This is a genomic window from Amycolatopsis sp. cg9, from assembly GCF_041346945.1.
GTDB lineage: Bacteria > Actinomycetota > Actinomycetes > Mycobacteriales > Pseudonocardiaceae > Amycolatopsis.
Map to the genome: position 1 here is coordinate 8732703 of NZ_CP166850.1, position 111414 is coordinate 8844116.

At 73.8% G+C, this 111414-nt stretch carries 107 protein-coding genes and 1 pseudogene (2 of these 108 running past the window's edge); 54 read left to right on the forward strand and 54 right to left on the reverse strand.

Annotation, left to right across the window (positions count from 1 at the left end; genetic code table 11):
- The 3 genes in view from AB5J73_RS40125 to AB5J73_RS40135 are tightly spaced (at most 13 nt apart) and all read right to left on the reverse strand, a layout consistent with a single transcriptional unit that may run on beyond the window.
- Window positions 1-3177: the 5' portion of a hypothetical protein gene (locus tag AB5J73_RS40125; protein WP_370964216.1), read on the reverse strand. Its footprint begins 648 nt before the window's first position; only the first 3177 of its 3825 coding nucleotides appear in the window; it begins with the start codon at window positions 3175-3177; its stop codon lies off the left edge, out of view.
- Between the two features lie 13 nt (window positions 3178-3190).
- Complete coding sequence (locus AB5J73_RS40130) at window positions 3191-3517, reverse strand: hypothetical protein (RefSeq protein WP_370964218.1); 327 nt, start codon at window positions 3515-3517, stop codon at window positions 3191-3193.
- Window positions 3514-3882 (reverse strand): YbaB/EbfC family nucleoid-associated protein, encoded by a 369-nt coding sequence (locus tag AB5J73_RS40135; protein ID WP_370964220.1) that lies wholly within the window; start codon window positions 3880-3882, stop codon window positions 3514-3516. The genes AB5J73_RS40130 and AB5J73_RS40135 overlap by 4 nt, the downstream gene beginning before the upstream one ends.
- A 119-nt stretch (window positions 3883-4001) precedes the next feature.
- Between AB5J73_RS40135 and AB5J73_RS40140 the strand changes: the two genes are divergently transcribed.
- The 3 genes from AB5J73_RS40140 to mycP are packed head-to-tail and all read left to right on the forward strand — an operon-like array spanning window position 4002 to window position 6587.
- The gene (locus AB5J73_RS40140; protein WP_370964222.1) at window positions 4002-4346 is read left to right on the forward strand and encodes a hypothetical protein; all 345 of its coding nucleotides are present in this window, start codon (window positions 4002-4004) and stop codon (window positions 4344-4346) included.
- Window positions 4331-5257, forward strand: a complete 927-nt coding sequence (locus tag AB5J73_RS40145; protein WP_370964224.1) for a DUF6177 family protein — start codon at window positions 4331-4333, stop codon at window positions 5255-5257. Before AB5J73_RS40140 ends, AB5J73_RS40145 begins: the two co-directional genes overlap by 16 nt.
- 52 nt (window positions 5258-5309) lie before the next feature.
- A complete protein-coding gene (mycP, locus tag AB5J73_RS40150) occupies window positions 5310-6587 on the forward strand; it encodes a type VII secretion-associated serine protease mycosin (protein WP_370964226.1) in 1278 nt (425 codons plus the stop codon).
- 64 nt (window positions 6588-6651) lie between these two features.
- Here mycP and AB5J73_RS40155 read toward each other — a convergent pair whose 3' ends face one another.
- Window positions 6652-6951, reverse strand: coding sequence for a hypothetical protein (locus AB5J73_RS40155; RefSeq protein WP_370964227.1), 300 nt, complete (start codon window positions 6949-6951; stop codon window positions 6652-6654).
- 16 nt (window positions 6952-6967) lie between these two features.
- Window positions 6968-7315: a hypothetical protein gene (locus tag AB5J73_RS40160; RefSeq protein WP_370964228.1), complete on the reverse strand. Its 348-nt coding sequence runs from the start codon at window positions 7313-7315 to the stop codon at window positions 6968-6970.
- 128 nt (window positions 7316-7443) lie between these two features.
- Between AB5J73_RS40160 and eccCa the strand changes: the two genes are divergently transcribed.
- The 6 genes from eccCa to AB5J73_RS40190 are packed head-to-tail and all read left to right on the forward strand — an operon-like array spanning window position 7444 to window position 15417.
- Complete coding sequence (gene eccCa / locus AB5J73_RS40165) at window positions 7444-11403, forward strand: type VII secretion protein EccCa (RefSeq protein ID WP_370964229.1); 3960 nt, start codon at window positions 7444-7446, stop codon at window positions 11401-11403.
- A gap of 15 nt (window positions 11404-11418) precedes the next feature.
- Entirely contained in the window at window positions 11419-11778 is a 360-nt protein-coding gene (locus AB5J73_RS40170; RefSeq protein WP_370964230.1) for a hypothetical protein, read from the forward strand.
- Between the two features lie 11 nt (window positions 11779-11789).
- Window positions 11790-13166 carry a hypothetical protein gene (locus AB5J73_RS40175; protein WP_370964231.1) on the forward strand — a complete coding sequence of 459 codons (1377 nt, stop codon included), beginning with the start codon at window positions 11790-11792 and terminating at the stop codon, window positions 13164-13166.
- 9 nt (window positions 13167-13175) lie between these two features.
- Entirely contained in the window at window positions 13176-13553 is a 378-nt protein-coding gene (locus AB5J73_RS40180) for a hypothetical protein (RefSeq protein ID WP_370964232.1), read from the forward strand.
- An 11-nt stretch (window positions 13554-13564) separates the two neighbouring features.
- Complete coding sequence (locus AB5J73_RS40185) at window positions 13565-14770, forward strand: hypothetical protein (protein WP_370964233.1); 1206 nt, start codon at window positions 13565-13567, stop codon at window positions 14768-14770.
- A 59-nt stretch (window positions 14771-14829) separates the two neighbouring features.
- Complete coding sequence (locus tag AB5J73_RS40190) at window positions 14830-15417, forward strand: suppressor of fused domain protein (RefSeq protein WP_370964234.1); 588 nt, start codon at window positions 14830-14832, stop codon at window positions 15415-15417.
- Between the two features lie 6 nt (window positions 15418-15423).
- Here the strand turns inward: AB5J73_RS40190 and eccB are convergent, their stop codons facing one another.
- On the reverse strand, window positions 15424-16857 hold the full coding sequence (gene eccB / locus AB5J73_RS40195; RefSeq protein WP_370964235.1) for a type VII secretion protein EccB: 1434 nt from the start codon (window positions 16855-16857) through the stop codon (window positions 15424-15426).
- A 4-nt stretch (window positions 16858-16861) separates the two neighbouring features.
- Window positions 16862-18238: a type VII secretion integral membrane protein EccD gene (gene eccD / locus AB5J73_RS40200; RefSeq protein ID WP_370964236.1), complete on the reverse strand. Its 1377-nt coding sequence runs from the start codon at window positions 18236-18238 to the stop codon at window positions 16862-16864.
- Window positions 18239-18339: 101 nt separating this feature from the next.
- Between eccD and AB5J73_RS40205 the strand changes: the two genes are divergently transcribed.
- Entirely contained in the window at window positions 18340-19725 is a 1386-nt protein-coding gene (locus tag AB5J73_RS40205; protein WP_370964237.1) for a serine/threonine protein kinase, read from the forward strand.
- Window positions 19726-19773: 48 nt separating this feature from the next.
- Here the strand turns inward: AB5J73_RS40205 and AB5J73_RS40210 are convergent, their stop codons facing one another.
- From AB5J73_RS40210 to AB5J73_RS40225, 4 genes are all read right to left on the reverse strand, one after another.
- Window positions 19774-21954, reverse strand: coding sequence for a DUF3488 and DUF4129 domain-containing transglutaminase family protein (locus tag AB5J73_RS40210; protein ID WP_370964238.1), 2181 nt, complete (start codon window positions 21952-21954; stop codon window positions 19774-19776).
- Between the two features lie 134 nt (window positions 21955-22088).
- On the reverse strand, window positions 22089-23222 hold the full coding sequence (locus tag AB5J73_RS40215; RefSeq protein WP_370964239.1) for a DUF58 domain-containing protein: 1134 nt from the start codon (window positions 23220-23222) through the stop codon (window positions 22089-22091).
- A 2-nt stretch (window positions 23223-23224) separates the two neighbouring features.
- Window positions 23225-24178 carry an AAA family ATPase gene (locus AB5J73_RS40220; RefSeq protein WP_370964240.1) on the reverse strand — a complete coding sequence of 318 codons (954 nt, stop codon included), beginning with the start codon at window positions 24176-24178 and terminating at the stop codon, window positions 23225-23227.
- On the reverse strand, window positions 24175-26307 hold the full coding sequence (locus AB5J73_RS40225; protein ID WP_370964241.1) for a fibronectin type III domain-containing protein: 2133 nt from the start codon (window positions 26305-26307) through the stop codon (window positions 24175-24177). Before AB5J73_RS40225 ends, AB5J73_RS40220 begins: the two co-directional genes overlap by 4 nt.
- Window positions 26308-26430: 123 nt before the next feature.
- Between AB5J73_RS40225 and AB5J73_RS40230 the strand changes: the two genes are divergently transcribed.
- From AB5J73_RS40230 to AB5J73_RS40250, 5 genes are all read left to right on the forward strand, one after another.
- Window positions 26431-27720, forward strand: coding sequence for a type VII secretion protein EccE (locus tag AB5J73_RS40230; RefSeq protein WP_370964242.1), 1290 nt, complete (start codon window positions 26431-26433; stop codon window positions 27718-27720).
- Window positions 27721-27838: 118 nt separating this feature from the next.
- Window positions 27839-29593, forward strand: a complete 1755-nt coding sequence (locus tag AB5J73_RS40235; protein WP_370964243.1) for a hypothetical protein — start codon at window positions 27839-27841, stop codon at window positions 29591-29593.
- A 101-nt stretch (window positions 29594-29694) separates the two neighbouring features.
- Window positions 29695-34293, forward strand: coding sequence for an Hsp70 family protein (locus AB5J73_RS40240; RefSeq protein ID WP_370964244.1), 4599 nt, complete (start codon window positions 29695-29697; stop codon window positions 34291-34293).
- An 87-nt stretch (window positions 34294-34380) separates the two neighbouring features.
- A complete protein-coding gene (locus tag AB5J73_RS40245; protein ID WP_370964245.1) occupies window positions 34381-35478 on the forward strand; it encodes a ferredoxin reductase in 1098 nt (365 codons plus the stop codon).
- Between the two features lie 16 nt (window positions 35479-35494).
- Entirely contained in the window at window positions 35495-36757 is a 1263-nt protein-coding gene (locus AB5J73_RS40250; RefSeq protein ID WP_370964246.1) for a fatty acid desaturase, read from the forward strand.
- Window positions 36758-36767: 10 nt separating this feature from the next.
- Here AB5J73_RS40250 and AB5J73_RS40255 read toward each other — a convergent pair whose 3' ends face one another.
- Together AB5J73_RS40255 and AB5J73_RS40260 are read right to left on the reverse strand one after the other, a co-directional pair.
- Window positions 36768-39680, reverse strand: a complete 2913-nt coding sequence (locus tag AB5J73_RS40255; protein WP_370964247.1) for a helix-turn-helix transcriptional regulator — start codon at window positions 39678-39680, stop codon at window positions 36768-36770.
- Window positions 39681-39699: 19 nt separating this feature from the next.
- The gene (locus AB5J73_RS40260) at window positions 39700-39882 is read right to left on the reverse strand and encodes a hypothetical protein (RefSeq protein ID WP_370964248.1); all 183 of its coding nucleotides are present in this window, start codon (window positions 39880-39882) and stop codon (window positions 39700-39702) included.
- A 325-nt stretch (window positions 39883-40207) separates the two neighbouring features.
- Here AB5J73_RS40260 and AB5J73_RS40265 point away from each other — a divergent pair, with 325 nt between their 5' ends.
- Window positions 40208-41248 carry a hypothetical protein gene (locus tag AB5J73_RS40265; RefSeq protein ID WP_370964249.1) on the forward strand — a complete coding sequence of 347 codons (1041 nt, stop codon included), beginning with the start codon at window positions 40208-40210 and terminating at the stop codon, window positions 41246-41248.
- A 7-nt stretch (window positions 41249-41255) separates the two neighbouring features.
- Window positions 41256-41570: a hypothetical protein gene (locus AB5J73_RS40270; protein ID WP_370964250.1), complete on the forward strand. Its 315-nt coding sequence runs from the start codon at window positions 41256-41258 to the stop codon at window positions 41568-41570.
- Here the strand turns inward: AB5J73_RS40270 and AB5J73_RS40275 are convergent.
- Genes AB5J73_RS40275 through AB5J73_RS40285 form a run of 3 tightly spaced genes read right to left on the reverse strand, consistent with a single transcriptional unit; the run spans window position 41486 to window position 43724 of the window.
- On the reverse strand, window positions 41486-42307 hold the full coding sequence (locus tag AB5J73_RS40275) for a fumarylacetoacetate hydrolase family protein (RefSeq protein WP_370964251.1): 822 nt from the start codon (window positions 42305-42307) through the stop codon (window positions 41486-41488). The two genes, AB5J73_RS40270 and AB5J73_RS40275, sit on opposite strands and share 85 nt — an antisense overlap.
- Window positions 42307-43161, reverse strand: coding sequence for a fumarylacetoacetate hydrolase family protein (locus tag AB5J73_RS40280; protein WP_370964252.1), 855 nt, complete (start codon window positions 43159-43161; stop codon window positions 42307-42309). Before AB5J73_RS40280 ends, AB5J73_RS40275 begins: the two co-directional genes overlap by 1 nt.
- The gene (locus AB5J73_RS40285) at window positions 43158-43724 is read right to left on the reverse strand and encodes a carboxymuconolactone decarboxylase family protein (RefSeq protein ID WP_370964253.1); all 567 of its coding nucleotides are present in this window, start codon (window positions 43722-43724) and stop codon (window positions 43158-43160) included. The genes AB5J73_RS40280 and AB5J73_RS40285 overlap by 4 nt, the downstream gene beginning before the upstream one ends.
- Before the next feature lie 121 nt (window positions 43725-43845).
- On the opposite strand from AB5J73_RS40285, the gene AB5J73_RS40290 reads away from it, so the two are divergent.
- The 4 genes from AB5J73_RS40290 to AB5J73_RS40305 are packed head-to-tail and all read left to right on the forward strand — an operon-like array spanning window position 43846 to window position 47328.
- A complete protein-coding gene (locus AB5J73_RS40290; protein ID WP_370964254.1) occupies window positions 43846-44583 on the forward strand; it encodes an SDR family NAD(P)-dependent oxidoreductase in 738 nt (245 codons plus the stop codon).
- Window positions 44584-44594: 11 nt separating this feature from the next.
- Complete coding sequence (locus tag AB5J73_RS40295) at window positions 44595-45359, forward strand: SDR family NAD(P)-dependent oxidoreductase (RefSeq protein ID WP_370964255.1); 765 nt, start codon at window positions 44595-44597, stop codon at window positions 45357-45359.
- Between the two features lie 20 nt (window positions 45360-45379).
- Window positions 45380-46615, forward strand: coding sequence for an amidohydrolase family protein (locus AB5J73_RS40300; RefSeq protein ID WP_370964256.1), 1236 nt, complete (start codon window positions 45380-45382; stop codon window positions 46613-46615).
- A complete protein-coding gene (locus AB5J73_RS40305) occupies window positions 46612-47328 on the forward strand; it encodes an alpha/beta hydrolase fold domain-containing protein (protein ID WP_370964257.1) in 717 nt (238 codons plus the stop codon). The genes AB5J73_RS40300 and AB5J73_RS40305 overlap by 4 nt, the downstream gene beginning before the upstream one ends.
- A gap of 59 nt (window positions 47329-47387) precedes the next feature.
- Here AB5J73_RS40305 and AB5J73_RS40310 read toward each other — a convergent pair whose 3' ends face one another.
- The 3 genes from AB5J73_RS40310 to AB5J73_RS40320 form a co-directional block, all read right to left on the reverse strand.
- Window positions 47388-48278, reverse strand: coding sequence for a LysR family transcriptional regulator (locus AB5J73_RS40310; RefSeq protein ID WP_370964258.1), 891 nt, complete (start codon window positions 48276-48278; stop codon window positions 47388-47390).
- 459 nt (window positions 48279-48737) lie between these two features.
- Window positions 48738-49667, reverse strand: a complete 930-nt coding sequence (locus tag AB5J73_RS40315; protein ID WP_370964259.1) for an SDR family oxidoreductase — start codon at window positions 49665-49667, stop codon at window positions 48738-48740.
- Window positions 49668-49829: 162 nt separating this feature from the next.
- The gene (locus AB5J73_RS40320) at window positions 49830-50462 is read right to left on the reverse strand and encodes a GntR family transcriptional regulator (RefSeq protein WP_370973471.1); all 633 of its coding nucleotides are present in this window, start codon (window positions 50460-50462) and stop codon (window positions 49830-49832) included.
- Between the two features lie 89 nt (window positions 50463-50551).
- On the opposite strand from AB5J73_RS40320, the gene AB5J73_RS40325 reads away from it, so the two are divergent.
- The gene (locus AB5J73_RS40325) at window positions 50552-51085 is read left to right on the forward strand and encodes a YbhB/YbcL family Raf kinase inhibitor-like protein (RefSeq protein ID WP_370964260.1); all 534 of its coding nucleotides are present in this window, start codon (window positions 50552-50554) and stop codon (window positions 51083-51085) included.
- Between the two features lie 79 nt (window positions 51086-51164).
- On the forward strand, window positions 51165-51578 hold the full coding sequence (locus tag AB5J73_RS40330) for a nitroreductase/quinone reductase family protein (protein ID WP_370964261.1): 414 nt from the start codon (window positions 51165-51167) through the stop codon (window positions 51576-51578).
- A gap of 54 nt (window positions 51579-51632) precedes the next feature.
- Here the strand turns inward: AB5J73_RS40330 and AB5J73_RS40335 are convergent, their stop codons facing one another.
- Window positions 51633-52379: a D-Ala-D-Ala carboxypeptidase family metallohydrolase gene (locus AB5J73_RS40335; RefSeq protein ID WP_370964262.1), complete on the reverse strand. Its 747-nt coding sequence runs from the start codon at window positions 52377-52379 to the stop codon at window positions 51633-51635.
- A gap of 127 nt (window positions 52380-52506) precedes the next feature.
- A complete protein-coding gene (locus AB5J73_RS40340; protein ID WP_370964263.1) occupies window positions 52507-53397 on the reverse strand; it encodes a LysR family transcriptional regulator in 891 nt (296 codons plus the stop codon).
- Between the two features lie 83 nt (window positions 53398-53480).
- Between AB5J73_RS40340 and AB5J73_RS40345 the strand changes: the two genes are divergently transcribed.
- Window positions 53481-54338: a DMT family transporter gene (locus AB5J73_RS40345; RefSeq protein WP_370964264.1), complete on the forward strand. Its 858-nt coding sequence runs from the start codon at window positions 53481-53483 to the stop codon at window positions 54336-54338.
- Here the strand turns inward: AB5J73_RS40345 and AB5J73_RS40350 are convergent.
- From AB5J73_RS40350 to AB5J73_RS40365, 4 genes are all read right to left on the reverse strand, one after another.
- Window positions 54322-54681: an SgcJ/EcaC family oxidoreductase gene (locus tag AB5J73_RS40350; RefSeq protein WP_370964265.1), complete on the reverse strand. Its 360-nt coding sequence runs from the start codon at window positions 54679-54681 to the stop codon at window positions 54322-54324. The genes AB5J73_RS40345 and AB5J73_RS40350 overlap by 17 nt on opposite strands.
- Window positions 54678-55124 (reverse strand): cupin domain-containing protein, encoded by a 447-nt coding sequence (locus tag AB5J73_RS40355; protein ID WP_370964266.1) that lies wholly within the window; start codon window positions 55122-55124, stop codon window positions 54678-54680. The genes AB5J73_RS40350 and AB5J73_RS40355 overlap by 4 nt, the downstream gene beginning before the upstream one ends.
- Window positions 55125-55137: 13 nt before the next feature.
- Window positions 55138-56625 carry a flavin-containing monooxygenase gene (locus AB5J73_RS40360; RefSeq protein ID WP_370964267.1) on the reverse strand — a complete coding sequence of 496 codons (1488 nt, stop codon included), beginning with the start codon at window positions 56623-56625 and terminating at the stop codon, window positions 55138-55140.
- A gap of 98 nt (window positions 56626-56723) precedes the next feature.
- Window positions 56724-57509 (reverse strand): IclR family transcriptional regulator, encoded by a 786-nt coding sequence (locus tag AB5J73_RS40365; protein ID WP_370964268.1) that lies wholly within the window; start codon window positions 57507-57509, stop codon window positions 56724-56726.
- 41 nt (window positions 57510-57550) lie between these two features.
- Between AB5J73_RS40365 and AB5J73_RS40370 the strand changes: the two genes are divergently transcribed.
- Genes AB5J73_RS40370 through AB5J73_RS40385 form a run of 4 tightly spaced genes read left to right on the forward strand, consistent with a single transcriptional unit; the run spans window position 57551 to window position 60695 of the window.
- Complete coding sequence (locus tag AB5J73_RS40370; protein ID WP_370964269.1) at window positions 57551-58342, forward strand: SDR family oxidoreductase; 792 nt, start codon at window positions 57551-57553, stop codon at window positions 58340-58342.
- 15 nt (window positions 58343-58357) lie between these two features.
- Window positions 58358-58858: a cupin domain-containing protein gene (locus tag AB5J73_RS40375; protein ID WP_370964270.1), complete on the forward strand. Its 501-nt coding sequence runs from the start codon at window positions 58358-58360 to the stop codon at window positions 58856-58858.
- Window positions 58855-59766 (forward strand): alpha/beta fold hydrolase, encoded by a 912-nt coding sequence (locus AB5J73_RS40380; RefSeq protein ID WP_370964271.1) that lies wholly within the window; start codon window positions 58855-58857, stop codon window positions 59764-59766. Before AB5J73_RS40375 ends, AB5J73_RS40380 begins: the two co-directional genes overlap by 4 nt.
- Window positions 59766-60695, forward strand: a complete 930-nt coding sequence (locus AB5J73_RS40385) for a 2,3-dihydroxyphenylpropionate 1,2-dioxygenase (RefSeq protein WP_370964272.1) — start codon at window positions 59766-59768, stop codon at window positions 60693-60695. The genes AB5J73_RS40380 and AB5J73_RS40385 overlap by 1 nt, the downstream gene beginning before the upstream one ends.
- Before the next feature lie 12 nt (window positions 60696-60707).
- On the opposite strand, the gene AB5J73_RS40390 is transcribed toward AB5J73_RS40385, so the two are convergent.
- Window positions 60708-62864: a DUF6351 family protein gene (locus AB5J73_RS40390; RefSeq protein WP_370964273.1), complete on the reverse strand. Its 2157-nt coding sequence runs from the start codon at window positions 62862-62864 to the stop codon at window positions 60708-60710.
- Between the two features lie 450 nt (window positions 62865-63314).
- Here AB5J73_RS40390 and AB5J73_RS40395 point away from each other — a divergent pair, with 450 nt between their 5' ends.
- The 6 genes from AB5J73_RS40395 (at window position 63315) to AB5J73_RS40420 (ending at window position 69809) form a co-directional block, all read left to right on the forward strand.
- Window positions 63315-63566 carry a DUF3040 domain-containing protein gene (locus AB5J73_RS40395; RefSeq protein WP_370964274.1) on the forward strand — a complete coding sequence of 84 codons (252 nt, stop codon included), beginning with the start codon at window positions 63315-63317 and terminating at the stop codon, window positions 63564-63566.
- Window positions 63567-63615: 49 nt separating this feature from the next.
- Window positions 63616-63984 (forward strand): DUF5313 family protein, encoded by a 369-nt coding sequence (locus AB5J73_RS40400; RefSeq protein ID WP_370964275.1) that lies wholly within the window; start codon window positions 63616-63618, stop codon window positions 63982-63984.
- Between the two features lie 231 nt (window positions 63985-64215).
- On the forward strand, window positions 64216-66039 hold the full coding sequence (locus tag AB5J73_RS40405) for a flavin-containing monooxygenase (protein ID WP_370964276.1): 1824 nt from the start codon (window positions 64216-64218) through the stop codon (window positions 66037-66039).
- The gene (locus AB5J73_RS40410; RefSeq protein ID WP_370964277.1) at window positions 66036-67571 is read left to right on the forward strand and encodes a PQQ-binding-like beta-propeller repeat protein; all 1536 of its coding nucleotides are present in this window, start codon (window positions 66036-66038) and stop codon (window positions 67569-67571) included. Before AB5J73_RS40405 ends, AB5J73_RS40410 begins: the two co-directional genes overlap by 4 nt.
- Window positions 67568-69067, forward strand: a complete 1500-nt coding sequence (locus AB5J73_RS40415; RefSeq protein WP_370964278.1) for an MDR family MFS transporter — start codon at window positions 67568-67570, stop codon at window positions 69065-69067. Before AB5J73_RS40410 ends, AB5J73_RS40415 begins: the two co-directional genes overlap by 4 nt.
- Window positions 69048-69809, forward strand: a complete 762-nt coding sequence (locus tag AB5J73_RS40420; RefSeq protein ID WP_370964279.1) for an SDR family NAD(P)-dependent oxidoreductase — start codon at window positions 69048-69050, stop codon at window positions 69807-69809. The genes AB5J73_RS40415 and AB5J73_RS40420 overlap by 20 nt, the downstream gene beginning before the upstream one ends.
- A gap of 12 nt (window positions 69810-69821) precedes the next feature.
- Here AB5J73_RS40420 and AB5J73_RS40425 read toward each other — a convergent pair.
- Both AB5J73_RS40425 and AB5J73_RS40430 read right to left on the reverse strand, forming a co-directional pair.
- Window positions 69822-70004, reverse strand: a pseudogene (locus AB5J73_RS40425) (DUF2255 family protein); the annotation flags it as partial.
- A gap of 34 nt (window positions 70005-70038) precedes the next feature.
- Window positions 70039-70635 carry a TetR/AcrR family transcriptional regulator gene (locus AB5J73_RS40430; protein WP_370964280.1) on the reverse strand — a complete coding sequence of 199 codons (597 nt, stop codon included), beginning with the start codon at window positions 70633-70635 and terminating at the stop codon, window positions 70039-70041.
- Window positions 70636-70730: 95 nt separating this feature from the next.
- Here AB5J73_RS40430 and AB5J73_RS40435 point away from each other — a divergent pair, with 95 nt between their 5' ends.
- Window positions 70731-71138, forward strand: a complete 408-nt coding sequence (locus AB5J73_RS40435) for a VOC family protein (protein ID WP_370964281.1) — start codon at window positions 70731-70733, stop codon at window positions 71136-71138.
- Between the two features lie 33 nt (window positions 71139-71171).
- On the opposite strand, the gene AB5J73_RS40440 is transcribed toward AB5J73_RS40435, so the two are convergent.
- The 3 genes from AB5J73_RS40440 to AB5J73_RS40450 are packed head-to-tail and all read right to left on the reverse strand — an operon-like array spanning window position 71172 to window position 73938.
- Entirely contained in the window at window positions 71172-71768 is a 597-nt protein-coding gene (locus tag AB5J73_RS40440) for a lactate utilization protein C (RefSeq protein ID WP_370964282.1), read from the reverse strand.
- Window positions 71765-73201, reverse strand: a complete 1437-nt coding sequence (locus tag AB5J73_RS40445; RefSeq protein ID WP_370973473.1) for a lactate utilization protein B — start codon at window positions 73199-73201, stop codon at window positions 71765-71767. The genes AB5J73_RS40440 and AB5J73_RS40445 overlap by 4 nt, the downstream gene beginning before the upstream one ends.
- 17 nt (window positions 73202-73218) lie before the next feature.
- Window positions 73219-73938, reverse strand: coding sequence for a (Fe-S)-binding protein (locus AB5J73_RS40450; RefSeq protein ID WP_370964283.1), 720 nt, complete (start codon window positions 73936-73938; stop codon window positions 73219-73221).
- A 268-nt stretch (window positions 73939-74206) separates the two neighbouring features.
- Here AB5J73_RS40450 and AB5J73_RS40455 point away from each other — a divergent pair, with 268 nt between their 5' ends.
- Window positions 74207-75394: a cytochrome P450 gene (locus AB5J73_RS40455; protein WP_370964284.1), complete on the forward strand. Its 1188-nt coding sequence runs from the start codon at window positions 74207-74209 to the stop codon at window positions 75392-75394.
- Between the two features lie 61 nt (window positions 75395-75455).
- Here the strand turns inward: AB5J73_RS40455 and AB5J73_RS40460 are convergent, their stop codons facing one another.
- Window positions 75456-76061 carry a TetR/AcrR family transcriptional regulator gene (locus AB5J73_RS40460; protein WP_370964285.1) on the reverse strand — a complete coding sequence of 202 codons (606 nt, stop codon included), beginning with the start codon at window positions 76059-76061 and terminating at the stop codon, window positions 75456-75458.
- A gap of 76 nt (window positions 76062-76137) precedes the next feature.
- Between AB5J73_RS40460 and AB5J73_RS40465 the strand changes: the two genes are divergently transcribed.
- Entirely contained in the window at window positions 76138-77283 is a 1146-nt protein-coding gene (locus tag AB5J73_RS40465) for a YbfB/YjiJ family MFS transporter (protein ID WP_370964286.1), read from the forward strand.
- Window positions 77280-77972: an alpha/beta fold hydrolase gene (locus tag AB5J73_RS40470; protein ID WP_370964287.1), complete on the forward strand. Its 693-nt coding sequence runs from the start codon at window positions 77280-77282 to the stop codon at window positions 77970-77972. Before AB5J73_RS40465 ends, AB5J73_RS40470 begins: the two co-directional genes overlap by 4 nt.
- Window positions 77973-77987: 15 nt before the next feature.
- Here the strand turns inward: AB5J73_RS40470 and AB5J73_RS40475 are convergent, their stop codons facing one another.
- Window positions 77988-79577, reverse strand: a complete 1590-nt coding sequence (locus tag AB5J73_RS40475; RefSeq protein ID WP_370964288.1) for a GAF domain-containing sensor histidine kinase — start codon at window positions 79575-79577, stop codon at window positions 77988-77990.
- Window positions 79578-79724: 147 nt separating this feature from the next.
- Here AB5J73_RS40475 and AB5J73_RS40480 point away from each other — a divergent pair, with 147 nt between their 5' ends.
- Window positions 79725-80627 carry a hypothetical protein gene (locus tag AB5J73_RS40480; protein WP_370964289.1) on the forward strand — a complete coding sequence of 301 codons (903 nt, stop codon included), beginning with the start codon at window positions 79725-79727 and terminating at the stop codon, window positions 80625-80627.
- Here the strand turns inward: AB5J73_RS40480 and AB5J73_RS40485 are convergent.
- On the reverse strand, window positions 80587-81267 hold the full coding sequence (locus AB5J73_RS40485; RefSeq protein WP_370964290.1) for a response regulator: 681 nt from the start codon (window positions 81265-81267) through the stop codon (window positions 80587-80589). The genes AB5J73_RS40480 and AB5J73_RS40485 overlap by 41 nt on opposite strands.
- A gap of 91 nt (window positions 81268-81358) precedes the next feature.
- On the opposite strand from AB5J73_RS40485, the gene AB5J73_RS40490 reads away from it, so the two are divergent.
- The 3 genes from AB5J73_RS40490 to AB5J73_RS40500 all read left to right on the forward strand — a co-directional run bounded on the left by AB5J73_RS40490 (window position 81359) and on the right by AB5J73_RS40500 (window position 83540).
- Complete coding sequence (locus AB5J73_RS40490) at window positions 81359-82033, forward strand: BON domain-containing protein (RefSeq protein WP_370964291.1); 675 nt, start codon at window positions 81359-81361, stop codon at window positions 82031-82033.
- A gap of 37 nt (window positions 82034-82070) precedes the next feature.
- A complete protein-coding gene (locus AB5J73_RS40495; protein WP_370964292.1) occupies window positions 82071-82919 on the forward strand; it encodes a slipin family protein in 849 nt (282 codons plus the stop codon).
- A 90-nt stretch (window positions 82920-83009) separates the two neighbouring features.
- Window positions 83010-83540 (forward strand): N-acetyltransferase family protein, encoded by a 531-nt coding sequence (locus AB5J73_RS40500; RefSeq protein WP_370964293.1) that lies wholly within the window; start codon window positions 83010-83012, stop codon window positions 83538-83540.
- 39 nt (window positions 83541-83579) lie between these two features.
- Here AB5J73_RS40500 and AB5J73_RS40505 read toward each other — a convergent pair whose 3' ends face one another.
- Window positions 83580-84566: an acyl-CoA desaturase gene (locus AB5J73_RS40505; RefSeq protein ID WP_370964294.1), complete on the reverse strand. Its 987-nt coding sequence runs from the start codon at window positions 84564-84566 to the stop codon at window positions 83580-83582.
- Between the two features lie 286 nt (window positions 84567-84852).
- Here AB5J73_RS40505 and AB5J73_RS40510 point away from each other — a divergent pair, with 286 nt between their 5' ends.
- The gene (locus AB5J73_RS40510; protein WP_370964295.1) at window positions 84853-85947 is read left to right on the forward strand and encodes an AI-2E family transporter; all 1095 of its coding nucleotides are present in this window, start codon (window positions 84853-84855) and stop codon (window positions 85945-85947) included.
- Between the two features lie 25 nt (window positions 85948-85972).
- On the opposite strand, the gene AB5J73_RS40515 is transcribed toward AB5J73_RS40510, so the two are convergent.
- On the reverse strand, window positions 85973-86329 hold the full coding sequence (locus AB5J73_RS40515; protein ID WP_370964296.1) for an HPF/RaiA family ribosome-associated protein: 357 nt from the start codon (window positions 86327-86329) through the stop codon (window positions 85973-85975).
- A gap of 258 nt (window positions 86330-86587) precedes the next feature.
- On the opposite strand from AB5J73_RS40515, the gene AB5J73_RS40520 reads away from it, so the two are divergent.
- The 4 genes from AB5J73_RS40520 to AB5J73_RS40535 all read left to right on the forward strand — a co-directional run bounded on the left by AB5J73_RS40520 (window position 86588) and on the right by AB5J73_RS40535 (window position 89427).
- Window positions 86588-87742: a glutamate--cysteine ligase gene (locus AB5J73_RS40520; RefSeq protein ID WP_370964297.1), complete on the forward strand. Its 1155-nt coding sequence runs from the start codon at window positions 86588-86590 to the stop codon at window positions 87740-87742.
- Between the two features lie 216 nt (window positions 87743-87958).
- Entirely contained in the window at window positions 87959-88240 is a 282-nt protein-coding gene (locus AB5J73_RS40525) for a hypothetical protein (protein WP_370964298.1), read from the forward strand.
- A 234-nt stretch (window positions 88241-88474) separates the two neighbouring features.
- Window positions 88475-88936: a DUF5994 family protein gene (locus tag AB5J73_RS40530; RefSeq protein WP_370964299.1), complete on the forward strand. Its 462-nt coding sequence runs from the start codon at window positions 88475-88477 to the stop codon at window positions 88934-88936.
- 95 nt (window positions 88937-89031) lie between these two features.
- On the forward strand, window positions 89032-89427 hold the full coding sequence (locus tag AB5J73_RS40535) for a DUF1003 domain-containing protein (RefSeq protein ID WP_370973474.1): 396 nt from the start codon (window positions 89032-89034) through the stop codon (window positions 89425-89427).
- A gap of 66 nt (window positions 89428-89493) precedes the next feature.
- On the opposite strand, the gene AB5J73_RS40540 is transcribed toward AB5J73_RS40535, so the two are convergent.
- A complete protein-coding gene (locus tag AB5J73_RS40540; RefSeq protein WP_370964300.1) occupies window positions 89494-89967 on the reverse strand; it encodes an STAS domain-containing protein in 474 nt (157 codons plus the stop codon).
- A gap of 274 nt (window positions 89968-90241) precedes the next feature.
- On the opposite strand from AB5J73_RS40540, the gene AB5J73_RS40545 reads away from it, so the two are divergent.
- Complete coding sequence (locus AB5J73_RS40545; protein WP_370964301.1) at window positions 90242-90745, forward strand: DUF5994 family protein; 504 nt, start codon at window positions 90242-90244, stop codon at window positions 90743-90745.
- A gap of 129 nt (window positions 90746-90874) precedes the next feature.
- Window positions 90875-91042, forward strand: a complete 168-nt coding sequence (locus AB5J73_RS40550; RefSeq protein ID WP_370964302.1) for a hypothetical protein — start codon at window positions 90875-90877, stop codon at window positions 91040-91042.
- A gap of 546 nt (window positions 91043-91588) precedes the next feature.
- On the opposite strand, the gene AB5J73_RS40555 is transcribed toward AB5J73_RS40550, so the two are convergent.
- From AB5J73_RS40555 to AB5J73_RS40575, 5 genes are all read right to left on the reverse strand, one after another.
- Window positions 91589-91747, reverse strand: coding sequence for a hypothetical protein (locus tag AB5J73_RS40555; protein WP_370964303.1), 159 nt, complete (start codon window positions 91745-91747; stop codon window positions 91589-91591).
- A gap of 159 nt (window positions 91748-91906) precedes the next feature.
- Window positions 91907-92044, reverse strand: a complete 138-nt coding sequence (locus AB5J73_RS40560) for a DUF6307 family protein (protein ID WP_370964304.1) — start codon at window positions 92042-92044, stop codon at window positions 91907-91909.
- Between the two features lie 38 nt (window positions 92045-92082).
- On the reverse strand, window positions 92083-92991 hold the full coding sequence (locus tag AB5J73_RS40565) for a universal stress protein (RefSeq protein ID WP_370964305.1): 909 nt from the start codon (window positions 92989-92991) through the stop codon (window positions 92083-92085).
- Window positions 92992-93310: 319 nt separating this feature from the next.
- Complete coding sequence (locus AB5J73_RS40570) at window positions 93311-93784, reverse strand: DUF5994 family protein (RefSeq protein WP_370964306.1); 474 nt, start codon at window positions 93782-93784, stop codon at window positions 93311-93313.
- Between the two features lie 34 nt (window positions 93785-93818).
- Window positions 93819-94031 (reverse strand): RGCVC family protein, encoded by a 213-nt coding sequence (locus tag AB5J73_RS40575; protein WP_370964307.1) that lies wholly within the window; start codon window positions 94029-94031, stop codon window positions 93819-93821.
- Window positions 94032-94406: 375 nt separating this feature from the next.
- On the opposite strand from AB5J73_RS40575, the gene AB5J73_RS40580 reads away from it, so the two are divergent.
- From AB5J73_RS40580 to AB5J73_RS40590, 3 genes are read left to right on the forward strand one after another with little or no spacing between them, the layout of a single operon-like run.
- Window positions 94407-95531: a glycosyltransferase gene (locus tag AB5J73_RS40580; RefSeq protein ID WP_370964308.1), complete on the forward strand. Its 1125-nt coding sequence runs from the start codon at window positions 94407-94409 to the stop codon at window positions 95529-95531.
- Window positions 95528-96547: a hypothetical protein gene (locus tag AB5J73_RS40585; RefSeq protein WP_370964309.1), complete on the forward strand. Its 1020-nt coding sequence runs from the start codon at window positions 95528-95530 to the stop codon at window positions 96545-96547. The genes AB5J73_RS40580 and AB5J73_RS40585 overlap by 4 nt, the downstream gene beginning before the upstream one ends.
- Window positions 96544-98028, forward strand: coding sequence for a glycoside hydrolase family 130 protein (locus tag AB5J73_RS40590; protein ID WP_370964310.1), 1485 nt, complete (start codon window positions 96544-96546; stop codon window positions 98026-98028). The genes AB5J73_RS40585 and AB5J73_RS40590 overlap by 4 nt, the downstream gene beginning before the upstream one ends.
- Window positions 98029-98038: 10 nt before the next feature.
- Here the strand turns inward: AB5J73_RS40590 and AB5J73_RS40595 are convergent, their stop codons facing one another.
- From AB5J73_RS40595 to AB5J73_RS40615, 5 genes are all read right to left on the reverse strand, one after another.
- Window positions 98039-98485, reverse strand: a complete 447-nt coding sequence (locus tag AB5J73_RS40595; RefSeq protein WP_370964311.1) for a hypothetical protein — start codon at window positions 98483-98485, stop codon at window positions 98039-98041.
- A gap of 98 nt (window positions 98486-98583) precedes the next feature.
- A complete protein-coding gene (locus AB5J73_RS40600; protein ID WP_370964312.1) occupies window positions 98584-99540 on the reverse strand; it encodes an LLM class flavin-dependent oxidoreductase in 957 nt (318 codons plus the stop codon).
- Window positions 99537-99848 (reverse strand): TIGR04076 family protein, encoded by a 312-nt coding sequence (locus AB5J73_RS40605; protein WP_370964313.1) that lies wholly within the window; start codon window positions 99846-99848, stop codon window positions 99537-99539. The genes AB5J73_RS40600 and AB5J73_RS40605 overlap by 4 nt, the downstream gene beginning before the upstream one ends.
- Window positions 99838-101298 carry a sodium:solute symporter gene (locus AB5J73_RS40610; protein ID WP_370964314.1) on the reverse strand — a complete coding sequence of 487 codons (1461 nt, stop codon included), beginning with the start codon at window positions 101296-101298 and terminating at the stop codon, window positions 99838-99840. The genes AB5J73_RS40605 and AB5J73_RS40610 overlap by 11 nt, the downstream gene beginning before the upstream one ends.
- A complete protein-coding gene (locus tag AB5J73_RS40615; RefSeq protein ID WP_370964315.1) occupies window positions 101295-101510 on the reverse strand; it encodes a DUF3311 domain-containing protein in 216 nt (71 codons plus the stop codon). The genes AB5J73_RS40610 and AB5J73_RS40615 overlap by 4 nt, the downstream gene beginning before the upstream one ends.
- Window positions 101511-101602: 92 nt before the next feature.
- On the opposite strand from AB5J73_RS40615, the gene AB5J73_RS40620 reads away from it, so the two are divergent.
- Window positions 101603-102148 (forward strand): helix-turn-helix domain-containing protein, encoded by a 546-nt coding sequence (locus tag AB5J73_RS40620; protein ID WP_370964316.1) that lies wholly within the window; start codon window positions 101603-101605, stop codon window positions 102146-102148.
- Between the two features lie 4 nt (window positions 102149-102152).
- Here the strand turns inward: AB5J73_RS40620 and AB5J73_RS40625 are convergent, their stop codons facing one another.
- Entirely contained in the window at window positions 102153-103031 is an 879-nt protein-coding gene (locus AB5J73_RS40625) for an alpha/beta fold hydrolase (RefSeq protein ID WP_370964317.1), read from the reverse strand.
- A gap of 111 nt (window positions 103032-103142) precedes the next feature.
- Between AB5J73_RS40625 and AB5J73_RS40630 the strand changes: the two genes are divergently transcribed.
- Window positions 103143-105062 carry a BTAD domain-containing putative transcriptional regulator gene (locus AB5J73_RS40630; protein WP_370964318.1) on the forward strand — a complete coding sequence of 640 codons (1920 nt, stop codon included), beginning with the start codon at window positions 103143-103145 and terminating at the stop codon, window positions 105060-105062.
- A 213-nt stretch (window positions 105063-105275) separates the two neighbouring features.
- Here the strand turns inward: AB5J73_RS40630 and AB5J73_RS40635 are convergent, their stop codons facing one another.
- The 6 genes in view from AB5J73_RS40635 to AB5J73_RS40660 are tightly spaced (at most 19 nt apart) and all read right to left on the reverse strand, a layout consistent with a single transcriptional unit that may run on beyond the window.
- The gene (locus AB5J73_RS40635) at window positions 105276-106670 is read right to left on the reverse strand and encodes a hypothetical protein (RefSeq protein ID WP_370964319.1); all 1395 of its coding nucleotides are present in this window, start codon (window positions 106668-106670) and stop codon (window positions 105276-105278) included.
- 11 nt (window positions 106671-106681) lie between these two features.
- Window positions 106682-107596 carry a transporter substrate-binding domain-containing protein gene (locus tag AB5J73_RS40640; protein ID WP_370964320.1) on the reverse strand — a complete coding sequence of 305 codons (915 nt, stop codon included), beginning with the start codon at window positions 107594-107596 and terminating at the stop codon, window positions 106682-106684.
- A 19-nt stretch (window positions 107597-107615) separates the two neighbouring features.
- Window positions 107616-108839 carry a 2-hydroxyacyl-CoA dehydratase gene (locus AB5J73_RS40645; RefSeq protein WP_370964321.1) on the reverse strand — a complete coding sequence of 408 codons (1224 nt, stop codon included), beginning with the start codon at window positions 108837-108839 and terminating at the stop codon, window positions 107616-107618.
- Window positions 108836-109852 carry a 2-hydroxyacyl-CoA dehydratase gene (locus AB5J73_RS40650; protein WP_370964322.1) on the reverse strand — a complete coding sequence of 339 codons (1017 nt, stop codon included), beginning with the start codon at window positions 109850-109852 and terminating at the stop codon, window positions 108836-108838. The genes AB5J73_RS40645 and AB5J73_RS40650 overlap by 4 nt, the downstream gene beginning before the upstream one ends.
- Window positions 109849-111087 (reverse strand): CaiB/BaiF CoA transferase family protein, encoded by a 1239-nt coding sequence (locus tag AB5J73_RS40655; RefSeq protein ID WP_370964323.1) that lies wholly within the window; start codon window positions 111085-111087, stop codon window positions 109849-109851. Before AB5J73_RS40655 ends, AB5J73_RS40650 begins: the two co-directional genes overlap by 4 nt.
- Window positions 111084-111414 carry the 3' end of a CapA family protein gene (locus tag AB5J73_RS40660; RefSeq protein WP_370964324.1) on the reverse strand. Its footprint extends 809 nt past the window's final position, so only the last 331 of its 1140 coding nucleotides appear in the window; its start codon lies off the right edge, out of view; it ends in the stop codon at window positions 111084-111086. Before AB5J73_RS40660 ends, AB5J73_RS40655 begins: the two co-directional genes overlap by 4 nt.

Genomic DNA, 111414 nt, shown 5'->3' on the forward strand with positions numbered 1-111414 from the left:
ATCCCTGGCGTGCGCGTTCGCCGCCGCCCGCTCGTCGATCAGCTGCTGCGCCCGGTCCTTTTGGGACTGCGTCGCCTTGTGCTCGAGCTCCGGCAGGTCGTTCCGGTATTCCGCGGGGACGTAGTCGTCGGACTTCGTCTCGAACCGGTCGCCCGCCGGCTTGTCCGGGTCCTCGCGGATCTTCTCGACGCGGTCGCCGTCGCGGTCGAACTCCACGGCGTTCTTCCGCTTGAATTCGCCGTTGCTGTCCGGCCCGTCGTAGTACTTGGCGCGGTAGCCGGGATCGTTGATCTTCTCCTGCATCGACGCCTTCGGCTGCCGGTTCTCGACCTCGACCCGCTCGGCGGAGATCCGGCGCCGGCCGCGCTCCACCGCGTCGTCCGGGTCGATGTCGTGCGGGTCGCCGCGGTGGGAACCGGGCGCGAAGCCGTCGTCGCCGGCGCGGTGGACCGAGCCGTCCGGGTGGTGGGTGGTCCACCCGCCGTCCGGGGGGATGCGGGGGCGCAGCCTGCCGTCGGGGCCGACCTCGAAGCCGGAAGAGAAGACGCGGCCGCGGGAGTCGGTCCAGGCGGCTTTCGTCGGGGCCAGCACTTCGGTGTCGAGTTCGCGAGCCAGGCCGCGGGCGAACGCGTTGGCCCCGGCGTCGCAGCCGATCAGGCGGATCGGCCCGCCGTCGTAGCCGGCGTTGCGGCGCAGGACTTCCGCGAATTCCCGGGGTGTGTAGCGGTGGTCGCCGATGCGGGCGTGGCCGTCCGGGGTGACGTGGACGTCGACGGTGTAGCGCCCGTCCGGATCGGGCGCTACGCGGTGCGGGAGGTCGCCCAGGTCGGAATCGCCGGCGTGGTAGGAGCTTCCGGACGGCGTGCGTTCCGCGTGGCGGGCATTGACCTCGTCCGGGGTCGGCGGGTGATCGGGGTCGTGGGTGGTGTGGGGGTTGACCTCGTCCGGAGCCGGCGGGCGATCGGCGTGCGAGCCGGGCCCGCGGGCGGCGTGCGGGTTGACCTCGTCCGGGGTCGGCGGGCGATCGGGGTGCGAGCCGGGCTCGCGGGCGGCCTGCGGGTTGATGGCCTTCTCGATGTCGCCGGGCGGGTGTTCCCGGGGCGCCGGGCTTGCGGGCTCGGTCCGCGGTGCCGGGTGTGGTTCCGGCGTCGCACCGGCCGGGGCCGGGCGTGGCGGCGGCTCGGCCGGTGGGTCCACGCGATCGACCTTCAGCGTCTCGGGGTCGACGTGCGCCACCGCGTTCGCGCCGGGCTTCGGTGGCACTCCCGGGTCGCCGGGCTTCGGGCCCGGAATGGACTCCGGCGCGGGCTCGGCCTTCTCCTCGTGCGCCTTCGGTTTGTGGTCCTTGGGCGGGTGCAGCGGGGTCGGTTTGCTGGTGGCGAGCAGGTCGTGCCCCGCGGCCATGTCGATGCCCGTGTGCAGCACCCCGATGCCGCGGAGCACGGCGAACGCCACCTTCTGCGTCGGCGTCTTCGGCTCGGGTGACGACGCTCCCGCCCAACGCTCCTGTTCGAGGAAGTGGTCGCGGTCCAAACCGGTCGTGGCGTGGGCTTCCCGTTCCGGGGCGAGCGAACCCGTCAGGTGCGCCCGCTGGGTGTCCGGGTCCAGCTCTGCTTTCGCATCCCGCCACGGCGCGGTGTCCTTCGGCTCGGGGTTCCGGTGCCCGGCGGGCGCCTCGCCACGGCCCGCTTCCCCCGCGGCGTGCGGCCCGTGCGTTTCCCGGCCCATCGCCTCGCCGACGGACCCCGGCCGCGCGGCGGGCTCAGCGGACCGCTCCGGCGCACGCTCGGCCGCCCCGCGCTCGGTCGCCGTGTGCTCGACGGCCCGCCCCGGCACACGTTCAGAAGACACATGCTCAGAAGGCACATCCTCAGCCACCCGCCCCGGCACGCGCTCAGAAGGCACGCGCTCGGAAGGCACGTGCTCGACCGCCCGCTCCGGGTCGTGCTCCGGCCGCCGCTCGACCCGAGGCCCCTCCTCCGGCACCCGGCTCGCCGGGCGGCTCGGCACGTTCTCCGGTGGCGGGCCGCCCGGCGGATCTTCCGAAGACCGCCCCGCTTCCCGGCGGGGTGCCGGCTCCTCGAAGTGGGGCCCGCCGCGGCCGAGGCCGACCCGGGACAGCGCCCCCTCGACGCCCGGGATCTTGCGGACGACCTTGCCCGCCACCTCGGTGGCCGTGGGGATCTTCGTGATCGCCGAACCGGTCGTCTCCAGCACCCGGCCGGCCGCCGCGACCGCGCCGACGCGGCTGCCCGCCGCCGCCGCTCCGGCGCCGCGCATCGCCGCGCCCGCGCCCTTCGTGCCCAGCACCGAGCTGACGATGTTGAACGTCGCCTTGCCGCCCGCGCGGGCCGGGTCGTCGCTCCACTCGTCCCACGCGACCAGGGCCTTGCCGGCGTCGACGAGCGTGCGGCCCATCGCGCCGCGCTCGAAACCTGGCAGGCCGTACGTCTGGTCGATCGACGACAGGCCGGGGATGCTGTAGGTCGCGGCAGCCAGCGCGAACTTGCCCAGCCCGCCCCACGCCTGCCCGGCGGTCGACCACGACCAGTGGCCGTCGGCGTAGCCCGCCAGCGCGCCGAACCCGAGCACCATCTCCTTGGCGCCCTCGCCGATGCCGGCGAAGAACTCGCCGACCTGGCCCCAGAACCCGTGCGGTTTCTTCGGTTTCTTCGGTTCCGGGGGCTTGCCGACCTGGTCCGCGAGGTCCGTCTGGATCTTCGCGACCTGACCGGCCACCGCGATCGCGAACACCAGCCGCGCCGCCAGGCTGGTGCAGCGCGCGAACAGCGCCTCGTTCTGGGCGACGTAGGCCCGGATCAGGAACTTCGCGCTGCTGACCTTGTTCGAGTAGTCCTGGCACAGCGCCGCGAGGCCGTCCATCGCGGTGGCGAGGTCGGCGATGCCCGATTCGCCGGTGCCGCCGTGGTTCAGCGAGTGGACGGCGTAGTACATCTCGAACCCGGCCGCGTCCGTCCACGTCTCCCGCACGCCGGCCGCGGCCTTGTCGGAGTTCTGGACGGCGTCGCGCAGCGCCTTCGCCGCGTCGGTCCACGCCTGGGCGAGGTCGTGCGCGTCGGTCTCGCTGTCCGGCGGCCACAGGGAGTCCTTCGGCCGGCCGCCGTTCGCGACGACCCACCGCCACAGCTCGCCGTCCGGTTCGAGGAGGTCCGTCATCGCCGGGCGCGGGTCACCGGGGGAATTCGGCGGCGGCCGCGCGGTCCGCGGCCTCGTAACCCTGCACCGCCTGGTCACCGTTTCCGGCCAGGGTCTGGTAGGCGCCGGTCAGCTGGGCCATCGCGTCGGCGATCGCCTGCTTCGGTCCATTGTAGACTTTGGTGTACGCCTGGCCGAGCGGGCCGCCGCCCAGCCGGCCGGGGACCTCGATCCGGTCGCGGCACCCGGGCCAGGCCGCGTCCAGCGCCGTGCCGGCGTCACGCAGCCGAGCCAGCCGGGCGGTGGTCTCGCCGGGGTCCATGTCGATGCGGCCGTCGCCGTCGTGGTCGATCCCGGTCACCGCGCGCTCCGGCGGTCGAGCTCGTGCAGCAGCGGGTCGAAGCGCAGGTCGGTCGACTCGCGTGTGGCGTCCGGCGGCAGCAGGCTCGCGACGATCTCGAGGCCCTCCTCTTCGGCGAGTTCGACGGCCCGGCGCACGGTGCCCGCGATGTCCCTCGCCAGCGCGGCCGCGTCGGTCGTGCGGTAGATGCGCGGGTCCAGCCGGAGGTCGAGGAGCTCGCCCGCGCCGCCGACGGTCACGCCGATCAGCCCGTCGTCGGATTCGGCGCTGGCGCGGATCTCGGCCATGCGCCGCTGCGTCGACCTGATGTCGCCGGCCAGCCGCGCGTGGTCGGCGCGCAAGTCGAACGGGAACGGGGAATCCACGGCCACCTCCGGAGGTCGTCTCCGGACCAGTGTCGCGGCGCCCGGGACGCCGCACGGCCGCGTGACTTGTTCTTGCCACGGGGGTGTTCCGCGGCCGGCCGGACCGGACGATGGCGGGCATGACCTTCGACGTCGTCGCGCTGTGCCGGCGGGAGCCCGGTCCCGAAGCCGTCGTCGCGGCGCTGCTGACCGCGGGCGAGGGATCCTTTGTGGACTTCGACGCGGGCCGGCAGCTGATCGAGGTCCGGCACGCCGGCGGCCGGGTGCTGCTGACGGTCGAAGGTGCCCGGCTGGTGCGCGTTCCCGGCGAGGTGGACCGGCTGCTCGGGCTCGACGTTCCGCCTCCGGTGTGGTGGGTCGAAGGCCGCGCTCCGGACGAAGACGCCGAAGCCGAAGCGGTCGCGAGGACGTTCGCCGAGGCGCTGGCCGTCGCGACCGGGGGCCGGGCGTGGTCGAACCGGTGACCCCCGCCGCCGACCGCGTCACGCGGGAGGCCGTCGTCGTCGAGCAGCACCGCGCCGTCGTGCCCGCGACGACGTGGCTGGTCGACGCGGCCAAGGCGGCCGCGCGCGCCGGGCGGGCACTGCAGGTGCGCACCCCGGCGGACAGCCGCCTCACCTTCCCGCTGGAGCTGCTGCTGCGCGACGGCCTCGGCGACTGGGTCGCGGGCGACCACGACGGATTCCGGGGTTTTCCCTTGGCCTGGAACGGGCTCCGGTTCGTCCGCGACGACGGGCGCACGCCGGAACGCCCGGCTCCCGCACCTGGGTCCGGCGACCTGGAGGTGCGCATCGTCACCGCGGATCCGCCACGGGTCGGCGCGAGCGCCGAGACCGCGATGCGGGCACTCACCAGCGGCCCGCCCCGCGGCTGGGGCGTCGCCGAGCCGGTCACGCAGCCGTGGTCCACCGACGACCTCGCCGGTCACGTCCGGCAGCGCGAGCCCCGCCCGGTGAACGTGGTCGTGGCCGGGGACGGCGTCATCGGACGGCTCCGGGTGTCGCGAGTGGACGGTGTGGTCGTCGAGGACGTCGAGCTGAGCGGTCCCGCGGCGGGCGTGGTGACGAGAGCCGGCATCGAAGCGCTGGCCGCCGCTTCCGCGCCGACGGCCCGGCTGGTGGTCGTCGGCGCGCACCCCGGGCGGCGGTCGGGGCTGCGCTCCCCCGGCGTGGCCACCGCCCTGCCCTACGGTGTCCTCTTCGGACCCGAGCTGGTGGCGAAGAACGGCGTCGCCCACGCCCACCGCGCACCGGCCGCGCGGGTGAAGCTCCTCGGCTCCGGCCGGCACACCGCCGTCTGGTGCCGGTTCGACGGCGACCCGGCACCGGCGTACGAACAGTTCGCCGGCCTGCTCCACCACTTCGGCGCGGACTGAGCGGTGTCCTGTTGTCGCCACGCTCTCCCGGCGCCGCGGCTCCCGGCGGACGATGGCGGGCGTGACTCGACCAAGACGACTCGCCGCCGTGCTGGCCGCGGCCGCGTTGCCCCTGCTCGTCGCGCCGCCGGCCCACGCGGGACCCCCCGCCGGCGCCTGCCACGACCCGGAACCCGCGCGCCCGGCCGTGCCCGCCCAGCCCTGGGCCCAGCAAGCGCTTTCCCCGGAACGGGCGTGGCCGCACAGCCGCGGCGCAGGCGTGCTCGTCGCCGTCGTCGACTCCGGGGTGGACGCCGACCACCCGCAGCTGAGCCGGCCGGGAAAGGTGCTGCCGGGCCGCGACTTCTACCTCGCCGGCGCGCTGCCCGGGACGTTCGACTGCGTGTCACACGGCACCGGGGTGGCCGGCATCGTCGGCGCGGATCCGGTGCCGGGCATCGGGTTCCACGGCATCGCCCCGGACGCGGCGATCCTGCCGGTGCGGATCAGCGACCGCGACGTCGGCGACCAGGGCGAGTCGCTGCGGATCGACCCGCAGGTCGTCGCGAACGGCATCCGCTACGCCGCGGACCAAGGCGCGAAGGTGATCAACCTGTCCCTGGCCGGCCACGACGACTTCCCGGTGATCCGCGACGCGGTCGCGTACGCGGTGGCGCGGGACGCGCTCGTCGTGGCGGCGGCGGGCAACGCGCAGAAGGACACCAGCGGCGAGCTGCCGTCCTACCCGGCCGCGTACGCCGGGGTGCTCGGGGTCGGGGCCGTCGACATCGACGGGGCCCGGCTGACCGGCTCGCAGATCGGCCCGTACGTCGACATCGTGGCCCCGGGGGCGAAGGTGCTGACTGCGACCCGGGAGGGCGGGCACGCCTACGTGGACGGCACCAGCTTCGCCGCGCCCTTCGTCTCCGGGACCGCGGCGCTGGTGCGCTCCGCCTGGCCGCGGCTCAGCGCGGCCGAGGTGGCCCAGCGGCTGGTGGCGACCGCGAGCCCGGCCCGCGGCGGCCGCGGCAGCCACGCCTTCGGCGCCGGGCTGGTCGACCCGTACCGCGCCGTGACCGACGGGCTGGACCCGGCGAAACCCGCGCTGCTGCCCGCTTTCGTGCCCCAGCCGCCCGATCAGGCCCGCCTCGATCACGCGGCGTGGGAGCGGGACACGGCCGCCACCGCGAAGGGGCTGGCCGTCGCCGTCGCCGGTGTCCTCGTCCTGGCCGGGCTGACCGCGGTGGTCCTGCGCCGGGGCGGGCGGCGGCGCTGGCGGCCGGGCTGGGCCGCGCCGGTGCCCGTGGCGCCCGCGTCCGCCGAACCGCCGGAACAGGTGTTCCTCGTCTGACGCCCGCGAACGCGAAAGCGGCCCCGGAAGCCGAAGACTTCCGGGGCCGCTTTCCTTCCCGTGCTCAGATGCTGCGGATCGCCTGCTCGGCGGCCCGCACCGCACTCATCAGGTGGTCGTCGGCCCGGACGAGGCCCTGGCTCTGCGCGTTCTGCTGTTCCCAGGCTTCGTTGGCCTTCGCCTGGACGTTGCCCGCGACCTCGTAGTAGCTCGAGCCGAACCCGTCGGTGAGTTCGTTCTCGTAGAGGAACCCCGCGCCGTGGTGGTGGTCGTCGGTGTGTTCGCGGCTCTGCTGCGCGCCCTGGGCCACGGTCTGCGCCGTGCTGTGGATCGAGTCGCTGTTTCCGGTGATCCGGGAGGTCATGGCCGATTCCCCTTCGTCAGATCCGGTCCGAGATGCCGAAGCCGCCGGCCTGGTAGCTCACGCGGTTGGCTTCCTGGTTGGCCGCGTCGTCGGCGTCCTGGTAACCGCCGGCGCCGCGGTGCATCGCGTCGGACGCCGCCAGGTACTTCGGGGCCAGGTGGTGGTCGACGACCGTCTGGCGGCCCTGGTCGGCGTCGGCGAACCCGTCGGCCCACCGGCCGCTGCTCGCCGAGCGCAGGTCGACCCCGGCACTCGTCACGTGCTGGGAACTGTTCTGCAGATTGGTCGCGGTCTCCGACGACGTCTTCGCCTGCCGCAGCATGGCGTCGACGTCGCCGTCGATTCCCCCTGTCGAACCGAACATCGCGGTTTCCCTCCGTCGGATTTCGCCTGTCCCGGCCAGGCTAGGGCGGGAACCGGGCCTCGACGCCGCCCGCGTCTTGTTCCGGCCAGCGCGCCCACCGGACGCCGCCGGCCGGGGAAGCTCGTGGGGTGGCGACAATCGTGGTCAAGCGACCGGCCCGGCGGCCCTCGCCGGAGCTGCCCTCCGGCGAGCTGATCCTCCAGGCACCGCCGGAGATCCCGGCCCCGCCCGCGCGGCAGTGGGCGCAGCTGCTGATGGTCCTGCCGATGGTGGGCACGACCGGGGCGATGCTGCTGATGTTCTCCGGTTCGGCGGGCGGGGCCGTCCGCTACGCCGTCTTCGGGCTGATGGGCGCGGGCATGCTCGGCATGGTCGTGATGGGGCTCCTGCAGGGCGGCGGCCCGAGCCGGCGGGAGATGGGGTACGCGCGCCGCAAGTACCTGCGGCACCTCGCCCAGCACCGGCTGCGGCTGCGCCGCTCGGTGCGCCGCCAGCGCGAGGCGATGGCGTACCTGCACCCGGACCCGGCGTCGCTGTGGTCACTGGCCGCGAGCTACCGCCTGTGGGAGCGGCGCAAGGACGACCCCGACTTCGGCGTCGCCCGGATCGGCCGCGGCCCGCAGGGGCCGGCCACCACGCTGGTCGCGCCGGACACCAAGCCGCTCGAAGAGCTGGAACCGCTGTCCGCGCTCGCGTTGCGCCGGTTCATCACCACCTACAGCACCGTCGACCGGCTGCCGCTCGCCATCGCGGTCACCGGCTTCAGCCGCATCCACCTGCGCGGCGACCGCGAGGCCGCCCTCGGCCTGCTGCGCGCGCTGCTGGCCCAGCTGGCCACCCTGCAGTCGCCGGACGACGTGCGGATCGCGGTCTGCCCGTCCGACGACCGCCGCGGCGACTGGGAGTGGGTCAAGTGGCTGCCGCACGCGCTGCACCCCGAGCGCACGGACGCCCTCGGCCCGCTGCGCCTGGTGGCGCCCACGATCCCCGCGCTGGAATCGGTGCTCGAGGAGGAGCTGGCCAAGCGGCCCCGGTTCGACCCGGAGTCCGACGGCCGGGTGCCCGGCCCGCACCTGGTGGTCGTCCTCGACGGCGGCTCGGTCGCCGGCTCCGACCACCTGATGACCGGCGGCGGCGTCGAAGGCGTCACCGTCGTGGACCTGACGACCACGCCGCCGCGGGCGCTGGACCGGACGACCGTGGTGCTGGCGGTGGACGCCGGCGGCGACCTCGTCAGCGAGACGATCGACGGCGAGACCCCGCTCGGCCGCGCGGACGCACTGGGCCCGCGTGCGGCCGAAGGGCTCGCCCGGCAGCTCGCCCCGCTGCGGCTGACCGTGGGCCGCGGCGGCGACGCGCCGATGACCGCGGAGCTGGGCCTGGCCGAGCTGCTGGGGCTCGGCGACCCGTACGCGTTCGACCCGGCCGACACCTGGGTGCCCCGGCCGAACCGCGACCGGCTGCGCGTCCAGTTCGGCATCCAGGCCGACGGGACCCCGATCGAGCTGGACCTCAAGGAGTCCGCCCAGGACGGCATGGGCCCGCACGGCCTGCTGATCGGGGCCACCGGGTCCGGCAAGTCGGAGCTGCTGCGCACCCTCGTGCTGGCGCTGGCGGTCACCCACCCGCCGAACTCGCTGAACTTCGCGCTGGTCGACTTCAAGGGCGGGGCCACCTTCGCCCGGCTGGACGCGCTGCCGCACACCAGCGCCGTGATCACGAACCTGGCCGACGAGCTGCACCTGGTCGACCGGATGACCGACGCGATCAACGGCGAGCTCATCCGCCGCCAGGAGCTGCTGCGCGCGGCGGGCAACTTCGCTTCCCTGCGGGACTACGAAAAGGCGCGCGTCGCGGGCGCCCCGCTGCCCGAGGTGCCGACGCTGCTGGTGATCTGCGACGAGTTCTCCGAGCTGCTGTCGGCCAAGCCCGACTTCATCGACATGTTCGTCCAGATCGGACGCGTCGGCCGGTCGCTCGGCGTGCACCTGCTGCTCGCCTCGCAGCGGCTCGAAGAAGGCCGGCTGCGCGGGCTGGAAAGCCACCTGTCCTACCGGGTCGGGCTGCGCACGTTCTCCGAGATGGAAAGCCGCGCGGTGCTCGGCCACCCCGAGGCGTTCCGGCTGCCGCGCGCGCCGGGGCACGGGTTCCTCAAGGTCGGCACCGACCAGCTCGACCGGTTCCGCTCCGCCTACGTCTCCGGCGTCCACCAGCGGGCCGCGACCGGTGGCGCGCGGCCGGCGACGCCCGCGGACCGGCTGACGCTGCGGGAGTACACCACCGCCTACGTCGCCGGTGAGCTCGACACCGGCGAGGCCGAGCCCGAACCCGCCGACGAGCCCGCCACCGGCGAAACCCTGCTGGACATCCTGGTCGACCGGCTGACCGGCCAGGGCACGCCGGCACACCAGGTGTGGCTGCCCCCGCTGTCGGACCCGCCCACCCTGGACCGGCTGCTCCCCCCGCTGGCCGTCGACCGGCAGCGCGGGCTGATCGCCGGCGCGCCCGGCGCGTTGCGGCCCGTGCTGGGGATCGTGGACCGGCCGTTCGAGCAGCGGCGCGACCCGCTGGTCCTCGACCTCTCCGGCGCCGCCGGGCACGTGCTGGTGCTCGGGGCCCCACAGGCGGGCAAGAGCACCGCGCTGCGCACGCTGATCACCAGCCTCGCGCTGACCCACACCCCGCGCGAAGCGCAGTTCTACTGCCTGGACTTCGGCGGCGGCACGCTCGCGTCGATCGCCGGGCTGCCGCACGTCTCGGGGGTGTCGGGCCGGCTGGACACCGGGGCGGTGCGGCGGACGGTCGCCGAGGTCGCGGACGTGCTGACCCGGCGGGAACGCCTCTTCGCCGAACACCGGATCGACGGCATCGCCACCTACCGCAGGCTGCGCGCGGAAGGCCGGTTCCCCGAGCTCCCGCACGGCGACGTCTTCCTCGTGATCGACGGCTGGCAGACCCTGCGCACCGACTTCGCCGAGCTCGAGGAGGCGGCCGGCGACATCGCCGCCCGCGGCCTGTCCTACGGCGTCCACGTCGTGGCGAGCTGCGCCCGCGCGTTCGACCTGCGGATGAACATCCGGGACCTGTTCGCCAGCCGGCTGGAGCTGAAGATCGGCGACCCGATCGACTCGATCATCGACCGGCGGGCCGCGATGAGCGTGCCCGCCGACGCGCCCGGCAGCGGGATTTCGCCGACCGGGCACCAGATGCTGCTGGCGCTGCCCCGCGTCGACGGCGTGCCGGCGGCGGGCGACCTGGCCGAAGGCACCGGCGCGCTCGTCGAGGCGGTCCGGACGGCGTGGCCCGGCGAGCCGGCGCCGTCGGTCCGGCTGCTGCCGACCGCGCTCCCCTACGGCGAACTGCCCGCCGCGGACGAACTGACCGGGGAGGAAGCCGGGCTCGCGGTCGGCATCCACGAGCACGACCTGTCCCCGCTGCGCCTGGACTTCGCCGCCGACCCGCACTTCTTCCTGCTGGCCGACGCCCAGAGCGGCAAGACGTCGTTCCTGCGCACGCTGGCGAAGCGGATCCAGGGCGCGTACCGGCCCGGCGAAGCCCGGATCATCGTGGTCGACCACCGCCGCGGCCTGCTCGGCGAAGTCGCCGACGAGTACCTGCTCGGCTTCGGCGTGAACGACGAGCACAGCGGCGGCCTGCTCACCGAGACGGCCGAGGCGCTGACCAAGCGGCTGCCCGGCCCGGACGTCACGCCCGAGCAGCTGCGGGCCCGGAACTGGTGGGCCGGACCGGAGATCTTCGTCCTGGTCGACGACTACGACATGGTGGCCACGCACCGGGACCACCCGCTGATGCCGTTGCTGCCGCTGGTCGCGCAGGCCGCCGACATCGGCCTGCACGTGGTGCTGGCGCGCCGGACCGGCGGGGCCGGGCGCGGGTTGTTCGAGCCGTTCCTCGGCCGGCTCCGCGAAGTCGGCACACCCGGCCTGATGATGTCCGGCGACCGCGACGAGGGCCCGTTGCTGGGCGGCATGCGCGCCCAGGTGCTCCCGCCGGGCCGCGGCTGGCTCGTCGACCGCCGCGGCGGCAAGGGCCTCGTCCAGATCGCCTGGCACCCCCCGACGACGTGAGATCAGGAGCGAACCGTGAGTGGTGACATCGACGGCGACACCGACGCCATGCGGGAGTTCTCGAGGAACCTGCTGGGCAGTCTCGAAGTGGATCCGGTCAGCCCGGCCGCCCGGCGCACGGACGCGGTCCCGTGCGCCGGCGGCCTGGGCGCGCCCTGGTGCGACGACCTCACGCACGAGGACAACGCGAGTACGGCCGCCCTGCACCAGTTCATCACGCAGGTGGAGCAGGGCTTCAAGCTCTACAGCGCGTTCGTGCACCGGACCGCCGCGGAGTACGTCGGGGCCGACGAGCTGGCCCGCGCGCAGTTCCTCGCGGCCTTGGACTCCGACCACGGCGGCGCTCCGGCGACCGACACCCGGCTCGAGCGGTAAGGAGACCTGACGTGGGTGACCCGATCGGGGTCTGCGTCGACGACGCGTTCATCGAAGAGACGTACCGGAAGCTCACCGCCGAGCGCGACCAGCACATCCCCAAGCTGCTCGCCGCGCGTCAGATGTGGAGCGACGCGCGCGGCTGGATCCAGCGGCAGGCCGGTCTCCTGCTCGCCCAGGCGACGCACCTGACCGGCGCCGACCGCTGGCCGGACGCGGCGGGGCGGGCGTTCCTGCAGCGGGCGTTGCGGGACGTCGCCGTCATGCAGTCGTGGGTGGACCGGTCGGGGATCACGAGTTCCCTGCTGGCCACCGGGATTCCCGCGACCGCCCCGCCCGGGGTGCCGTCTTCGCAGGTGTTCGACGGCCTCGACGCGCTGGTCGCCGGGATCCGGGAAGCGCAGGCCGTGGTGGAGGGACTGCGCAACCGGTACCGGTCGATGTCCGAAGAGGACCGGGCGAAGCACCTGGACGAGATCTACGGGAAGGTCGCCGAGCAGCTGACCGGCCTGCGGCCGAAGTACGAGGCCGCGAGCACCGCGCTGAAACACGCCCCCGGCCCGGCCTGGGCCGGGCCGCGGGGCGGCGCGTCGAGCACGAGCGAGCCGTCCTCGAGCCCCGGGCCGGCGGCCGCCGCGCCCGGAACCGCCGGTCCGGCCTCCCCGGGCCCGGCTCCGGGGACTGCCCAGCCGCCCGCTCAGCCGTCCACTCAGGAGGCACCGGCCACCGAGGACCCGCTCAAGGCGGCGCTGGCGGAAGCACCGAACGCGCTGGACGCGGCAAGCCAGGCGCTCCAAGGACTTCAGCAGCTCGTCGGCGGCGGCGGGGACTCGCCGAGCCCGACGGACCTCGGTTCGCTGACGCCGGCCGAGGTCGCGGCCCGGCTCAGCACCCTCGCGGACGGGAGTTCGGCCGGCTCCGGGCTGCCGAGCCTCGCCGGGGGCGGCGGCGCTCCCCCGGGCGGCGGCGCCGGTGCGGCCGGATTCGCCGCCGCGGCGCCGATGCCCTCCCCGGCACCGGATCCCGTCGCGACCGCCGCGGCTGCCGTACCGGCCGGTTCGGCGTTCACCACCGCGGGTGCCGCGGCCGCTTCGAGCGCCGGTCCCGGGATGATGCCGCCCGCGCAGCCGCGCGGCGGCGGGAAAGCGGGAAGCGGGGTCAAGCCAGGGGACGCCGAGCACGCCGCGACCGGGCGGTCCCGCAAACCCGGTGCCACACCCGGTGTTCCGCTCCTCGGGCGGGCCGGGCGGCGTGGCTCGAAAGCCGGTCCGCCGCCCGCGCCGAGGCGGCGCTGGGACAGCGAGAACGACACCGTCCAGCTGCTCGACGAAGAGCTGTGGCAAGTGGACAAGACCGACGGCGCGCCGCGATACCGCGCCGGTCACTGAGGAGGGGCAATGCCGGCACCACAGCAGATCAACGGCGACACCGAGGCGATGAGCGCGTACGCCGGGCAGCTCACCGCGCCCGCGATGCCGCCTTCACTGGCCCGGCTCGGCACGCCGCCGAACCTGACCGGGCTGTTCGAGGGCATCGCGATGTCGGTGCTCGACAAGGCCGCCACCGCCGCGATGGCCGCGCTGCTGACCAAGGTCACCGAGGACATGGTCACCGACAGCACGAAGGTCAAGGCCGCCGCCGCGGGGTACACCGCCGCCGACGTCGCCGGCGCGCTGGCCCTCGCGACGTCGGCCACCAAGGTCATCAAGCAGGGCGTCGACCTGTTCAAGAAGACCGCGGGCTCGGTTCCGCACCCGCCCGAGAAAACCGCCTGAGGAGAGCACCCATGGTCGTGCCCTACAACCTGCTGCCCATCGAACTGCACCGGGACATGGTCCAGGCCGAGCAGGCCAAGGTCCCGGTGCTGCTGGACGCGGCGAAGATGTGGACCGAATGCCGCGCCTGGATCGACGCCGCGAGCACGGAGCTGAACACCCGCGCCGGCCGGCTCACCCCGGAATGGCAGGACGACGCCGGCCGCGCGCACGAAGAGAAGACCCAGCGGTCGCTGGCCGAGCTGAAGATGTGGGGCGAGCGGATCGACGCGGCCCAGCCCGCCGAAACGCTGACCACGCTCGCCTCGTCGATCTCGGAGGCGTGCACCGAGGTCATGGCGTGCTACGCGGCGTACTGCGCGGCGGACCTGAACCCGCTGACTGCGCTGCCGGCCAAGATCGCGGCGCAGCAGGCTTCGGCGTTCCGGATGAACGCGCTCGGCGCGCAGTTCGACGTGTCGATGCTGAAGGTCGTCGCGGCGTCCGGCATGCAGTCCCCCGGCGACCTGGTGCCGGCCCCGAAGGCGGCCGCGGAAGGCAACTCCCCCGCGGACTTCGTCAAGGCCGCCGAAGCCGGGATGAGCGCGCTGACCGAACTGGAAGGCCTCGCCGAGTCGGCGGGCTTCGGCAGCGGCGGCGGTGGTGGTGGTGACACGCAGCTGCCCGGCGTCCCCGGGCCGGGCCAGGACGGCTCGTCGGGCCCGACGCTGGCCGGACTGTCCCCGGCGGCGGCCCTCCCGATGCCCGGAGCGGCACTCGGCGGCCTGGGCGGCGGCGCGGGCGCACCGCCGGTGGCGTCGGGCCTGCCGGGGATGTTCGGCGCGGCGGGCGGGCTCGGCACGATCCCGACGCTCGCCAAGCCGGTCGCCGGGAAACGCGCGCCCAGCCTGGCTTCGGAGGTCCGGCCCGGCACGGCGGCCCCGGCGTCGGCGAAACCGGCCAGGAGCTCGATGCCGCCGATGGTGCCACCGCACAGCGGATCGGGCGCGACGGCCGGGACGTTGCGCCCCGGCTCCCCCGAGCAGCCCACCGGCCGGGGCGGCGCCGGCCGCCGGACCGCGGACGCGACCGACGGCGTACCCGCGAAGCTGCGCGGCCGGTCCGCCAACGGTGCCCCGGACGCCGGCTTCACCCTTCCCCGCGGCCGCCGCACCGGGGAGACCGACGCCGACTCCGTCCAGCTGCTCGACGAGGAGCTCTGGCAGCCCGGCCGCTGACCGCGGCGCCCCCGGACGGTGCACCCGTGCGGGGGCGCCGCGTTGCCTAGGATCGGGCGATGAGCTACCCCCACGCCGACCCGAGCCGGTTCGACGGCCTGCTCGCGCACGTCGAACACCACCTCGGACCGGTGACGCACGGGCAGGGCCCGCGGAGCCCGGACGGCGGCAACCGGGGGTTCGCCATCGGCTTCCACGCCCACCGGCAGCTCCGCATGATCTCGGCGGCGACCACCGGCGTGCGGTTCCAGCAGATCGCGGCCCCGCTGCCGCAGGAGTTCGTCGTCTCCGCGCTGCCGGACCACGAGGACGAAGCCGGCTACCTCGCGCACGTGATCGCTCGCGAGGCGATCGAGCGGCAGCGCGGTTACGCGTACGGCGGCGGCTACGTGAACGCCGAGCCGCTGATCCCGGGTACCGGCATCGCGTTCCTGCTCGCGGCACCGCACCCGTTCGCCGGTGCGGAGTTCGACCTCTACCGCGACGACCGGGGCGAGCCGGCACTGCAGCTGGTCACGCTGCTGCCGTGCACCCGCGCGGAGTTCGAGTACGTCCACGCGCACGACGACGACCCCGACGTGCTCTTCGACCGGTGGCGGGACCGCGACACGGACATCCTCGACCTGTACCGCGAATCGGCCGTCTGAGGGCGGTCAGCCGCCCACCGCCTGGTTGCGGGCCGCGGCCGGGTCGAGGCCCGGGCCCTCCGGCAGCCGGGCCACCAACCCGGCCGGCAGCCGCAGCACGCGATCCGCCGGGTAGCCCAGCATCTTCAGCACGTCCGGCGCCGCCAGCGAATACCGGCGGCCCATGTCCGTCACCAGGGTCAGCGTTCCCGAGGGCGCCAGCGCCGACGGCATCGCTTCAACCACCGCCGCGCTGCCCGGCGGGACGTGCACCCGGTCCGCCAGCGGGGTTCCCGCCGGCGAGCGGCGGGCAGTGGCCGAAAGCGCGTCCGCCGGAGGCAGTGCCGGATCGAGCGTGAGGCCGGGCGACGACGCGCCCGGCTCGAAGGTCGCGCACACCGTCGCTTCCCGGTCCTGGGGCCGCGCGATCGGCGGGCGGGCGGCGGGGGCCGCGCCCTCGGCGGCGTCGGCCGGGTCGAGACGGCGGGACGTCGTGGCCAGCGCCGGCGGGAGCGTGACCGCCACCGGGTCGCCGCCCGGGTAGGCGGCCGCCGCCTGGGCGGCCGCGCGCTGGATGTCGTACTGCAGCACGGAAATCGGGCGCAGGACGTCCCGCTCGGCCAGGTAGTACTGCTCCCCGCCACCGGACGGGCGGACCACCAGCAGCATCCCGGCGCGGAGGTCGGTCCGGCCCGGGACCGCCGTCGACGGTTCGCCCGGCCGCGCCACCGGGATCGGGCCGATCGGGGCGCCTTCCGGCAGGACGTCCAGCCACGGCCGGCCGACCCGGGCCCACGGCTCGGCGGTCAGCGCGAGACCGGTGCCGACCGCGGCGTAGTCCTCGATCCGGTGCCGGTACCCCCGCCACACGAGGTAACGGTCGCCGTTCGTCACCAGTTCCACCAGCAGCGCCCGGTCGCCCAGCGCCGCGCCACCCGCCGGAGCGGCGCCGGCCAGCAGCACCGACTCCTCGATCCGGGTGCCCGCCAGGTCGCTGGCGGGTGCCGAGCACAGCGACCACGAGCCGGTCAGCAGCCGGTCGGGCGCGGGCAGCGCGTCGGGCGCGTCCGGGATGCCGAGCCGCGGCCCGCGCGGGACGCCGGCGAGGGACTCCCGCGACACCTGCTCGGTGGCCCGGTGGTCCTTGAGCAGCAGCAGCGCGGACGCGTAGTTGGCCACCGGGTGCAGCCGCCCGTCGAGGTAGACGTACCGGGTGCCGGTCTCCTTCTCCACGATCACCGCGGCATCCTGGCGCCACGCGGTGTTCCCGCCCGGCACGACGAGCCCGTACACCCCGGCGCCCGCGAGCGAGACGATGCCGAGCGCGATCCCGGCGAACGTCGCGCTCCCGGTCCGCCGGAACGGCGGCTGCTCCGGATCGGTCTCGCGGGTGACGAGCGCGGACGTCGCCCGCTGGACGAGGAACTGGTACGCCTGCAGCTGGTCGCGTTTGGACGCCACGGGTTCAGCCCCCCAGCCCGCGCACGACGGCGTACAGGTCGAGCACCCAGCACACCACCGGCACGATCGCGACCACCAGCAGGATCTCGGCGTACTCGGCGAACCGGCCGAGGTACGGGTTCGCGCGCCGGGTGCTCAGCAGGACACCGGCGGCGATCGACCCGGCCGCCACGGCGACCGCCAGCGGCGCGGCCGGCAGCAGCGCGCCGCCGGCCATCAGCGGTCCCACCGCGAGGCAGCCGAGACCGGAGCTCCCCGCCAGCAGCAAGGGAACCCGTTGCCGCAGGATCGGGTACAGCCGCGCGCGCATCAGAAACCCCAGTGCCAGCAACGAAACCAGCACGACCGGAGCCGTCCCGCCGGCGCGGATCAGCACCACCTGGCAGGCCGGCACCGCCGCCGACGTCCCGGCCAGCAGGCCGGTGAGCAGCCCGTCCGCCCGGGCCACCGCGCTGTGCACGAGCGGGAGCGGCGGCTGCGGCTCGTCGCGGACCAGGTCGGCCGTGCTGCGCGGCAGCACCGGCATCGGGACGCGGGCGAGCCGCAGGGCCAGCGGGGCGAACGTGCCCGACAGCGCCAGCAGGCCGCCACCGACCACGGCCGCGGCGCGGTACCCGGCGAGGTCGTCGAGGGTGGCCAGCCAGCCGCCGAGCACCGCGAGCAGCCCGGCCGTGGCCGCCGCGGTGAACAACGCCGGCGCCGCGGCCACCCCGAGCCGCCCCGCCAGCGCGGCCGCCAGCAGCGCCGCGCCGGCGAGCACGAGGTGTCCCGCGGACAGCCCGGTGACCGGGGTGCCGCCGGCCAGCACCAACCCGCCGCCGGCGAAGGCGTAGGGCAGCGCGGCCGCGGCGAGCACCGCGCCGGCGGCGGCGTCCCGCACCGCGCGCGCGAGCACCGCGCCGGCGGTCAGCAGCAGGACGGCCGCGGTGAGCGCCCACAGCGCCGCGCCGGGCCACGGCGGCCCCGCGCGCAGCACCGCGACCAGCCCGAGCAGCAGGGCCGCGGCGCCGGCGGCCAGTCCGGCCACCCGGGTGTGCCGCGGGCCCCAGGCCCGGCCGGTCCGGCCGGAGCCGGTGGCGATCGCGTCGACCAGGTCGTCGTACTCCAGCTCGGGCCAGTCGGTCCGCCGCGGGGTCAGGTGCAGGATTTCGCCGTCGCGCACCCGGTGCGCGCCGAGGGTCCGGTCGAGGTCGAACGCCGTCCCGTCGGCCCGGCGCAACGACCAGCCGCCACCGGGGACGCCGTCGTCGGCGAGCCCTTCCCCGGCGCGGGCGAGCAGCCCGGGCAGGATTTCGGCGACAGCGGCGTGCTCCGGCAGCGCGATGTCGATGCGCCGGTGCGGGGTGGCGACGGTGAGCCTGACGAGGCCGGCGGTCTGCATGGGAGAAGCGTCGGCCACCGCGCGCGCGAATGGGCGGCGACGGCCGGAACCGGCCGCGCGAAACGGCCCCCCGCACGGCTTTCGTGCGGGAGAATGGCGGCATGAGCATCGAGCACGCCGCCGCCGACCTGCTCGCCACCGGCCCGATCGCCACGGTCCTCGCCGTCCGGGCCACCGGCGAAGCGGTCAAGGTGTTCCCGGGCCCGTTCGACCGCGACACCCTGGCCGGGCTCGAGCGCGAACGCAAGGCGCTGGCCGCGACCGGGCCGGCGCCGTCGATCCTGCCGGTGCTGGGCGTGGTCGACCACCCGGACGGCCGCGCGGGCGTCCGGATGGAGCTGTGCCGCGGTTCCTTGGCCGGGCTGCTCGGATCCGGCGTCCGCCTGCCCGCCGACGCCGTGCTCACGCTGGGAATCGCGGTCGCCTCGGCGCTGGCCGCGGCCCACGGTGCCGGCGTCCTGCACGGCGGGGTCACCCCGGGCAACGTGCTCCACCGCGCGTCGGGCGAGTTCGTCCTCGCCGACTTCGGGCCGACGCTGCGGCGCCGGTTCCCGCGCGATCCGGTGCACGCGGTGGAGTACACCGCCCCGGAAACCCTGCGCGACGACACGCTTTCGGCCGCGTCCGACCTCTACGGGCTGGGCGCGGTGCTGTACAGCGCGCTGACCGGGGTGCCGCCGTTCCCGCGCCGGACCGGGCAGCAGCCCGGCGAGCGGATCCTGCAGGTGCTGCGGGAACCGGCCGCCCCGATCCGCGGCGCGGACGTCCCGCCCGGACTGTCCGATGTGGTCACCCGGCTGCTGGCCAAGGAACCGGACGACCGGCCGCCGGACGCGGCGGCCGTCGTGACGCTGCTCGAGAACCTGCGCGACGGCGTCGCACCACCGGTTTCCGCCCCGGACCCGGTGCTGCCCGAGGCCGAAGCCGAGCCGGAGCCGGAAGCGGCCGACGTCGAGTTCGACGACTTCGCCGAGGTCCCCCGGCCCGCCGCGACCGCGCCGGTCTCGCCGAACCCGGGCGGGCGCACGCTGATCCGCACGTTCGGCGGCCCGGCCGAGCGCACCCGTCCGCCCGTCCGGCGCCGCACCGCGGTTTCGGCCGGCGTGGGCGTCGCCGTCGCGGGACTGGCCGTGCTGCCGTTCTTCACCGGACCGGACGAGGTGACCGGGCACGCGCTCCCGATCGCGCCGGCCGCGCAGCCGGCGAACACCGCCACGGCGCCGGACATCCACCTGTCACTGGCCCAGCCCGCCGACCTCGGCGACCACGTCCGGCTGACCTGGCGGGCCGACGGCGACCTCGACTTCGCCGTGGTGGTGGCGGGCGAGCGGATCGACACGATGATCCTGGTCGCGCACCGCCAGCGCGCGATGGAGGTCCCGATCGACCCGGCGCGCCGCTACTGCTTCCAGATCCGGGCCACCGACGGCAAGAACGTGTACACGAGCACCCCGATCCCGATCCGCGGCGGCCACTGCACCTCCTGACCGCACCCCGGTGGTCGTGAGTGGGAAACAGTGTTCCAACCCTGTTTCTCACTCACGACGGTCGCGGGCCGGTGGGAGCAGCGTGCGCGGGTCCAGCGCCGCGCGCAGGCGGGCCGGCCACGGGCGCGTGGCCAGGCTGCGGCGCAGCTCCGCCACCTCCTGCCAGGCCCGGCGGACCGCGCCGTCCGTCACCGGGACGCCGGACCACAGCGCCATGTCGACCACCTTGCCCAGCCGGGTGATCGGTTCCCTCGTGCCTTCGCCCGCCAGCTCGGCCAGGTCGCGCGGGGTCATGCCGACGCGGTAGGGCACGCCGTCCGCGCGAAGCCGGTCCCGGGCCTCCGCCCACGCGCCGATGACGCCGTCCGCGCCGCTCGACCGGCGACGGCGGCGGGTGCGGATCCCCTTCGCCAGCGGCACTCCCCACAGCCAGCCGGCGAGCAGTGCGCCCACGGCGATCGCCGCCACCAGGCCCCAGCGGACCGAACCGCCGGAGGTCGCCGCGGTGTCGCCGGAGTCCTGGTGCCCCGGCGGCAGCTGCGGCGGCTGCAGCGACTGCTCCGGCGGCAGCTGCTGCCGGGCCAGCGAGGTCGCCTTCGCCAGACCGGTCTGCTGGCCGGTCTTCACGGCGGCGGCCGTCGGGTCGAGCGGCACCCAGCCGACGCCGTCGACGGCCACCTCGGGCCACGCCAGCACGTCGCGGTTGCGCACGACCCGGTAGTCACCGTCCACTTCGGACGATCCGCCGAACCCGACCACCAGCCGCGCCGGGATGCCGGTCAGCCGGGCGAGGGCGACGTAGGCCGCGGCGAACTGCTCGCTCGTGCCCCGCCGCGTGTCGAGCAGGAACCGCCGCAGCTGCGGCCAGCCGTGCCCGGTCGGCAGGTCGGTGCCGACGGCGACCTGGTAGTGGGTGCTGAGGAACCGTTCGAGCTGCAGCGCCGACTGGAACGTCGGACGCAGGCCGCGCACGGCGTCCCGGGCCAGCTGCTCGACGTCCGCGGGCACCTGGCCGAGTTCGCCGAGCCCGCCCTCGGCCTTCGCGTCGACCTCCGCGCCCTCCAGCCGCGCCGCGTCGACGTCCGGCGACGACCACGTGAGCCGGTACCGCGGGTCCCGGGCGGGCGGATCGAGCAGCAGCGCCCCCGCCGTCTGGTCGACGAGCGGGTCGACCCCGGTCACCCCGGTCGGCATGGCCTGGCTCGGCAGCCACGGTCCCGGCAGCCCGGTCACCCGCACGTCGGCGGTGCGCGTGGTGCCACCGGACGCGCTGCCGAGGTGCTGCCCGAGCCGGCGCAGCCGCAGGCCGGTGGACCAGTTGGCACCGTCGAAGCCGTCGAGGACGGCGAGCCGCCACCGGTCCACCGGCGCGTCGCTGCGGTAGCGGAAGACTTCCGCACCGGGCCGGGCGATCCGGTCGCCGACCTGGTCCAGCGGGTTGCCGAGCCCGTGCTGCGCGAGCGGTGCGACCTGGCGGTCGGTGAGCCGGACGGGATCGCGCCCGGCCGGATCGAGCGCGCCCAGCGCCACGGCCCCGGCGAGCAGCCCGGCGACGGTCGCCACGACGAGCCAGGCCGGCTTCGATCCGCCGGGACGGGACCACAGGGTCAGCGCGCCCGCACCCGCGTAGAGCACGGCCGCACCCACCGCGACCGGGCCGGACAAGGGCTGGTACGCCTGGGAAAGCGCCGCCACGAGCACGCCCGGGAGCAGCGCGAGAAGCGGTTTTCGCAGCCGCAGCAGCACTTCCGTCCCGACGGTCGAGGCGAGCAGCACCGCGAGCGGGACGAACAGCAGCTGTTCCGGGACCGGCCGGGCCGGCCAGGTGGATTGCAGGGTGAGCAGCCAGCCTTCGGTGGCGCCGCGGGCCAGGACGGCCAGCGTCTCCCCGGTCGGCAGGCCCGCGAGGGTGGTCGGGAACGCGACCACCTCCATCAGCCCGAGAATCCCGGCGGCGAGCACGACGAGCGGGCGGTACGGCGCCGCTTTCGGCAACCGGGCGCAGAGTTCGACGCAGCCGAAGGCGAGCGCCACGACGACGAGGACCGGGACGAGCACCGCGGTGAAGCCGAAGACCGGGGTGAACAGCAGCCCCGCGACCGCGGCGGCCCCGAGCACCCCGGCGACGGCGAGCCTGCCGTCGGCGGCCGTGCGCTGGGCTGCCGTGCGCCGGACTCCCGCGGCCCGCGCGGCGGCAAGGCGACCACGGCGGCGCCCCCTCCGCGCCACCGCAGCACCTCCGGTACCCGACCGTCCGGCCCGGCCCGGCCGCCCCACCCCGCGGCGGCGCCCCCTGCGCACCACCGCACCACCCCCGCCACCGGACCGTCCCACCCGACCCCGCCGCCCAGCCACTCCCGCCGTCACGCCGCCCCCGTCATCAGCGCGTTCCAGCGGGCTGCCGCGTCGGCCGCGTCCACCGCCGAGATCTGCCCCGCCCCCGCGACCGGAGCACCTTTCCGTGCGCCGAGGCGGATCACCGTGTCCGGGTGCCAGCGGCGGGCCGGGCCGAGGTCCGCGTCCGGGCCGGTCACCACCACCACGACCCCGCCAGGACGGCGCCCCGCCGCCAGTGGGGCCGGGAGCAGCGGGGCGTCGTCAGCGCCGTCCTGGGTGACCAGGCACAGCTCGTCCAGCACCACCCTCGCCACCCGCAAGCCGCTGTCCACCGGGGTGTCCGTGCCGGTCGTCGTGATCAGCCGGCAGTGCTGGCCCGCCGTCGCCGAGGCGAACAGCAGGGATGCCACCACCTCGACGGCTTCCTCGAACGCGGTCGCGGTCAGCGCCGACGGCCGGGTGTCGAGCAGAACCGTGCACCGCAGCTGCGCCGGATCGGCGTACTCGCGCACCATGAGCCGCCCGGTGCGGGCGGACGCTTTCCAGTGCAGGTGCCGGACTTCGTCGCCGAGCACGTACTGGCGGACCGCGCGCAGGTCGGCCGAGCCGCGCAGGGGCGGGTCCGTGATCGGCCCGTCGTGGTGGTGGCGCGGGTGCCCGGCCCGCGCCGTACGCACGGTGTGCCGCCGCGGGTGCACCCACAGGCTCGCGGTGCCGCCGACCGTGCGCTCGCCGCGGGCGAGGGCGAACAGGTCGGGCCGGTCGAGCACGAGCGGGCCCACCTCGAGCCGGCCGCGCCGGGTGGTGGGCAGCTCGTAGTGGTACGTCGCCGCCGTGCCGGGGGCGAGCGGGCGCACGCGTACGCCGTGCGTCGCCTCGCCCAGGCGGTCCGCCGCGGCGAACCCGCCGTGGCGGCGCGTGCCGGTGTTGCGGACGGTCAGCGAAGCCAGCGCGGGTTCGCCGCGTTCGATCCGGTCCGGGAGCACGGTCCGGTCGACGTCGACTTCGGGCCGGAACCGGACGGCGGCCACGGCGACGAGCACCGCGCCCGCCGCGATCCCGCCCAGCGCCCGGAAAAACGCGTACCCCAGCACTTCGCCCGCGGTGTAGAGCACGACGGCGGCAGCGAGCACGAAGACCCCGCGGCGGGTGAGCCGCATCGCTACCGCCCCGCCGCGGCCGCCGGCGCGGGCGTCTCGGCCAGCAGCTCGTCCACGACGTCGGCGGTCCGCCGCTGGTTCAGCTCCGCGTCCGGCGTCAGCACCAGCCGGTGCCCGAGCACCGGGTGCGTGACGTCCTTGACGTCGTCGGGCGTGACGAAGTCGCGGCCGTGGGTGGCCGCGAGCGCCTGCGCCGCCCGGATCAGCGCGATGCTGCCGCGCGGGCTGGCCCCGTACCGGACGGCCGGGTGCGTCCGGCTCGCGGTGGCCAGCCGGACGGCGTAGGACACGATTTCCGGGGCCAGGTGCGACTTGCGGACCTCGGCGATCACCGCTTGCACGGCGCCGAGGTCGAGCACCGGCCGCAGCTCGTCCGGGGTCACGCCGGCGCAGTCCCCCATCACGACCCGCATTTCGGCGTCGTGGTCGGGGTAGCCGACCGAAAGCCGCATCAGGAACCGGTCGAGCTGCGCCTCGGGCAGCCGGTAGGTGCCCTCCAGCTCGATCGGGTTCTGCGTGGCCACCACGAAGAACGGCCGCGGCACGTCCTGGCTGACCGCGTCGACCGTCACCCGCCGCTCGGCCATCACCTCCAGCAGCGCGGACTGCGTCTTCGGCGTGCCGCGGTTGATTTCGTCGGCCAGCACGACGTTCGCGAAGATCCCGCCGGGGTGGAACTGGAACCGCTCGGCGTTCTGGTGGTACACCATCACGCCGGTGATGTCGCCGGGCAGCAGGTCCGGCGTGAACTGGATGCGGTTCCAGCTCGCGCCGACGCTGCGCGCCAGGCAGCGGGCGAGCGTCGTCTTGCCGAGGCCCGGCACGTCTTCGATGAGCAGGTGCCCTTCGGCGAACAGCGCGGCGACCGCGAGGCGGACGAGTTCGGGCTTGCCGCGCACGACCGCCTGGACGTTGTCGGCGATCAGCTCGTAGGCGGCCTTGGGAGTCGGGGTCACGGTTCCTTCTTCGCCTCGGGTTTTCCGGTTTTCTTCAGCAGGCGGCGCGTTCCCAGCAGCGCGAGCGGCCCGAGCACGACCACGAACGCGGGCGTGCCCTGGAAGTGGTCCGAGCCGGTGCCCGCCGACGTCGTGATGGTGACGTCGACCGGGATCGCGCCGACCCAGTAGATGTTCGAGATGGTGAGGTTCGTGGTGCCGCTGCACGGAACGGACCCGGACGAGCCACCCAGCGCGGTCGCCTTGCACGTCGCGGCCGCGCCGTTGCCGTTCGCGGTCACGGTGACGATGATCTGCTGGTCCGGCGCGCCCTTGCCCTGGACGTGGGTGATCTTCACGGTCGGCGGGCCCGAGGGCACGCGCACCGTCTTGCGGCCCGGGCTCCCGGTGAGCGCGGCGCCCGAGCCGTACTTCGTGACCGCGCGGACGGTGACCGTGACGGACCCGGTGAGCCCCGAGAACTGGGTCGAGGTACCGGAAACCTGGCGCTCCCCCGCGCCCGTCGCGCTCACCAGGTAGTGCACCAGGTCCGCGCCGTGCAGGTCCGGTGCGGACCAGTTCGCCGAGACCTTCCCGCCCGTTCCGGCGGTCAGGGTGACCGCGGGCGCGCCGGCCGCCTGCCCCGGCGCCGCCGCTTTCGCGCTCGCCCCCGGGCCGGTGCCCGCGGAGTTCTCGGCGGACACGGTCACCACGTAGGACTTCCCGTTGTCCAGGCCGCTCACGGTGGCGCGGCGCGAACTCCCGGAGACCGTCGTCGACCCGCCCGGCCAGGACAGGTGGTACGCGGTGATCCGCGCGCCGTTGTCGGCGGCGGCCGACCACGTCACCTTGACGGCGCCGTCCGACGCCGACGCGCTGACGTTGCGCGGCGCGCCCGGCGGCGTCGCTTTCGCGACCGGCGGCGGCACCGGCCGGGACGGCGGTTGCTGCGGCGGCGGCGCCGAACCGGTGTCCGACGGCTGCGGCGGGGCCGGCGGCGGCGTCTCGGCCTGGTGGCGTGCCTGCTCGTCGACGGCCACGTCGGCCACCGAACCGTTCTCGCCGTCGACGACCAGCACGTGCGAGCCGTCCGAACTGTCGACGTAGACGCGGTCGTCCTGGCCGCGGGCCAGCCGTGGCCGCCCGCCGGGGACCTTCTTGGTGCCCTTGAGCGTGCCGTGGCTGTCGTAGGTCCGGACCTCGTTGCGGGTTTCGTCGACCAGCGCGACGACGTGCGTGGTGGCGACCGGGCCGCTGAACCGGCCGTCCTCGGGCAGGTCCACCGAAACCGGCCGCCCGGCCGGGCCGTCCTTGCCGAGCCCGGTGGTGTCGATCAGGTGCAGCCGGTTGCGGTCCGGGTCGGCGACGGCGAGCCGCCCGTCGACCGAGGTGTTGGCCACCAAGGCGGTCGGGGGCAGCTTGACGCCGATCGCGAGGGGTTCGCCGAGCCCGTCCTTGCTCGCCGGGCTCAGCGTGTCCGCGGTGACGTCCAGCACCACCGGCCGGTCGTCGACGAGGGCGAGCAGCCCGCTGTGCCCGGCGGGCAGCTGCGCCGGGCAGGTCGGGGTGGTCGCGCCGCGCGGCAGTTCGCACACCGAGCCGGTGTCGATCCGGTACACCCACAGGGTTCCGTCGCCGGTGGCGACGGGCGTGGCCAGCGGGCCGCCGGCCGCGACGGTGGCCACCGGGTCGCCGAGCCGGACGATCCGGCCGGCGTTGCGGTAGACCAGGTACGGCCCGCCCGCGACCTCCAGCACCGACGGCGTTTCGGTGGCCGGCGGCGCGATCGCGCTCTCCACCCCCAATGTCGACTTGTCGAACAACGTGATCCGCGACCGGTCGACGACGTAGCCGGACCGGCCGCCCTGCACGACCTGGCTGCCCGGCCCGGCGGGCACGCCCGCCCGCGCGTCGACCTCACCGGCCCCGCCGTCGACGTGCAGCGCGGACTGGAGCGCGTCGCTGTACACCCAGTGGCCGGCCTGGACGTACTCCAGGTCCGACGGCATCGGCGCCCGGCCGGCGACGGCCACCCCGATCAGCGCGAGGCACCCGGCGACCAGGAACGCGAGCACCAGCCGGGTGCGCGCGGCGGCGCCGAGCCCGCGGCTCTTCTTCTCCGTGCCCTCCCCGGCCACGTCGACATACATGGACCGGACGCTAGGGCCCGATCATGAAATTTCGATGAAACGCCCTGACCCGCGCCGATGTCATCGAAACCTCAGGTCCGCGGGGAAATCTGTCCCCGTCGACCGGCACCAGGAGGGGGCACGATGACGGACTTCGGCGCGGCACGGGCGGACGCGCACCGCGGCGCGCCCGCACCACCGCCCGCGTACCCCGCGGCCGCCCGGCCGGCCGCGTACGGCACGGCGGCCGGCGCGGACGCGGCTTCCCGCGCAGCGGCCCGCGAAAGCGCGCTCGCCGCGTTGTCCGCGGCCCGGCAGCCGTCGTTCGCGGCGCCGGTCCCGCCGCCCGCGCCACCTCCGGTCCCACCGCGGAATTCCCCGCCGGTGCCCCACCGCGCCGCCGGGCGGCCGCGCCCGATCGGCGTCGCGCGGATCGTGTGCTGGCAGCTCGTCCTGGTCGCACTGGTCCTGGCGGCCACCCGGCCGTGGCCGGTGCTCGTCGCCGTGGCGATCCCGGCCGCGGTGGTCGTGGCCCTGACCACCGTCCGCGTGCACGGCCGGTGGCTGTCCGCCTGGCTCGTCGTGGGCTCGGACTACGCGCTCCGGGATCGGGCCCGCGACCTGCGCGGCCCGGCCGAAGCGGGCCGGGAGCTGCTGCGCCTGCTCTCCCCGGAAGCGACCGGGACGTCCGGCGACACCGGCTTCCTGCTCAGCCGCGCCGCCGGGATCACCGTGGTACTGCACCCGAAATCGGCCGAGCGGGACCTGACGAAGGCGATGCCGTCGCCGGAGGCGCTGCTCCCGCCGCCGCACGCACAGGCCGAGGCGGTCGCGGCGCAGGTCGTCCACCACGCGGGGATCGCGCGGGACCGCCCGCCCCGCGTGTGGCTCGCGCTCCAGGCCCTGCGCACGCCCGACGTCCAGCACGACACCGACGTCCAGCGAGCGCTCGGCAACGCGGTGCGGCGGGTGCTGCGCCGGCTCCGCCGTGACGGGCTGCCCGCGCACGGGCTGACCGAACCCGAGCTCATGGGCACACTGGCTTCGCTCGCGCACGTCAACGCGGGCCGCGGGCAGGTGCGCGAGGACTGGCGCCACTGGCGCAGCGGCCCGATCGCGCAGGCGACGTTCCGCCTCGACGGCTGGGCGGAGCTGCCGCCCGCGGTGGCCCCGCAGCTGCTGCGCTGGCTGCTGGCGAAGATCCCCCGTGCGGCGATCACGGTGGCGGTCACCGCCCACCGCCCGGCGGCGACGGCGCACACCCGCACCGAAGCCACCCTCCGCCTCGCGGCGTCCGGCCCGGCGGAACTGGAAGCCGCGGTGCGCGAGCTCACCCGCCTGGCCGGGGAGTGGGCGCTGTCGGTGGACCGCCTCGACGGCCGCCACGCCCAGGGGGTGGCGGCCACGCTGCCGATCGGCCTCGCCGGTCCGTGACCACCGGACATCGTCGCCGAACCGTTACCGCCGGGCGAAACCGGCGCAGGCTCCGGAACGACCTCACCCCCGAAGGGTTTCCGCCCGCCGGCGGACCCGGAAACCGACGAGGGGGACTGTGAGCCAGTCAGCCGCGGAAGCCGGCCCCGCACCGGCCCGGACCGACGAACTTCGGCAGCACGCGGGAAAGCTGCACCTCACCACCTCCTTCCTGATCAGGCACGAGAGCCTGCGGGCGGCGCTGGAGACGCGGACGTCCGCCCTGCGCTGGGACAAGAAACTGTTCGACGTACTGCGGTCCCAACCGCACAACAGCGGCCTGTCGCAAGCCGTGGAGCCGATGTTCGACGACATCGCCGACCGGAAGCGGGGCCTGTTCGTCGACGACTTCCTCATCCAGTCCGGCAGCCCGCACCCGGGCCGGGACCACCGCCCGGTCCTCAGCGACTCGATCGACATCGGCGTACCCAGCCTGATCGCGTGGTCCACGGAGGGCAACGACCTGCGCGCGGAGTTCGACCGGCCCGCCCGGTTCGAGGGCGTCCACTGCCGCGCGTTCTGGGTCGCGCATTCCAACCTGTCGCTGTCCTACCACCTCTCCTTCGAAATCCCCTACCGGCACACGGCGTCGGATTACTACGCGCTTTCCGTGCTGCAGAAGGTGCTTTTCCCGACCGAAACGGTCCCCACCACGAAAGAACTCGACGCGGGTGCCGTCCTCACGACGTCGCGGTACGACCCGCGGCGCCTCGAGCGTTCCTTGTCCGACTACATCCGGCACCGCTTCACCATCGACGTCGCCGACTTGTTCAAGCGGATCCTGACCACGTCCTCCGCGCCGGCGAAAGCAGTCGAGGGCACCGGACTGGCGCACGTGCTGCTGGACGGCGACCACCCCGGCGGCCCGGTCTCGAACTGGAAACCGGTGTGCGTCTCGGTGCTGGAAGACGCCTACTTCTTCCACCTCCTGCGCCCGGACCGGCGCGATCGGCTGGCGCGGCTCGGCGCGGTGGAGCCGGCCGGGGCGGACGACGGGTTCCTGGTCTACGACCACTGCGTGCTCGACCGGTGCGACGCCGACGACCTGGCGTACTACTTCCTGTCGGGCTACTTCCAGAACGTGATCGACTTCCTCCGCCAGGACGTCTCCGAGGTCCTGGACGGCACCGAACCGGTCTACCCGCTGCCGGACGCCGAAGAAGACCCGGCGAGCCTGACGCTGTACGTCTCCCCCACCGCGGTCTACGAGGTCGTCGACCGGTCGCGCAGCCTCAGCGCCGGGCACCGCTGGATCGGGACGTGCCCGTACCTGTTCCTGGTCCACCTGATGACGCTCCACAACGAAGACCTGGTCCGCCGCTACGAGGAGCAGGTCCGGGGCCTCATCGACCACCTCGAGCGGGTCGACCTGCTCGGCGTGCGCGCCCCCGGCCGCGGGCACCCCAGCGCCCACAGCGACGAGACGTTCAACCGGTTCCGCGATTTCCGGCTGACCACGTTCGAAGAGGTGCACCGGCACCGCTACTTCAACATCCTGCGGTACAGCACGGAAAGTGCGTTCTACGAGGCGATCGAGGACGCCCGCGGAATCCACCAGCGCGAGCAGTACTGGGCGGCCGTCGTCCGGGACGTGGAACGCATGGAGACGGCGGTCGACGACCTGCGCACCGCCCGCCAGCAGCGCGCCGACAGCCTGCGCAACAAGCTGCTCGGCGCGGTGGCGGTGATCGGCATCCTCCAGGTGGCCTTCGAAGGGCTGAACTACAGCTTCGAAGGAAACCCGGGCAAGATCGCGTGGGCGATCGGCTTGTTCCTGGGCGCGGCGCTGCTGGCGGCGGCGGTCGCGTTGCTTCCGGGCCGGTCGAAGAAATAGGCGGACCGAAACACCGTTCCCGCGAAAACATTCGATTCCGGCTAGCCCGCGCCGGGCGGTTGTTGCTAGCTTTCCGGGGGCCGGGACAGCAGGGAGTCGGCGTGGACGAGGGGAAGATCCAGAACACGGTCGAGGGCGACGTTTCGGGCACCGCCGTGCAGGCCGCCCACATCGGGACGGTGAACATCGGGACGTCCCAGGAAGGCGTGGCGGACGCCGTCCCGCCGCCCTACCGGGTTCCGGTTCGCGAACTGCTGGCGGACTTGCTGACCGGCGGTGCGCACCGCCGGGTGGCGCGGTCGGCCGAACGGCTGGCCGCCCAGTTCCCCGCCCAGCGATCGGCCGCACCGGACTGGGAGCGCACCGCACGGGCCTACCGCCAAGCACTGCAGCTGGCCCTGCGGGTGGATCCGGCCCAGGCCGAGGTCTTCTTCCGCTCCTACGACGCCCGGATCCCGCCGGAACGCTATCCCCTCGACGCCGGCGACCACCGGTGGCTGGCCGCGCTGACCTGGCGGCCGGACGGCCACGTGCTGACCGTCGTGTTCGACGTGGCGACGCGGTTGCGGCTGGCCGACCTGCAGCTGCTGGCGCGCGACCGGATGACGGACCTGCTGGCCCAGCACGGCGACGCCAACACCGTGGTCGCGAACTTCCGCCGCTGGCAGGACCAGGACCTGCTCACCGGCCCGGTGGTGACCGCGGTGCTGAAGAAGCACATGGCCCGCACGCCGCTGGAGCGGGATGCCCAGCTCTGGCGGATGTTCTTCGCGCACCTGCCCCGTTCGCTGGTGCCCGATCTCTTCGACGTCCGCTGCTTCCTCGGCCACGGCGCCGACGCGGTCCGGCTCGCCGACAGCGAGACCGAGGCGCAGCGGGCGCTCACCTGCTGCCTGCGGTCCGCGGTCCTCGACGACGTCCGCGCGGGGCTGGGGCTGGCGCACGCCCGCCACGCGAAGGACCTGGTCATCGCGCTGGCCGAACGCTACGCCGACCTGCTGACCGAAGCCGGCCGGTTCGCCGACGCCCTGCCGCTCTACCGGCAGATCGGCCGGCTGGACCGCGTGAGCCAGTGCCACGAGGAACTCCACCAGTACTTCGAAGCCCTCGAGACGTGCCCCGCCGACCAGCCCGGCCGCCTGGCCGCGCTGGCCGACCGCAGCCTCCCGGACATCCACGGTTTCGTCGAACGGCAGGAGTTCCCCGCGGCGGCCGAGCGGGTGCGGAAGACGCTCGCGAACCTCGACCGCGTGACCCGGCCCGACGCGGCCGTGCTGGATTGCCGGGAGCAGGTCGAGAGCCTGCGCGTGAGCCTGCTCAAGACCACCCGACGGCACTTCGGCGACCTGACCCAGCGGATGCAGGCGGACGACAGCGCGCTTCGGGCGGCCTACGGCGCCTGGAGCCGGTTCGAGGAGGCCGCAGGTGAACTTTCGCTGGCGGCTTCGCGGGCCGAAGCGGGCGGCGAATTCCTCCGCGCGAACGATCTCTTCAACCGGACCGGTCAGTACGGCGAGGGCGCCCGGGTCCTGGTGGGCGACGACTCCCCCGAGGCGCTGGAAGCCCGCGCCGAATCCTACGAGGGCGGCGGAGACCTCTCGGGCGCCGCGCGGCTGCGGCAGCGGATCGGCCAGCCCGAGCGGGCGGTGGACCTGTTCCTGCGGGCGGGCGACCACGCCGGGGCCGCGCAAGCCCTGCTCGGCTGGCTCGGGACCGAGGCGCCGGAGGATCCCCGGCTGGCCGAATGCCTCCGCCGGACCGGCGAGTTCGACACCCTCGTCCGGCGGTGCCTCGAAGCGGTCGAAGCTCGCGGCGAGGATTCGCAGGCCGGCCCGATCCTGCGCGAACTGGTCGAAGAGGGCCTCGTGCCGCCGCACCTGACGGCCGAGGTGACCGAGCACCTCGAGGCGCTGGGCGCCCGCGAGCTGCGCCGGTTCCAGGAACGGGTCCAGGCCTGGGTGACGCGGGCCCGCGCGGACGTCGACCGCCGCTACAGCGCGATCTGGGGCTTCGACCTGGGCACGACCACCTGCGCGGCGGCGATCTACGACTCCGTGACCCGGCAGCCGGTCTTCTGCCCGTGGAAGGGCCATCCGCAGTTCGCTTCCACGCTGAGCTTCGACGAGCAGGGCACCGAGCTGGTCGGGCTGAGCGGCGAAGAAATCCTCGCCCCCTGGGTGATCGCCCACATCGGTGCCGCCAAACGGCTGATGGGCAGCGGCCGGTCCTTCAAGGTCCGCGAGCGCACCTACCGGCCCGAAGAGGTCGCCGCCCGGATGATCCGCCACGCCCGGGGCCTGGTCGAGACGTTCCTCGCGGACCAGGTCCGGGAACGCGTGGGGGAACTGGCCGCCGCCGAGCTCGGCCGGGTGCGCGCGGAGTGGCTGGCCTGGACCGAACGCAACCACGCCTTGCGGATCGACCGGCCGCGGGTGGTCGTCACCATTCCCGCGTACTTCGGCAACAACCAGAAGGCCGCGACCCGGTCCGCGTGCGGGATCGCGGAGGTCGACCTGGTCCGGCTGGTGCACGAGCCGACCGCCGCGTGCATCGCGGCCGCCTGGGAACGCCGGCTCGACGGCCACGTCGCCGTGGTGGACCTGGGTGCCGGCACCCTCGACATCAGCCTGCTGGACGTCGGCGAGGGCGTCTACGATGTGCGCGACATCGGCGGTGACACCGGCTTCGGCGGCAAGGACTTCGACGCCGCCATCACGAACGCGCTGATCACCCGGCTCGGCTCGCGCGGCATCCGGGTGTCCGCGCCCGGGTCGATGCACCGGCGGCTCGAAGTCGCCGCGGAGAGCCTGAAGATCGACCTTTCGGCACAGGAATACGCGAGCTGCACCCTGCTGAGCTTCGGCACCCACGGCCACCAGCACCTGGAGCTGACCAGGGCCGAACTCGCGGAGATGCTCGCCGGGCAGCTGGCGACGTTGCGCCGGGTCTGCGCCGGGTTCGCGAAGTCCGCGCCGGAGCGCCCGGACCAGGTGGTCCTCGTCGGCCGGCCGATGCTGTCCCCCCTGGTGCGTCAGGTCGTCGAAGACGTCTTCGCGACGAAGCGGGTCGTCGTCACCGATCCGCGCACGGCCGTCGCCAGCGGCGCGGCCCTGCTGGCCGCGACACGCAGCGGGGCGCTGAAAGAGATCGTGCTGCTCGACGTCACTCCCCTGGCCCTCGGGATCCGGGCCACCAACAAGGACGCCGGCGTGCACTTCTCCGAACTGATCCCGCGCACCACCACGATCCCGACCCGCCGCTCCGAGATCTACTCGACCCACCAGGACAACCAGAGGGACGTGCACGTCCAGATCTTCAACGGCTCGCTCGAGCGGGAGTCGAAGATCGGCGAGTTCGTCCTCACCGGCATCGCCCCCGCGCGGCGCGGGGTGCCCCAGATCGAGGTCAGCTTCGCACTCGACGCCGACTGCGTGCTCGACGTCACCGCGCGCGACCTGGGCACGAAACAGGCGAAGTCGATCCGCGTCGCCGACACCACGCTGCTGTCTCCCACGGAGATCAGCGCGCTGACGCGCCGCTACGAGCAGCAGCGGCTGCGGGAACAGCAGCGGGCCGCCGTCGGGGACATGCGCGAACGCCTGCGGGCGTTGGCCGTCCGCATCGGCGAGGACGAAAGCGAAGCCGCCTGGGAGGAGTTCCAGCAGCGGCAGTCCACGCACCGGCCCGCGGCGGCCACCCTCAACGCCGAAACCCGGCAGGCCCTGGTCGAAATGTTCAACGAGGCCAACCAGACCGAGCTCGACCTGGCGTCGGCCCGGCGGTCCGCCCGCGAGGCCGCCGCGGCGGCGAACGACCTCACCAAGGAGCCCGCGCCGGCCGCGGACGACCTCGAAGCCGCCGTCGCCGCAACCACGCTCCTGCTCGAAACCACCGAAGCGCGGGCGGAGCGGCTGCGGGAACTGACCGCGAAGGTCGCACGCTGGACCGCCGTGCTCGGCAGGCTGGCGATGACCGATCCCGATCCGCTGCGCCGATTCCGCAACGACCACGCGGCCGGGGCGTACCCGGAAGCCTTGGCCGCGCTGGCCGAACTCGACGAGCCGCTTTCCGAGCCCGGCGACCTCCGGCGCCACGCGCAGTGCCTGGCGGCGGTCGGCGACACCGAGGGCTACCGCGCCCTGCGGCGACGCACGGGAGCGACCCGGCCGGGCGAGGTCCCCGCCGGGCTGGTCGGGCTTTCGCCGTCGGGGACGGGATTCCTCGTCGGCGACCGCTTCGTCGTCGCGCCGCTCCCCGAACCGGAGGCCGCGCCGGTCGCCGTCACCGCCGGGACGGCGACCGGCGCGGCCGAGCACGTCTTCCCGGCCCCCGACCACGACTTCGCCGTCCTGCGGCTGACCGCTCCCCTCGACGTCCCCCCGCTGCCGCTCGGCCGGCCGGACCTCCTGCGGATCGGCGACCAGCTCTGGCTCCCCGGCCCCGCGGACGACGGCGGCCGGACGCTGCTCACCGGCGTGGTCAACCGGTTCGAGGCGACGGAGCACGGAACGCGGCTGTTCCGGACGAGCCTCGCGCTCCCGGCCTCGTCCGCGGGAACACCGGCCTTCGACGACCTCGGCGACGTCGTCGGCGTCGCCGTCCCGACGGACGACGGCGGCGGACTGGTGCTGAGCATCGACGCCCTCGAGGACCTCCTGCGGGAAGCGGGCTGCGCTCGGGACGCTCGATCTGCGAGTTGAGTGCACGCCTGTACACTCAATGGGCATGATCACCATCGACTGGCCCGGCCAAGCCGGCACCGCACGCCGTTCGCGGGGTGGTGCGTGATGGCCGAAGTGGGGATGCGGCCGCCGGCGTCGGCGCTGCGGCGGCGGGCGCTGCGGGCGCTGCGGTGGCTGTTCACGCCGTTGCGGCCGGACGACTACCTCGAGCTGATCAACCCGCTCTGGTCGACCCGCGAGCTGCGCGGGCTCGTCGAGCGGGTCGAGCCCGAACGGGGCGGTGCGGCCACCGTGCTGATCCGCCCCGGCTACGACTGGGTCGGGCACCGGCCCGGGCAGTACGTGCGGCTGGGCGTGGTGATCGACGGCGTGCACCACTGGCGCGCGTACTCACTGACGTCGAGCCCGGCCCGTGCGGACGGGCTCATCTCGATCACGCCCAAGAAGGTGGACGGCGGGGTCGTCTCGCCCTACCTGGTGGAGCGGGCGCGGCCCGGCGAACTCGTGCGGCTGGGCGAGGTCGAGGGGTCGTTCACCCTGCCGGACCGGCTCGATCGCGGCCTGCTGTTCGTCACGGCCGGGAGCGGCGTCACGCCGGTCATGAGCATGCTGCGGCACCTGGCGCCGGGTCCGGGGTTGCGCGACGTCGTGCACGTCCACTCGGCCCGGGAAGCGGACGGCGTCATCTTCGGCGACGAACTCGCCGCGCTCGAGGAACAGCACGACGGATTCCGCCTGGAACTGCGCATCACCGGCCGGGACGGGCGGTTCACCCCGGGTGAGCTGGACGCGCTGTGCCCGGACTGGCCGGAGCGGGAAACCTACGCCTGCGGCCCCGGCGAGCTGCTCGACGCGCTGCAGGCGCACTGGAAGCGCCACGGTGACGTCGAACGGCTGCACCACGAACGGTTCCAGCCGATCGTCGGCGGTGCGGACGCCGACGGTTCGGGTGGGACCGTGCGCTTCGCCCACCGCAACCTCGACGCCGACTGCCCGCCCGGCACCCCGATCCTCGTCGCCGGCGAAGAAGCGGGCGTCGACATGCCCTTCGGCTGCCGGGTCGGGGTCTGCCACACGTGCGTCCTGCCGATCCGGGAGGGCCGGATCCGCGACCTGCGCACGAACGTCGTCAGCGAGATGCACAACGAGATCGTGCGCACCTGCGTGCACGGCGCCGAAGGCCGGGTCACGGTCGAACTCTGAGCGAGAAAGGGAACCCATGTCCTCGACAACGCACCCGTTCGCCCACCTGAGCGCGGACCAGCTCGCCGAACTCGCCCGCGAGTTCGACGCCATCCACGACCACGTGCGCGCCGACCTCGGTGAGCGCGATCGCCGGTACATCAAGGGAGTCATCCGGCTGCACCGGCAGATCGCGGTCGCCGGGCGGGCCCTGCTGCTCGGCTCCCGGTCCAAAGTGGCCTGGACCGCGGGCACCGGCTGCCTGGCCGTCGCGAAGATCCTCGAAAACATGGAAATCGGGCACAACGTCCTGCACGGCCAGTGGGACTGGATGAACGACCCGTACATCCATTCGTCCACTTGGGACTGGGACACCGCCTCGACGGCCGCGGCGTGGAAGCACTCGCACAACTACATCCACCACACCTACACCAACATCCGCGGCAAGGACAAAGACCTCGGCTACGAGATCATGCGCATCGACCCGCACCAGAAGTGGCACCCCGCGTACCTGGCGCAGCCGTTGTACAACCTGCTGCTGATGGCGTTCTTCGAATGGGGCGTCGCGGTGCACGACATGGACGTCGAAGCGATCCGCGCCGGCGAGAAGCCGCTGAAGGACGTGTGGCACGACATCAAGGGCATCTCGGGCAAGGCCCGCGACCAGATCCTGAAGGACTACGTCGGCTGGCCGCTCGTGAGCGCGCTCGCCGCGACCGCCGTGGGCCGGCTCGTGAAGCCCGAACCCCGCTCGCGGCGCCGGGTCCTGGCCGACCGGGCCCGTGGCCGGGGGTTCAAGGGCGCGGTCCGGGCGCAGCTCGCCGCCGTCCGGAAGGAAGGCGGCGGCACGTTCGCCGCGACGTTCTGGGCCGACTTCACCGCGAACATCATCCGCAACCTGTGGGCGCACTCGATCATCTTCTGCGGCCACTTCCCCGACCAGACCTACACGTTCAGCCAGGACGAGGTCCGCGACGAAACCCGCGGCGGCTGGTACGTCCGCCAGCTCGTCGGCGCGGCGAACATCACCGGCTCCCCGCTGTTCCACCTGCTCAGCGGCAACCTCGGCTACCAGGTCGAGCACCACCTGTTCCCCGACATGCCGAGCAGCCGCTACGCCGAGATCGCGCCGCGGGTCCGGGACATCTGCCGGCGCTACGGCCTGCCGTACAACACCGGCCCGCTGTCCCGCCAGCTCGGCACGGTGCACCGCACGATCCTGCGCCTGGCCTTCCCCGGCGGAAAGCCGCGCCCGAAGCCCGGCCCCTACCGCGGCGACGAGGTGGCCCGCGCGGCCTGAGCGGCGCCGGTCAGCGGGCGCCGAGGGCCCGGAACCCGTCGGCGTAGGCGCAGAGTTCCGCCCGATCGAGGTTGGTCTTCGTCTTGAGGCTGGACACGTGCTTCTCCACGGTCTTCGGCGAAATGTGCAGCCGCCGGGCGATCTCCTGGTTGCCGAGGCGTTCCGACAGCAACCGCAGGACGTCGAACTCCCGGGTCGTCACCCGCGCGCGCTGCAGCTGTGCCGGCAGGTGCTCGAAGCCGGTCCGCCGCTGCACGACCGGCGCCCCGGCGGACCGCAGCAACGCCCGGCAGGCGCGGGCCGCGGCCTGGACGCCGGCGTCGTGGAAGTACTCCTCCGCGGCACGCAGCCAGCCGACCGGGTCGCCCCAGCCGTCGGCGATCGCGGCTTCGGCGACCAGGCGGGAACCGAGGTGCCGGGCGACCGGGAAGGGTTCGGACGCCCGGAGCGCTTCGGCGAAGGCCGCGGCGGCCGCTTCGCCGTCCCCCTTCCGCCCGAGCAGGACCGCCTCGGCGAAGCAGGTGAACTGGCGGTTCCAGCGCGGGCGGCTGTCGGGGTGGGCCGCCCGCTCGCGCACCTCGCGCACCGTCACCGCGCCGTCGAGGGCACGCAGGAGCAGCGCCACGCCCCGGGGACCGGCCAGCGGGAACGACCCGGGAAACCGGTCGAGGTAACCGGCCGCGGCGGACAGGTCCCGGACGGCCCGGTCGCGGTCTTCCTCCAGCAGCGCGCAGAACGCCCGGGCGAGGCCGAGGACCAGCGCCATCTCCGCTTGGCCGTCGCCGCCGCACCGCAGGAAGCCGTCGATGGCGTGCTCCATGCCCGGCCGGTCGCCCTGGTGGGCGGCCGAGACCGCGCGGATGGCGTGCAGGTAGCGCACCAGGTCCACGAGCTGGAACCGCGTCGCCGTGCGGACGTCTTCGTCGAGCAGCCCGGCGGTGCCGTCGAAGGCACCGCGCAGCACCCGGCCGTAGAACAGCAGGATCGCGTCGGCCATCAGGCCCACGGTGACGGCACCGGTCTGCCCGGCTTCCTCGCGCGCGAGCTCGAGGACGTGCCCGTCGCCGCCGAAGACGATCCGGTGCCCGCCCAGCCGCAGCAGCACGTGGGCGCGCCAGACCGGCAGGCGGTGCCGTTCGGTGAGGGCCCGCGCGCGCTCGTAGCACGCTTCGGCTTCGTCCAGCGAGTCTTCGCGGGCCACGCAGGCGAGCGCGAGCAGCGCCTGGCACGCGATGACCGGCTCGTCGTGGCTTTCGGCGTGGGCGAGCGCACGCTGCGCCAGCCGGTGCGCGGCGCCGATGCGCTCGGCCCCGTCCAGTTCGACCAGCACGTTCGCCTCGACGGCGTCGATGGCGGCGTGGGGTGCCCCGAGCGGCGGGCCGCCCGCCAGTTCGCGCGCGGCGGCCACCTCGGCCGCGGCCGTCTCGAACTGGCCGCCGAGGTAGGCGGCCCAGGCGAGGCCGACGTGCAGGGCGATGGCGCGTTCGGAGGTGCCCAGCTCGACGAACCTCGGGGCGTACGAAGCCGCGTGGTCGAACCGCCCGGCTTCGCCCAAGGCGAGGACGAGCGCTTCCAGCACTTCGCCGCGCAGGTCGAGGTCGGGGTCGCCGAGCAGCAGGGCGTCGGCCTTGGTGAGCAGGTCGACGGCGGTGTCCGCGCCGCCGCGGGCGAAGGCGGCGTTGCCCGCCCTTGCGAAGAGCCGCCCGGCCGCCGGCTCGTCCCCGGCGGCCAGGCGCAGCGAGGCCGCGAGTGGGCACCAGTCCCCGGGCAGCCCGGGGTGGACCGCTGCGACGGCGTCGGCCGCACGTGCGGCGAGCCGGGCGAGGGTCACCGGGTCGTGCAGGGACCGCAGCGCGTCGACGGTGAGCGCGTGCCGGAAGGAGTACCAGCCGGCGGGCTCGGTTTCGGGTTCGATCAGCTGACCGGCGATCGCCGAGCGGACGAACGCGAGGGTGGTCCGCTCGTCGGCGTCCGCCGCGCGGCAGGCGACCTCGAGGGAGAACCGGAGCCCGAGCACGGCCGCGTGGGACAGCACGCTCCGCGCGCCCGCGTCCATCTGCTCCGCCCGCCGGGCGATGCCGGCGCTCAGCGCCGTGGGGACGACCGGGAGCACCTCGGCGATGCGCCAGCGCCCGCCGACTTCGGTGAGCACGTCGTCGCGGACCATCTGGTAGAGCAGCTCTTCGACCGCGAGCGGGTTCCCGGCGCTGAGCCGGAACAGGCAGTCGGCCACCTCGTCGGGCACGCCGGAAACCGCAGTGCCGAGGCAGCCGGCGATCAGCTCATGGACGTGCGCCCGGTCGAGCCAGGCGAGTTCGAGGACGGTGCAGCGACCGCGCTGGGCGGCGGCCGAAGCCATCCCGAGCGTCGCCGGTGCATCGTGCCGCGCCGTCGCCACCACGAGGAGCCGGGTCCCGGCCAGGGAGCCGGCCAGGTAGTCGAGGACGAACAACGACTCGGCGTCGGCGTCGTGCAGGTCGTCGAGGAGCAGCACGCACCCCTCGTCCCGGCTGACGACGGTGAGCAGCCGCAGGGCGGCCTCGGCCACGGTCAGGGGCGAAAGCTGGTAGCCGCGGTGGCTTTCCCGCCACCAATCCGGCACGAGCGCGCCGAGCGCGGGCAGGTACGGGTCGAGCTCGGCGGTCAGGACGTCCCCGCCCGAGCGCGCCAGCGACAGCAGCGCCTCGGTGAGCAGGCGGTAGGGCACCGGCGGCCCGACCGAGCCGCGCCGGCCGCGAAGCACCCGGGCGCCCTCGGCGCCGGCGGTCGCCGCCAGTTCGTCGGCCAGCCGGGACTTGCCGATCCCGGCGTCGCCGAGCAACAGCGCCAGCTCGCCCGAGCCGTTCCGCGTCCGCTCCCACGCCTCACACAAGCACTGGACCTCGCGGCGCCTGCCGACCAGCTGCGGTGCTCTCAGCAGCATCCACGGCTCCGGAGTCCGTTCAGCTGTGGAACCCGCACTGGCCGCGGGCCGAAGGGTTGCCGTCGCAGTAAAGGCTCAAGGTGTCGGCGTCCACGCGCGGCTTGCGCCCGTTCAAGGCGGCGTTGCGTTCACCGGTCGTGCGCACGGCGGGCAGCCGGACTTCGCCGATGACGTCGTCCGCGACCAAGCTTTCGAGTTCCATCCGAGACCCCTCCCCTGGGTACGCGACGACCTGGTCGCGCGGTGGACATCTTGCCGGAATCAGCCGCGCTTGGCCAGTGTCCGGCACGAGCGGATTACGCCGTTCGGGTCATCGATCCCGCCTGCGGCCGCGGGAATCCGGGGGTGTTTCCCCTACCGCGCCGGGGGCGTGCCCGGTGAAGCTGATCAAGCCCCAGGGGGGCGGACGGAGGTCCGAGGCCTGCTCAAGTGCTGGAACCACCATTCCGGGACCAGCTGCTAGGTCCCGTCCGGGAACCGCGGAACCGGCACTGGGGGGCCGGTTCCGCACCGTCGAGAGGGGGAACGTGCAGCGACCCGACGACGTCCGGTGGCCGGTGCGCGTCGCGCGCGCCGTGCTTCACGCGCAAGCCACCGGTACCTTGATCGCGCAGTACGGCCTGGTCGAGCGGGCCTGGCCGGCGGCGCTGCCCGCGGTGCCCGCCACGAGGCTGGGCGTGCAGGCGAACTGCCTCACCGACGTCGGCGTCCGCGGCATGGACGAGGCGGCGGTGTTCCTCGCCGAACACCTGAAGCTGCAGGGGCTGCCCGAGGCGGGCGAACCGGTCGAGCGGCTCTCCGCCGGCGGCTGGGCGGCCCGGCACGCGGCGGGCGAGCACTCCGACGCGGACTTCTGCGCCGTGATCGACGCCCAGGCCTGCTTCGCGGGCGCGTGGGCCACCGCGCGGGAACTGGTGTCGGCCGTCCTCGAGTCGGGCGGCCCCCCGCGTTCCCCGGGCGCGCTCCTGTACGCGGCCGTGGTCGCGGGCGGCGAAGCCAACCCACCGGTGCCCGCGGCGGAGTTGTTCGCCCTGGCGGGGAAAGCCGCCGCGCGGGAGGCCGACGCCCTGCTCGTGGACCTGCGCCTGGCGGCGTACACCTTGAAACGGCTCAGCCATCCGCCGGGCGCGCTCGGCAGGCTCGCCGGCCTCGTGCGCGGCACCGGGGACGCCGAGCGCCGGCACGCGCTCTCGCCGGCGGACGCGGCGACCGTGCGCGCGCTGGCGATGAACCTGGAAGCGTTGGCACTGCTGAAAAAAGCGGCCGCCGCGGTCCGCACCCTCGAGGACAACCTGGCCGAGAACCGCGCCGGCCACCCCGAGTCGGTCGGCGAAACCCTGTCGATCGCCGCCTACTTCCACTACCGGGAGCAGGACCTGACCCGCGCGCTCGAGCTGATCGCCGAGGCCTACCGCCTGGTCCGGCGGGACGGCGCGCCGGACCGCCTCCGCGGCTGCCGCAAGATCGCCGTGGCGGCGCTGCACTGCGGCGGGCGGACGGCCGAGGCCGAACAGGTGCAGCTCCGCATGGCGCGGGACCCGCTCGGGTTCGACGAAGAGATCCGGTGAGCTCCTGATGTCCCGGGCCACGGCACTGGCCGGGGTCGCCCTGGTGGCCGCGGGACTGCTCACCGGCGCCGTGACCGCCGCGGCCGCGGCGACCGGGCCGGCCGAGGTGACGCTGTACACCGCCGAGGTGACCGTGACGAAGGTGGTCCCGTCCCGGGGCACCACGGGCCTGCGCACGGTGGAACTGGTGGTCGTCGTGACCCCGGTCGTCGTCCTGCGCCCCGCCCTCCGCCGTGCTCACGGCGGCCACGGGCCGAACCGGGTGCGGAACTCGCCGAGCCTGTCGATGCGGCTGGTCAGCACGTCGTCGGCGGTGAGGTAGCGCGGAGGTGTGCGGCGGTTGCCGACGCCGGCCGGGGTGCCCGTGAAGATCAGGTCGCCCGGCAGGAGCGGGCACACCGCCGAGAGCCGGGCCACCAGCTCCGGGACGGCGAAGACCATGTCCGCGAGCGACGCCCGCTGGACGACTTCGCCGTTCAGCAGGCAGGTGATCGTCGCGGCGGGGTCGACCTCGGTGACCAGGTGCGGGCCGGTGGGCCCGAAGCCGGGGAAGGACTTGGCCAGGGAGAACTGCGGCGGGTTCCCCAAGGCCTGGACCCGCCGCTCCGACAGGTCTTGCCCGACCGTGTACCCGGCGACGTGCTCCGGCGCGCGCTCGCGCGGGATCCGGTGCCCGCCCCGCCCGATCACCGCCACCAGCTCGACCTCCCAGTCGACCCGGTCGCCGGGGAGGCCGACCGTCTCGTGCGGACCCGCGACGCACGTCGGGAACTTGGTGAACACCAACGGGTCCGCCGGGGGTTCGAAACCCGCCTCGGCCGCGTGCGGCGGGTAGTTGAGCGCCACCGCGAAGACCTGCCGGGGCCGCGGTACCGGTGCGCCCAGCAGCGCGGGGTCGTACGGGCTCCCGGCCGGCGCGGAGGGCGCCCACGCCGTGAACGCCGCCCAGTTCTCCAGGACGTCCATCGGATCCGGCCCGAAACCGCCCGCGTCGAAGACGTCGAGCGCCCGGTCGCCGGTGATCAGGACGGCGCGACCGGCCAGGTTCGCCAGGCGCATCACCCGGCCCGCGTCCCGTGGGCGTCTTCCCAGGAGACGACCCGGTTGCGCAGCACGCCGAGCTTCTCGATCTCGGCCTCGACCACGTCGCCGGGCTTGAGGTAGTGGGCGAAGGGGTCGTCGGTGCTCGCGGCGACGCCGGCGACCGTGCCGGTGGTGATGAGGTCGCCGGCGCTGTAGACCTGCGGCGAGTGGTAAGCGACCAGCTCCGGGATCGACACGGACATCCGGGCCGTGTTCGACTTCTGGCGCACCTGGCCGTTCACCCGCAGCTCCATGTCCAGGTCGTGCGGGTCGCCGACCTCGTCCGCGGTGACGATGCACGGCCCGATCGGGCAGAACGTGTCGATGGCCTTGGCGAACGAGAAGACGCCCGACTCCATCTCGCGGCGCTGGATGTCGCGGGCGGTGATGTCGTTGAACACCAGGTACCCGGCGATGTGCTCCGCCGCCTGCTCGGCGGTGAAGAACTTGCCGGGCTTCCCGATCACGACGGCCATTTCGAGCTCGTAGTCCAGCTCGTTCGTCAGGTGCGACGGGTACACGATCGCGTCGCCGGGACCGATGATCGCGTCGACGTTCTGGAAGAACACGATGCCCTTGTTGACCGGGTGCGACCAGTTGACCCGGGCGAGGTCGTCGTGGTGCTCGCGGAAGTTCCCGGCCGTGTGGAAGAACTTCTTCGGCACGATCGGCGCGCGCAGGCGCACCTCGGACGCGCGGAAGCGGCGCCCGGTCTCGGGCACGCTCCCGCCGCGTTCGAAGAACTCGCGCGCCGAGGCGGTGTCGAGTTCCAGGACCAGGTCGTCGGCGAGGCGGCCGACCTGGCCGTCGTCGAAGGTCACGAGCTTCACGGCTGCTCCACGGGGACGGTGACTCGGAAGACGCGCAGCTGGAGGGCCAGCGTCGCGTAGTAGCCCACCAGCGTGGTGAGCTCGACGGCCACGCGGTTGCCAATGGCCGGCACGGTCCCGGCGTAGGTCACGTCGTCGACGTCGCCGTCCAGCAGCGCGAAGACGAACCGCAGGGCCGCCGTCTCCCCCGCGTCGAGCCCGGCCGGCACCCGGCCCTCGCCGACCGCCGCGAGCTGGGCGCCGGTGGCCCCGGCGGCGCGGGCGGCGGGCTCGTGCGCGTACCGCTCGAACGCGCAGTCCCACCGCGCCGCCACCGCCAGGATCGCCAGCTCGCGGACCCGGTCGCCGATCCCGGTCTCGTACCGCACGGCCGCGCCCAGCCGCTGCAGCGCCTGCCCGGCGGCCGGCGCGAACAGCATGGCGTTGAAGGGCCCGGTCAGCGCGCCCGCGGCGTCGGTGAGCGGGAACGGGCCGCCGGCGCGCGGGCCGCCGGTGATCGCGTCGCGGAGGGCCAGCTGGTCGCCGGTCAGTCCGGCCGGGGTCAACCCGGGCAGTCTCGTCATGCCCCGATCTCAGCAGCGCGGCCCGCGACCGAACGCCGGTCTGCCATTGAACGGCACGTCCGTTCCCGGTGCCGGGCCCGCGCGCTTAGCGTCGCCGTCAGGCCGGGAGTGAGGAGCGGGCGTGGACTGGCTGGGTCTTCGGGGCAAGCGCGCGCTGGTCGCCGGCGCGGGCGGGATCGGCGGTGCGGCCGCCCTCGCGCTCGCCGGCGCGGGCGCCGACGTGGCCGTCGCGGACCTCGACGTGGAGCGCCTCACCGGACTCGCCGCGCAGGGAATCCGCACGATCCAGGCCGGTCTCACCGACGCCGGCGGCGGGCGCGAGTGCGTCGCCCGTGCCGACGAGCTGCTGGGCGGGCTGGACGTGTTCGTCCACGCGGTCGGCGTCAACGACCGGCGGCCGGTGCTGGAAACGCCGGACGACGTCTGGCGCGCGATCACCTCGGTCAACCTCGACAGCGCGTTCTGGACCGGCCGGGCCGCGGGCGCGCTGATGGTCGCCCGCGGGTACGGCCGGATCGTCTTCCTGTCCTCGGTCTCCGGCCTGCTCGCCCACCCGCACCACGCGCCCTACGCGGCCACCAAGGGCGCGGTCAACCAGCTCGCCCGGGTGATGGCCCGCGAGTGGGCCGCCTCCGGCGTCACGGTCAACGCCGTCGCGCCCGGTTACACCGAGACCGGCCTGACCCGCGAGCACCTCGAAAAGCCGGGTGTCCGCGCCGGGCTCACCGCGCTCGTGCCGGCCGGGCGGCTGGGCACCCCCGGCGACCTGACCGGCCCGATCCTGTTCCTCTGCTCCGACCACGCCGCCTTCGTCACGGGACACGTCCTGTACGCCGACGGCGGCCGCACCCTCGTCTGAAGGAGTCCTTCGTGCGTTTCACCGGCAAGACCGTCCTCGTCACCGGCGCCGGCACCGGGTTCGGCGCCGAGATCGCCGTCCGGGCCGCCGCCGACGGCGCCGACGTCGCCGTGCACTACCGCGGCTCGCGCGCCGGCGCCGAACGCACCGCGGCGCGCGTCGAAGAGCTGGGGCGCAAGGCTTTCCTCGTCCAGGCCGACATCTCCGAGCACGCGCAGGTCAAGCGGATGGCCGACGAGGTGTGGAGCCACTTCGGCCGGGTCGACGTCGCGGTCGACAACGTCGGCGACGTCGCCCGCGACCAGATGTCGTGGCGGGACCTCACCGAAGAGTCGGTCGACCACGTGCTCGCCGTCGACATCAAGGGCACCCTGCTGTGCACGCACGAGTTCGGCGCCCGGATGCTCGCCCAGGGCGGCGGCGCGATCGTGAACATCGGCTCGACCGTCGTCGCCCGCGGCAGCGCCCGCGCCCCGCAGTACGCGGCGGCGAAGGCCGGGATCATCGGCCTGACCAAGTCCTACGCCCACGCGTTCGCCCCCACCGTGCGGGTGAACGTGTTCGCCCCCGGCTTCATCGAAACCGAAGCCACGCTGGGCCGCGAGGACTGGCGCACCGGCCGCGCCGAGAAGCTGCGGGACGCGACCCCGATGGGCCGCATCCCCAAGCCCGAAGAACTGGCCGGGGCCGCGTTGTTCCTCGCCACCGAAGACGCCGGGCACATCACCGGCGGCTTCCTGGTCGCCGACGGCGGCTACACCATGCTCGGCGCATGATCTCGCAGAGGAGGACGGAGATGGCATCCAGAGTGGTCTTCACGGGCGGCCGCGTCTTCGACGGCAGCGGCTCCCCGGCGGTCCCCGCCGACGTCGTCGTCCGCGGCGACCGGATCGAGAGCGTCGGACCCCGCGCCGAACTCGCGCCGGACGACCGGGTGGTCGACTGCCGCGGCGCCACGGTCCTGCCCGGCCTCGTCGAGTCGCACTGCCACCTGACGTTCCCCTCGGCGGTCGGGCACCTCGACCCGTCGTTCAACCCGCCGGTCGACGTCAGCTTCTTCCACCACCTGCCGAGCCCGGACGAGCACCTCGCGCTCGCCGAGCGCAACGCCCGGATCCTCCTGGACCACGGCTTCACCAGCGCCTACTCCGCGGGGTCGCTGACGCCGGTGCCCACCGAAGTCCGGCTGCGCGATCGCATCGCCGCCGGGCTGGCCGCCGGGCCCCGGATGCGGGCGGCGTCGTTCGAGCGGGACAACAACCCGGTCAAGCTGGGCCCGGCCGCCGCGCAAACCGGGCCCGCCGCCGTCCGCGCGTTCGTGCGGGAGCAGGCCGAACTCGGCTTCGACAGCGTGAAACTGCTGATGAGCAACGACGACGTCTTCTTCGAAGGCGGCTCGATGGTCACGCAGTACAGCGCCGAAGAGGCCGACGCGGCGGGCGAGCAGGCGCGCGAATCCGGGGTGTGGCTCAACTGCCACGCCCAGTCGCCCGAGTCGATCAAGCTGGCCGTCCGGGCCGGGTTCCGCTCGATCTACCACTGCTCCTACGCCGACGAGGAGGCGATCGACCTGCTGACGGAGCACAAGGACTCGATCTTCCTCTCCCCCGCCGTCGGGATCATGTGGGCCAACGTCCACGAAGGAGCCGAGTTCGGCATCGACGCGGAAAAGACCGGCTCGGTCAAGTCCCTCGAGGCGATGGAACGGCTCTACCCGGAGCTGCGCAAGCGCGGCCTGCGGGTGCTGCCCGGCGGGGACTACGGCTTCCCGAACAACCCCATCGGGCGCAACGCCCGCGACCTCGAGCTGTTCGTCCGGCTCTTCGGCTACTCCCCCGCCGAAGCGTTGCGGGCCACCACGTTCCACGGCGGGCAGGTGATGGACCTGCCCGTCGGGCTGCTCACCGAGGGCTACTTCGCCGACGTCCTCGTCGTCCGCGGCGACCCGACGTCGGACGTCGCGCTGCTGCAGGACCCGGCCAACCTCGAGGTGATCATGCAGGGCGGCCGCTTCCACAAAGCGGCCGCGTGATCTACCGCGAGGTGCCGGGCTTCCGGCCGCTGGAGCTGGACCTGACCGAGCCCGCCGAGCCCGCCGAGCCCGCCGCGACGATCGTGTACCTGCACGGCGGCGGCTGGCGGCGCGGCTCCCGGCGCACGCCGCTCCCCGGCTTCGAGCACCTGACCGACGAGCTGGTGGCGCAGGGGTTCCGGGTCGCCGCGGCCGACTACCGGCTCAGCGGGGAGGCGACCTTCCCGGCCCCGCTGGACGACGTCCGGGCGGCCGTCGAGTTCGTGCGGGACGAGCGCCCGCTGTTCGTCTGGGGCGAGTCGGCGGGCGCCCACCTGGGTTTGCTGGCCGCGCTCGACGGGTCCGAAGTGGACGGTGTGGTCGCCTGGTTCCCGCCGACCGACCTGCTCGGCCTGGCCGGCGACGTCTCCCGCGAAGCGCTCCTGCTGGGCGCGCACCCCGCGTCGGTACCGGATCTCGCCCGGGAGGCGAGCCCGCTGTCGCACGCCCACGCCGGAGCGCCGCCGATCCTGCTGATGCACGGCGAGGACGACGACCTCGTGCCCGCCACGCAGAGCGTCCGGCTGGCGGAGGCGTTGCGGGCGGTCGGCGCGCCGGTCGAACTCCACCTGGTGCCCGGCGCCCGCCACCGCTGGACGGGCGCCGATCCCGCGGCCGTGGTGGCCACCTCCGTCGAGTTCCTGCGGGCGGCAGTGCGCGCCCAGCTCCCGTGAGATCCCGCGCGCCGCTGTTCGCACGGCCAGCCCGACGTGCCCGGTCGATGACCGGCCGGTCATCCTTCGAGCTCGCCCAGCCGGCGCCGGACCGTCTCGATGACCGCACGCACCGCCGGTGCGGACTTGCGCCCGGCCCGGGTCACCGCCACCAGCTCCCGCTTCAGCGCGGGCTCGAAACCCACCGCGGTGAGGGCACCCGCCGCCAGATCGTCCCGGACGAACGCGGACGGCAGGACCGACCGGTACTCCCCCCGCACCACCAGATCCCTGACCCGGTGGATGGAATCGGTGCGCGAACCGATGCCGTCCGGCACCCGCCCGGGGTCGACGCTCGCGCGCAGGAGATCGCGGAAGCCGGGCGTCACCACCAGCCGCAGGGACGGGAGCAGGTCCGGCGTGACGCGCGGCCCGACGTCGGAGAGCGTCCCCGGCTTCGCGACCAGCAGCAGCTCGTCGAACCCCACCGTGGTGACGGCCAGGCCCGGATACCCGCAGCCCGGCCGTCGGGTGAAGATCCCGAGGTCCAGCCGGCCTTCGGCGACCCGTTCCGCCAGGAACTCCGGCAAGGCCTCGACGATCTCGAGGCGGACCCGCGGGTGGTCCCCGGCGAACCGTTCCTCCAGGTGGCCGGCCAGCCCGGCGACGAGCGACGGCGACACGCCGAGCCGCACCGCGCCGGTCAGCGACGCGGCCGCCTCCCGCACCGCGGACCGGATGTCGTCCAGCGAGCCGAGGAAAGCGGGGGCCAGTTCCGCGAGCCGAGCGCCCGCGGCCGTGGGCCGGACCCCGCCGGGCAGCCGGACCAGCAGCTCGGCCCCCAGCTCGCGCTCGAGCGCCTGGACCTGCTTGCTGAGCGCCGGCTGGCCGATGTGCAGCTTGCGGGCCGCACGGCTGAAACTCCCCTCGCGGACGATCACCGCGAAGTACTCGATCTGCCTGATCTCCATGGCGCCGCCCGCTTCCGGCCCGTGGGCACTGCCGCCACCGTAACAGAGCTGTTCCACAGTGGACTGCCCCGACACCACCGCGCCACGCCGCGCACCTCACGGCCCGGCGGGCGCGGGTTCCCGGCGCTCGATCAGCCCCACTTCCCACCGCTCGCACCGGACGCGAAATAGTGCCCCTGCGCCAATTCCTCAAGCACGCCCGCCTCGCACGGCGCCCAACCCGTGAGCCCCGGGTGCGCGGCCGACGCCGGGCCGGGACACCGCGACCCGGCGCCCGCGGTCTCCCGGCGCTCGATCAGCCCCACTTCCCACCGCTCGCACCGGACGCGAAATAGTGCCCCTGCGCCAATTCCTCAAGCACGCCCGCCTCGCACGGCGCCCAACCCGTGAGCCCCGGGTGCGCGGCCGACGCCGGGCCGGGACACCGCGACCCGGCGCCCGCGGTCTCCCGGCGCTCGATCAGCCCCACTTCCCACCGCTCGCACCGGACGCGAAATAGTGCCCCTGCGCCAGGTCCTCAAGCAGACCCAGCTCCCGCGGTTCCCAGCCCGTGACCTCCTGGGTGAGCGCGGCCGAAGCCGGGCCGTCGATGCGGAGGAAGAGGCCGAGGAACCCGAAGTGCTCGTCCACCCGCTCAGGCGGGATCGAGCGCACCGGGACACCCAAGCGGCGTCCGATGGTTCCGGCGATCTCGCGCACCGGGATGCCCTCGTCGGCGACGGCGTGCAGCACCGACCCCGCCGGTGCCACTTCGATCGCCAGCCGTAGCAGGCGGGCGGCGTCGCGGCGGTGCACGGCGGGCCAGCGGGCCGTCCCGTCGCCGGGGAAGCCGGAAACGCCGTGCTCGCGGGCGAGGTCCACGAGGGTGGCCAGGAAGCCGGCGTCGCCTTCGCCGTGGACGGTCGGGGACAGCCGCACGACCGACGGCCGCAGGCCGCGGCCGGCCAGGGCGAGGGCGGCGTCGCTCGGTGGACGGCGGGCTTCGCCCACGCCGCCGGGGGTGGCCCCGTCCCGCTCGGTGGTGGGGCGGCCGCCCGGGCCGTGCCCGAGCATGCCCGCGGCGACGGCGATCGCCCCGCCGGGCGGCAGGCCCGCGCCCATGGCTTCGATCGCCGCGACGTCGGACGCGACCGCGTCGGCGAACCCGCCGTCGAACGCGATGTCGTGCCGGAAGGCCAGGTGCACGACGGCATCGGCTTTCGCGGCCGCCTCGCGCAGCACGCCGAGGTCTTCGACCGAGCCGGGGACGACCGCGGCACCCCGCGCCTCGACGACGGCGGCCGCGGCGGCCGATCGGGCGAGCCCGGTGACCTCGTGCCCGGCTTCGACCAGCTCGGGGACGATCGCGGACCCGATCCAGCCCGACGCGCCCGTGACGAACACGCGCACAACAGCACCTCCAGCGGGGGAAAAGTCGGCTTCCGCCCGGGACCGGTATCGGTTTCCCGGCTCGCGGAATTCGCTTTCGACGCTAACAGGAATCGCGACCGCGGCCCCACTGCGAATGGGCATGCGCGGCATTCTTGCCCGGAATACCCCCGCCGCCCGGAATCAGCCGCCGAGGGCGGCCGCGGTCAGCGTGAGGTGGCGGGCGAGCAGCTCGGCCGCGGTGTCGGCGTCTCGGTCGAGGACCGCTTCTTCCAGACGGCGGTGCTCGCCGACGGCGTCCCGCTCGGGGGCGCGGCGCGCCGACCAGCGGCGGGCCAGCTCGCTCGCGGCCCACATCCGGTCGAAGGTCTCGAGCAGGGCCGCGTTGCCGCACCCCTCCAGCAGGGTGCGGTGGAAGATCCGGTGGGCTTCGGACCAGGCGCTGCTGTAGTGCTCGCCTTCGCCCGGCGCATACGGCTCGGTGCGGGCCAGCCGGTGGTGCGCGGCCCGCACGCGCGCCTCCCAGTCCACGTCGCCGCGCTCGACGGACAGGCGCAGCACGACCGGCTCGACGGTCCGCCGCGCTTCGGTGATCTCTTGCCAGCGCCGGTCGGAGAACGCCGGGACGGCGAAGCCGCGGTTCGGCAGCCGGTCGGCCAGGCCGTCCCCGACCACCCGCACGAGCGCCTCGCGCACGACGGCCAGGCTCACCCCCTGGTCCCGGGCGAGGTCCTGGGGCTTGAGCGCCTCACCGGGGGCGTAGTCCCCGCGCATGATCGCGTCCCGCAGGTGTGCGTAGACCTGCTCCGACAGCATCTGACCCATGACCCGAAGTATAGATGTTACCGTCAATAATCGATTATCTGTACTATCATCGATGAGACGACCTCCCGGAAGGACCACCGATGACCGTCAACGACCCGTTCGCCCGCCTCCCCGAAGCCGCTGCCTTCGCCGTCACCAGCACCACGGTCGCCGACGGCGCGACCTGGCCTCGCGCGCAGTTCTCCTCGGGGGTCCCGGGCGGCGAAGACCGCTCCCCGCAGCTGTCCTGGAGCGGCGCGCCGGAAGGCACCAAGAGCTACGCCGTCACCGTCTACGACCCCGACGCCCCCACCGGCTCCGGGTTCTGGCACTGGGCGGTCGCCGACATCCCGGCCACCGTCGCGGAACTGCCCGAGGGCGCCGGCGACGACACCGGCTCGGGCCTGCCGGAGGGCGCGTTCCAGCTGCCCAACGACGCCCGCGCGACCCGCTTCCTGGGCGCCGCGCCGCCCGCCGGGCACGGACCGCACCGCTACTTCGTCGTGGTGCACGCCCTCGACGTCGGCTCCATCGGCGTCCCGGCGGACTCCACGCCGGCCGTTCTCGGCTTCACCATGGCGGGCCACATCCTCGGTCGTGCGGTGTTGACCGCAACCGCCGAAACGGCCGCCTGAAATTTCCCCGGTCCCGATACGCTGGCGGTGACACCGCTCGTCAGGACGGCGGAGTGTGCGGTAACGGAGAAAGGGAGCCATGCCCGATTTTGACGAGATCAACGCCAAAGTCATCGACGAGTACCGCGCCAACGGCGGTGAACTCAGCGGCGGGTTCGCCGGTGAGACCCTCATCCTGGTGCACCACTTCGGTGCCCGGTCGGGCGTCGAGCGCGTCTCCCCGCTGGCATGCTACGCCGAGGGCGAGCGCCTGTTCGTCTTCGCCAGCAAGGCCGGCCTGCCGGAGAACCCGGGGTGGTACTACAACCTGATGGCCCACCCCGACGTGACCGTCGAGTTCGGCGACGAGACGTTCCCCGTGCGGGCGACGGAGATCACCGGACCCGAGCGGGACGAGATCTACGCCAAGAACGTCGAGCAGCGCCCCCAGTTCGGCGAATACCAGGCCAACGTCTCCCGGCTCATCCCGGTCGTGGAGCTGGTGCGCCGCTGACCCGGCGCCCTTCGCCGCCCGGCGGTTTCACACCCGCCGGGCGGCGGAGCGGCGTCAGATCCCGCAGGACGACGCCGACCAGAACCGGCTCGGCCGGTGCGCCACGTGCGTGTGGTCGCTGTGCCCGGGGTATCCCGGCCCGAGGATCTCGCTGAAGCCGTGGTTCCGGGCCTGCTTCGCCAGTCCGCAGAAGCCCTGCGCCCCGGCCCCGAGGTCGACCGCGTCGCCGTAGAGGTGCCGGCTGGCGGCCGCCCCGCCGACCGCGTTGTTGCAGGCGACGCTGCGGAAACCGCCGTTGACCACGATCGGGCGGTCCCCCATGGCGTGCCGCATCGCCTGCAGCTTCCACATCGAAACCAGCGCGTTGGCCTTCGCGGTCGCGGCGGGGACGTTGCCGCCCGACCAGTCCGAGTTGCACCGGTTCAGCTCGGCGTAGCTGAAGTTGACCGGGGTGCAGTCGTCGTCCTGCAGCTGGTAGATCTTCGCGAACGTCGCGGGCCCGGCGATGCCGTCCGCGCCGAGCCCGTACGCCTGCTGGAACCGGGTGACCGCGGCTTTCGTCCCCGGCCCGAACTGGCCGTCGAGGGCCAGGACCCCGCCGTAACCGGGATAACCGGCGACGCGGATCTGCAGCTGCCGGACGTCCTCACCGGACGCGCCTTGCGACAGCGTGCGCCCCCAGCTGTAGCAGGCGTCGGCGGCGACCATCACCGGCCCGGGGTCGGCGGCCACGGGGGCGGCCGCCGCGGTACCGCACGCGGCCATCAGCGCGAACAGGGACAGCACAAGACGGATGCGCATGACAGGAACACCTTTCGGGCGAGGGAGGTGAGACCCGCGAACCCGCGGATCGTCCGCGATTCACTGCCTCGCACGCTAATGCGGTGGTGAGCACCACGCTGTGGGGTGTTCGCACCACAAGGCCACGTCAGCGCGCCAGCAACCCCAGCACCAGCGCCAGCGGCGGCCACACTTCCCGCCCGCGCCGGGTGCAGGCGAACGCCCGCTGCCGCACGTCCGGTCCGGCCAGTGGCAGCAACGCGACCCCGGCCCGCACCGCGCGTCCCGCCGGCAGCAGGCCCACCGCCGGCGCCGGGCCCGTCGCGATCAGGTCCTCCACCAGCTCCAGGCTGTCCGCGCGGTGCGTCACGCGCGGAGTGAACCGCGCCGTCGACGCCAGCCGGCGGACCACGTCCTCGTCGGCGGTGTTGCGGGAGTTGACGATCCAGCCGTGGTCGCGGAACGCCTCGAACACCGCCACCGTGCCGCCGGCGCCGGCACGGGCCGCGTCGGCCGCCGGCACCGCGAGGCCCCAGTGCGCGGTCCACAGTGGACTTACCGTGATCGCCGGGTCGACGCTCGCCGGAGCGAGGTCGTAGTCGTAGGTGAGGGCGAGGTCGATGTCGTCGGCCAGCAGCGCCGCGAAGGCCTCCTGCGGTTCGTACTCGCTGATCCGCAGCTCGACCCGCGGGTGGTGCTCGGCGAGCGCGGTCGCCGCCGGCAGCACGGATCGCCGCACGGCCGTGGCGAACCCGGCCACGCGCACGGTGCCTGCCGGTTCGGCGCCGGGGTCCAGAGCGGCGCGCGCGGCCTCCACCGCGGCCAGGATCGTCACGGCGTGCTCGGCCAGGCGCCGTCCCGCGGGGGTGAGCCGCACGCGGCGGCCGTCCGGTTCGAGCAGGGGCGCGCCGGTCTCCTTCGCCAAGGTCGCGATCTGCTGCGAGACCGTGGACGTCGTGGTGCCGAGGACGTCCGCCACGGCGCGCATCGAGCCGTGGCGGGACAGTTCGAGGAGGAACTGCAGCCTGCGGGTGTCCATCCCGCGATTGTCCACGATTCGTGAACGGTACTTCCACGATCGGCACGTGGACACGAACGGTGTGGGTGCGTTTTGCTCGGTACGTGCTCTCCTCCACCCGTACCGGCGCCGCCTTCGCGGTCGCCGCCATGCTCTGCGTCCAGCTCGGTCTCGCCGTGTCCGTCGGCCTCTTCGACCGCATCGGCCCGGACGGAGCGGCGTGGCTCCGCCTGGCCTGGGCCGGGGTGCTGCTGCTGGTGCTGGTCCGGCCGCGGCCGTCGTCGTTCCGGCGGAGCACCTTCCTCGCCTGCTGCGGCCTCGGCGTGGTCACGGCCGGGATGACCGTGCTGTTCATGAAGGCGGTGGCCCTGCTGCCGCTGGGCACGGCGAGCGCGCTGGAGTTCCTCGGGCCGCTCACGGTCGCCGTCACCCGCGGGCGCGGCGGCAAGAAGCTGTGGCCCGTCCTCGCCGCCGCCGGCGTGGTCCTGCTGACCGAACCGTGGCGGGGTGGCGCGGACCTGCTCGGCGTCGGCTACGCGCTCGCGTCCGCGGTGTGCTGGGCGGCCTACATCCTGCTCACGCAACGGGTCGGCGACGAGGTGGCGGGCGTGCGCGGGCTCGCCGTGTCGATGCCGGTGGCCGGCGTCGTGGCCACGCTCGTCTCCGGCCCGGCCGTGTTCGGCCACCTGACCTGGGAGCTGCTGCTCGCCGGCCTCGGGCTCGCGGTGCTGCTGCCGGTGATCCCGTTCAGCCTGGAAATGCTCGCCCTGCGCCGGCTGAACGCCTCGTCGTTCGGCACGCTGATGAGCCTGGAGCCGGCCATCGCCCTGACGATCGGGTTCGTCGTGCTGCACCAGGTCCCGAACGCCGGCGCGGTGGCCGGGGTCCTGTTCGTCGTGGCGGCCGGCGTCGGCGCCGAACGCAGCGGGGCGCGCGAGCCGGCGATCACAACGCCGGTGTGAGGTCCAGGTGCACGCGGTAGTCGACGATCCGCTCCCCCTCGAGCCGGATCACCGTCACACAAGGCAGTGCCAGCGGCTTTCCCGCGGGTGACTCCGTTTCGATCGTGAAGCGGCAGAACAGCTGGTCGCCATCCACCACGGCGACCTGGTCGACGACGTGGCGGACCCACGGCAGGGCCCCGGCCGCACCGGCCGTCGCCGCGGTGATCGCGGCGCGGCCGGTCAGCGGCTCGGCGTTGCCGAACACGTAGGTGGCGTCGTCGGCGAACCACGCGGCGAACGCCTCGGCGTCGCCCGCGTCGACCGCCGCGCACATTTCGCGGACCATCCGCTCGGCGTTCACTTCCGCAGGCTCAGGCCGTAGCGGGTCATCACTTCCGCGACGAGCTTCATGTCACGCCCGGGCGGCAGCTCGGACAGCTCCTGGTAGTAGTTCTCCAGCCCCGGCGGGGAAACCACCGCGATGATGCGGGTCTCCTCGTCGAACGGGTTGCGGAACACGTGCGGCACCCCGCGCGGCAGCAGCAGCGAGTCGCCCTGGCCGAGGACGTGCCGGACGCCGTCGAGCTCGACCTCGACGCGCCCCCGGACGCACGTGAACAGCTCGTCCTCGCGGCTGTGGACGTGGGTGGGCGGGCCGCCGAGGCCCGGCGGCACGACGTATTCGAACAGCGAGTACGCGCCGTTCGTGTCGGCGCCGGTGAGCCGGGCGTGGATGCCCAGCCCGATCGCGCCGAGGTTCGTCCCGTCGCCGGGGCGGAGCACTCCGGTCGTCACGGTGTCCATCGCGGACTCCTTTCTACAGCGGGGCGTTGGCGGGTTCGGGGGTGCTTCCCAGGCGGGCCAGCACCTTCGGCGGCAACGAGCGGTACGCCGCGGGCGCGACCGGGTTCAGCCAGTGCGTGAACCGGGTGAACCGGCCCAGCTGGACACCGAGGTCGCCGAGCACCTCGTCGGCGTTGTGGATGGAGAACGGGATGATCTTCGTGCCGCGGCAGTGGTGCGCCCCGGTCGCGACGTCCAGGAAGGCGACCTGGGCGACGGCGTCTTCACGGCGCGCAGCCTCGGGCGGCAGGGTGAGCGCGCCGGCCAGGTCGGCCGCGATCCACAGGGCCGCCAGCTCGGCGTTGAGCGGGCTGAAGAACGACGAGTTGTAGCCGTTGAAGTACAGCCCCGGCACGCCGATCGGCTGGATCTGCCGGTACAGCAGGAAGTTCCGGCGCTCGTCGAACAGCCGCTCCTGGACGGGCGCGGGCAGGAACGGCACGCCCTGGGTGAAGCCGGTGGCGCAGACGACGAGACCGGCGGGCAGCACCGTGCCGTCGGCCAACTCGGCTTTCGGCCCGTTGTCGGCGAACAGCCGCTTGATCACCTGGTCGCGGCGGACGCGGATCGAGCCGTCGGCGACCCCTTCGAAGAAGCCCTCGGTGGCCAGGCCGATCGCGTTCTTGACGATGTCCTCCATCCGCCCGCGCGGCACCAGGTCGTGCCGGGCGAGGCCGAACTGGCGCACCGACACCGTCCCGATCGAGTTCAGCATCGCCCGCCGCAGCCGGTTTCCCGGTCCGTGCAGGAACTTCTCGAAGCCCCGCAGCCACCGGTAGCGGAACAGCGCCTCGCCCAGCCGGGTCAGCAGCAGCATCTTGAAGTTGAGCACGCCGGCGATCCTGCGCGGCACCTTCCACAGCAGCTGCCGCGCGATGACGTCGGTGCTCGCGGCGACGCCGCTGATCGCGACCGTCACGTCGCAGGCGGACTTGCCGTAGCCGACCACGAGCACGTGCTCGCCGCGCGCGTCCTCGACGTCGTGGAAGTCCGAGCCGGCCAGCAGCCGCCCGCCGGCCGCCTCGAACTCCGCCCGGCCCGGGTAGTCCGGGAGCGCGGGCTCGCAGAACACGCCGTTCGCGACCACCACCCGGTCGAACCCCGCGGCCCCCTGCGCCGCGGTGGTCACCACCCACCGGCCGCCGTCGGGCACCACCGACGTCACCTCGGTGCCGAGGCGCACGTGCGGCGTGACGCCGAACTCGTCGGCGTAGGCGGCCAGGTACTCCTGGACCTGGGCACCGGTCGGCCATTCCGGGAACTCGCGCGGCATCGGGAAGTCCGAAAAGGAGTACTGCGCCTTCGGGCTCTGCGTCGTCAGCCCGGGGTAGCGCCGGGTCCGGCTCCACACCCCGCCGACGTCCGGCGCCTTGTCGAAGACCTCGACGTCGTGCCCGGCCCGCAGCAGCGCCTTGGCCGTGGTCAGCCCGGCGAGCCCGGCTCCGATGATCGCGACGCGCATGCCCTGCTCCTCCTCGTCGAGGCCGCCGGGGCGGTGCCCGGTCCGGCGTCCGCACAGCGTTCATCAGCGGGACGCCGCGGGCCAACCGGGAGTCCTGCTCACTGGGACGGCAGCTCCGGCCGGGCCACCGCCCACCGCCGGGCGGAGTAGGCGCGGCTCGCCGCCGCGGCCGCCATCCGCACCGCCGGCCCGATCCGGTCCGGCTGCACCGCGGCGCTCGGCCCGGTGACCGACAGCGCGGCCGTGACGCCGCCGGTGAAGTCGAAGATCGGCGCCGCGACGCAGCTGATGCCGGGGTTGCCCTCTTCGCGGTCGTAGGCCCAGCCCTGCTCGTGGACGACGGCGAGCTCGCGCTCCAGCGCGTCGGCGGTGGTGATCGTGCGCGGGGTGCGCCGGGCGAGCCCGGCCGCCACCACCGCCCCGACCGTTTCCGCGTCCGCCCAGGCGAGGATCGCCCGGCCGAGGCCGGAGCAGTGTGCCGGGATGAAGCCGCCGACCTGGTCGAGCATCGGCAGCGGGCGGTGCCCGCTGATCTTCTCGACGACCAGGATCCGGGTGCCCTCGAGCACGCCGAGCTGAACGGTGGTCTTCGCGGCGGCGTAGAGGTCCTGCAGGTAGGGCAGCACCGCTTCGCGCAGCTCGTGGCGCACCGGTACCAGGCCGGACAGCTCGAACAGGCGGTTGCCGATCCGGTACTTCTCCCCCGGCTTGTCCAGCCAGCCGAGCTCGATCATCCGGGCCGCGGTGCGGTGCACGGTCGAGCGCGGCAGGCCCGAGCGTTCGACGAGCCGGGCGAGGGTGAGCTCGCGGTGGGTCACGTCGAACGCGTCCAGCAGCGCGGCGGCCCGTTCGAGCGCGCCGGAGTCCCGGGCAGTGGGACTCATCCTTGGCCGCCGGGGGTCATGGGCCGAATGTAGGGCACATCATGGAGACCAACCAGTCCTTCGCGAACCGGCGCCGCGTCGCCCTCGTCGGCGGCGGCGCCGGTGGCATCGGCTCGGCTTGCGCGGCCGCGCTGCACGCGCGCGGCCACCGCGTGGTCCTCGCCGGGCGCACGGAGACCACCCTGGCCGAGACCGCGCTCGAGCTCGGCCCCGGCGCCGACTACGTCGTCTGCGACCTGGCGGACCCGGCCGCGGCGGCCGGCGCCGTGGACCGCGTGCGCGAGCGGCACGGCTCGCTCGACGTCCTGGTCGCCAACGCGGGCGGTCCCGCGCCGGGCCCGGTGTTCGACGTCCCCGCCGAGCAGTGGCACCACGACCTCGACCTGCTGGTCGTCGGCCCCCTGGCCCTGCTGCGCGCCGCGCTGCCCGCGATGGCCGAGCGCGGGTTCGGCCGCGTCGTCGTGCTGACCTCGACCGCGGTGCGCCAGCCGCAGCCGGGCCTCGCCGCGTCGACCGTGCTGCGCTCGGCGACGACGTCGGCGGCGAAGCTGGCCGCGCTCGAGTACGCCGACCGGGGTGTCACCGTCAACTGCGTCGCCGTCGGTGCGACGCTCACCGCGCGGCGCCTCGAGGTGGTGCGCGGCCGGGCCGGGGTGGCCGGCGTCGACGTCGCGACGGCGCTGGCCGAGGACCTCGCCGCCATCCCCGCCGGGCGGGCCGCGGCACCCCGCGAGGTCGCGGCCGCGGTGGCGTTCCTCGCGTCCCCCGAAGCGGGGTACGTCAACGGGACGGTGCTGGCGGTCGACGGCGGCCGCACGGAATGCCCGGCCTGATGCGAAAGGTGCGCCATGACCACGTCCGGACCCGGCTTCGCGATGCCCGACTTCCTCGCGAGCATCGGCCACGCCGTCCGCCCCGGCGAACAACGCCCGCTCGTCGTGCACGACAGCGAGCTCGAGGAGATCCCGCCGGGCGCCGTCCCGAACCCGACGTCGCTGCGGATCGCCGGGAAGCTGCCGACCACGACGTTCGAGCTCTTCCGGCAGGTCATCCCGGCCGGTGAGAGCTCGGACGTGCAGCGCCACCACCACGAAACCGTCCACTTCGTCCTGACCGGCGACGGGCACAGCGAGATCGAGGACGAGACCGTCACGTGGACGGCGGGGTCGTTCGTCTACACCCCGCCGTGGACCTGGCACCGCCACTACAACGACTCGGCCGAGCACCCGGCCGAGTTCCTGACCATCGAAAACTCGCGGCTGCTCGGCCTGTTCGGGCTCGGCCGCCGGCAGAGCGCGGGCCTGGCGACCATCGCCGAAGCCCGCGCCGACCACCGGGAGGACCAGTGACGACCACCGGACGCAGCGCCCCGCCGATCCCCGACCACGTCGGGATCTGGGGCGAGCTGGGCGAACTCGAGCACACCCTGCGCTACGTCGACGTGCCGCTGGACGGGCAGCCGGTGCGCACCCGTGTCCTGCGGGCGGGCGCCGGACCGGACCTGGTGCTGCTGCACGGCACCGGCGGGCACCTCGAGGCGTACGCCCGCGACCTGGCCGGCCTGGCGCGCGACTTCCGCGTCACGGTCTACGACATGGTCGGCCACGGCTGGTCGGACCTGCCGGACCGGCCGTACACGATCGACGTCCTCTCGGCGCACCTGGTGTCCCTTTTGGACACCCTCGGCATCGGGCGCGCGCACCTGTCCGGCGAGTCGCTCGGGGGCTGGGTGGTCGCGTGGACCGCCGCCCACCACCCGGACCGCGTCGACCGGCTGGTGCTCAACACGCCCGGCAACATCGCCAACAAGCCCGAGGTGATGACCAAGATGCGGGACAGCACGATGGCCGCGGTGCTCGACCCGAGCGACGAGACCGTCCGCCGCCGCGTCGAGTTCCTGTTCCACCACAAGGAGATGGTCACCGACGAGCTGGTGCACCTGCGCCGCCGGGTGTACTCCCGGCCGGGGTTCGTCCAGGCCATCGGCAACACGCTCGTGCTGCAGGACCCCGAGGTGCGCAAGGACTTCGCGTGGGATCCGTCGTGGGTGTCGCGCGTGACCGCGCCGACGTTGCTGCTGTGGACCGGCCACGACCCCACCGGCGGCCTCGACGAGGCCGAGCTGCTGCTGGGCTGGCTGCCGGACGCCCTGCTGCACGTCATCGACGACGCCGGCCACTGGCCGCAGTGGGAGCAGGTCGGCGAGTTCCTCGACGTCCACCGCAGGTGGCTGCTGACCGGCGGGGACCCGTCCTGATGGCCGAGATCGCCGGGTTCGCCGGCATGTCCCACAGCCCGTTCGCGACCCTGCTGCCACCCCCGCCGGCCGGTGGCCCGGGCGCGAAGTTCCTCGCCGACGCGGCTTCGGCGCGCCGCGCGGTGGAAGCACTGGCACCGGACGCGATCGTCGTCATCGGCCCCGACCACTTCCACGGCAACTTCTACGACGTGATGCCCCCGTTCGTCCTCGGCGTCGAGCACGCGACCGGCTTCGGGGACTTCGGCAGCACCGAAGGCCCGCTCCCGGTGGCGGGCGAGCTCGCCTGGTCCGTCCACAACGGACTGACCGACGCCGGCTTCGACGTGTCGCTGTCGTACTCGCTCACCGTCGACCACGGCATCGTGCAGACGTACGAGATGCTCACCGGCGGCACCGCGCTGCCGATGGTCCCGCTGGTGGTCAACACCGCGGCACCCCCGCTGCCCTCGCTGCGGCGGTGCGTCGCGCTGGGCCGGGCGCTGGGCGAGGCGCTGCGCGCGCCGGGCTCCCCCGGCCGCGTGCTGGTGGCGGCGAGCGGCGGCCTGTCGCACTGGCTCCCGTCCAACGACCCGCGCGAGGTGGCGGGCGAGCGCCGCGAGTCCCTGATCCACGGCCGCGCGAACATCCACGCCTTCGCGGCAGCCCGCGAACCCCGCGTCCGCGCCATGGCGGGCGACCCCACCGCCCGGGTCAACCCGGAGTGGGACACCTGGTTCCTCGGCCGCCTGACCGCGGACGACCCCGACTCGGTGGCCGCACTCGGCCACGAGAAGCTGGAAGCACTGGCCGGCAGCGGCGGCCACGAGGTCCGCTGCTGGCTGATCGGCCAGGCGGCGACCGCCGCACCCCTGAAGTGGACCAGCTACGAACCGGTCCCCGAGTGGATCACCGGCATGGGCATCGGCACCACGTTCCCGATCGGCTGACCACGGCGGGACTCACCGCGGCTTCGTCGGCGGGGTGGTCCCCGTCCGTTCGTCGCCGTAGCTCAGCCAGGTCCCGATCGGCGGGTGCTGGCCGACGCCCGGGCGGCGGTGGTCGCACACCCCGCCGGGGAAGGCCGCGCGCAGCCGCTCCTGGTCCGCGGCCGTGAAGGTGACCGGGTAGTCGCGGAAGTCCAGCGGCTTCAGCCGGCACTTCAGCACGTCCAGCGAGAGGCTCTCGCCCGCCACCATCCGGGTGTTGGCCGCCACCGGGTACTGCGCGCCGCACCGGCCGCTCGCCGGGTACGTCAGCTTCTCGGTGATCCGGGACGCGGCGGAGAGGTAGCACCCGTCGCCGAGATCGGCCGGGCGGTTCGCCAGCACCTTCTGCTGGGGAGTCCGGTGCGAAGCGTCGGCGTCGATCGCGGTGAGCCAGCGGTCCATCGCGTCGAGCTCGTAGGCGCCGGCGGCCGCCGCTTCGGGTGCGGTGGGGTGGTTTTCGATGATGACCTGGTTGCCCGCGGTGCCGTTGGCCCGCAGAAGCCGTTGCCGCATCACGTAAGACCACTCGGTGGTGTGGATGTCGTTGCCGAACCCGGCGAGGTCCAGGTCGGTCCGCTGGTCGATGATCGGCGTCTCCCGCAAGCCCTGCGAAGCCGAGTTCACGATGTCTTCGGCGTACACCGTCTCGAGCGCCTTCGGATCGGCGGCGATCCGCTGCGCCACGGGCTTTCCGGTGTGGTCGAGCCCGCCGATGGCGGCGTTGAGGTCGGCGAACTGCGCCGCGGTGATCGTCCCGGACTTCAGCGCGGCCAACCCGTACTGCACGCCGGTGGTGTCCAGCGGGCTGCGCACGAACCCGGTCTTCGGGTCGCGCCCGAGCTGGTTGGCCAGCTGCTCGTTGGAGTTGCACTTCACCCCGCGCGGGTTGGTGACCGGATCCCAGCGGGCCGCGACCGGGATGGCCGCGTTGCAGCTGCCGGTCGCGGTGGCGCGGTTGGCGAAGGTCTGCTCCCAGGAAACGCAGGTGTCGTAGCTGGCGAAGCCCGCGACGGCCTGCTTCTGCGCCGCGGTGAACGACGCGCCGGGCCCGGCGAAGTACTGGTTCAGCAGGCGGCAGTCCGACACCGGGCCGCCCACGCTCAGCGGGTCCGGGAACGACACGCCGGGGATGATGCCGTCGACGATGCCGGGGTAGTTCTCGGCGATGTCGTACTGCTGGATCGCCCCGCCCGAGCCACCCCAGCCGATCGTGTGGGCGACCGGGCCGTAGGTCTCGATGAAGTGCTCCTTGACCATCATCGCCGCTTCGGCCGAGATGATCGGGCTGCAGTTGTTGTCGAGCACGTTCAGGCTCGACGACGCGACCGCGTACCCCTGGGCCAGGAACAGGTCGTTGACGACCCCGCCGGTCGAGGTGCCTTGGTGGTAGCCCGCGTTGCACCCGCCGCCGAAGGTGTAGACCAGCTTCCCGTTCCAGCCGCGGTCCGGCGCCACGGGCGACGGCTCGCCGTCGTAGAGCGCCGCCAGCTCGTAGACGGCGCGGTCGATCGTGCCGCGCTCGACGCGGACCACGTACGGCACCGCGTGGCCGCCGACCGTGGCCGTCGCGAGGTCCGCCGGCCGGGCCGCCGGGTCCGCCAGCGGCGCGAACACCCCGGCGGTGGTCTTGTACCGGTAGCTCACCTGGGTCGGGGCGCTGCAGAACGGCTGCACCGCCGGCGGCAGGCCGAACGCCTGGGTCTCGCAGTAGAACGGGAGCTGCTGCGAGCCGGAGAAGACCGGCCCGGTGCCCGGGTGGTTGGTGACGCGCAGGTTCGCCCGCTGCTCCGGGCCGCGTCCGCTCGTCCGGGCGCTCAGCTCGTTGGCGCCGTCGCGCAGGCCGGTCACCAGGCCGAGCAGGCTGCCGTCGGGCTGGGCCCGGAACCCCGCTGTGACGTCGTGGCCGTTGGCGCTGACGTCGACCCGCACGGGTCGCGCCGGCGGGACGACCTTGACCAGGACCTGGCCGCCGCTGACGAGCGCCGGCCGCGGGTTCGACACGCTCTCGATCGTCAGCTGCCGCCCGGGCGGGGTACCGGGAGCGGCCACCGCGGCCGCCGGCCCCAGCAGGAGGACCGGCGCGGTCAGGGCCGCCACCACGGTGGATGAGCGCAAAGCACGGTTCGCCACCAGACACTCCGCTCGCTCGTGGCATCGCGTCGACGCGACACCGGGCAGCTGCCGGTATAGCACCTGCGGCGGCACCGCGACAGCGCCGTTCGCCGGCCGGGCGGGCTCCCCGCACGACGTACCGCCGGCACTGCCGACGGCCCTCCCCGGGGCGGCGGAGGCACCGACGTGGACCACACCCGGCCTGCTGACCGCGGCGGCGACGGTGGCCACCGCGCGGGTGGTGGCGCCGGCGGGTGCCCAAGCCCGTGCACGAGGCATTGGCCGTGCTGCCCCGCGCGCACTGCCGGTCAGGTGGGGACCACGTGGCGTGGCTGCTCGCCGGGGGCGCGGTGCCGGCCTGACTCTGGGCCGCCACACTTTCGGGTGACGTCCGGCCCGGTCCGGTGCGAAAGCCGCGCGGGCGGGCACCCCACTTCCTCGCGAGTCCGCACGGCGAGAGAGGTGCCCATGCTGCCCGAGGACGAACGCCGCGCGCTCGAGCGGATCGAAGCCGAGATCTCCGCCACGGACCCCACCCTCGCCCAGCGGTTCCGCCGGCCGCCCCAGGGCTGGCGCCTGTTCTTCGTACTGCTCGCGGTCACGGGCGCGTGCGCGCTCGTCGTCGGCGTCCTCGCCGGCAGCGCGACCCTGACGGTCGTGGGCCTCGCGACGGTCGGCGTGCTGGTCGTGGACCACCTCTCCCGGCGGAGTCGCGCCTGAGGAGCGGGGGCCGGTGTTTCGCGGTGGCGGTGCGGGTACCCGGGCCACCATGGGCAGGCAGAGGCCAGGGCCGCTGCGGTGGATCCGGTACGTCTACGGCGCGCGGCTGCCCGACCGCTATCGCGAGTGGGTCCTGCACGACGCCACCGCGAAAACGTGGCTGATCCGGTTCGCGATCCGGATCTGCTTCGAAGCGCTGCCCTGGCTCGCGGCGGCCTTCGTCCTGGTGGTCACCCTCACCCCGATCCCGGTTCCGCTGCTGCTCACCGGGCTCGCGCTGAGCTTGTTCCTCGGCCTGTTCTTCACCTTGACCAGCGCCGACGAGCTCGCCGAAGTCCGGCTCGGCAAGCACGGCTTCCCCCGCGGAACCGGCAAGAAGGTCCGCGCCGAGCACGGGCGTCCCGCGACGTGGCCGTGAGGCCGGCGAACCCTTCGACGACCTGCCGCGCCCCGGGCTGATCCACGTCGACGGTCCGGTCGCAGCGGGGCTGATCCGGCTTCACCAGCTCGCCCGGCTTCCCGTGCTGGATAAACCAACGAAGTTCCCGGCATTCCGGGCGACAATATTAAGTCAAGCGCTTGATTTACCATCCTTTCACTGCTTGACTGACGATGTCGATCTTCTTGCGTGCGCAGCGAAAGGAACCGCATGTCCCCCCTTCCGGCAGACCCGGCCGGCACCCGGTTCGATCCCGAGGAGCTCGGCTTCGATCCCGCGGCCCTGCGCAGCAAGTACCGCCGGGAACGGGACCGCCGGATCCGCCCCGACGGCGCCGCCCAGTACCGGCGGGCGGCGGGCGAGTTCGGTTACTACGCCGTCGATCCCTACACCGAACGGGCCGAACGGCCGCCGGTCGGGGACCGGGTCGAGGCGGTCGTCGTCGGCGGGGGCTTCGGTGGCCTGCTGACCGGTGCCCGGCTGCGGGAGGCCGGGGTGACCGACATCCGCGTGCTCGACGAGGCCGGGGACTTCGGCGGCACCTGGTACTGGAACCGCTACCCGGGCATCCACTGCGACATCGAGTCCTACGAATACCTGCCCTTGCTGGAAGAGGTCGGCTACCTGCCGAAGTGGCGCTACGCGCCGGGCGAGGAGATCCGGCAGCACGCGATCGCCATCGCGAAGCACTACGACCTCTACCGGGACACCCTGTTCCACACCCGCGTCACCGAGCTGCGCTGGGACGACGCCGCCGGCGAATGGCAGGTGCGCACGGACCGCGGCGACGACTTCCGCGCCCGCTACGTCGTCGTGTCCTCCGGCACGCTCACGCAGCCGAAGCTGCCCGGCATCCCCGGGATCGAGACCTTCCGCGGGCACACCTTCCACACCAGCCGCTGGGACTACGGCTACACCGGCGGCACCGCCGACGGTGGCCTTCACCGGCTCGCCGACAAGAAGGTCGGGGTCGTCGGCACCGGCGCCACCGGGATCCAGGTCATCCCCCACCTCGGCCGCGACGCCCGGCAGCTCTACGTCTTCCAGCGCACGCCCTCGTCGGTGGACGTGCGCGGCAACCGCCCCACCGACCCCACCTGGGCGGCGTCGCTGAAGCCGGGCTGGCAGCGGGAGCGGATGGACAACTTCCTCGCCCTCGTCACCGGCGGCCACGTCGACACCGACCTGATCGGCGACGGCTGGACCGGCACCGGCCGGCTGCAGCGCCAGATGCTCAGCGGAACCGTCGACACCGCCCTGCCGGTCGAGGACCGCGAGTACCTCGACGAAATCGCGGACTTCCGGAAGATGAACGAGATCCGCGCCCGCGTCGACGAGGTCGTGACCGACCCGGCCACGGCGGAACTGCTCAAGCCCTGGTACCGCTACATGTGCAAGCGGCCAACGTTCAGCGACTCCTACCTGCAGACGTTCAACCGCCCCAACGTCACGCTGGTCGACACCGCCGACTCGGGCGGCATCACCCGGATGACCGAGAACGCCGTCGTCGTCGGCGATCGCGAGGTCGAGCTGGACTGCGTCATCTTCGCCACCGGCTTCGAAGTCGGCGTTTCCGGCATCCTCTCCGGCGCGCTGCCGGTGTACGGCCGCGGCGGCACGCCCTTGCTGCAGGCGTGGCGGCAGGGACCGAAGACACTGCACGGCTTCTACAGCCACGGCTTCCCGAACCTGTTCCACCTCGGGCCGCTGCAGAACGCCTCCGCCGTGAACTTCGTGCACATCCTCCAGGAGCAGGCCGCGCACATCGGCGCGGTCGTCGCCGAGGCCCGCAAGCGCGACGCCCGGTGTGTCGAGCCGACCGCCGAAGCCCAGGAGGCGTGGGTCGCCACCCTTCGCGCCCACGCCCGCGACAACTCCGTGTTCCTGGCGGCGTGCACCCCCGGTTACTACAACAACGAAGGCAAACCCCGGCCGGCGGGCAACTCCTTCGCCCCGGGGCCGATCGTCTTCCACGATCTGCTCCGCCGCTGGCGCGAAGAAGGCGGGATGGACGACGTCCTGGTCGGCGCATGAGCGGCTTCCGCACCTGCCGGCTGACCCGGGAAACGCCGCTGCGGGGGTCGAACGGAGTCGCCTTCGGCCCGGACGGGCGGCTGTACGCGGCGCAGTTCCTGGCCGGCGAAATCAGCGCCGTCGACGTGGCCACCGGCGAGGTCGAGGTGATCGTGCCGGCCGGTGGGCCGGTGCAGGCACCGGACGACCTCGCGTTCGGTGCCGACGGGTCGATGTACATCACCGACCTCGTGCCCGGCCGGGTGTGGCGCCGGCGTCCCGACGCGACGTTCACCCTGGTCACCGACCAGGTCCGCCTGCCCAACGGGATCGCCTGCGTCGGCGACCGCCTGTTCGTCAACGAGATGGTCCCGGACGGCCGGCTGCTGGAGCTGGGCGCGGCCGGGCCCGTCGTGCTCACCGGCGGGCTGGCCATGGGCAACGCCATGCAACTCGGCCCGGACGGTGCCCTCTACTACCCGCACATGCTCACCGGCGAGGTCTTCCGGATCCCGCCCGACGGGGGTACCCCGGAGCTCGTCGCCGCGGCCGTGCACGAGCCGGTCGCCGTCCGGTTCGACCGGGGCGGCGTGCTGCAGGTGCTTTCCCGCGGCGCGGCCGGCATCGTCACCCGCATCGACCTGTTCGGCACCGGTGACCGGACGCTGCTCACCAGCGGGCTGCCGGCCCTGGACAACGCCGCTTTCGACGCGGAGAACCGCATGTTCGTCTCCAGCTACGCCGGCGGCGGCATCACCGAACTGCACCCCGACGGCCGGACCCGGGAGATCGCACCGCGCGGCTTCGCCGGCCCCTACGGCGTGACGGTCGACCTCGGCGGCACCGTGCTCACCGCCGACCACTACCGCGTCGCCGAACCGCGGCAACCGGCGGGCGAGGTCACCACGACCGAACTGCTCACGTTCGCGCACGGCATCACCGCCGACGGCGACCTACTGCACCTGACCTCCCAGTTCGGGCAGGTCCGGACGTACGACCGGACGACGCGGGCCGTCCGCGTGCGAGCGGACGGCCTGGCCGAGCCGGTGGGCATCGCCGTCCGCGCGGACGGCGTGCTCGTGGTCGCCGAGGCGGGCGCGGGCCGCGTCCTCACCATCGCCACCGATGACACGGTCAGCGTGCTCGCCGGCGGCTTCGGCCACCCCGTCGACGTGGCCGCCGACAGCGCGGGGCAGTGGTATGTCAGCGACGAGGAACGCGGCGCGGTGTACCGCCTCGACGGTGCGACCCCGGTCCTCGTGGCGGACGGACTCGATGCCCCGCAGGGGATCGCGGCCGGCGACGGCTGCCTGTACGTCGCCGAAACCGCGGCGGGCCGGCTCGTCGCGGTGGACCTCGGCAGCGGTGCGGTCCGGAAGGCCGCCGACCTCCCGGCGAATCCCGGCCGGCCCGGCGACCTGCCCGCATTGCGCGCCCACGGCCTGCCCGGTGTCCCCCGGCCCTTCGCCGGCCTCGCCGTGGCCGCCGACAAGTCCCTCTACGCCGCCGCCGGCGGCACCGTCCTGCACCTGACTCCCGCGGAGGAATCGTGACCGCCCCCGCCCGCGGGCAGGTCCTCCAGGCACTCAGCGGCCTGCTGCTCGCCTTGTTCGTCTCCACGCTGAGCAGCACCGTGGTGTCCACCGCGCTGCCGCGCATGCTGCACGACCTGCACGGCTCCCCCGTCCAGTACGCCTGGGTCGTCACCGCCACGCTGCTCGCGGCCACCGCGGCCACCCCGATCTGGGGCAAGCTCGCCGACCTCTACCCCAAGAAGTCGCTCATCCAGATCACCACCGTCGTCTTCATCGCCGGCTCGGTCGCCGCGGGCCTGGCGCAGAACACCGGCCAGCTCATCGGGGCCCGCGCACTGCAGGGCATCGGCGTCGGCGGCCTGCAGTCCCTGGTCCAGATCGCCATCGCCGCGATGATCCCGCCGCGCGAACGCGGCCGCTACGCCGGTTACCAGAGCAGCGTCACGGCGCTGTCCACCATCGGCGGGCCGCTGCTGGGCGGCTTCATCGTCGACACTTCGTGGCTGGGCTGGCGGTGGTGCTTCTTCATCGGCGTGCCCGTGGCGCTGGCCGCTCTGGTCCTGCTCCAGCTGACCCTGCGGCTGCCCGTGGTGCGGCGGGAGAACGTGCGGATCGACTACTGGGGCGCCACCCTCATCACCGGCGGGGTCAGCCTGCTGCTGATCTGGGTGTCCTTCGCCGGCGACTCGTTCCCGTGGGCGTCCTGGCAGACAACCGTGCTCGTCGGCGGTACCGGCGTCCTGCTCGGGCTCGCCGCCTGGGTCGAAACCCGCGCCGCCGAGCCCGTCGTCCCCCCGCGCATCATCCGGCAGCGCACCACCGCGCTCGCCATCCTCGGCAGCCTGGCCGCCGGCACCGCGATGTACGGCGCCGCGGTCTTCCTCAGCCAGTACTTCCAGGTCAGCCGGGCCCACACGCCGACCGAGGCCGGGCTGCTGACCATCCCGATGATGGCCGGCATCCTCGTCTCCTCCATCGTCGCCGGCCGCCGGATCAGCCGCAGCGGCCACGTCAAGCCGTTCCTCGTCGCCGGCGCCCTCAGCCTCACCGCGGGCTTCGCGGGCCTCGGCTTCATCGACGAGCGCACTCCCCTGCCCTTCATCGCCGTCGCGATGCTGCTGATCGGCACCGGGGTCGGCATGACCCTCCAGAACTTCGTGCTGGTCGTGCAGAACGCCGTCCCCCTGCGCGACATCGGCGCGGCCAGCGCCACCGTCTCCTTCTTCCGCTCCCTCGGCGGCACCATCGGCGTCGCCGTCCTCGGCGCGGTCCTCGCCCGCCAGGTCGCCGGCCGGACCGCGGCCGGCGACCTGCCACCGGCGGCCTACGGTGCCGCCACCGGCCACATCTTCGCCGTCTCGGCCGGGATCGCACTGCTCGGCGTCCTCGCCGCGGTCCTGCTGAAACCCGTACCGCTCCGGGACAGCCTGGAGCTGCCCGGCGCCGCGGAAGAACCGGCGGACGTCCGCAGATCCACCCGAGGGAAGGAATCCCATGCCGCAGAACGGCGATGACGGCCGCTTCACCGACCGCACCATCATCGTGACCGGCGCCGGATCCGGCATCGGCCGCGCCGCCGCGGTCCGCGTCGCCGCCGAAGGCGGGCACGTGGTGGCCGCCGATCTCGACCCGGCCCGGCTGGCCGACCTCGTCGCGCAGTGCGGCGAGGAATCCGTCACCGCCGTCGCGGGGGACATCACCGAGCCGGCGGTGCTGGCGCGGGTCGTCGCGGCGGGCGGCAGCCGGATCGACGGGCTGGCCAACGTGGCCGGGATCATGGACGGTTTCCTGCCACCGTCCGAAGTGGACGACGCGGTGTGGGACCGCGTGCTGGGCATCAACCTGACCGCGACCATGCGGCTGACCCGGGCGGTCCTGCCGGGGATGATCGAGGCGGGCCGCGGGTCGATCGTGAACGTCGCTTCGGAGGCGGCGTTGCGCGGGTCGGCGGCGGGCGCGGCCTACACCGCGTCGAAGCACGCGGTGGTCGGCTACACCGCCAGCGTCGCGTTCTTCCACGGCGCGCAAGGGGTCCGGGCGAACGCGGTCGCCCCGGGACCGACGATCACCGGCATCGACGGCGGGATGCGCTCGTCGTACGCGGCCGGACGCAGCGGTCCGGTCCTGCGGGCGACCATGCCGGCCCCGGCGGCACCCGAGCACGTGGCGGCCTCGATCGTGTGGCTGCTCAGCGACGACGCCACCAACGTCAACGGCGTGGTGCTGCCCAGCGACGGCGGCTGGTCGGTCGCCTGAGCGCGGCGCCGGTCACCGCCCGCGTGGCACCAGCTCGAGCGTCGCGGCCCTGGCCTCCTGGCTCGTGATCGACCGCACCGGGCTCGAGTAGCGGCGGTACTTCTCGCGGTACGCCGCGTCGATGCGGTCGTTCAGCTCCTCGTCCTCGATGTCCGCAAAGGACACGTCGTACTCGGTGCCACCGACGCGGACACGTCCTTCGGGGCTGCAGGCGACCGTGGCCGGCCGCTCACCGCGGTAGCAGGCCCCGCACGAGGGTGTGGACCGTTCCGGTGACCACGGCGTCGGGTGGCCGGTCGCCGATCATGCCGCCGGTGATGACCGATGCCAGTCCCCGCAGGACCGTGAGCACGGCCATCGCGACGCGGTCCGGCTCGTCGCCGACGATCTCGCCGCGTTCCATCGCGTCGCCGATGAGCGCCACCGGGGCGGCGAACGCCCGCTCGTTCGCCTCGCGCAGCTCCGGGCGGGCCGGGTTGTCCTTGTGCGCGAACACCAGCGCCAGCAGGGCCGGGAACCGGGTGGCGAACCCGACGTAGACCTGCGCGAACGCGGTCAGCCGCGCCTCGAAGTCGCCCTTCGCCCGGCCGAGGCCCTCGTCGAGCTCGTCACCGAGGCGCCGCAGGCCGCGCAGGGCGAGGGCGTCGAGCAGTGCCTGCTTGTCGGCGAAGTGCTGGCGCGGCGCGCTGTGGCTCACGCCCAGCTCGCGGGCGAGACCCCGCAGCGAAAGCGCGGCCGGGCCGCCTTCCGCGAGGGCGCGCTCGGCCTGGTCGAGCAGCGCGGACCGCAGGTTGCCGTGGTGGTAGGGCGCCGCCGTGTCGTCCATGGCCGCAGTGTAGCCACCGCCCACAATGTAGTCATTGACAATATTGTAGTCGCTGCCTACATTCGGACGGAGAACACGAAGCCAGGGAGGCCGTCATGGTCCGGTTCCACCACGTCAGCGTTTCCGTCGCCGACCTCGACGCGCAGCGGCGCTGGTACGCCGACGCCCTCGGCTTCACCGAGGTGGTCGAGCAGTTCGAGGTGCCGGAGGCAGGTGTCCGCACCGCCGTGGTGCAGACCGGCGGCGGCACCCGGATCGAGCTGATCGAACGGGCCGGTTCCACCCGCCCGGAGACGTTCGCCGACCCGGTGGACGTCCTCCGCGTCCAGGGCTACGGCCACTGGGCCCTCGAGGTCGACGACCTCGACGCGACGTACGCCCGGCTGACCGGCGCGGGCGCGCGGGCGGTGTGGCCCCCGGCCGACGCCGTCCGGCCCGGCGCCCGGTTCGGCTACGTCAAGGACCTCGAAGGCAACCTGATCGAGCTCATCCAGCCCGCCTGAGCGGCGGGGCCGAGCCGGCACGTCCGCCTTCGTTCACTCCGAGACGACGATGACGTGCAAGCTCCTCGGCCCGTGCACGCCTTCCACCCTGGTCAGCTCGATGTCGCTGGTGGCGCTGGGCCCGCTGATCCAGGTCTGCGGACGGGCCGGGTCCAGCGCGGCGACGGCCTGCGGCACGCCGGGCACGATGCGGTCCTCGCGGAGCACGCACACGTGCACGTCGGGCACGAGGCTCAGCGCTCGCCGGCCCTGGCCGGGGCCGTGGTCGAGGACCAGCGTTCCGGTGGTCGCGATCCCCAGCGCGGCCGTGGTCACGACGGCGTCGAACCCGGCCAGCTCCGCGGTGGTTCCGGCCCGCGCCGCGCCGGTGCCGCCGATCTCGACCGGGAACCCTTCGGGCACCAGCACCTTCCGCGCCGATCCCAGTGCGCTCCGGATGGCCCCGGGCAGTTCGGCGGTGGTGCAGCGGGTGAGCTCGGCGCGGTAGTCGACCACGCGCTCGGCGAACAGCGCGACGACGTCGTCGACCACCACCGAGCGGTAGCCGCGCGGGACGGCCGCTTCGGCCTGAGTCGTGGTCCGGATGGCGCCGCGGACGGCCGCCAGGATCTCCTCGCGGGCGGTCGTCATCGCTTTTCCCTTCGCCACCAGGCGCGGAACGACTCGCGCGGCGGCGCGGGCAGGTCGCGCGCGTTCGTCCACAGTGAACCGGGCCACGGCAGGCGGGACAGCCCGCGACGACCGCCCGGCAGCACCCGCCGGCCGAACCGGTGCGCGAGGCTCAGGCCGCGTTCGGCGAGACCGAGCCGCCGGGCGTCGGAGAGCACCCACGACGCCGCTTTCATGGCCACCGCCTCGGGTTTGGGCGGGCCGCCGCGCTGCGCGTCGACCACCCGGGAGCGCAGGTGCACCAGCACCTCGGGGATGTCGATGCGGACCGGGCACGCTTCGAAGCAGGCACCGCACAGGCTGGACGCGTACGGGAGGGAGTCGGTCTGCTCGTCGACGCCGACGCCCTTGAGCAGCGGGTTGAGGATCGCGCCGATCGGCCCGGGGTACACCGAGCCGTAGGCGTGCCCGCCGGTGCGCTCGTAGACCGGGCAGACGTTGAGGCACGCCGAGCAGCGGATGCAGCGCAGGGCCTGGCGGCCGATCTCGTCGGCGAGCGCCCGGGTGCGGCCGTTGTCGAGCAGTACGACGTGCATCTCCTGCGGCCCGTCGCCCGGGGTGGTGCCCGACCACGTCGAGGTGTACGGGTTCATCCGCTCCCCCGTGCTCGACCGCGGCAGCAGCTGGAGGAACACGTCCAGATCGGACCACGTGGGCACGACCTTTTCGATGCCCACGACCGAAACGAGTACTTCCGGGAGCGTCAGGCACATCCGGCCGTTGCCCTCGGACTCCACGACCACGAGGGTGCCGCTCTCGGCCACGGCGAAGTTCGCGCCGGAGACGGCCATCTTCGCGCGCAGGAACTTCTCGCGCAGGTGCAGCCGGGCGGCGCCGGCCAGCTCGGCCGGGTCGTCGGTCAGGCCCTCGGGCGCCGGGCGGCCCGCCGTGGCCATCTCGCGGCGGAAGATCTCCCGGATCTCCGCGCGGTTGCGGTGGATCGCCGGCACCAGGATGTGGCTGGGCAGGTCGTCGCCGAGCTGCACGATGAGTTCGGCGAGGTCGGTTTCCCACGCGGTGACGCCGTGCTCGGCGAGCGCCTCGTTGAGCCCGATCTCCTGGGTGGCCATCGACTTGACCTTGACCACTTCGTCGACGCCGTGCTCCCGGGCGATCCGGGCGACGACGTCGCAGGCCTCCCGGGCGTCCCGGGCCCAGTGCACGGTGGCGCCCCGGGCCCGCAGGGCCGCTTCGAGGGTCAGCAGGTGCTCGTCGAGGCGGCGCAGCGTGTTGTCCTTGATCGCGGCACCGGCCAGGCGCAGTTCCTCCCACTCGGCCACTTCGGCGACGACGGCCGCGCGCTTGCCGCGGATCGTGCCGGTGGCGTGGGCGAGGTTGCGGCGCAACTGCGTGTCGGCCAGCGCTTCCCGGGCCGCCGCCGGGAAGGCGGGCATGCCGACGAACGTGGCGCTCACGCGTCCCCCTCGGTCGAAGCCAGCACGTCGGCCAGGTGCAGCACGCGGACACCGGACCGCTGCCGCGACAGCAGGCCGCCCACGTGCAGCAGGCACGAGTTGTCGCCCGCGACGAGCACCTCGGCTCCGGTCTCGCGGACGTGCCGGGCCTTGTCCGCGCCCATGGCGGTGGACGTCTCGGCGTTCTTCACCGCGAAGGTGCCGCCGAAGCCGCAGCATTCGTCGGCCGCGGGCAGCTCGACGAGGTCGAGCCCGCGGACCGCGCGCAGCAGCCGCAGTGGCTTGTCGCCGACGCCGAGCATGCGCAGTGAATGGCAGGTCGGGTGGTAGGTGACGCGGTGCGGGAAGTAGGCGCCGACGTCGGTGACGCCGAGCACGTCGACGAGGAACTCGCTCAGCTCGTAGACCTTCGGCCCGGCTCCCGCTGCGTCCCCGGCGCGCCGGGCGACGAGACCGTGCTGGTGCCGGGCCGAGCCGGCGCACGAGCCCGACGGCGTCACGACGGCGTCGTACCCGGCGAACGCGTCCGCGAAGGCGCGCACGACCGGCACCGCCTCGTCGAGGTAGCCGGTGTTGATCATCGGCTGGCCGCAGCAGGTCTGGGCCGGCGGGAAGTCGGCGGCCACGCCGAGGCGCCGCAGCAGCCGGAACACCGCCTTGCCGGTGTCCGGGAACAGCGAGTCGTTGATGCAGGTGACGAGCACGGCGACGTTCACGCGCCCCCCTCGGTCACCGCGCCGGGCGGCTCCAAGACTGCACGTCCCGGATCAGGCCGCACCATCGCGCCCTCCACATTAAAAGGTTTCAAGTCCCGGCACGGTGACGCTACTACCCGTTCCTTCCGGAAGTCAACGAGGAGAGCGGAGCCCTGGATGAAACGTTCTACGCTGTCGGCTCACCTGTACCGGACCCGCGTCCAAGGTCGCCCTCGCCGGCCACCGATGGGCGGTACACCCAGGCTCACGCACGGCGCACGATGAAGCGGTGGCGGTCCAGCCCGTTCCCTACCCCTTCGCGGACGCCGTCGCGCTGCAGGTCCACCCGCGGTTCGCCGAGCTGCGGAAGTCCGCGGCGCCGGCCCGCGTCACGATGCCCTACGGCGGTGACGCCTGGCTCGTGACGCGCTACGAGCAGACGCGGTTCGTGCTGTCGGACTCCCGGTTCTCGCGCGCCGCCGCGGCCGGGGCGGACGTGCCGCGCGGGCGTCCCGGCTTCGAACCGGCCGGCAACCTGCTGGCCATGGACCCGCCGGAGCACGACCGGGTCCGGGCGCTGGTGGCCAAGGCGTTCACCGGCCGGCGGGTGGAGCTGCTCCGGCCCCGGATCCAGGAAATCCTCGACACGCTCCTCTACGGCATCAGCCCGCCCGTGGACTTCGCCTCGGCGGTGGCGTGGGAGCTGCCCGTGCAGGTGATCGGCGAGCTGCTCGGCGTGCCGCCGGGCGAGCGCCGGATGGTGCGCGAGTGCACCGAAACGCTCGTCGCCTCGGGCGGGACCGTGACCGCCGCCGACGTCGCGGAAGCACGCGGGAGGCTGGCGGCCGCGCTGACCACGCTGATCGCGCGGCGCCGGGCCGAGCCCACCGACGACCTGCTGACCGCGCTCGTCGCGGCCCGCGACGAGGACGACCGCCTGACGGACGGCGAACTGCTCATGCTCGGCGTGGCGCTGCTGGCCGGCGGCCACGAGACCACGGCGAACCTGATCGGCAGCTTCCTGGTCGAGCTGCTGGCCGACCGCGAACGCTGGACGGCGCTCGTCGCACGTCCCGAGCTGATCCCGTCGGCGGTGGAGGAGCTGCTGCGGTTCGTGCCGCTGGCGACGGTCGTGGACCTCGCGCGGATCGCCACGGAGGACCTCGAGCTCGGCGGTCAGGTCATCCGGGCCGGCGACGCGGTCCTGGTCCAGCTGGACTCGGCCAACCGCGACGAATCGGTGTTCGCCTCGGCCGGGGACCTGGACTTCGGCCGCAGGGTCAACCACCACGTGGCGTTCGGCTTCGGTGCGCACCACTGCGTCGGCGCGCCGCTGGCGAGGCTGGAGCTGCGCGTCCTGCTCTCGACACTGGTTCGTCGCCTGCCGGGCCTGCGCCTCGCGATCGCCGCGGAGGACCTCGAGTGGCGCCGCGACGGATTGCTGCGCGGCGTCGCGAGCCTGCCCGTCACCTGGTAGCGGGCTCGGCCGGACCCGCTGTCCATTGTGGACCACTGAACCACCCGGTGCGCGACCACGGTCACCCGCGGGTCGACCGGTCCGCCCCACTGGCCGCCGCGAGGAGGGTGAGCGCGGCTTGGCGTGCGTCGTCCCCGACGCCGCTCCGGTCGTGGTGGTCCGCCACGACGGTGGCGCCCTCGACGAGGATGAGCAGCTGGCGCGCGAGGCGCTGCGGGTCGGCGACCCCGGCCCGATCGGCGATCGCGGCGAGCAGTTCCCGGTAGCGGCCGAGGTGGCGCGCCGTGATGGCCCGGACGGTGCTCGTGTGGTGCTGGGCGGCGGCGTTGAGCATGGCGCAGCCGCGGAAACCCGGCACGTCGTACCACGCTTGGAGGGCCTCGAACAGCGCGCCGAGCTGAGCGGCCGGGTCGTCGCCGGCGGCGTCGACGGCGTCGGTCAGCCAGCGCACGACCCGGTCGCTGCGCGCTTCGAGCATCGCTTGCACGAGCCCGTCCTTGGTGCCGAAGTGCCGGTAGAGCGTCTCCTTGGACACGCCGAGACGCGAGCAGAGTTCCGCGACGCCGATGCCGTCGAGCCCGCGTTCGTAGAGCACCTGGGTGGCGTTCCGCAGGATCGTGGCGCGCGTGCGGCCGGGGTCGATGGTCGAGCCTTTGGCGACGGGCATACCCCGATGGTACCGATCGGTTCGATCAGTGTGCTAGCGTCCGGATCGTACCGATCGGTTCGAACTGGGGGTGGGCATGACGGCAGGCCAGGCCACCCGGCTGGCGTTCGGGACCGCGTCCGCCCTCGGGCTCGCGCGGTTCGCCTACGGGCTGCTCGTGCCGGCCATGCGGGACGACCTCCGGTGGACGTTGGCCGACGCGGGGGCGATCAGCACCGCGAACGGGCTCGGCTACTTGCTCGGCGCGGTGATCGCGGCCGCGTCGGTGCGGCGGTGGGGCACCGCCGCGGTCTTCCGCTGGGGCATGGTCGTCACGGCGGTGGCGCTGGGCGGCACGGCGGCCAGCGACGTCTTCGCCGTCCTGCTGACCCTCCGTGCCGTGGCCGGCGCCAGCGGGGCGGTGGTGTTCATCGCGGGCGGGGTGATCGCGGCCCGCGCCGCGGCTCGCACCGGCTCCGGCAAGCCCATCACGATCTACTTCGCGGGCACCGGCCTGGGCATCATCCTCAGCGGCGCGGCCATCCCCGGCCTGGCCGATCACTGGCGGCCGGCCTGGGTCGGCCTGGGCGTGGCAGCGGCGTTGGCGGCCTTGATCAGCTGGCCGGCGGCGGGCGCGGAGGAGGAGCAGCCGGCCGGTGCGGCCGGCTGGGCCCGGATCGGCCCCCTCTGGCGGGTCGCGGTGGCGTACTTCCTCTTCGCCGCCGGCTACATCGCCTACATCACCTTCCTGTCGGTGTACCTGGCCGACAAGCGCGCCTCGGTCATCCAGGTGACGTCGACGTGGACGCTGCTGGGCATCGCCGTCGTGGCCGCTCCCGCCTTGTGGAGCCGGCCGATCGCCCGCTGGCCCGGCACCCGCGCACTCGCGCTCGTCCTCGCCCTGCTGGCCGGCGGCGCGGCGCTGCCGCTGCTGTCCCCCGCACCGGCGGTCATGATCACGTCCGTGCTCGCCTACGGCGCGACCTTCATGATGATCCCGGCCGCCGTCACCGCGCACATCCGGACCGCGATCGCACCCGCCGACTGGACGGCCACGCTGGCCGCGTTCACCACGCTGTTCGCCGCCGGGCAGACCGCAGGCCCGCTGCTGGCCGGCACGCTCGCCGACCACACCTCGGCGGCCGCTCCCCTGGCCTGGACCGCCACCCTCTGCGCCATCGCGGCGGCACTGGCGGCCGTCCCCGCACGACCCGATCCCGAAGTATCTGGAGCACGCTCATGACCTCCTACGTCCTCGTTCCCGGCATGTGCCACGGCGGCTGGTGCTTCGCCGACCTCACCGAACAGCTGCGCGGACACGGCCACCGCGTCCATCCCCTGACCCTGACCGGCCTCGGCGAACGCAGCCACCTCCTGCCGGGCGGGGTGAACCTCGACACCCACATCGAAGACGTCACCGCACTGCTGGCCGCCGAGAACATCCACGACGCGGTACTGGTCGGCCACAGCTACGGCGGAATGGTGATCACGGGCGCCGCCGACCGCGCACCCGAGCGAGTGTCGGGGCTGATCTACCTCGACGCCGTCGTACCGGAAGACGGCGACTCCTGCTGGGCACTGGTCTCCGAGCAAGAACGCCGGTGGTACCTCGACGTCGTGGACAGCGGGTACGCCGTGCGCCCACTGCCGTTCTTCGATCCGCGCGCCACTCCGCACCCCCTCGCGTCGGTGCTTCAGCCGCTTCGCTTGTGGGGCAACGCTTCGCGACTCCGGCACCGGGCTTACGCCTACGCGGCCGGCTGGGAGGGCGAGTCACCGTTCACTTCCATTTACGAGCGCCTGCGCACGGAGCCGGGGTGGACGACGCACGCCCTCGACGGTGGCCACAACCTCATGCGGGACAACCCGGGCGAACTGCTGGAGATCCTGCTCGACGCCGCTCGGGCGGACACGGTCGTCACCGAGTCCTGACGCCGCAGGACGACCTCAGGGCACCGGCGCCGTCCACACCAGACGGGTGCCGCCCCCGGCCGGGCGTTCCAGACGCAACGATCCACCCGCCTCCGTGGCGCGCTGGCCGAGGTTGCGGAGTCCGCTGTGCGCCACGGCTTCCGGCATCCCGATCCCCGTGTCCGTCACCTCGACGACCAAGTCGCGGTCCAACGACACGGTGACCGCCAGCTCGGCCGCCCTCGCGTGGCGCAGGACGTTGCTGACCGCTTCGCGGACGACCGCCTCGGCGTGCTCGGCCAGTCCGGCCGGGACGCGGTCGAACGCTCCGGACAGCCGCACCGTCGTGCGGATCGCGGAGTCGGCCGTCGTAGCGGCGATCGCGTTCTGGAGACGCGCTCGCAGGCCCCGTGCGGCTCCCGGTTGCTTGTGGAGGGCGAAGATCGCGCTGCGGATCTCCTCGATGACGTCCTGGAGCTGGTCGATGTGCTGGGTGAGCCGGGCGGTGACCGCGGGCGAGCCGGATCGGCGGCGGGTGCCCTCGATCCCCAGGCCCACCGCGAAGAGCCGCTGGATGACGTGGTCGTGCAGGTCGCGGGCGATGCGGTCGCGGTCCACCACGACGTCGAGCTCCCGGCGGGCGGCCTGGCTTTCGGCGTCGCGCAGCGCCAGCGCGGCCTGGTCGGCGAAGGCGGACACGAGCTGCAGCTCGTGCTCGTCGAACCGCGCCGCCCCGTGGCCGCGGATCGCCAGGAGCACGCCCGCGGTGGATTCGCCGGACCGCAGCCGCACCGCCAGCGCCGGGCCGAGAGCCACGTCGAGGCCGTCGGTCAGGTCGAACGCCAGGCTCGGGACGCTGCGCGGCACGTGGTCCAGCAGGACCGCGCCGGAGGTCGACCCGTCGAGCGGGATCCGGCGGCCGGTCAGCTCGTCCGCGTCGGGGCCGGCGCACACCGCGACCGCCAGCGCCCCACCCGCCACGGGCAGCGCGATGAGCGCGTCGTCGGCACCGGTGAGCTCCGCGGCCCGGCTCGCGATCAGGCGCAGCACCTCGTGCACATCGGTCCCGCCCAGCAGCTCCGCGGCGATCTCGCCGGTGGCCTCCAGCCACCGCTGCCTGCTCCGGCTCTCCTCGTAGAGCCGCGCGTTGTCGACGGCGATCCCGGCGGCCGCCGCCAGCGCGACGATCGTCCGTTCGTCGTCGGCGGTGAACGGCTGCTCCCCGCTCAGGTACAGCCGGCCGAGCACCTCGCCCCGCACCAGCAACGGGACGCCCAGGAAGCTGCGCAGCGAAGGGTGCCCCGGCGGGAACCCGCGGGCCGGCCCCAGGTCGGCGAGGCGCACCGGCGCCCGGCCGGTCACGAGGGTGCCGAGCAGGCCGTGACCGGCCGGTGGCGGGCCCATCCCCTCCCGCGTGGCGACGTCCACGCCGGTCACGGCGAACGCGGTCGTCCGGCCGTCCTCGTCGAGCAGGGCCAGCGCGCCGTACCGGGCGCCGACCAGGCCCGCCGCGGCGGTCACGATCCGGTGCAACGTCGTCTCGAGCTCCAGACCGGCGGAAAACGCGAGGACGGCCGCCGGCAGCGCGTCCATCCGGTCCCGGCCCGACGTCGTTTCCTCGGGCATGTCCCCACAGTGGCACGCCGGCCCGGTCCGCGGCGGGATCCCGACCGACGACTTTCGCCCGGCCGCGGAGGCCGTTCGGCACTTGGCCGGGGCCGTCGCCGGGGCGGACGGTGGAGCGATCCAGGAATCCACAGGTCGGAGCCGTCCATGAAGACCGGTGTCATGCCCGTCGGGCACCTCAGCGCAAGCCAGGTGCACGCCGTCCTCCTCGCGGCCACGGCTCCCCCGCCGCTGCGGACCGCCCGGCCGTGGCGATTCCAGTGCACGCCCGATTCCCTTGAGCTGTACGCCGATCCGCTCACCGGCGGCACCGACAACGACCAGCGGGAACGCCTGCTGGACTGCGGCGCGGCCCTGCTCAACCTCCGGCTGGCGATCAAGGCGCAGGGCAGCCACGCCGACGTCCGGCTGTTCCCCACGGCGGGCCGGCCCGAACTGCTCGCCATCGTCCAGCCGCACGGGTACGAGACGATCACCCCGCACGACGAGGAGCTCGTGGCGGCCATCGCCGGCCGGCAGAGCAACCGGCGTCCGTTCACCGCCGCCCACATCTCCGACGCGGTGCAGCGGCAGCTCAGGCGAGCGGCCGAGGTGGAACGCGCGTGGCTGGCCACCATCACCGCCGACCAGGTGCCGCAGCTGCGGGAGATCATGCGCCGCACCGAAACCCCGCCCGCGACCCCCGGGCCCGGCGGCGGGAGCGACCTCGACGTCGACCCGGACCGGCTGGTCGTGGTCATCGGCTCGCTGCACGACACCGTCCTCGGCCGCTTCCAGGCCGGTCAGGCCATGCAGCGGGTGCTGCTGACGGCGTCCGCCGCGGGACTCTCGGCCGCCTTGTCCGCGCAGGCGATGGCGGTGCCGTCGACCCGGCGTGAGCTGCGGCAGCTGGTCGGCGGCGGGCTCTGGCCCCAGATCATGCTGCGCCTCGGCCACGGCACCGCGGTGCCTGCCAAGGCGCGGACGCCGCTCGAGGACGTCGTGATCAGCGACGCGCACCCGTTCGCCACTAGCCGCCCGAACGGCGCTCCGCACCGTGGATCCCGGTGACCAGCACGGCCGCCTGGGACCGCCGTTCCAGGCCGAGCTTCGCCAGCAGGCGGGACACGTAGTTCTTGACGGTCTTCTCCGCCAGGAACATCCGCTCGGCGATCTGCCGGTTCGTCAGGCTCTCCCCGAGCAGGTCCAGCAGGACGAGCTCCTGGTCGCTCAACCCCGCCAGCGGGCCGGGGTTCCCGGTCTTCGCCCGCAGCTCGGTCACGAGCGCGGCCACCGCCCGGGCGTCCAGCAGCGTCTCGCCCGACCCCACCCGGCGGATCGCGTCGACGAGCTGCAGCCCCTTCACGTCCTTGATGACGTACCCCTCGGCGCCGGCCAGCACCGCTTCGACCATCGAATCCTCGTCGGTGAAGGAAGTCAGCATCAGGCACCGCAGCGCGGGCAGCGCCACGCGCAGGTCGCGGCACAGCTCGACGCCGTTGCCGTCGGGCAGCCGCACGTCCAGCACCGCCACGTCCGGGCGCAGCGCGGGCACCCTGGCCAACGCCTCGGCCACCGACGAGGCCTGCCCGACGACTTTCAGGTCGGGTTCGTCGTCGACGAGCTCGGCCACCCCGCGCCGCACGAGTTCGTGGTCGTCGACCAGGAAGACGGTGATGACGGGCGGTTCGGGCGGCAGGCTGTCATCCACCACCCCAGGCTACGCCCGCCACGCCGAACGACCCCGGAAGAGAGGTCCGGCGGCACTAGGCCGCGCGGCGCGCGCGGACCACGGTGGAGGGATGACACAGATCCAGCACAGGCCCGATCATCACCTCAAGACCGCTGTCACCGATGAGCTCGCCTGGACCCCCAGCGTCAACGCCGAAGAGATCGGCGTGACCGTCACGAACGGAGTCGCGACGCTGTCCGGGCACGTCGGCACCTACCCCGAGAAGGAAGAGGCCCTGCGCGCCGCGAGCCGGGTCCACGGGGTCACCTCGACCGTGGACAAGATCCTCGTCCGGCACGGCCACGAGGTGGCGGCCGACGCGGATCTCGCCCGGGAAGCCATGATCGTGTTCGACCGCCGCACCGTCCTGGTGCCGAAGGACGCGGTGCAGGTCGACGTGCGCGACCAGGTGGTCACCCTGCGCGGGTCGGTGGATTGGCACTACCAGCGCGAAGCCGCCCGCCGGGCGGTGGCCGCGCTCCCCGGCATCAGCGGGGTGCGGAACCTGATCACACTGCGGCCTTCGCCGGGGGTTTCGGCGGCCGAGACCAAGGCGCAGCTCACCGCGGCGCTCGCCCGGCACGCACCGGGGTTCGCGCAGCACGTCGAGGTCGGCATCGACGACGGCCAGGTCACCCTGACCGGCGAAGTCCTCACCCCGGCCGAACGCCGTTCGGCCGAGCAGACCGCGTGGTTCGCCCCCGGTGTGACCGCGGTCGACAACCAGGTGACGCTCTCCGGCTGAGCCGCCACCCGCGCGAAGTCGCGAAGTCTGGAGCACCATGAACGTTCTCGTGATCATCGTCATCGCCGCCGCGTTGCTGCTCCTCCTGGCTTCCGCGGTGCGCATCGTCAAGCAGTACGAACGGGGTGTCCTGTTCCGGCTCGGCCGGGTCATCGGGGTGCGCGAGCCGGGGTTGCGGCTGATCATCCCGATCGTCGACGTCCTGCGCCGGGTGCCGTTGCGGATCATCACGATGCCCATCCAGTCCCAGGGCATCATCACCCGCGACAACGTGAGCGTGGACGTGTCCGCGGTGGCGTACTTCCGGGTGCGGGACGCGGTGAAGTCGGTCGTCGCGATCGAGAACGTCTACGCCGCGATCGACCAGATCGCCCAGACGACGCTGCGGAAGGTCGTCGGGCAGCACACGCTGGACGAGACGCTGTCCGAGACCGACAGCATCAACGTCGACATCCGCCGGATCCTGGACGTCACCACGCTCGACTGGGGCGTGGAGGTGACTTTGGTGGAGCTGAAGGACATCCAGCTGCCCGACACGATGAAACGGGCGATGGCCCGGCAGGCCGAAGCGGAACGCGAAAAGCGCGCCAAGATCATCAGCGCCGAAGGCGAATCCCTGGCCGCCGCCGCACTCGGCGACGCGTCGGACACGATGATGGCGCACCCGCTCGCGCTGCAGCTGCGCAACCTGCAGAGCCTGGTGGAGATCGGCGTGGACAAGAACACCACCGTCGTGTTCCCCGCCCCGCTGATGAGCACCATCGGCGAGCTGGGCTCGTTCCTGGCCCGCGAGAGCGCCGCCGCGACCCGGCCTGAACCGGCCGTCACGGCCCCGATCGTGCCGCCGAAGTCGGCGGTGAACGGAACCCGGGCCGACGACAACTGACCCGCGGCCCACGGACTCCGCAGTGTTCTGTGCGAAAAGGACAGAGCACTGTGGACCCGTGCCCGGGCGCCGGCCTCGTGAGGAGAAGCCATGTCCACCGCCACCCCACCGGTCCGAGCCCTGCTCCCGGACGGCGAAGTCGCCTGGGTGCGCAAGCTCGAAGCCTGCGACGCCGATGCGGTCCTCGCGCTGCGGGCCCGGCTCGCCGAGCGCGACCGGCACCTGCGGTTCTTCGGCCTCGGCGTGGCCGGGCTGGCCGAGCTTTCGGTGCAGCTGTCCCGAAGTTCGGGCGTCGGGCACACCGCACTGGGGTGCTTCGTGCACTCCCGGCTGGCCGGCGTCGCCCGCTACGACATCTCGGCCGACTCGGCCGAAGCGGAGGTCGCCCTCGTGGTCGACGGCCACGGGCAGACGCTCGGCGTGGCGGCCCTGCTGCTCGAACAGCTCGCCGTCTCGGCGGAGCACGAAGGGGTGCGGATGCTCGTCGCCGACGTGGACGAGGGAAACGCGAAGATGCTCGGCGTCTTCGCGGCGCTGGGCATCCCGTTCCGCCCCGGCCTGCCGGGCACCAACGGCGGGCACCGGTCCGCCGACGCGGGTGAAGCGGGAACCCCGTACTGACCCGCAGCGGCCGGGCCGCGTGGTGCCTTCCCCGGCTGGTCAGCTTCGTGCGGCGGTGCGCCGGCCGGCTCCGCGCACTGCCGCGGTGTAGCCGGGGTTGAGCCGGCGAGCCAGGTGCTCGGCCCGGGGCCAGCGGACGTCGGTCGCCCAGCCGAGTTCCTCGAAGAGCCGGATCAGGCGCGCGGACATGTCGAGCTGGCCGCGGCGGACGCCGTGGCGGGCGCAGGTGGGGTCGGCGTGGTGGGAGTTGTGCCAGGACTCGCCCATCGAGGCGATGGCCAGCGGCCAGAAGTTCGCGGACTTGTCGCGGGCGGCGTACGGCCGTTCGCCGATCATGTGGCACAGGGAGTTCACCGACCAGGTGACGTGGTGCAGCACCGCCACCCGCACCAGGCCGGCCCAGAAGAACGCCGTCAGCGCACCCCACCAGGACAGCGTCACCAGCCCGCCGAGCACGGCCGGGGTGAGCAGGGTGACCACGGTGAGCGCCGGGAACCAGCGGTCGATCCGGACGAGGTCGCGGTCGGCGAGCAGATCGGGGGCGAAGCGCTGGGCGTTGGTCTTCCGCCGGTCGAACAGCCAGCCCATGTGGGCGTGCCAGAACCCCTTGGCCAGCGCGGCCGCGGACGTGCCGTAGCGCCACGGGGAGTGCGGGTCGCCGTCGCGGTCGGCGTAGGCGTGGTGGCGGCGGTGGTCGGCGACCCAGCCGACCACCGGGCCCTGCATGGCCATGCTGCCGGCGACGGCGAGCGCGATCCGCAGGCCGCGCCGGGCCTTGAACGCGCCGTGGGTGAAGTGGCGGTGGAATCCGATCGTCACCCCGAGCCCGGTCAGGAAGTAGAACCCGGCCGTGAGGACGACGTCGGTCCAGCCGAGGCCCCAGCCCCACGCGAACGGCACCGCCGCGGCCAGCGCCAGCAACGGCACCACGGCGAACAGCTTGACCAAGAAGGTTTCGGTGCGGGACTTTTCGCCCGCGAGGATCGGCTCGGCGGTCTTCGGTGGCCGTGGCAACGTGCGTGTCATCTTCGATCACTCTTTTCCGCTGACGTACCTGTCCGCCAAGGGTCCGGGGCGATCACCTGAGGGATAGCCCGCCGGCGGGGACCTAAACCCGGAGGAAGGGACCCCGCCGGCGGTATGCTCGGGCGACCAGAAGTCCGAGCGTCCAGACCCTGCTCTCGTGGCGACCGGCGATGTGGCCGCCCCCGGCCGACCCCCACCGAGAGCAGGATGTTCATGACCGCTACGGAACCCACCCGGATCTTCCCGCCGGCGCCGGCCCGCTCCGCCGCACCGGTGCGCTGATCGGATGCCGGACCCCGCTCCTTCCCCGGTGCCGTACGGGCTCCGCGTCGCGGCCGCCGTCGCCTGGCGTTTGCTGGTCGTGGCGGCAGCACTGACCGTCTTGGCGTTCGTCGCCGTCCGGCTGGCCTCCGTGCTGGTCCCGGTCGCCGTGGCCCTGCTGCTCGCGGGCCTGTTCTCCCCCGCCGTCACCTGGCTGACGGGCCACCGGGTCCCGCGCGGACTCGCGACCGCGATCGTGCTGGTCGGGGGGATCGCGCTGGCCGGCGGCGTGGTGACGTTCGTGGTCATCAGCGTCACCGTGGGCATGCCCGGCCTGATCGACCAGGTCACCACGAGCCTGACCGACCTGCACACCTGGTTGCGCACCGGACCGCTGCACCTGAGCCAGGGCCAGCTCGACGAGCTGCTCGGCAACGCCACGGCCATGCTCGGCCGGAACAAGTCGGTGATCGCCTCGGGCGCCCTCACCACCGCGATCACCGTCGGGGAACTGCTCGCCGAGTCCCTGCTGGTCGTGTTCTGCCTGATTTTCTTCCTCGCGCAGGGAAACACGATCTGGGCCTTCGTGCTGCGGGCCGCGCCGGCCCGCGTGCGCAACCGCGTCGACGTCGCCGGGCGCAGCGGGTTCACCACCCTGGCGCACTACATCCGCGGGACCGCCGCCGTCGCGTTCGTCGACGCCGCCGGCATCGGCATCGGACTCGTGATCGTCGGGGTCCCCTTGGCGGCTCCGCTGAGCACGCTCGTCTTCCTCGGCGCGTTCGTCCCCGTCATCGGTTCGGTGATCGCGGGCGCGATCGCCGTCCTCGTGGCGCTAGTGGCCAACGGCGTGCTGGCGGCCGTGATCGTGCTCGCCGTCGTCGTCGGCGTCATGCAGCTCGAAAGCCACGTCCTGCAACCACTGCTGCTCGGACGGGCCGTCCGGCTGCACCCCCTGGCCGTGGTCCTCGCCCTCACCACCGGGCTCGTCACCGCCGGCATCGTCGGCGCGCTGCTCGCCGTGCCCCTGCTCGCCGTCTTCAGCTCGGGCGTGCGAAGCCTGACCGCCCGGCCGGAGATCGACTCGCCGCTGCCCAGCGCTCGCGACCACGGCGACTGAGACCGGGTTCGCGGCGGCGGCGCGGTCAGGACCCGGCGTGCCCGCCCTGGTGCCGGATGGAGTCCCCGCCCTTGTGGTGGTCCGTCCGCCCGTACACGCCTTCGAGCACGCTCACGAGTTTGTGCACGGCACCCCGGCACGCTTCGGCGACCGAACCCGCGTGGTGGCTGACGGCCACCGTCCGCCGTCCGGCCGGCCGGGCCTCGAGCACGCAGCGGCGGTCCAGCCCGTCGGCGGTGCCGGATTCTTCGCTGAAGTGGACCTCCAGCCGCGTGATGTGGTCGCTGAACCGCGACAGCTTGGCGGCCAGCTCCCCCTCGAAGTGCCGGACCAGCTCTTCGCCGCCGTGCGTCGTCCGGTCCGTGCTGATCTGGATCTGCATGCGTCGTCCTCTCGCCGACCGGCCGGCCCGGATCTGCTCGCCCCGGACGTCCGGTCTTCGGCCATCGTGTCCGGCGCGGCGGCGGTCTGCCCACGGGCACACGTCCCCAGTCCGAGGGCCGAAGGGACTTTTCCCGCGGCCACCCGCCCCGGAACGGCGTGCGGAGGCCGAAAGGTCCGCGACAGGTGACGTGCGGCCCTACTCCGGCGCGGGCGAACCGGTGACACTGGCGATCCGGACGAGGGACGGAGCCTGCCCGTGCACGTGCGACTTTCGCTGCCGGAAAGGAACGACCTCACCGTCGGCGTCGAAGAGGAGTTCGTCCTCGTCGACCCGGCGACCGGTGGGGTTTCGCTCGCCGCGCCCCGCGTGCTGGAACTGCTCGACGGCGAACCCGCCGTGATGCCGGAGTTCCTGCGGTTCCAGGTCGAAACCGCCACCGGGATCCACACCGATCTCGCCGACGTACGGGCGGACCTGCTCGGGCTGCGCCGGCTCGTGGCGGACGCGGCCGGCCGAGCCGGCTGCCTGCTGCTGGCGTCCGGGACACCGCCGTGCGGCGACCTGCCGGGCCTGCCCGGCATCACGCCCGAACCCCGGTACCGCGCGCTGGCCGCCCGGTTTCCCGCGCTGCTCCCGGAAGCCGGCACCTGCGCCTGTCACGTGCACGTCGGCATCCCGTCCCCGGCACTCGGCGTCCGGGTCCTGGCGGGCCTGCGTCCCTGGCTCGCCCCACTGCTCGCCATCAGCGCCAATTCGCCGCTGGCCCACGACGAGGACTCCGGATGGGCCAGCCGCCGGTACCCGCTGTGGTCGCGCTGGCCGACCGCGAAGCCGCCGCTGGACTGGCCGGACGAGACCGCCTACGCCACGAGCGTCGACGACGCCGTACGCCGGGGCGCGGCCTTGGACGCGCACGGGGTCTACTACTACGCCCGGCTCTCGCCGAAGTACCCGACGGTCGAGATCCGCATCGCGGACGTCGGCTTGACCGCCGAAGACGCGGTGCTGCTCGCCGGGCTGATCCGCGCCCTCGTGGTGACGATCCTCGCGGAAGCCCGGGCCGGCGTCGCGCCCCGGCCGGTCCGGACCGCGCTGGTCGAGGCGTCGCTCACCGCCGCGGCCCGCGGCGGCCACCCCGGCGACGGCATCGATCCCCGCACCGGGGAGGTCCTCCCGCAGCACGTGCTCGTCGACCGGCTCCTGGCGTACGTCCGGCCGGCCTTGCAGGCCAACGGGGACCTCGCGACGATCGACCGGCAGCTCGCCGCGGTGCAGGCCGGCGAAACCGGCGCGGCACGCCAGCGCGCGCTGTTCGCGAAGGCCGGCTCACCGGCCGCGCTCGTGGCGGAGCTGGCCTCGGCGACCTTGGCCGAGAGAGCCCGGACCGCCCCCGCCGTCCACGGCGGCTGAGCCGACTTCCGCGGCCGGAAAACCGCCACGAGCGAAATCGATCTTTCGCTCCGCCGGATCCGAAAACCTGTCACATTTATTCGAGGGTCCCTCATCCGGGGGATTCTTTTTCGGCGAATGCGCACCGCGACTAGGCTTTCCGGATCGCCCCGGACCTCGGCGTGCCCGCAGTTCCCCGCACCGCGCGGAACGCACCCACGGCCGAGGAGATGACAGATGACTGCCGGGAATCCGGACCCCATCGCGCCGACGACGGACGACGTCACTCCCCGCCGCCAGATCGCCTTCACCGTCGGCACCTGGCGCGTCACCTACGCCGGGCCGGATCCCCGCGCACCGCGAACCGGCACCCTCGCCGGCCGCCCCGAGTTCGGCCCCGGCGGCACCCGCGTCCCGATCGTCGCCGTCGACGGCCCCGCGGACTCGGTGCACTGGGTCGACGACCGGGACATCATCGCCGTGACCGCCGGCGAACCACCGGTCCCCGGACAGCGCTGAACCGACCGCGCAGGCGCAGTTCGGCGGTCGCTCGAGACGCCCGGCGGCGGGTGTAGAATCCGGGGTACCGAGAGCATTTCGCGCACCGGCGGCAGGGCCGGAGCCGTCCTCGGATTCCCTTTATTTCGATCAATGCGATCGAGACGGGACAGCGGCATGACGCCGGAATCGCCCACCACGACCAGAACGTCCGCCGCGCGATCGCGTCGGGGTGGCTTTCCCGCGCCCAGACTGGTGTGGAAACCGCAGGGCGGACCGGCCGGTCACGTCGACGGCGGCTGGTGGCCGTGGTCGCGCGACCTCGCGGCGGAACTGCCCGCGCTGACCGAGGTTCTCACCGCCCGGTTCGGCGACCTCATCAGGGTGGCGTACACCGTGTCCGAATGGGACAGTGCCCCGAGGCGGGTCGAGATCGGCGGCCACGTCCTGCGGCTCGACGGCCTCTTCGACCAGGACGGCCACGTCCTGTCCGTCACCGGCCCGGAACCGAACCACGTCACGCTGCTGGTCATCCCGCCGGAGGCGGCGGACGCGTCCGGCCACCGCGCGCTGATGACCGCCGCCCGCCGCGGCAACACCGACCGGCCCACGGACATCCTGACCGCGACCGGCGCGCTGGTCGCCACGGCGGCACCCAGGCCGCGTCGCGACACCACCGAAGACGGCTGGGAGACCGAGGGTGGGCAGGTCCGCTGACGACCAGGGCCGAAAGCGCGCGGACGGAACCCCGGCGCAAGTACCGGTCTCCCGCCAACCGGCATCGCTACGAGCACCGGACCGCGGGGGAACGGATCGCCGACCGGGTCACCGCGTCGTTCGGCTCCTGGCCGTTCATCGTCGGGCAGAGCGTGATCGTCCTGCTGTGGATCGGGCTCAACCTGCTGGCCTGGGCGGGCGGCTGGGACCCGTTCCCGTTCATCCTGCTGAATCTCGTCTTCTCCACCCAAGCCGCCTACGCGGCCCCGTTGCTGCTGCTGTCGCAGAACCGGCAGGCCGACCGCGACCGGATCGAGGCCGAGCACGATTTCCGCGTCGACCAGCTGGCCCTGCAGTACTTGTTCGCTTGGCACCGTGACGCCCACGGGCCGGATTGCGGCTGCGTCCAGAAACTCGGCCCCGCCGTGGACGCGGTTCTCGCCGGGTTGGCCGACGAAGTGATCGCACACGAAACCGTGGAGAACCACTAGCTGGGTGTAGCGGACCGTAGCGTTCCACTTTGCGGTTGTGGCGGGCGATGTCTTGCCCCGCAACAACTAGCGATCGAGCGAGTGGCGCGGAAACACGTCCCGGCCGGCGGGAGCTGCCACGGCGGCCGCGCGCGAGGTGTGGATGATCACGGTTTCGTGCAGCCGCGCGATCTGCAACGGCCGCCACGTCGGCCGCGTGGTCGCCACGATGCGCAGGTCGGTTCGCGGGGCGGCCCGCCGGTGGCCGGCGCGCAACACCTCGATTCCCGCCGAATTCAAGAAGCAGACCTGCGAAAGGTCCACCACGAGCCGCCGCGGGAACCGGCGCAGGATCAGGTCGAGGGCCCGGTCGACCGCGGGCGCGGTGTACAAGTCGAAGTCGCCGTCCAGGGCGAGGACCGCGGTGCGGCCGATCAGCTCCTCCGACAGCTTCAGGCCCGGCGCGGGCGGCGGTGTCCCGTGCGGGCCGAACATGAGCAGCACCACCGGTTCCGGTGCGGGGTCGTGGCCGCGGCGGATGGTCAGCGCGCTGAGCTTCATGGGTTCGCTCCCGGCGTCGCCGTCCGGCTCTCGCCACATCGGACACTGCGCGAGCCCGGTGCGGACGTCCGGTCGTCGGCTGGCGGTCGTCGCAAGAGCGGGGACTCGGCACTTCGGCGCTGTCCTCCCCAGCATACCGCGAAAAGCGGGTGCTGCGGGGCTGTGCGTGTACCCTGGAGATGTCCGGGAGCATTTCGCACGGAGGTGTTCGAACCCCCGTCGTCCTCGGACCCCAGACCGGCCGGCGCACGCGGCCGGGGACGGGAGCGCCGGCATGAAGTCGGTCCCGCACATGACCACCGCCGCACGATTCGCGTTGTCGGCCGGCGAGCTCTCATCACGCTCGCCGCGGCTCCGGTTGAAACCGAAGGCGCCGGCGACCGGGTACGTCGACGGCGCGTGGTGGCCCGCATCCCGGGACCTGACCACCGAACTGCCGTCGTTGCTGGCGGTGCTGGCCGTCCGGTTGTCGGGGATCGAACGGGTCACGTTCAACCTCGCGGCGTGGCCGCCCACCGGACGCCGCCTGGCGTTCGACGGCGGCGACGTCCGGCTCGAGGGCTTCCGTTCTCAGCACCGGGACACCGTGACCGTGCTCGGAGCCTGGAACCGGCTCCGGGTGACCCTGCTCGTCGTCCCGCCCGAGACCGGCCCCGAGCTCGCGCGGCACGTGCTGATGACCGCGGCGCACCGGGGCAACGACGACAGCGCGGAGACGCTGCTCGCCGGCTCACCGGACCGGGAAGCCGCCGACGACCGCGTTCCGGTCGGCGTGTAGCCCGCCGCCGGGAGAGTCCATTGAGGACATGATGGAACAGCTCAGCCGGCTCACCGCGCGGGCCTCGAAGCCCGGCTCGATCTTCGTTGCCCGAAGCCGGTGAAGCGGCCGAAGGTTCCCCCGCCGAGGGTGCCGGACCCGTTCGCCCTCAGCGCCGAGCAACGCCGGCGTGGTGCCCGCCTGGTCGCGTCCTCGGCCGACGACGCCCGCGACTGCGCCACGCTGCTCGCCATCCTCGGGCTGGACGCCGCCGACGGTCTCGTGGCACCGGAGGACCAGCCCTCCGTTCCGAGCTGATCCGCCGGTTGGCCGACTGGTTGCCGCGCAACGAAAAGATGTGACGAACAAGCGACGTCCGGCGGCTCCGGGTGTGCGATGCGGGTCAGGTCGTGACCAGGACGACTCGAGCCTTTTGCACGCCCCAGACCCCGGATCGGGGCTCGGACCGCGTTTCCCCACACGTGGAGGCGGCTGTGCACGCGGTACGACGACGTGTTTTCGACAGCCCGGGACCGGTTTGCGACGTCTGCGGGCAGGCGATCGCACCGAGAAGCGTGATCGGTTCCCTGGTTCCGGACTCCTCGGTCGTGGACGAGTTCGATCCGGGCTGCGACGGCTGGCGGCCGGTGACGGTCTGCCGCTCCGACCACCTCCACCTGCTCACCGACCGGGACTGCGCCACGCGGACCTGCCCACCCTCGCCCGCCGCGCGGCGCTCACGCCCGAGCAGCTGCGGCGGCTGCTGGCCTGAAACGCGGCGCGTCCCGACGCGGCTTTCACCCTGCCCACCGGCCAGTCTCTCGACCCGTGACAAGGCCGCCGGCGAAGGACGGGTGAGCGCGGTCAGCGGCGAAGCGCCTTGCGCCGGACGAACCCGATGGCGGCGGTGCCGGCGAACAGCACGACGCCGATGATGGCCAGCCAGACCAGGCCCTTGAACGCGAACCCGATGACGGCCGCGATCAGCCAGAGCACCAGCAGGACGACGATCAGGATCATCATGACAACCTCCATGGGCGGGACGCTCCCGCCGCGCGCGATGGTCAACGGGCTCGCGCCCGCACAGCCTCACCTCCGGCCAGGCGGCCCCCGGTCGGAAAGCCGCCGGCCTCCGCGGCGGGAGCACGTCCCGCCGCGGACCACTTTCGGGTCGCCGGCCGGTCAGCGGACCTGTTCGGGAATCTCCTCGAGCGTCCGCAGCAGCCGGACGGCCAGTGCGTGCGCTTCCGGGCCGGACAACGACGAATTGTCCTTCACCACGTCCTCGACCAGCTTCACGCGCTGCTCGTAACGGGACACGTAACCAGTTTCCATTTCGATCCTCTTCCTCCGGTGGTTCACGACGAGTCCGCGACCGCGGGTCGCACCACGAGCAACGGGCAGGTCGCGTGGTAGAGCAAGGCCTGGCTGGTCGGCCCGAGCACCATCCCGGACAGGCCCCCTCGGCCCTGGCCGCCGACCACGAGCAGCTGCGCGTCCGCCGAGTACTCCAGCAGGCACCGCACCGCGCGGTCGCGGGCCAGCACCGTGCGCACCGCGACGCCGGGATGGTTTTCCCGGGCGCGGTCCAGCCGCTCGGCCAAGGACGCGCGTTCGCTGAGCTCTAGCTCCTCCAGTGCCGGTAGGTGCCGCCGGGCGTGGGCGTAGGCGCTGTCGGAGGTGAACCACAGCCAGGCGTGCACCACGACGATGTCCGCGCCCCGTGCCGCCGCCTCCTCGAACGCCGTCGCGATCGCGAGATCACTGCTCACCGAGTCGTCGACCCCGACGACCACGGGGCCGTCCGGAGAACCCGGGTCGCCTCGGACCACCGCCACCGGGCACTGTCCCCGGGTGGCGAGCGCGACCGCGGTGGAGCCGGCGAGGATTCCGGGAAAGCCGCCCAGTCCGGCGGATCCCACGACGACCAGCCGGGCGGAACGGGACACTTCGACCAGGCTCGCGACCGGAGCACCGGCCGCCAGGTCGAGCTCCACGGCGAGATCGGGCCGGCCGTCGACGACCGCGGCCCGCGCCTCGCCGAGCCAGCGTCGTCCGTCCGTTTCCAGGGCAGCTGAGAACTCGGCCGGCAGGGCGGCGGCGGAGTGGGCCATCGCCGGTTGGGACACCGCGTGCACCAAGCGGAGCGGAAGGGCACCGCGACGGGCTTCGTCCGCCGCCCACCGCGCCGCCGCCACGGCGGTGGCCGACCCGTCCACCCCGGCCACGATCGGCCGGGGTGTCCCCGTGCCCGTACGGTGCGGCATTTCCAGTCCCGGAGTGCAGGCGGACGGCCGTCAGCCGGCGACCTCTCCTCAGCCAAGCCCACCAGCGCGCCCACCGCCATGGCCGGAAGTCACCACTTCCCGGGACCTCCGCCACCGGCGAGCACCCACGCCCGGCCGCACCGACGACGCACGGCGCTCGTACCTGAAGATCGGCGCGGACGCGGGCCACACCGAGGCAGACCTCCGCCACCGGCGAGCAACCGGACCAGCAGCCCGCGCAACGGATGCGACCCACGCCCGGCCGCACCGACGATGCGCGACGCCCGCCCTTGAAGATCGGCGCGGACTCGGGCCGCGCTCAAGCCGGTCCGCTGGACGGGTCGAGGACGCCGCTGCCGGTCAGGATCTGCGCGGCCGAGCCCGCCGCGTCCGGTGCGGCGGCCGCTTCCAGCGCTCGCACCGCCGCGGGCGGATCGGCGGCGGGTGGGACCACCAGCAGGGTCAGGCGGTGGATGTGCGGTCCGATCACGACGATCGTGTGCCGGTCCAGGGCGAAGAATCCCGCCAGCCGGACGGAACCCGTTTCGAGCGCGAGGTTCCGCGGGGCCAGGTCCCACATCGCCGGGTTGAAGCCGATCCGGTCCACCGGGCCCGAGTCCGCGGTGAGGGCCGTGACCAGGGCACTGAATTCCGCCACCGGCTCCCGCGAGCGCGGCCACCAGGCGCCGTCGAAGCAGCCCTTGACCGCGCCCGGCGGTTTCAGCCGCAGCCGCCGGTCGACGGCCGGTGAACCGACCACGGGACCAGCGGTGCTGTCCGACAGGAACGTCATGCCCGGTACTCCTGCCGTGTTCATCGGGTAGTGATCATTTCCGGACCCGCATCGCCGAGGCCGCTTTTTCCGGTACGCCGGCGCACACGCAGCCGCGGTCGGAGATGCCCGCCTGCGTTGCCGCGCAGAACCGGCGCGCGATCACGTCGTGCGATTCCACGGGATGGGGGCACACCGCGCAGGTGGCCACCGCCGGATCGCCGATTTCCGCGACGGCGACGCCGGTTTCGACATCGATCTCGGACATACCGGATTCTCCTTTGCAGCCGGGAAAAATTCAGGACCCGCTCGAACGTCCGGCTTCGGGGCAGGCTTCACCGAATGCGCCGGGGACCGGGGCGACACCCCCACCCTACGCCGGTGCCTGCCGGGCGCGGCCCGCCGGCCGAACGACCCCGGAAGAGGTGCCGCACGACTCTAGGCCCGGGCCGCCGCGGGGAACACGGTCACTGCATGGCACCAATTCACCGAGGCAGGCCCGGAATCCGCAGCCGCGACCACCGATGAGCCGGCCTCCGGCGTCGACGCCCCGGAGACCGCCGTGGCCCTAACCGAAAGCGCTGCAACGCGCCCGCCGTCGAACGGCACCACCCCGCCCACCCCGCCGATCCGAAGGGCCCGCGTGATCACGTTCGGTCTCCTGAGTACCTACCCGCCCACGCTCTGCGGCCTCGCGTCGTTCACCGCCTCGCTGCGCGCCGCGTTGCCGCCGGGTGCCGCGGGCGGGGTGGTCCGCGCGGTCGAGTCCGCGGCGCCCGCGGGCGGCCCCGAGGTGGTCGGCGACCTGGTGGCCGGCTCGCCGGCGAGCCGGCGCGCGGCGGCGAGCCTGCTCGACCGGGACGACGTCGCGATCGTGCAGCACGAATACGGCATCTACGGCGGCGCGGACGGCGAAGACGTCCTGCGCGTCCTGGAACTGCTGCACACACCGGCGATCGTCGTGCTGCACACCGTGCTCAGCGCGCCGACCCAGCACCAGCGCGCGGTCCTCAACGGCGTGCTCGCCGCCGCGGCCGCGGTCGTGGTGATGAGCGAGACTGCGCGCGCCCGGCTCGTCGCCGGCTACGACGTCCCCGCCGGCCGGCTCGTGGTGATCCCGCACGGTGCCCCCGAAAACGGTGGCGCGGCGGCGGTGCCGCACCACAGCCAGCACCGCCAGATCCTGACGTGGGGCCTGCTCGGCCCCGGGAAGGGCATCGAATGGGGCATCGAGGCGATGGCCCTGCTGCCCGCCCAGTGGCCGGAGCCGCGCTACCTGGTGGCCGGCCGCACCCACCCGAAAGTCCAGGCGCAGCAAGGGGAAAGCTACCGCCGGTCGCTGATGCTCCGCACCGAGCGGCTCGGCGTGCTGGACCGCGTCCGGTTCGACGCCCGCTACCTGGCCGCCGCGTCGCTGCGGCGCCTGGTGGCGCACGCGGAAGTGGTCCTCCTGCCCTACGACTCCCGCGAACAGGTCACCTCCGGGGTGCTCATCGAAGCCGTCACCGCGCGGACCCCGGTCGTGGCGACCCGCTTCCCGCACGCCGTCGAGCTGCTCTCCGGCGGCGCGGGGCTGCTCGTGGACCACCGGGATCCGGCGGCCATCGCGCAAGCGCTGCAGGAGATCCTCACCGACCGGGCCGCGGCGGGCCGGATGTCCGCCGCCGCCGGGATCGCCGCCCGCAGCCTCGGCTGGGCGTCGGTGGCCGCGCAGTACAGCCGGCTCGGCGCCGAGCTCGTGTCCGCGCGGCCGCGGGTCGTGGCGTGATGCTGGACGACCGGCACCTGCTGCGCATGTCCGACGACGTCGGTCTCTTCGAGCACGCGTGCGGGGCCATCCCGCGCCGCGAGCACGGGTACTGCCTGGACGACGCCGCTCGCGGCCTGGTGGTGCTGAGCCGTGAGCCGGACCTGACCCCGCGGCTGGCCCGGGTGCAGGAAACGCTCTTCGCCTTCACCGCGCACGCGCACGAACACGGCCGCTTCCGCAACCGGCTCGGCTACGACCGCGCCTGGCAGGACGCCCCCGGTCTCGGCGACTGGTGGGGCCGCGCGCTGTGGGGGCTCGGCAGCACCGCCGCGCACGCCGGACGCGCGTGGCTGCGCGCCGAGGCCCGGCTGCTGTTCGACGCCGGAGCCCGCCACCGGTCCCCGGACCTGCGCGCGATGGTGTTCGCCGCGCTGGGCGCCGCCGAGGTGCTCACCCGGTTCCCGGCGGACGAGCCGGCGCGGGCGTTGCTCCGCGCCGCCGTCACGACGATCGGGCCGGTGCCGCCCGGCCCGGACTGGCCGTGGCCCCAGCCCCGGCTGGAGTACGCCAACGCCGCGGTCGCCGAGGTCCTGGTCGCCGCCGGCGCAGCGCTGCCCGACCCCGCCGTGCTCGCCGACGGCCTGCGCGCCCTGGACTGGCTGGTGGACCGGCAGACCCGGGACGGCAGGCTGTCGGTGGTGCCCGCCGGCGGCCGGGCCCGGCACCAGTCCCCGCCGGGGTTCGACCAGCAGCCGATCGAGGTGGCCGCGCTCGCGACGGCCTGCAGCCGGGCCCACGCCGTCACCGGCGACACCCGCTGGCCGGCCGCGGTGGAGCTGGCCCGCGCCTGGTTCCTGGGCGCCAACGACGCCGGCACGCCGTTGCTGGACCCCGACACCGGTGGCTGCGGCGACGGGCTCCGCGCCGACGGCGTCAATCGCAACCAGGGTGCCGAATCGATGCTGGCGATGCTCGCGACGTTCCAGCTCCCGCGGCTGCGGACCGGCGCGCTGACCGGCGCCGGTGCGGTGTGACCGGCGCGGGTCCCGCGCTGGTGACCCGGCACGCGGCCGGGTTCCGGGCCGACCCCACGCGGGTCGTGACGAAGCTGTTCGTCCCCGGCGAGGAGGCGCCCGAGACCCGGTCGCGGGCCGGTGCGCTGATCGCGCGTGTCCTCGCCCTGCCGGAAGGTGCGGTCGGTTCCACATTGGACGGTGTGCTGACCGGCTTTTCCGGCCGACACCGGGACCTGCTCTCGGTCCTCGAACACCACGCGTCGATCATGAGCCACCGGCTCGTCGCCCCCGGCTCCCTCAGCCCGCGGCGCCGGCTGCTCCTCGGCGCGTACTTCACGCACGAATACGCGGTCGAGGCGGCCGCGGTGTGCAACCCGTCCCTGGTGGCGCACCCGAGGCAGGACGGGCTGTCACCCGGGCAGGTGCGCGTGGCGCTCAGCCTGCGCGGGATCGGCGAGGGGCACATCTCTTCGATCGGTTTCGCCACCGGCGTCCTGGGTCCCGGGACGCGCGCGCAGTGGCACCCCCGGGCCGGCCCGGTGAGCACGGGTGAGCGCCAACCGGACTCCTGGCGCCGCTCGTGGCTGCGCGCCGCCCTCGACCACGACGGCTGCGACAACGAGATCACCGCCACCGTGACCGCGACCCTCCCCGATCCCTTCGGCCAGCACGACCTCGACGACGCGCTCGTGACGCTCGACCCCCGCCTGCTCGAACGCGCCGGGGCGGCCGGCACGACCCAGCACGTCCGCGAACTCGCCGCCGCCGGCTACACGGTGCGCTTCCCCGACGGCACCGATCTCGCGCAACGGCTGCTGTGGCCGGTCAGCGCGACCGAAAGCCACGGCATGGAAGACGCCCGCTTCGTCCGCTTCACCGCCGACACGGGCGAGACCGGCTACCGGGCCACCTACACCGCGTACGACGGCACCACCGTGGCGCCCCGGCTGCTGGAAAGCGCCGACCTGAGGTCGTTCAGCGCGTTCGCCCTCACCGGACCGGCGGCCCGCAACAAGGGGATGGCGCTGTTCCCCCGGCCCGTCGGCGGCACCCACCTCGCGTTGTGCCGCGGGGACGGGGAAACGATGAGCCTGGCGACCTCGTCCGACGGCCGTTCGTGGTCCGGCGAGGTGCCGCTGCACGGCCCCACGGCGGCGTGGGAACTGCTGCAGGTCGGCAACTGCGGCTCGCCGCTGGAAACACCGGCGGGCTGGCTGGTGCTCACCCACGGCGTCGGCCCGATGCGGACCTACGCGATCGGCGCTCTCCTGCTCGACCTCGCCGACCCGGCCCGGATCGTGGGCGCGCTCCCCGAGCCGCTGCTCCGGCCGGACGAGGACGAGCGTGACGGCTACGTCCCCAACGTGGTCTACTCCTGCGGCGGCCTGATCCACGACGGCACGCTCTGGCTGCCGTACGGCAGCAGCGACACCCGGGTCGCGCTGGCCACGGTACCGGTGGCTGCCCTCGTCGCGCGGCTCGAAGAAGCGGGCGCCTGACCGAGGCCGGTCAGCTCTGCGTCGCGACCAGGTAGACGGTGACGTCGGGGCTGGTGGTGGCGATCATGACCCGGCGGCGGGCGTCGCCGGTTCCGGTCACCGTCGTGGCCCTGTCGGGGTGCCAGGTGTCGCTGCCGGGGAAGTCCTGGTCGGTGACGGTGCGCTCGCCGGGTTTCGGGGTACCGAGGCCGCTGTCGGCGAGGAACCGGTCGAGGACGGCGGCGGGCATCCGGACCTGGGCGACGGTGCGGGATTCCAGGCCGCCGGACAGCGACGTCCGGGCCGCCGACAGCAGCAGCGACCCGGCGGGGAGCCGGACGCCGGTGTTGGCCTCGACTTCCGCGGCGGACTGAGCGGTGGTCTTGTCGGGGAGGAACCGGTCCTCGGCCGGCGGCGGCGTGGCGCACCCCGCCAGCGTCAGCAGTGCCACGGCGACGAGCGACGCGGTGCCGTTCACCGTCCTTCCTGGACACCGCGCGTGCGCGGTCTGGTGCGTCATGCGGCCAAATCCTCCCACCCCGGAACCGAGCACGGCGTGGACGAGCCTAGCCGCTCCTACCGCAGCGCGGGCAGGACTTCGCCGCCCAGCAGCCGGACTCCGTGGTCGTCCGCCAGGCCGTGGGGCGTGCCGAACTCGACGCGGTCCGCGCCGGCGTCGACGAGCGCCTGGGCTTGCCCCGCGACTTCGTCCGGGGTGCCGGCGAAGGCGAACAGGGACAGCAGATCGCGCGGGATCAGCGCGCCCGCACCGGTTTCGTCGCCGTGGGCCAGCTTGGTCTTGACCGCCAGCAGCAGGTCCTGGGGGATCTCGGCGGTGGGGTCGAGCTCGGCGACGACGGCCAGGTACTTGGCCACTTCGGTGCGGGCCAGCGCCCGGGCCCGAGCGCCGTCCTCGGCCACCACCGTCACCGCGCCGACGACGATGCCGACGGCCGGGTCGCCGATCCGCTCGCGCATCACCCCGACGACGGCCGGGTTGGCGGTGCCGCCGATCTTGACCTCCGCCGCGCCGAGTTCGCCGGCCAGCGCCGCCGTCCGGGCGCCCCAGGTGCCGATCAGCAACGGCACCTCGGTGCGCTCGGGTGCGTAGCTCAGCCGGGCCGAGAGGCGGAACACCCGGCCCTCGAAGGGTTCGCCCTTCAGGAGGGCGCGGATGAACTCCGCCGCCTCCCGCAGGTGCGTGAGCGGTTGCGGTTGCCCGACGCCGATGTCGCCGAGCCAGCTGCCGCGCGCGAGCCCCAGGTAGGCCCGGCCGCCCGAAGCCAGGTCGAGGGCGGCGACCTGGCCGGCGATCTCGTACGGGTGCAGGGTGTAGGGGTTCCAGCACGCGGCGCCCAGCCGCACCCGGGACGTCGCCGCGGCCATCTCCAGCAGCGGGAAGATCGGCGGCTGGTAGGTCAGGTCGCCGAACACGGAGAGCACGTCGAAGCCGTGCGCTTCGGCGGCGGCCGCCAGCCGGGCGTAGTCGCCGGGCCGCTTGTCGCTCTGGAACGCCAGGCCGAACTCGGTCACGTCAGGTCCCCGGTGGCCAGCCGGCACCGGCCGGTCCGCTCGATCCGCATCACGAGGCGTTCCTCCGGATCCGGGCAGGCCACGAGGTTGTCGCGCTCGAGCCAGTCCCCCTCGGGCAGGTCGCGCTGCTTCGCCGGCAACAGCGGCAGCACGGCTTGCAGCGCGTAGACGCAGAAGTGCCGGCCCGCCGGGATCTTCAGGTGCGAGCTGTCGACGAGGTCGAAGTGGTCCCCCACCGCCATCCCGCACACCGGCCGGCCGTCGATGTGGTCCACGGTGACCCGCAGGTCGTACAGCTCAGTGTGCAACGGTTTCCCTTTCCTCGGCCGGGGTTTCCCGGCGCGGCCGCACCAGGCTCGCCACGACGACCACGGCGGTGTTGACGACCAGCGCGATCAGCCCCGGTTCCCATTCCGGCAGCCGCGCGGTCCAGAGGTCCTTCGCGAACGGCGCGAGCAGCGCCACGAACCCCGCCGCGATGCCGAGCAGCACCGCGACCGCGGACGTCCGCCGCCACAGGAACGCGAGGAACACGCCCGGCGCGAGCATCCCGATCGCCGAATACGCCGACAGCAGGATGTCCACCAGGGACTTCTGCTGCCCGATCGTCAGCCAGACGGCGATCCCCGCGAAGACCACCATGGAAGACCGCGACAGCAGCAGCGTGGCCCGGTCCGACAGCTCCGGCTTGAAGGGCCGCACGATGTTGCGCGCGAACAGCGAGCCGGACGTCAGCAGCAGCACCGAACCGGGGGCGAGGGCGAGCAGGAACGCCGTCCCCGCGACGAGGCCGACCAGCCAGGCCGGGAACTTGTCGGCGACGAACTGCAGGAGCGCGCCGTTGAGGTCGCCGCCTTCGGGCCGGGTGTTCGCGAGCAGGGCGGCGAACCCCAGCATGATGATGAAGAAGTAGGCCAGCGAGTACAGCGGCTGCCAGATCGCGTTGCGCCGGATCGCCGTCGCGGACTTCGCCGAGTAGGACACCTGGAACAGGTGCGGGAAGACCCAGTTGCCGAGCGCGACGTTCAGCGCCGAGGTCATCAGCCAGACCGACGTCGTCGGCGAGGCCGGGTCGAGCCCGGGGAACTTGCCGATGCCGGGGTGCTGCGCCTCGGCGATCCGGAAGACGTCCAGCGGCGAGGCGGCGCCGACCTTGCTCGCGGCGGTGGCCGCGAGCAGCACGACCACGACGACCATCAGGACGTCCTTGACCCCGGCCGAAAACGCCGCCGACCGCAGGCCGGCCAGCAGCACGAAGGCGAGCATCAGCACGGCGCCGATGACCACGGCGAGCGCGGGCGGGACCGCGGTGCCCAGCGTCAGCCGGACGATCAGGCTGAGGCTGACGAGCTGGATCTGCACGTACACCACGAGCGCGGCGATCCCGACGACCGCGGTGACCACCCCGAGCCAGCGCGCCGAGTAGTGGCTCGCGAAGAAGTCGGCCTGGGTGAGCAGGCCGTCGCGGCGCCCGGCCCGCCAGATCTTCGGCATCAGCCAGTAGCCGATGGCGTAGCTGAGCGAGACGCTCGTGAAGGCGAGGTACGCGGGTGCGCCGAGCGCCCAGGCGTAGCCGGAGATGCCGAGCACGGCGAAGGTCGTGTACACCTCGCCGGCGTTCATGAACCAGAAGAGCAGCGTGCCGAACCGGCGCCCGCCCACCGCCCAGTTCGTCATGTCCGGCGTGGCGCGCCTGCCGAACGCGAGCGCGCCGGCGACGGTGCCCAGCACGATGACGAGCGCGATCGTGAGCGTCATGAGTCGTCCTCGTCGGTGACCCCGGCCCGCTTGTCGAGCCGGAACACCACGGCGATGACGACGCTGGTGAACACGACGCCGAGCAGCTGCCACACCATCGGGAACGGGATGTGCAGCGGCGCGTACGGGACGTCGTTGACCACCGGGACGAGGCCGACCTGCCAGACGAACGGCAGGACCAGCAGCCAGCGATGCGCTCGAGTCGTAGCCATGATCACTCCCTTTGTGCAGTCTGACTGCACAGTGGTAGGACTGTAGGCCAGCGTTCCTCGATGTTCAACACGTGATCCCGGTGAGGTGTGCAGTGTCGGTGCAGGACATCGGCTCGCAGCTGAAACGTCTCCGCACCCGCGAAGGCCTGAGCCTGCGCGACCTGGCGGCGCGCTCCGGCCTGTCGGCCACCCTGCTCAGCCAGGTCGAGCGCGGGGTGACCGACCCGAGCCTGTCCACGCTGCGGCGGCTGGCGGGTGTCTTCGGGGAGTCGGTGGCGTCGCTGTTCGACTCCGCTCCCCCGGCGGTCTGGATCAGCCGGCCCGGCCACCGCTCGACCCTGGCCGGCCCGCGGGGCCTGGTCCGGTACGAACGCCTGACCCCGGGGAACGGTCACCTCGAAGTGCTGCGCGCGATCCTGCCGCCGGGCACCGCGACCAGCGAGGAACCGTGGGGACACGCGTCCACGGAATGCGCGTACGTCGTGGCCGGGACCCTCGCGGTCGAGATCGGCGGCGTCACGCACGAGGTGTCGGCGGGCGAGTCGATCACGTTCGACTCGAACCAGCCCCACCGCTACCGCAACCCCACGGCCGTCGACGTGGAGTACCTCGTGTCGGTGACGCCGCCGTCCCCGTGACCGGTCAGCGGGCCAGCAGGTCCCGGATCGCCCCCGCGATCTCGTCCGGTGCCTCCTCGGCCATGAAGTGCCCCGCCCGGGTCAGCCGGTGGTCCAGGTCCGGCGCCCACGCCCGCCACACCGCCGCGGCGTCGTAGCCCAGCTGCGCGCCCCAGTCCTGCTGGACGACGGTCACCGGCATGGCCAGCTGCGACCCGGCGTCCGAGTCCGCCTGGTCGTGCGTGACGTCGATGCCCGCCGAAGCCCGGTAGTCCGCGACGATCGACGGCACGGCCGCGGCGCTCGCCCGCAGGTATTCGGCCCGCACCTCAGCCGGGATCGCGGCCGGATCGTTCCCCCAGGCGTCGAGGAACGAACCGAAGAAGGCGTCCGCGCTGTTGGCGATCATCGTCTCGGGCAAACCCGGCGGCTGCGCCATCAGGAACAGGTGGTAGCCGACCGCCGCCGGCACGCCCCGCAGCACGTTCCACATGTCGAGCGTCGGCACGACGTCGAGGATGCCCAGGTGCGTGATGGTCTCGGGGTGGTCCAGCCCCGCCCGGAAGGCGACCAGGGCGCCGCGGTCGTGCCCGACGAGGGCGAAGCGGTCGTGCCCGAGCGCCGCCGACAGGGCCACGACGTCGGCGGCCATGGTGCGCTTGGCGTACACCTCTTCGCCGGTGGCCGCCGGCTTGCCGCTGGCGCCGTAGCCGCGCAGGTCCGGGCAGATCACCAGGTGCTCGCCGGCGAGCCGCCCGGCGACGTGCCGCCACATCAGGTGCGTCTCGGGGAAACCGTGCAGCAGGACCACCGGGCTGCCGCTGCCGCCGACGGCGGCGGCCAGCTCCACGCCGTCGGCGCCGGGCAGGCGGAGGTGGTCGAAGCCGGGAATGGAGGGTGTCATCGAAAGCCGTCTTCCGGGTCGGGAACTTGACCCGGCCAGGGTGTGCGCCGCCGATCAGCAACCGATCAGCGCGGGCGGGCGCACCCCGCCGCCGGGCCCGATGATGGGGACATGCGAATCGACGTGCTCGGTGCCGTGCGGGCGCTCCGCGACGACGGCACTCCGGTCGAGCTGGGCGGCCCCCGCCACCGCGAGGTGCTGGCCCGGCTGGTCGCCGCCGAAGGCAGGCTGGTCACCACCGACACCCTCGTCGACGATCTGTGGCCCGAGCCGCCGGCCCGCGCGGTCGGGGCGTTGCGGACGTTCGTCGCCGCGCTGCGCCGCGCGCTCGAACCCGGCCGGCCGCCCCGCACCCCGCCCCGGGTGATCGTCACGGAAGGCCCCGGTTACGCGCTGCGGCTGCCCCGGGCGGACGTGGACGTCCACTGGTTCGAGGACGCGCTCGCCCGGACCCGGCGCGGCTCCGGCAACGTCACCGAGCTCAGCGCGGCCCTCGCGGCTTGGCGCGGGCCCGCCTACGCCGACGTGCCGGATTCCCCGTGGGCGCGGCGCGAGCGGAACCGGCTGGAGGAGCTGAGGCTGGCGGCGGTGGAACTGCGCGCCCGCACCATCCTGGACTCCGGGCAGGGCGCCGACCTCGTCGCCGAGCTCGGCGCCCACGTCGCCGCACACCCGTGGCGCGAGCCGGCCTGGGGCTTGCTGGCCCGCGCACTGCACCGCGAAGGCCGGCAAGCCGACGCACTGGCCACCCTCCGCCGCGCCCGCACGATGCTCGTCGACCAGCTCGGGCTCGACCCCGGGGCCGAGCTGCAACGGCTGGAGGCCGACATCCTCACCGGCGCACCGGCCGCGTGGACCGGCCCCGCTGTCCGGCTCGGCCCCCGCACCACCGTGGACCTGGCCCGCACGCTCGCGCTGGCGGGCGGCGACGCCCTGGTCCATTCCCGGCGCGACCGCCTCACCGCGATCCAGGCGGCGGAACGCACCGGCGATCGCCACCTGACGGCCCGGATCATCGGCGCCTACGACGTGCCCGCCATCTGGAGCCGCGCCGACGACCCCGAGCAGTCCCGCGCGGTCGTCGCGGCTGCCGAGCGGACGTTGCCCGGGCTCGGCCCCGCCGATCTCAGAGCCCGGCTCCTGGCCACGATCGCCGTCGAGAGCCGTACCGCCCACCTCTCCGAAGCCGAACTCGAGCGTGCACGGCAGGCCGCGCACCAGGCCGAGGCGCTGGCCCGGGAGCTGGCCGACCCCGCGCTGCTGGCGTTCGCGCTCAACGGCGTCTTCCTGCAGTCGTTCACCCGTCCCGGGCTCGCGGCCACGCGCGACGCGATCGGTGCCGAGCTGCTCGACCTGGCGACGAGGCACGAGCTGCCCAACTTCGCCGTGCTCGGCCGGCTCGTCCGCTTGCAGTCCGCCTCGGCCCGCGGCGACCTCGACACCGCGGCCGCGCACGCCACGGCGGCCGAACAGCTCGCCGCCACCACCGAAGCGCCCCTCGTCGCCGTCCTCACCGCGTGGTTCCGCGCCCGGGCGACGGCCGCCCGCAGCACCGAACCCGGCGGCCCGGCCGCCGCCACGGCCGCGGCGCAGTACCGCGCCGCCGAAGACGCGCTGCGGACGGCCGGGATGCCGGGGCTGCACCGCGGCCTGTTCGCGCTCGCGCTCCTGGGACTGCGCCTGCTGCACGACCGCGCCGCGCCCACCGACCCGCACCTCGACTGGGGCCCGTACCTGCCCTGGGCCCGCCCCCACCTGCTCCTCGCCCAAGACCGGGAAGCGGCGGCCCGCACCGCCCTCGCGGCCGTGCCGGAACCCCCGCACGACCACCTGCAGGAGGCGATGTGGTGCCTGACCGCCCGCGCCGCGGCCCGCCTCGGCGACCACGGAGCCGCCGCTCAGGCCGCGGCCGCCCTCCGGGACGCCCGCACCGAAGATGCCGGCGCCGCCAGCGGCCTGCTGACCCTGGGCCCGGTCGCTCCATACCTGGCCGAGGCCGAGGAATGCGCGGCCGCGGACCGCACCCGGTGACCCCGCCGCGCCGCCCTGCCGGCGACCCTGGTCAGGACCCCGGCCAGGTGACCGCGGGGTACATCCGGTTGAACCACGGCAACAGGTAAGGCAGGTACCGCCCCGGCACGCCGTCCGCACCGAACACGCCGGCGCCGCCAGCGGCCTGCTGCCCCTGGGCCCGGTGGCTCCATACCTGGCCGAGGCCGAGGAATGCGCGGCCGGCGACCCGCGTCAGGACCCCGGCCCGGCGACCGCGGGGTACATCCGGTTGAACCACGGCAACAGGTAAGGCAAGTACCGCCCCGGCACGCCGTCGACGGCCGCCGCCAGGTGGTTCATCGTCGGCGGCGCGGTGTCCGGCCAATGCCCGGTCCGCAGGCGCGTCAGCACCCGGTCGATCGCCGCCTGCTGCTCGCCCGTGGTGAAGGTGCAGTGCCCGGCCGTTTGCACGTACGTCTGCCGCAGCAGTGAAGCGTTTCCCGCCCGGCGGGCCAGCGTGCCGTACGACTGCTGCTGGGCGACGGTCGAGATCTGGTCGCCGGTGCCGTTGACGGTGAGCACCGGGATGCGCAGGTCGCCGGTGAACACGATGCCCCGCTCGAGGTACCGGACGGCGGCCGGATCGGCGGGTACCCGGGGTTCGGCCGCCAGCCGGCCGAGGTCGGCGCGCAGGTCGAGCCCCGCACGCGCGTACAGCCGGCGGACGGCGTCCTGCTGCTCCGGCGCGGCCAGCGCGAGCTGGCGCACGTAGTCGATCCCGATGTTCCACGACGGGTTCCCGCCTGCCAGCTGCTCGATCGCGCGGCGGCTGCTGACCGCCTGCCCGAGGTAGGGCAGCGGGCCGCCCGCGAGCGCCAGGTACATCCCCCGCTCGACGGCGTCGGCGTCGCGGGCGTCCGGGACCGGGGTCGGCGAGCCGTCGGCGGCCAGGCCCCAGCCCGGCAGCTGGCCGATCGCCGCCGCGAGCGCGATCCGCGCCCGGCCGCCCGCCGTCGCCTGGGCCGACGTCACCGCCGAAAGCCACCGCTGCTGGGTTCCGGGGACGTCGGCGGGGATGCCGGTCACCGGCAGGGCCGAGTCGCGGAACAGCAAGGTCTTCAGCGTGAACACCGTGTCCAGCTTCTGGTTCCACTGCCCCACCGAGCCGCCGAGGCCACCGCACATCGGGACGGCGGCGTCGAAGCGGTCCGGGTGCACCTGCGCGACCCCGGCAGCGACCATCCCGCCCATCGAGCGGCCTTCGGCGATCGCGTACCGGGCCCGGCCGAACGCGGTTTCGAAGCGGCCGAGGGCTTCGGCCTGGTTGTCGATGGCCCGCGCGATGTGCCAGCCGCTGACCGTGCGCGTGGTGCCGCCCACCGCGTACCCGCGCGCCACCAGGCTCGCGGTGAGCGCGCTCGGCAGGCCACCCGCGGCGAAGTCGAGGTCCACCAGCACGGCACCGTTCCACCGCACCGGTTCGGCGAACGAGTACGGCGTGCCGTCGGCGAGCTGCCCGCCGACGCACCTCGCGGCCGCGATCGGGGCCGAGCAGGGCTCACCGGCTTCCGCCGCGTGGGCGGTCGCCGGGATCCCGGCCGCCAGGACGGCGACCACGGCGAGCCGGAACCAGAATGCGCTGCGCACGAATCGCTCCTTCATCCTCGGGTGGCCGCGTTGAGCACCGGCTGCGGAACCGACACCTGGTTGAGCCCCCACCGGGACATGATCCCGACGTAGGTGCCGTCCTGGAAAAGCTCTTCGAACACCTGCTGCAGCACCGGGCCCAGCCCGGACGATTTGGGGACGTACAACGCCAGATCGTCTTTGGTCGCCCCCTGCGCCTCGGTCTGGGTGACGTACTTGTTCCCGCCTTGCCGCTGCGTGACGTCGATCGCCGCGGCCTCGGTCATCCCCGCCGCGTCCGCGCGGCCCGAGCGGGTGGCCAGCAGGGTGGCGTCGGTGTCGTCGAGGCCGACGGTCCGCGTCGCCGGGCGCTTGCTGTCCGTGCAGAACCGCGACAGCTTGCCCAGCTGGTCCTCGACCACGCTCGCGGTCACCACCGCGATGCGCTTGCCGCAGAGGTCTTCGACCCGCGCGATGCCGGCCGTCGAACCGGCGGGGAAGACGTAGGCGGTGCGGGTGGTCATCCAGGTGATCGTGTCGAACTGCTTCTCGCGCTCGGCGGTGGCCTTGACCGGGCCGTTGAACGCGTCGTACCGGTTGCCCAGCATGCCCTGGAGCGCGGCCGGGAGCCCGGCGACGACGATCGTCTGCGTCCGGACACCGAGCACCTGGCCGATCGCGGTCTGGAAGTCGGCGTCGATCCCGGTGACCGTCCCGTCCGGCGCGACCGTCCGGTAGGGCGGGTGGGAGTCACCGGCGAACCTGAGCACGCCGGCGTCCTTGACCGCCTGGGGCAGTGCGTCGTGCAAGGACTGCACCACTGGGAGGTTCGTGCCGGTGGCCAGGCCCGGCGAGCCGCCGTCCACCGTGCACCCGGCGGCGGCCAGCCCGAGAACGGCGGTCGCGAAGAGCGCGCTTCGGCTTCGCCGGCGAAGCGGGGATCGCATGGGACTCCTTTCCGGACGGTCAGGTCAACCCGTCGAGCCACGCGGTCATCCGCGCGGTCAGGTCGGCGCCCGTGCGGGCGTCGACGTTGTCGGCGTGCAGTTCGAGCACCGGGATGCCCGCGTCGCGCAGGGCGCGGGTGGTGAAGTAGCCGCCGCGGGCGTCGTCGGAGACCAGGTGCACCACGCCGTTCACGCCGTGGTGGCGGGCTTCCTTGACGTACCACTCCGCCGACCACGGCGGCGTGTAGAGCTGGTCGCCGAAGGCGGCGAAGCGGGCAGCCAGGGCGCGCAGCGGGTCGTCGCCGTAGCGCAGGTAGCCGTCCGCGGCGATGGCGAGGTACATCGACCACACGAACACCGCGCCGTGCGAACGCTGGAACCGCTGGTAGAACTCGAGGTCGAACCACAGCCCGCGGCCGATCCACATCAGCCGCAGCCGCTCGTCGGGGCAGACCGCGACACCGGCGTCGATCCGGTCGCGCACCTCGTCGTGGAACGCGCGCGCGGCGTCGCGGGCCCACTCGGTGCCGCGGTGCCACTGCGGCACCATGACGCTCGGGATGCCGTCGGTGACGGCGATCGGGCACGGCCGCGCGGCGGCGATCAGGTCGCGGGTGCGGCGGTTCCACTCCTGCTGCTCGTTGACCAGGTCCAGGACTTCGCGGAACCGGGTCTCGGAGAACACCCGGCCGGTGGTCTGCTCGAGGAACCGGATGAGCCCGGTCAGCTCGCCGGTCAGCAGGTCGAGGCGGTCGCTGCCGATGGCCTCCTCCCAGCGGTGCGGCATCAGCTCCCACCACCGCTCGGGGACCGCGTTCTCCGCCGCGCTCTCCAGCGGGTAGTAGGTGACGCCGGGCTGGGCGGCCCAGACGTCGAAGATCTTGCGGGACGCGTCGCCGGTCGTCTCGCCGAGCACGATCGACGGCGTCGGCAGCCCGCCCCAGGGTGCCCGGCCGGGATCGGTCTCGAACGCCGACGCCAGCGAAGTGGCGCTGTACTGCTCGATGTAGTCGGGGTAGCCGCGTTCGCGCAGCAGGCCGAGGTAGCGCTGGGTCTGGCGTTTCGCGGCGACGATCGACGCCCACCACTGGTTGACCACGTACGGGATGCCCATCGCGCGGAAGATCTCCTGGGGCGCGTCCGCGTTGACCAACGCCGGTGGCGTGCCCTCGGCGCGCAGCCGGGCGAACCACTCGCGTTGGTACGCGGTCGCCGTGGTCGCCGACGCCAGCCGGCTCGTCATGCCGCCGCCCCCGCCGGGAGCAACGCCGCGAGAGCGTCCTCGGTGAGTCCGCCGTACGGCTGGCGTTCCGCGAGAACCGCCCGCACCCCGGTCGCGGCCCGCTGTTCCGGGAAGTCCCACGGCGGCGCGTCGTCGTGGACCCGCGCGTAGGAGAACAGGACCTCCGCGCCGCACGCGCGGGCGGCCGCGGCGGTGTGCTCGGCGCGCTGCCCGATGGACGCGCGGGGCGCGGACGGGCCGTTGTACTGGTACCGCTCGGCCAGCGCGAGTTCCGTCGGTGCCGCGCAGGTGCGCGCGAACAGCAGCTCGCCCCAGTCGTGGTCCTCCCCCACGACGAGGAACCCGTTGCGCTCCAACGTTTCGTAGACGCCCGGGTGGTCGTGGGAGCTCCCGGTGAGGAACAGGCGCACCCCGTCGGCCTCGCGAGGGTCGGCGAGCACGCGATCGGCCAGCTCGATGGCGGCCGCGACCGGCACCCTGGTGGTCTCGGCGACGACCTCGAGGAACCGCGCGCCGCTCAGCCGGTTCGCCCGGCGCGACGCGGCGACGCGGGAGAGCGACCGCCGCAGGGTGTCGTGCGCGGTGATGGCCTCGGCGAGGTCGTCGTCGCCGATCGGCCGCCAGCGCCCGAGCCACTCGCGCAGCTGCGCGACCTTCGCGTGCACGTACCGGGTGGTCGTGTGGTGCGGCAGGTGCAGGACGTCCACCAGCCGCACCGGCGGCAGCCGCAGCTCCGGCTCGACGCGGTGTAGCTCCCGCAGCGCGTAGAACAGCCGCAACGACGCTTCGCAGTCCCGGGAGACGACGATGGCTTCGAGCGGTCCGTAGTCCCCGGCGAGGATCCGCGTCAGGATCGACCGGGCGACCGGGTCGACGCCTCGGCCGAGGTAGCGGTCGCCCGGCGTGTGGTCCTCGCCCGGCTGGCCGGTCAGCCGCAGCGGCAGCAGTCCCGCGGCGGTGATCAGCTCGACCGGGACGTCGGCACCGACGTACCCCACCGCCGGCGTGCTCAAATGACCGCCTCCGCGACCAGGTCCGCCAGCTGCTCTTCGGTGTAGCCGAGCAGTTCGCGGTAGACGTGCTCGTTGTGCTCCCCCAGCCCCGGCGCCGGCCGGTCGAGGGCGACGCGGGCGGCGGAGAACCGGATCGGCACGCCGGTCCCGGCCAGGTCGGCGACGTCGCCGTGCCGCGGGTGCCGCAGCGGCACCACCTCTTCGCGCGCCAGGACCAGCGGGTCCCGCACCGCGTCGCGCGGTTCACGGACCTCGGCGGCCGGTACGCCCTCGGCGGTGAACGCGGCGAGGACCTCCGCGAGCGGCCGCACCCGGCACCACTCGCGGATCAACCCGTGCAGCTCGTCGGCCGCGCGGACCCGCTGGTCCCGCGTCCGGTAGCGGTCGTCCTCGGCCAGCTCGGGCCGGCCGATCGCCCGCAGCACCCCGTGGGCGAAGGCGTCGGTCGGCGCGCAGAGGGCGAGATGACCGTCGAGCGCCGGCAGGATCCCGAACGGCGCCAGCCGCGGCACCATCGACCCGGTGCGCTGCGGCAGGCCGACCGCGTCGAAGGCGTCGAACGGCTCGCACGCGACCAGCGACGTCAGCGCGCCGAGCATCGACACGTCCACGTGCTGGCCCTCGCCGGTGTGCTCGGCCTGCAACAGCGCCGAAACCGTGCCGACCACGGCGAACAGCGGCGCCAGCAGGTCGCCGATCGGGAGCCCGAACCGGACCGGGCCCTCGTCGGGTTCGCCGGCGGTCAGCATCACGCCGCTGAGCGCCTGGATGATCGAGTCCATGGCCTTGCCCGACCCGGGGCCGCCCTGGGCGCCGAACCCGCTGATCGAGGTGTAGACGAGCCGCGGGTTGAGCTCCCGGACCTGCGCGTAGGAGATGCCCAGCCGGTCGGTGACGCCCGGGCTGTAGTTCTCGACGAGCACGTCGGCGTCGCGGACGAGGTCGGTGAACACCGCGCGGGACCGCGGGTTCTTCAGGTCGAGGGTGACGCTGAGCTTGTTGCGGCCGCGCAGCAGCATCGACACCGACAGGTCGTCGTCGTGCCGGCGGGCGAGGTTCAGCCCGTCGCGGCCGACGTAGGGCGCGTTGTTGCGGGACGAATCCCCGCCGGTCGCCGGGTTTTCGACCTTGATCACGGTCGCGCCCAGCCCGGCGAGCAGCAGGGTCGCGTACGGCCCGGCGAGCGCGGTGGTCAGGTCGATGACGGTGCGGCCGGCCAGTGGCTGGTCGGTCATGCGGGAACCCCCTCGGAGAGAGCGACGAGCACTTCGGTGCCGCGGGTGGTGAACCGGCCGTTGAGGTTCGCGCCGCGGGTGATGTCCTCGACGTACTTCGCCACGGCCTCGCCTTCCGGTGTACCGCCGACCGGCACCGGACGGCCCTGGTCGTCGATCCGGCAGGGGACGAAGCCCGCTTCGCGCAGCCCGGTCTCGTCGAAGCGGCAGAAGGCGATGGCGGTGTTGCGGCTTTCGGGGTGGAACGGGAAGAACGGCATGTCCGGGTCGGGCGCGAAGCCGTACAGCTGCGTCCGGCGCTCGGCCCACGCGCGCAGCTCGTCCGCG

Bases quoted from the DNA above. Each gene is read 5' to 3' on its own strand.
- AB5J73_RS40505 (WP_370964294.1), bottom strand. From the start codon at position 84,566: ATGACACGCACGTTGCCACGGCCACCGAAGACCGCCGAGCCGATCCTC.
- AB5J73_RS40260 (WP_370964248.1), bottom strand. From the start codon at position 39,882: ATGGAACTCGAAAGCTTGGTCGCGGACGACGTCATCGGCGAAGTCCGG.
- AB5J73_RS40140 (WP_370964222.1), top strand. From the start codon at position 4,002: ATGACCTTCGACGTCGTCGCGCTGTGCCGGCGGGAGCCCGGTCCCGAA.
- AB5J73_RS40215 (WP_370964239.1), bottom strand. From the start codon at position 23,222: ATGCGGCTCACCCGCCGCGGGGTCTTCGTGCTCGCTGCCGCCGTCGTG.
- AB5J73_RS40575 (WP_370964307.1), bottom strand. From the start codon at position 94,031: ATGTCCGAGATCGATGTCGAAACCGGCGTCGCCGTCGCGGAAATCGGC.
- AB5J73_RS40395 (WP_370964274.1), top strand. From the start codon at position 63,315: ATGCTGCCCGAGGACGAACGCCGCGCGCTCGAGCGGATCGAAGCCGAG.
- AB5J73_RS40570 (WP_370964306.1), bottom strand. From the start codon at position 93,784: ATGACGTTCCTGTCGGACAGCACCGCTGGTCCCGTGGTCGGTTCACCG.
- AB5J73_RS40250 (WP_370964246.1), top strand. From the start codon at position 35,495: ATGTCCTCGACAACGCACCCGTTCGCCCACCTGAGCGCGGACCAGCTC.
- AB5J73_RS40205 (WP_370964237.1), top strand. From the start codon at position 18,340: ATGAGCATCGAGCACGCCGCCGCCGACCTGCTCGCCACCGGCCCGATC.
- AB5J73_RS40420 (WP_370964279.1), top strand. From the start codon at position 69,048: ATGCCGCAGAACGGCGATGACGGCCGCTTCACCGACCGCACCATCATC.
- AB5J73_RS40155 (WP_370964227.1), bottom strand. From the start codon at position 6,951: ATGACCTCCCGGATCACCGGAAACAGCGACTCGATCCACAGCACGGCG.
- AB5J73_RS40545 (WP_370964301.1), top strand. From the start codon at position 90,242: ATGAAGTCGGTCCCGCACATGACCACCGCCGCACGATTCGCGTTGTCG.
- AB5J73_RS40490 (WP_370964291.1), top strand. From the start codon at position 81,359: ATGACACAGATCCAGCACAGGCCCGATCATCACCTCAAGACCGCTGTC.
- AB5J73_RS40655 (WP_370964323.1), bottom strand. From the start codon at position 111,087: ATGACCGACCAGCCACTGGCCGGCCGCACCGTCATCGACCTGACCACC.
- AB5J73_RS40475 (WP_370964288.1), bottom strand. From the start codon at position 79,577: ATGCCCGAGGAAACGACGTCGGGCCGGGACCGGATGGACGCGCTGCCG.
- AB5J73_RS40515 (WP_370964296.1), bottom strand. From the start codon at position 86,329: ATGCAGATCCAGATCAGCACGGACCGGACGACGCACGGCGGCGAAGAG.
- AB5J73_RS40400 (WP_370964275.1), top strand. From the start codon at position 63,616: ATGGGCAGGCAGAGGCCAGGGCCGCTGCGGTGGATCCGGTACGTCTAC.
- AB5J73_RS40355 (WP_370964266.1), bottom strand. From the start codon at position 55,124: ATGGACACCGTGACGACCGGAGTGCTCCGCCCCGGCGACGGGACGAAC.
- AB5J73_RS40255 (WP_370964247.1), bottom strand. From the start codon at position 39,680: ATGCTGCTGAGAGCACCGCAGCTGGTCGGCAGGCGCCGCGAGGTCCAG.
- AB5J73_RS40555 (WP_370964303.1), bottom strand. From the start codon at position 91,747: ATGATGATCCTGATCGTCGTCCTGCTGGTGCTCTGGCTGATCGCGGCC.
- AB5J73_RS40410 (WP_370964277.1), top strand. From the start codon at position 66,036: ATGAGCGGCTTCCGCACCTGCCGGCTGACCCGGGAAACGCCGCTGCGG.
- AB5J73_RS40615 (WP_370964315.1), bottom strand. From the start codon at position 101,510: ATGGCTACGACTCGAGCGCATCGCTGGCTGCTGGTCCTGCCGTTCGTC.
- AB5J73_RS40185 (WP_370964233.1), top strand. From the start codon at position 13,565: ATGGTCGTGCCCTACAACCTGCTGCCCATCGAACTGCACCGGGACATG.
- AB5J73_RS40310 (WP_370964258.1), bottom strand. From the start codon at position 48,278: ATGGAGATCAGGCAGATCGAGTACTTCGCGGTGATCGTCCGCGAGGGG.
- mycP (WP_370964226.1), top strand. From the start codon at position 5,310: ATGGCGGGCGTGACTCGACCAAGACGACTCGCCGCCGTGCTGGCCGCG.
- AB5J73_RS40630 (WP_370964318.1), top strand. From the start codon at position 103,143: ATGCGAATCGACGTGCTCGGTGCCGTGCGGGCGCTCCGCGACGACGGC.
- AB5J73_RS40460 (WP_370964285.1), bottom strand. From the start codon at position 76,061: ATGCCCGTCGCCAAAGGCTCGACCATCGACCCCGGCCGCACGCGCGCC.
- AB5J73_RS40495 (WP_370964292.1), top strand. From the start codon at position 82,071: ATGAACGTTCTCGTGATCATCGTCATCGCCGCCGCGTTGCTGCTCCTC.
- AB5J73_RS40565 (WP_370964305.1), bottom strand. From the start codon at position 92,991: ATGCCGCACCGTACGGGCACGGGGACACCCCGGCCGATCGTGGCCGGG.
- AB5J73_RS40335 (WP_370964262.1), bottom strand. From the start codon at position 52,379: ATGCGCATCCGTCTTGTGCTGTCCCTGTTCGCGCTGATGGCCGCGTGC.
- AB5J73_RS40370 (WP_370964269.1), top strand. From the start codon at position 57,551: ATGGAGACCAACCAGTCCTTCGCGAACCGGCGCCGCGTCGCCCTCGTC.
- AB5J73_RS40645 (WP_370964321.1), bottom strand. From the start codon at position 108,839: ATGACGAGCCGGCTGGCGTCGGCGACCACGGCGACCGCGTACCAACGC.
- AB5J73_RS40190 (WP_370964234.1), top strand. From the start codon at position 14,830: ATGAGCTACCCCCACGCCGACCCGAGCCGGTTCGACGGCCTGCTCGCG.
- AB5J73_RS40405 (WP_370964276.1), top strand. From the start codon at position 64,216: ATGTCCCCCCTTCCGGCAGACCCGGCCGGCACCCGGTTCGATCCCGAG.
- AB5J73_RS40525 (WP_370964298.1), top strand. From the start codon at position 87,959: ATGACTGCCGGGAATCCGGACCCCATCGCGCCGACGACGGACGACGTC.
- AB5J73_RS40470 (WP_370964287.1), top strand. From the start codon at position 77,280: ATGACCTCCTACGTCCTCGTTCCCGGCATGTGCCACGGCGGCTGGTGC.
- AB5J73_RS40360 (WP_370964267.1), bottom strand. From the start codon at position 56,625: ATGCGCGTCGCGATCATCGGAGCCGGGCTCGCCGGGCTGACCACGGCC.
- AB5J73_RS40510 (WP_370964295.1), top strand. From the start codon at position 84,853: ATGCCGGACCCCGCTCCTTCCCCGGTGCCGTACGGGCTCCGCGTCGCG.
- AB5J73_RS40540 (WP_370964300.1), bottom strand. From the start codon at position 89,967: ATGAAGCTCAGCGCGCTGACCATCCGCCGCGGCCACGACCCCGCACCG.
- AB5J73_RS40225 (WP_370964241.1), bottom strand. From the start codon at position 26,307: ATGTATGTCGACGTGGCCGGGGAGGGCACGGAGAAGAAGAGCCGCGGG.
- AB5J73_RS40275 (WP_370964251.1), bottom strand. From the start codon at position 42,307: ATGCGCCTGGCGAACCTGGCCGGTCGCGCCGTCCTGATCACCGGCGAC.
- AB5J73_RS40480 (WP_370964289.1), top strand. From the start codon at position 79,725: ATGAAGACCGGTGTCATGCCCGTCGGGCACCTCAGCGCAAGCCAGGTG.
- AB5J73_RS40365 (WP_370964268.1), bottom strand. From the start codon at position 57,509: ATGAGTCCCACTGCCCGGGACTCCGGCGCGCTCGAACGGGCCGCCGCG.
- AB5J73_RS40435 (WP_370964281.1), top strand. From the start codon at position 70,731: ATGGTCCGGTTCCACCACGTCAGCGTTTCCGTCGCCGACCTCGACGCG.
- AB5J73_RS40430 (WP_370964280.1), bottom strand. From the start codon at position 70,635: ATGGACGACACGGCGGCGCCCTACCACCACGGCAACCTGCGGTCCGCG.
- AB5J73_RS40320 (WP_370973471.1), bottom strand. From the start codon at position 50,462: ATGCTGTCGGAGCAGGTCTACGCACACCTGCGGGACGCGATCATGCGC.
- AB5J73_RS40465 (WP_370964286.1), top strand. From the start codon at position 76,138: ATGACGGCAGGCCAGGCCACCCGGCTGGCGTTCGGGACCGCGTCCGCC.
- AB5J73_RS40375 (WP_370964270.1), top strand. From the start codon at position 58,358: ATGACCACGTCCGGACCCGGCTTCGCGATGCCCGACTTCCTCGCGAGC.
- AB5J73_RS40270 (WP_370964250.1), top strand. From the start codon at position 41,256: ATGTCCCGGGCCACGGCACTGGCCGGGGTCGCCCTGGTGGCCGCGGGA.
- AB5J73_RS40160 (WP_370964228.1), bottom strand. From the start codon at position 7,315: ATGTTCGGTTCGACAGGGGGAATCGACGGCGACGTCGACGCCATGCTG.
- AB5J73_RS40340 (WP_370964263.1), bottom strand. From the start codon at position 53,397: ATGGACACCCGCAGGCTGCAGTTCCTCCTCGAACTGTCCCGCCACGGC.
- AB5J73_RS40610 (WP_370964314.1), bottom strand. From the start codon at position 101,298: ATGACGCTCACGATCGCGCTCGTCATCGTGCTGGGCACCGTCGCCGGC.
- AB5J73_RS40180 (WP_370964232.1), top strand. From the start codon at position 13,176: ATGCCGGCACCACAGCAGATCAACGGCGACACCGAGGCGATGAGCGCG.
- AB5J73_RS40640 (WP_370964320.1), bottom strand. From the start codon at position 107,596: ATGCGATCCCCGCTTCGCCGGCGAAGCCGAAGCGCGCTCTTCGCGACC.
- AB5J73_RS40330 (WP_370964261.1), top strand. From the start codon at position 51,165: ATGCCCGATTTTGACGAGATCAACGCCAAAGTCATCGACGAGTACCGC.
- AB5J73_RS40230 (WP_370964242.1), top strand. From the start codon at position 26,431: ATGACGGACTTCGGCGCGGCACGGGCGGACGCGCACCGCGGCGCGCCC.
- AB5J73_RS40500 (WP_370964293.1), top strand. From the start codon at position 83,010: ATGTCCACCGCCACCCCACCGGTCCGAGCCCTGCTCCCGGACGGCGAA.
- AB5J73_RS40625 (WP_370964317.1), bottom strand. From the start codon at position 103,031: ATGACACCCTCCATTCCCGGCTTCGACCACCTCCGCCTGCCCGGCGCC.
- AB5J73_RS40385 (WP_370964272.1), top strand. From the start codon at position 59,766: ATGGCCGAGATCGCCGGGTTCGCCGGCATGTCCCACAGCCCGTTCGCG.
- AB5J73_RS40445 (WP_370973473.1), bottom strand. From the start codon at position 73,201: ATGCCCGCCTTCCCGGCGGCGGCCCGGGAAGCGCTGGCCGACACGCAG.
- AB5J73_RS40285 (WP_370964253.1), bottom strand. From the start codon at position 43,724: ATGACGAGACTGCCCGGGTTGACCCCGGCCGGACTGACCGGCGACCAG.
- AB5J73_RS40300 (WP_370964256.1), top strand. From the start codon at position 45,380: ATGGCATCCAGAGTGGTCTTCACGGGCGGCCGCGTCTTCGACGGCAGC.
- AB5J73_RS40440 (WP_370964282.1), bottom strand. From the start codon at position 71,768: ATGACGACCGCCCGCGAGGAGATCCTGGCGGCCGTCCGCGGCGCCATC.
- AB5J73_RS40245 (WP_370964245.1), top strand. From the start codon at position 34,381: ATGGCCGAAGTGGGGATGCGGCCGCCGGCGTCGGCGCTGCGGCGGCGG.
- AB5J73_RS40325 (WP_370964260.1), top strand. From the start codon at position 50,552: ATGACCGTCAACGACCCGTTCGCCCGCCTCCCCGAAGCCGCTGCCTTC.
- eccD (WP_370964236.1), bottom strand. From the start codon at position 18,238: ATGCAGACCGCCGGCCTCGTCAGGCTCACCGTCGCCACCCCGCACCGG.